At 71.4% G+C, this 112705-nt stretch carries 117 protein-coding genes (2 of these 117 running past the window's edge); 76 read left to right on the top strand and 41 right to left on the bottom strand.

Going from position 1 to position 112705, the window contains the following annotated elements; genetic code table 11:
• Both L2K70_RS15390 and L2K70_RS15385 read left to right on the top strand, forming a co-directional pair.
• A protein-coding gene (locus L2K70_RS15390) for an FAD binding domain-containing protein (protein ID WP_236403123.1) crosses the window boundary here: on the top strand, positions 1-306 show its 3' end. The gene continues 543 nt to the left of window position 1, outside the view; the window shows 306 of its 849 coding nt (coding positions 544-849); the start codon falls outside the window, past its left edge; the stop codon is at positions 304-306.
• Positions 306-998, top strand: a complete 693-nt coding sequence (locus L2K70_RS15385; RefSeq protein WP_236403121.1) for an SRPBCC family protein — start codon at positions 306-308, stop codon at positions 996-998. Before L2K70_RS15390 ends, L2K70_RS15385 begins: the two co-directional genes overlap by 1 nt.
• A gap of 91 nt (positions 999-1089) precedes the next feature.
• Here the strand turns inward: L2K70_RS15385 and L2K70_RS15380 are convergent, their stop codons facing one another.
• Entirely contained in the window at positions 1090-1701 is a 612-nt protein-coding gene (locus L2K70_RS15380) for an alpha-ketoglutarate-dependent dioxygenase AlkB (protein ID WP_236403119.1), read from the bottom strand.
• 118 nt (positions 1702-1819) lie between these two features.
• Between L2K70_RS15380 and L2K70_RS15375 the strand changes: the two genes are divergently transcribed.
• Entirely contained in the window at positions 1820-2542 is a 723-nt protein-coding gene (locus L2K70_RS15375) for a GntR family transcriptional regulator (RefSeq protein WP_236403117.1), read from the top strand.
• Positions 2543-2557: 15 nt separating this feature from the next.
• On the opposite strand, the gene L2K70_RS15370 is transcribed toward L2K70_RS15375, so the two are convergent.
• Positions 2558-3142 carry an HD domain-containing protein gene (locus L2K70_RS15370; protein ID WP_236403114.1) on the bottom strand — a complete coding sequence of 195 codons (585 nt, stop codon included), beginning with the start codon at positions 3140-3142 and terminating at the stop codon, positions 2558-2560.
• On the bottom strand, positions 3139-4002 hold the full coding sequence (locus tag L2K70_RS15365; protein WP_236403113.1) for an oxygenase MpaB family protein: 864 nt from the start codon (positions 4000-4002) through the stop codon (positions 3139-3141). Before L2K70_RS15365 ends, L2K70_RS15370 begins: the two co-directional genes overlap by 4 nt.
• Before the next feature lie 188 nt (positions 4003-4190).
• On the opposite strand from L2K70_RS15365, the gene L2K70_RS15360 reads away from it, so the two are divergent.
• Positions 4191-4622 carry a hypothetical protein gene (locus tag L2K70_RS15360; RefSeq protein ID WP_236403111.1) on the top strand — a complete coding sequence of 144 codons (432 nt, stop codon included), beginning with the start codon at positions 4191-4193 and terminating at the stop codon, positions 4620-4622.
• Between the two features lie 11 nt (positions 4623-4633).
• Here the strand turns inward: L2K70_RS15360 and L2K70_RS15355 are convergent, their stop codons facing one another.
• The 3 genes from L2K70_RS15355 to L2K70_RS15345 are packed head-to-tail and all read right to left on the bottom strand — an operon-like array spanning position 4634 to position 9110.
• The gene (locus L2K70_RS15355) at positions 4634-6280 is read right to left on the bottom strand and encodes a DNA repair helicase XPB (protein WP_236403108.1); all 1647 of its coding nucleotides are present in this window, start codon (positions 6278-6280) and stop codon (positions 4634-4636) included.
• Positions 6277-6804, bottom strand: coding sequence for a CGNR zinc finger domain-containing protein (locus L2K70_RS21735; protein WP_236403100.1), 528 nt, complete (start codon positions 6802-6804; stop codon positions 6277-6279). The genes L2K70_RS15355 and L2K70_RS21735 overlap by 4 nt, the downstream gene beginning before the upstream one ends.
• A gap of 38 nt (positions 6805-6842) precedes the next feature.
• Entirely contained in the window at positions 6843-9110 is a 2268-nt protein-coding gene (locus L2K70_RS15345; RefSeq protein ID WP_236403099.1) for a helicase-associated domain-containing protein, read from the bottom strand.
• 60 nt (positions 9111-9170) lie between these two features.
• Between L2K70_RS15345 and L2K70_RS15340 the strand changes: the two genes are divergently transcribed.
• The 6 genes from L2K70_RS15340 to L2K70_RS15315 all read left to right on the top strand — a co-directional run bounded on the left by L2K70_RS15340 (position 9171) and on the right by L2K70_RS15315 (position 16271).
• Positions 9171-9986, top strand: coding sequence for a PP2C family protein-serine/threonine phosphatase (locus tag L2K70_RS15340; protein ID WP_236403098.1), 816 nt, complete (start codon positions 9171-9173; stop codon positions 9984-9986).
• On the top strand, positions 9983-11047 hold the full coding sequence (locus L2K70_RS15335; protein ID WP_236403097.1) for an FHA domain-containing protein: 1065 nt from the start codon (positions 9983-9985) through the stop codon (positions 11045-11047). Before L2K70_RS15340 ends, L2K70_RS15335 begins: the two co-directional genes overlap by 4 nt.
• A gap of 11 nt (positions 11048-11058) precedes the next feature.
• Positions 11059-12120: an RDD family protein gene (locus L2K70_RS15330; RefSeq protein ID WP_236403095.1), complete on the top strand. Its 1062-nt coding sequence runs from the start codon at positions 11059-11061 to the stop codon at positions 12118-12120.
• A gap of 34 nt (positions 12121-12154) precedes the next feature.
• Positions 12155-13990: a helix-turn-helix domain-containing protein gene (locus L2K70_RS15325; protein ID WP_236403093.1), complete on the top strand. Its 1836-nt coding sequence runs from the start codon at positions 12155-12157 to the stop codon at positions 13988-13990.
• Positions 13991-14084: 94 nt separating this feature from the next.
• Positions 14085-14831: a 3-hydroxybutyrate dehydrogenase gene (locus L2K70_RS15320; RefSeq protein WP_236403091.1), complete on the top strand. Its 747-nt coding sequence runs from the start codon at positions 14085-14087 to the stop codon at positions 14829-14831.
• A gap of 69 nt (positions 14832-14900) precedes the next feature.
• Positions 14901-16271, top strand: a complete 1371-nt coding sequence (locus tag L2K70_RS15315; protein WP_236403089.1) for an MFS transporter — start codon at positions 14901-14903, stop codon at positions 16269-16271.
• Positions 16272-16324: 53 nt separating this feature from the next.
• Here the strand turns inward: L2K70_RS15315 and L2K70_RS15310 are convergent, their stop codons facing one another.
• Positions 16325-18433, bottom strand: a complete 2109-nt coding sequence (locus L2K70_RS15310) for a S8 family serine peptidase (RefSeq protein ID WP_236403087.1) — start codon at positions 18431-18433, stop codon at positions 16325-16327.
• A gap of 180 nt (positions 18434-18613) precedes the next feature.
• On the opposite strand from L2K70_RS15310, the gene L2K70_RS21425 reads away from it, so the two are divergent.
• The gene (locus L2K70_RS21425) at positions 18614-19009 is read left to right on the top strand and encodes a cold-shock protein (protein ID WP_236403085.1); all 396 of its coding nucleotides are present in this window, start codon (positions 18614-18616) and stop codon (positions 19007-19009) included.
• On the opposite strand, the gene L2K70_RS15300 is transcribed toward L2K70_RS21425, so the two are convergent.
• Complete coding sequence (locus L2K70_RS15300) at positions 19006-20535, bottom strand: MFS transporter (protein ID WP_236403083.1); 1530 nt, start codon at positions 20533-20535, stop codon at positions 19006-19008. The two genes, L2K70_RS21425 and L2K70_RS15300, sit on opposite strands and share 4 nt — an antisense overlap.
• 99 nt (positions 20536-20634) lie before the next feature.
• On the opposite strand from L2K70_RS15300, the gene L2K70_RS15295 reads away from it, so the two are divergent.
• On the top strand, positions 20635-21417 hold the full coding sequence (locus L2K70_RS15295) for a DUF3027 domain-containing protein (RefSeq protein ID WP_236403081.1): 783 nt from the start codon (positions 20635-20637) through the stop codon (positions 21415-21417).
• A 14-nt stretch (positions 21418-21431) separates the two neighbouring features.
• Here the strand turns inward: L2K70_RS15295 and L2K70_RS15290 are convergent, their stop codons facing one another.
• Together L2K70_RS15290 and L2K70_RS15285 are read right to left on the bottom strand one after the other, a co-directional pair.
• Positions 21432-22031, bottom strand: a complete 600-nt coding sequence (locus L2K70_RS15290) for a class I SAM-dependent methyltransferase (RefSeq protein ID WP_236403079.1) — start codon at positions 22029-22031, stop codon at positions 21432-21434.
• Entirely contained in the window at positions 22028-22327 is a 300-nt protein-coding gene (locus tag L2K70_RS15285; protein ID WP_236403078.1) for a DUF2530 domain-containing protein, read from the bottom strand. The genes L2K70_RS15290 and L2K70_RS15285 overlap by 4 nt, the downstream gene beginning before the upstream one ends.
• Positions 22328-22396: 69 nt before the next feature.
• Here L2K70_RS15285 and L2K70_RS15280 point away from each other — a divergent pair, with 69 nt between their 5' ends.
• From L2K70_RS15280 to tuf, 7 genes are all read left to right on the top strand, one after another.
• Entirely contained in the window at positions 22397-23875 is a 1479-nt protein-coding gene (locus tag L2K70_RS15280) for an NCS2 family permease (protein ID WP_236403077.1), read from the top strand.
• A gap of 174 nt (positions 23876-24049) precedes the next feature.
• Positions 24050-24493, top strand: a complete 444-nt coding sequence (locus L2K70_RS15275; RefSeq protein ID WP_236403076.1) for a MarR family winged helix-turn-helix transcriptional regulator — start codon at positions 24050-24052, stop codon at positions 24491-24493.
• Positions 24486-25826: an MFS transporter gene (locus L2K70_RS15270; RefSeq protein ID WP_308195833.1), complete on the top strand. Its 1341-nt coding sequence runs from the start codon at positions 24486-24488 to the stop codon at positions 25824-25826. Before L2K70_RS15275 ends, L2K70_RS15270 begins: the two co-directional genes overlap by 8 nt.
• Before the next feature lie 215 nt (positions 25827-26041).
• Positions 26042-26413: a 30S ribosomal protein S12 gene (rpsL, locus tag L2K70_RS15265; protein ID WP_056599611.1), complete on the top strand. Its 372-nt coding sequence runs from the start codon at positions 26042-26044 to the stop codon at positions 26411-26413.
• Positions 26413-26883, top strand: a complete 471-nt coding sequence (gene rpsG, locus L2K70_RS15260; RefSeq protein ID WP_056599614.1) for a 30S ribosomal protein S7 — start codon at positions 26413-26415, stop codon at positions 26881-26883. The genes rpsL and rpsG overlap by 1 nt, the downstream gene beginning before the upstream one ends.
• Positions 26884-26957: 74 nt before the next feature.
• On the top strand, positions 26958-29069 hold the full coding sequence (gene fusA / locus L2K70_RS15255) for an elongation factor G (protein WP_308195829.1): 2112 nt from the start codon (positions 26958-26960) through the stop codon (positions 29067-29069).
• A 92-nt stretch (positions 29070-29161) separates the two neighbouring features.
• The gene (gene tuf, locus L2K70_RS15250) at positions 29162-30355 is read left to right on the top strand and encodes an elongation factor Tu (protein WP_236403073.1); all 1194 of its coding nucleotides are present in this window, start codon (positions 29162-29164) and stop codon (positions 30353-30355) included.
• An 88-nt stretch (positions 30356-30443) separates the two neighbouring features.
• Here tuf and L2K70_RS15245 read toward each other — a convergent pair whose 3' ends face one another.
• Positions 30444-30863, bottom strand: coding sequence for a hypothetical protein (locus L2K70_RS15245; RefSeq protein ID WP_236403071.1), 420 nt, complete (start codon positions 30861-30863; stop codon positions 30444-30446).
• Between the two features lie 52 nt (positions 30864-30915).
• Between L2K70_RS15245 and L2K70_RS15240 the strand changes: the two genes are divergently transcribed.
• Positions 30916-31488 carry a mismatch-specific DNA-glycosylase gene (locus tag L2K70_RS15240; RefSeq protein ID WP_236403070.1) on the top strand — a complete coding sequence of 191 codons (573 nt, stop codon included), beginning with the start codon at positions 30916-30918 and terminating at the stop codon, positions 31486-31488.
• On the opposite strand, the gene L2K70_RS15235 is transcribed toward L2K70_RS15240, so the two are convergent.
• The 9 genes from L2K70_RS15235 to L2K70_RS15195 are packed head-to-tail and all read right to left on the bottom strand — an operon-like array spanning position 31485 to position 42652.
• Positions 31485-32846: a transaminase gene (locus L2K70_RS15235; RefSeq protein ID WP_236403069.1), complete on the bottom strand. Its 1362-nt coding sequence runs from the start codon at positions 32844-32846 to the stop codon at positions 31485-31487. The genes L2K70_RS15240 and L2K70_RS15235 overlap by 4 nt on opposite strands.
• A 13-nt stretch (positions 32847-32859) precedes the next feature.
• A complete protein-coding gene (locus L2K70_RS15230) occupies positions 32860-34320 on the bottom strand; it encodes an NAD-dependent succinate-semialdehyde dehydrogenase (RefSeq protein ID WP_236403067.1) in 1461 nt (486 codons plus the stop codon).
• Positions 34320-35672 (bottom strand): 4-aminobutyrate--2-oxoglutarate transaminase, encoded by a 1353-nt coding sequence (gene gabT / locus L2K70_RS15225; protein ID WP_236403065.1) that lies wholly within the window; start codon positions 35670-35672, stop codon positions 34320-34322. Before gabT ends, L2K70_RS15230 begins: the two co-directional genes overlap by 1 nt.
• Entirely contained in the window at positions 35669-36976 is a 1308-nt protein-coding gene (locus tag L2K70_RS15220) for a saccharopine dehydrogenase family protein (RefSeq protein WP_236403062.1), read from the bottom strand. The genes gabT and L2K70_RS15220 overlap by 4 nt, the downstream gene beginning before the upstream one ends.
• 53 nt (positions 36977-37029) lie before the next feature.
• Positions 37030-37893: an ABC transporter permease gene (locus tag L2K70_RS15215; protein WP_236403061.1), complete on the bottom strand. Its 864-nt coding sequence runs from the start codon at positions 37891-37893 to the stop codon at positions 37030-37032.
• A 1-nt stretch (position 37894) separates the two neighbouring features.
• Positions 37895-38815 (bottom strand): ABC transporter permease, encoded by a 921-nt coding sequence (locus L2K70_RS15210; protein WP_236403056.1) that lies wholly within the window; start codon positions 38813-38815, stop codon positions 37895-37897.
• The gene (locus L2K70_RS15205; RefSeq protein ID WP_236403054.1) at positions 38812-39912 is read right to left on the bottom strand and encodes an ABC transporter ATP-binding protein; all 1101 of its coding nucleotides are present in this window, start codon (positions 39910-39912) and stop codon (positions 38812-38814) included. Before L2K70_RS15205 ends, L2K70_RS15210 begins: the two co-directional genes overlap by 4 nt.
• A 1-nt stretch (position 39913) precedes the next feature.
• The gene (locus L2K70_RS15200; RefSeq protein ID WP_236403044.1) at positions 39914-41161 is read right to left on the bottom strand and encodes an ABC transporter substrate-binding protein; all 1248 of its coding nucleotides are present in this window, start codon (positions 41159-41161) and stop codon (positions 39914-39916) included.
• Positions 41162-41206: 45 nt separating this feature from the next.
• Complete coding sequence (locus L2K70_RS15195; RefSeq protein ID WP_236403042.1) at positions 41207-42652, bottom strand: gamma-aminobutyraldehyde dehydrogenase; 1446 nt, start codon at positions 42650-42652, stop codon at positions 41207-41209.
• A gap of 211 nt (positions 42653-42863) precedes the next feature.
• Here L2K70_RS15195 and L2K70_RS15190 point away from each other — a divergent pair, with 211 nt between their 5' ends.
• The 3 genes from L2K70_RS15190 to trmB all read left to right on the top strand — a co-directional run bounded on the left by L2K70_RS15190 (position 42864) and on the right by trmB (position 45528).
• Positions 42864-43322: an Lrp/AsnC family transcriptional regulator gene (locus L2K70_RS15190; RefSeq protein ID WP_236403040.1), complete on the top strand. Its 459-nt coding sequence runs from the start codon at positions 42864-42866 to the stop codon at positions 43320-43322.
• Complete coding sequence (locus L2K70_RS15185) at positions 43319-44704, top strand: aspartate aminotransferase family protein (protein ID WP_236403039.1); 1386 nt, start codon at positions 43319-43321, stop codon at positions 44702-44704. The genes L2K70_RS15190 and L2K70_RS15185 overlap by 4 nt, the downstream gene beginning before the upstream one ends.
• 101 nt (positions 44705-44805) lie before the next feature.
• Positions 44806-45528, top strand: a complete 723-nt coding sequence (gene trmB / locus L2K70_RS15180) for a tRNA (guanine(46)-N(7))-methyltransferase TrmB (RefSeq protein WP_236403038.1) — start codon at positions 44806-44808, stop codon at positions 45526-45528.
• Between the two features lie 3 nt (positions 45529-45531).
• Here trmB and L2K70_RS15175 read toward each other — a convergent pair whose 3' ends face one another.
• Positions 45532-46257 carry a tetratricopeptide repeat protein gene (locus L2K70_RS15175; RefSeq protein WP_236403037.1) on the bottom strand — a complete coding sequence of 242 codons (726 nt, stop codon included), beginning with the start codon at positions 46255-46257 and terminating at the stop codon, positions 45532-45534.
• A 40-nt stretch (positions 46258-46297) separates the two neighbouring features.
• Between L2K70_RS15175 and L2K70_RS15170 the strand changes: the two genes are divergently transcribed.
• The 26 genes from L2K70_RS15170 (at position 46298) to L2K70_RS15045 (ending at position 61516) form a co-directional block, all read left to right on the top strand.
• Positions 46298-47089, top strand: coding sequence for an alpha/beta hydrolase family protein (locus tag L2K70_RS15170; protein WP_236403036.1), 792 nt, complete (start codon positions 46298-46300; stop codon positions 47087-47089).
• A 377-nt stretch (positions 47090-47466) separates the two neighbouring features.
• Positions 47467-47775: a 30S ribosomal protein S10 gene (gene rpsJ, locus L2K70_RS15165; protein ID WP_008360994.1), complete on the top strand. Its 309-nt coding sequence runs from the start codon at positions 47467-47469 to the stop codon at positions 47773-47775.
• 8 nt (positions 47776-47783) lie between these two features.
• Positions 47784-48452, top strand: coding sequence for a 50S ribosomal protein L3 (rplC, locus tag L2K70_RS15160; RefSeq protein ID WP_236403035.1), 669 nt, complete (start codon positions 47784-47786; stop codon positions 48450-48452).
• Between the two features lie 2 nt (positions 48453-48454).
• A complete protein-coding gene (gene rplD, locus L2K70_RS15155; protein WP_236403033.1) occupies positions 48455-49342 on the top strand; it encodes a 50S ribosomal protein L4, sunset domain variant in 888 nt (295 codons plus the stop codon).
• Positions 49339-49644 carry a 50S ribosomal protein L23 gene (gene rplW, locus L2K70_RS15150; protein WP_236403030.1) on the top strand — a complete coding sequence of 102 codons (306 nt, stop codon included), beginning with the start codon at positions 49339-49341 and terminating at the stop codon, positions 49642-49644. The genes rplD and rplW overlap by 4 nt, the downstream gene beginning before the upstream one ends.
• 24 nt (positions 49645-49668) lie before the next feature.
• Positions 49669-50505, top strand: coding sequence for a 50S ribosomal protein L2 (rplB, locus tag L2K70_RS15145; RefSeq protein WP_236403028.1), 837 nt, complete (start codon positions 49669-49671; stop codon positions 50503-50505).
• A gap of 5 nt (positions 50506-50510) precedes the next feature.
• Positions 50511-50792: a 30S ribosomal protein S19 gene (rpsS, locus tag L2K70_RS15140; RefSeq protein WP_056599671.1), complete on the top strand. Its 282-nt coding sequence runs from the start codon at positions 50511-50513 to the stop codon at positions 50790-50792.
• On the top strand, positions 50789-51238 hold the full coding sequence (gene rplV / locus L2K70_RS15135; RefSeq protein WP_236403027.1) for a 50S ribosomal protein L22: 450 nt from the start codon (positions 50789-50791) through the stop codon (positions 51236-51238). Before rpsS ends, rplV begins: the two co-directional genes overlap by 4 nt.
• Complete coding sequence (gene rpsC / locus L2K70_RS15130; protein WP_236403022.1) at positions 51238-52041, top strand: 30S ribosomal protein S3; 804 nt, start codon at positions 51238-51240, stop codon at positions 52039-52041. Before rplV ends, rpsC begins: the two co-directional genes overlap by 1 nt.
• A gap of 5 nt (positions 52042-52046) precedes the next feature.
• Positions 52047-52466 (top strand): 50S ribosomal protein L16, encoded by a 420-nt coding sequence (rplP, locus tag L2K70_RS15125; protein WP_236403020.1) that lies wholly within the window; start codon positions 52047-52049, stop codon positions 52464-52466.
• The gene (rpmC, locus tag L2K70_RS15120; RefSeq protein ID WP_236403014.1) at positions 52466-52708 is read left to right on the top strand and encodes a 50S ribosomal protein L29; all 243 of its coding nucleotides are present in this window, start codon (positions 52466-52468) and stop codon (positions 52706-52708) included. The genes rplP and rpmC overlap by 1 nt, the downstream gene beginning before the upstream one ends.
• On the top strand, positions 52705-52983 hold the full coding sequence (rpsQ, locus tag L2K70_RS15115) for a 30S ribosomal protein S17 (protein ID WP_236403012.1): 279 nt from the start codon (positions 52705-52707) through the stop codon (positions 52981-52983). Before rpmC ends, rpsQ begins: the two co-directional genes overlap by 4 nt.
• A 103-nt stretch (positions 52984-53086) precedes the next feature.
• Positions 53087-53455, top strand: coding sequence for a 50S ribosomal protein L14 (gene rplN / locus L2K70_RS15110; RefSeq protein WP_236403010.1), 369 nt, complete (start codon positions 53087-53089; stop codon positions 53453-53455).
• 15 nt (positions 53456-53470) lie between these two features.
• Positions 53471-53812: a 50S ribosomal protein L24 gene (gene rplX, locus L2K70_RS15105; RefSeq protein WP_129474450.1), complete on the top strand. Its 342-nt coding sequence runs from the start codon at positions 53471-53473 to the stop codon at positions 53810-53812.
• A gap of 1 nt (position 53813) precedes the next feature.
• Positions 53814-54380: a 50S ribosomal protein L5 gene (rplE, locus tag L2K70_RS15100; RefSeq protein WP_236403007.1), complete on the top strand. Its 567-nt coding sequence runs from the start codon at positions 53814-53816 to the stop codon at positions 54378-54380.
• Positions 54381-54383: 3 nt separating this feature from the next.
• Positions 54384-54569, top strand: coding sequence for a type Z 30S ribosomal protein S14 (locus L2K70_RS15095; RefSeq protein WP_011757321.1), 186 nt, complete (start codon positions 54384-54386; stop codon positions 54567-54569).
• A 70-nt stretch (positions 54570-54639) separates the two neighbouring features.
• Positions 54640-55059 (top strand): 30S ribosomal protein S8, encoded by a 420-nt coding sequence (rpsH, locus tag L2K70_RS15090; protein WP_236403006.1) that lies wholly within the window; start codon positions 54640-54642, stop codon positions 55057-55059.
• Positions 55060-55093: 34 nt separating this feature from the next.
• On the top strand, positions 55094-55636 hold the full coding sequence (rplF, locus tag L2K70_RS15085) for a 50S ribosomal protein L6 (protein WP_236403003.1): 543 nt from the start codon (positions 55094-55096) through the stop codon (positions 55634-55636).
• Position 55637: 1 nt separating this feature from the next.
• Positions 55638-56021, top strand: coding sequence for a 50S ribosomal protein L18 (rplR, locus tag L2K70_RS15080; protein WP_201938332.1), 384 nt, complete (start codon positions 55638-55640; stop codon positions 56019-56021).
• Positions 56022-56070: 49 nt separating this feature from the next.
• Positions 56071-56691: a 30S ribosomal protein S5 gene (gene rpsE, locus L2K70_RS15075; RefSeq protein ID WP_236403002.1), complete on the top strand. Its 621-nt coding sequence runs from the start codon at positions 56071-56073 to the stop codon at positions 56689-56691.
• Positions 56691-56873: a 50S ribosomal protein L30 gene (gene rpmD, locus L2K70_RS15070; RefSeq protein ID WP_129474456.1), complete on the top strand. Its 183-nt coding sequence runs from the start codon at positions 56691-56693 to the stop codon at positions 56871-56873. Before rpsE ends, rpmD begins: the two co-directional genes overlap by 1 nt.
• A 1-nt stretch (position 56874) precedes the next feature.
• The gene (gene rplO / locus L2K70_RS15065; RefSeq protein WP_236403001.1) at positions 56875-57315 is read left to right on the top strand and encodes a 50S ribosomal protein L15; all 441 of its coding nucleotides are present in this window, start codon (positions 56875-56877) and stop codon (positions 57313-57315) included.
• Positions 57316-57554: 239 nt separating this feature from the next.
• The gene (secY, locus tag L2K70_RS15060) at positions 57555-58850 is read left to right on the top strand and encodes a preprotein translocase subunit SecY (protein WP_236403000.1); all 1296 of its coding nucleotides are present in this window, start codon (positions 57555-57557) and stop codon (positions 58848-58850) included.
• Position 58851: 1 nt separating this feature from the next.
• The gene (locus tag L2K70_RS15055; protein ID WP_236402999.1) at positions 58852-59427 is read left to right on the top strand and encodes an adenylate kinase; all 576 of its coding nucleotides are present in this window, start codon (positions 58852-58854) and stop codon (positions 59425-59427) included.
• A gap of 19 nt (positions 59428-59446) precedes the next feature.
• Positions 59447-60280, top strand: a complete 834-nt coding sequence (map, locus tag L2K70_RS15050; RefSeq protein WP_236402997.1) for a type I methionyl aminopeptidase — start codon at positions 59447-59449, stop codon at positions 60278-60280.
• A gap of 204 nt (positions 60281-60484) precedes the next feature.
• Positions 60485-61516: a TerC family protein gene (locus L2K70_RS15045; RefSeq protein ID WP_236402996.1), complete on the top strand. Its 1032-nt coding sequence runs from the start codon at positions 60485-60487 to the stop codon at positions 61514-61516.
• Positions 61517-61558: 42 nt separating this feature from the next.
• Here the strand turns inward: L2K70_RS15045 and L2K70_RS15040 are convergent, their stop codons facing one another.
• A complete protein-coding gene (locus tag L2K70_RS15040; RefSeq protein ID WP_236402995.1) occupies positions 61559-62983 on the bottom strand; it encodes a serine/threonine-protein kinase in 1425 nt (474 codons plus the stop codon).
• Positions 62980-64149 carry an FHA domain-containing protein gene (locus tag L2K70_RS15035; protein ID WP_236402994.1) on the bottom strand — a complete coding sequence of 390 codons (1170 nt, stop codon included), beginning with the start codon at positions 64147-64149 and terminating at the stop codon, positions 62980-62982. Before L2K70_RS15035 ends, L2K70_RS15040 begins: the two co-directional genes overlap by 4 nt.
• 195 nt (positions 64150-64344) lie before the next feature.
• Here L2K70_RS15035 and L2K70_RS15030 point away from each other — a divergent pair, with 195 nt between their 5' ends.
• From L2K70_RS15030 to rplQ, 11 genes are all read left to right on the top strand, one after another.
• Positions 64345-70605 carry an Ig-like domain-containing protein gene (locus L2K70_RS15030; protein WP_236402993.1) on the top strand — a complete coding sequence of 2087 codons (6261 nt, stop codon included), beginning with the start codon at positions 64345-64347 and terminating at the stop codon, positions 70603-70605.
• Between the two features lie 48 nt (positions 70606-70653).
• Entirely contained in the window at positions 70654-71625 is a 972-nt protein-coding gene (locus L2K70_RS15025) for an AAA family ATPase (protein WP_236402992.1), read from the top strand.
• 8 nt (positions 71626-71633) lie between these two features.
• Positions 71634-72821, top strand: coding sequence for a DUF58 domain-containing protein (locus tag L2K70_RS15020; protein ID WP_236402991.1), 1188 nt, complete (start codon positions 71634-71636; stop codon positions 72819-72821).
• Positions 72818-75319 carry a transglutaminaseTgpA domain-containing protein gene (locus L2K70_RS15015; protein WP_236402990.1) on the top strand — a complete coding sequence of 834 codons (2502 nt, stop codon included), beginning with the start codon at positions 72818-72820 and terminating at the stop codon, positions 75317-75319. The genes L2K70_RS15020 and L2K70_RS15015 overlap by 4 nt, the downstream gene beginning before the upstream one ends.
• Before the next feature lie 197 nt (positions 75320-75516).
• Positions 75517-75738: a translation initiation factor IF-1 gene (gene infA, locus L2K70_RS15010; protein WP_056599768.1), complete on the top strand. Its 222-nt coding sequence runs from the start codon at positions 75517-75519 to the stop codon at positions 75736-75738.
• A 32-nt stretch (positions 75739-75770) separates the two neighbouring features.
• Entirely contained in the window at positions 75771-75884 is a 114-nt protein-coding gene (gene rpmJ, locus L2K70_RS15005) for a 50S ribosomal protein L36 (RefSeq protein ID WP_004008316.1), read from the top strand.
• Positions 75885-76101: 217 nt separating this feature from the next.
• Positions 76102-76476, top strand: coding sequence for a 30S ribosomal protein S13 (gene rpsM, locus L2K70_RS15000; protein ID WP_056599771.1), 375 nt, complete (start codon positions 76102-76104; stop codon positions 76474-76476).
• A gap of 67 nt (positions 76477-76543) precedes the next feature.
• The gene (rpsK, locus tag L2K70_RS14995) at positions 76544-76939 is read left to right on the top strand and encodes a 30S ribosomal protein S11 (protein ID WP_056906616.1); all 396 of its coding nucleotides are present in this window, start codon (positions 76544-76546) and stop codon (positions 76937-76939) included.
• 28 nt (positions 76940-76967) lie between these two features.
• Positions 76968-77576: a 30S ribosomal protein S4 gene (rpsD, locus tag L2K70_RS14990; RefSeq protein ID WP_236402989.1), complete on the top strand. Its 609-nt coding sequence runs from the start codon at positions 76968-76970 to the stop codon at positions 77574-77576.
• A gap of 115 nt (positions 77577-77691) precedes the next feature.
• Complete coding sequence (locus L2K70_RS14985; protein WP_236402988.1) at positions 77692-78708, top strand: DNA-directed RNA polymerase subunit alpha; 1017 nt, start codon at positions 77692-77694, stop codon at positions 78706-78708.
• A gap of 115 nt (positions 78709-78823) precedes the next feature.
• Complete coding sequence (gene rplQ / locus L2K70_RS14980; RefSeq protein ID WP_236402987.1) at positions 78824-79441, top strand: 50S ribosomal protein L17; 618 nt, start codon at positions 78824-78826, stop codon at positions 79439-79441.
• 541 nt (positions 79442-79982) lie between these two features.
• Here rplQ and L2K70_RS14975 read toward each other — a convergent pair.
• The 6 genes from L2K70_RS14975 to L2K70_RS14950 form a co-directional block, all read right to left on the bottom strand.
• Complete coding sequence (locus L2K70_RS14975; RefSeq protein ID WP_236402986.1) at positions 79983-80939, bottom strand: ketopantoate reductase family protein; 957 nt, start codon at positions 80937-80939, stop codon at positions 79983-79985.
• Between the two features lie 27 nt (positions 80940-80966).
• On the bottom strand, positions 80967-81566 hold the full coding sequence (locus L2K70_RS14970) for a dihydrofolate reductase family protein (protein WP_236402985.1): 600 nt from the start codon (positions 81564-81566) through the stop codon (positions 80967-80969).
• The gene (locus L2K70_RS14965; RefSeq protein WP_236402984.1) at positions 81563-82141 is read right to left on the bottom strand and encodes a TIGR03086 family metal-binding protein; all 579 of its coding nucleotides are present in this window, start codon (positions 82139-82141) and stop codon (positions 81563-81565) included. Before L2K70_RS14965 ends, L2K70_RS14970 begins: the two co-directional genes overlap by 4 nt.
• A complete protein-coding gene (locus L2K70_RS14960) occupies positions 82141-82650 on the bottom strand; it encodes an SRPBCC domain-containing protein (protein WP_236402983.1) in 510 nt (169 codons plus the stop codon). Before L2K70_RS14960 ends, L2K70_RS14965 begins: the two co-directional genes overlap by 1 nt.
• The gene (locus tag L2K70_RS14955; RefSeq protein WP_236402982.1) at positions 82647-83021 is read right to left on the bottom strand and encodes an ArsR/SmtB family transcription factor; all 375 of its coding nucleotides are present in this window, start codon (positions 83019-83021) and stop codon (positions 82647-82649) included. Before L2K70_RS14955 ends, L2K70_RS14960 begins: the two co-directional genes overlap by 4 nt.
• An 82-nt stretch (positions 83022-83103) precedes the next feature.
• Complete coding sequence (locus tag L2K70_RS14950; protein ID WP_236402981.1) at positions 83104-83589, bottom strand: hypothetical protein; 486 nt, start codon at positions 83587-83589, stop codon at positions 83104-83106.
• A 75-nt stretch (positions 83590-83664) separates the two neighbouring features.
• On the opposite strand from L2K70_RS14950, the gene truA reads away from it, so the two are divergent.
• Together truA and L2K70_RS14940 are read left to right on the top strand one after the other, a co-directional pair.
• The gene (gene truA / locus L2K70_RS14945; RefSeq protein ID WP_236402980.1) at positions 83665-84501 is read left to right on the top strand and encodes a tRNA pseudouridine(38-40) synthase TruA; all 837 of its coding nucleotides are present in this window, start codon (positions 83665-83667) and stop codon (positions 84499-84501) included.
• Positions 84494-85090, top strand: a complete 597-nt coding sequence (locus L2K70_RS14940; RefSeq protein WP_236402979.1) for a class I SAM-dependent methyltransferase — start codon at positions 84494-84496, stop codon at positions 85088-85090. The genes truA and L2K70_RS14940 overlap by 8 nt, the downstream gene beginning before the upstream one ends.
• Here the strand turns inward: L2K70_RS14940 and L2K70_RS14935 are convergent.
• From L2K70_RS14935 to L2K70_RS14925, 3 genes are read right to left on the bottom strand one after another with little or no spacing between them, the layout of a single operon-like run.
• On the bottom strand, positions 85087-86019 hold the full coding sequence (locus L2K70_RS14935) for a phosphotransferase family protein (RefSeq protein WP_236402978.1): 933 nt from the start codon (positions 86017-86019) through the stop codon (positions 85087-85089). The two genes, L2K70_RS14940 and L2K70_RS14935, sit on opposite strands and share 4 nt — an antisense overlap.
• A 42-nt stretch (positions 86020-86061) precedes the next feature.
• Entirely contained in the window at positions 86062-86766 is a 705-nt protein-coding gene (locus L2K70_RS14930) for a class E sortase (protein ID WP_236402977.1), read from the bottom strand.
• Positions 86767-86785: 19 nt separating this feature from the next.
• The gene (locus L2K70_RS14925) at positions 86786-88030 is read right to left on the bottom strand and encodes a cytochrome P450 (protein ID WP_236402976.1); all 1245 of its coding nucleotides are present in this window, start codon (positions 88028-88030) and stop codon (positions 86786-86788) included.
• 112 nt (positions 88031-88142) lie between these two features.
• Between L2K70_RS14925 and mgrA the strand changes: the two genes are divergently transcribed.
• Genes mgrA through L2K70_RS14910 form a run of 3 tightly spaced genes read left to right on the top strand, consistent with a single transcriptional unit; the run spans position 88143 to position 91332 of the window.
• Positions 88143-89195 (top strand): L-glyceraldehyde 3-phosphate reductase, encoded by a 1053-nt coding sequence (mgrA, locus tag L2K70_RS14920; RefSeq protein WP_236402975.1) that lies wholly within the window; start codon positions 88143-88145, stop codon positions 89193-89195.
• On the top strand, positions 89192-90562 hold the full coding sequence (locus L2K70_RS14915; protein WP_236402974.1) for an FAD-dependent oxidoreductase: 1371 nt from the start codon (positions 89192-89194) through the stop codon (positions 90560-90562). Before mgrA ends, L2K70_RS14915 begins: the two co-directional genes overlap by 4 nt.
• A 32-nt stretch (positions 90563-90594) precedes the next feature.
• Positions 90595-91332, top strand: coding sequence for an N-acetyltransferase (locus tag L2K70_RS14910; RefSeq protein ID WP_236402973.1), 738 nt, complete (start codon positions 90595-90597; stop codon positions 91330-91332).
• Between the two features lie 5 nt (positions 91333-91337).
• On the opposite strand, the gene L2K70_RS14905 is transcribed toward L2K70_RS14910, so the two are convergent.
• On the bottom strand, positions 91338-92597 hold the full coding sequence (locus tag L2K70_RS14905; RefSeq protein ID WP_236402972.1) for an Nramp family divalent metal transporter: 1260 nt from the start codon (positions 92595-92597) through the stop codon (positions 91338-91340).
• Between the two features lie 107 nt (positions 92598-92704).
• On the opposite strand from L2K70_RS14905, the gene L2K70_RS14900 reads away from it, so the two are divergent.
• From L2K70_RS14900 to L2K70_RS14880, 5 genes are all read left to right on the top strand, one after another.
• Entirely contained in the window at positions 92705-94387 is a 1683-nt protein-coding gene (locus L2K70_RS14900) for an ABC-F family ATP-binding cassette domain-containing protein (protein WP_236402971.1), read from the top strand.
• Complete coding sequence (locus L2K70_RS14895; protein ID WP_236402970.1) at positions 94384-95427, top strand: GNAT family N-acetyltransferase; 1044 nt, start codon at positions 94384-94386, stop codon at positions 95425-95427. Before L2K70_RS14900 ends, L2K70_RS14895 begins: the two co-directional genes overlap by 4 nt.
• On the top strand, positions 95424-95900 hold the full coding sequence (locus L2K70_RS14890; RefSeq protein ID WP_236402969.1) for a GNAT family N-acetyltransferase: 477 nt from the start codon (positions 95424-95426) through the stop codon (positions 95898-95900). Before L2K70_RS14895 ends, L2K70_RS14890 begins: the two co-directional genes overlap by 4 nt.
• A gap of 169 nt (positions 95901-96069) precedes the next feature.
• On the top strand, positions 96070-96828 hold the full coding sequence (locus L2K70_RS14885) for an LLM class flavin-dependent oxidoreductase (RefSeq protein WP_236402968.1): 759 nt from the start codon (positions 96070-96072) through the stop codon (positions 96826-96828).
• Positions 96829-96899: 71 nt separating this feature from the next.
• Positions 96900-97553, top strand: a complete 654-nt coding sequence (locus L2K70_RS14880) for a hypothetical protein (RefSeq protein ID WP_236402967.1) — start codon at positions 96900-96902, stop codon at positions 97551-97553.
• On the opposite strand, the gene L2K70_RS14875 is transcribed toward L2K70_RS14880, so the two are convergent.
• The 7 genes from L2K70_RS14875 to L2K70_RS14845 form a co-directional block, all read right to left on the bottom strand.
• Positions 97550-98797 (bottom strand): WD40 repeat domain-containing protein, encoded by a 1248-nt coding sequence (locus L2K70_RS14875; protein ID WP_236402966.1) that lies wholly within the window; start codon positions 98795-98797, stop codon positions 97550-97552. The two genes, L2K70_RS14880 and L2K70_RS14875, sit on opposite strands and share 4 nt — an antisense overlap.
• 108 nt (positions 98798-98905) lie before the next feature.
• Positions 98906-100057: an acyl-CoA dehydrogenase family protein gene (locus tag L2K70_RS14870; protein WP_236402965.1), complete on the bottom strand. Its 1152-nt coding sequence runs from the start codon at positions 100055-100057 to the stop codon at positions 98906-98908.
• On the bottom strand, positions 100057-101199 hold the full coding sequence (locus L2K70_RS14865) for an acyl-CoA dehydrogenase family protein (protein WP_236402964.1): 1143 nt from the start codon (positions 101197-101199) through the stop codon (positions 100057-100059). The genes L2K70_RS14870 and L2K70_RS14865 overlap by 1 nt, the downstream gene beginning before the upstream one ends.
• A 12-nt stretch (positions 101200-101211) precedes the next feature.
• Positions 101212-102363, bottom strand: a complete 1152-nt coding sequence (locus L2K70_RS14860; protein WP_236402963.1) for an acyl-CoA dehydrogenase family protein — start codon at positions 102361-102363, stop codon at positions 101212-101214.
• 99 nt (positions 102364-102462) lie between these two features.
• Positions 102463-103788, bottom strand: coding sequence for a S1C family serine protease (locus L2K70_RS14855; RefSeq protein WP_236402962.1), 1326 nt, complete (start codon positions 103786-103788; stop codon positions 102463-102465).
• A gap of 118 nt (positions 103789-103906) precedes the next feature.
• On the bottom strand, positions 103907-105211 hold the full coding sequence (locus L2K70_RS14850) for a citrate synthase (RefSeq protein WP_236402961.1): 1305 nt from the start codon (positions 105209-105211) through the stop codon (positions 103907-103909).
• A gap of 78 nt (positions 105212-105289) precedes the next feature.
• Entirely contained in the window at positions 105290-106615 is a 1326-nt protein-coding gene (locus L2K70_RS14845) for an NAD(P)/FAD-dependent oxidoreductase (protein WP_236402960.1), read from the bottom strand.
• Positions 106616-106677: 62 nt separating this feature from the next.
• Here L2K70_RS14845 and L2K70_RS14840 point away from each other — a divergent pair, with 62 nt between their 5' ends.
• The 6 genes from L2K70_RS14840 (at position 106678) to L2K70_RS14815 (ending at position 112213) form a co-directional block, all read left to right on the top strand.
• Positions 106678-108009, top strand: coding sequence for a TolB family protein (locus L2K70_RS14840; protein WP_236402959.1), 1332 nt, complete (start codon positions 106678-106680; stop codon positions 108007-108009).
• A gap of 226 nt (positions 108010-108235) precedes the next feature.
• The gene (gene rplM, locus L2K70_RS14835) at positions 108236-108679 is read left to right on the top strand and encodes a 50S ribosomal protein L13 (RefSeq protein ID WP_236402958.1); all 444 of its coding nucleotides are present in this window, start codon (positions 108236-108238) and stop codon (positions 108677-108679) included.
• A gap of 17 nt (positions 108680-108696) precedes the next feature.
• Positions 108697-109197 (top strand): 30S ribosomal protein S9, encoded by a 501-nt coding sequence (gene rpsI / locus L2K70_RS14830; protein ID WP_236402957.1) that lies wholly within the window; start codon positions 108697-108699, stop codon positions 109195-109197.
• A 19-nt stretch (positions 109198-109216) separates the two neighbouring features.
• Positions 109217-110566, top strand: coding sequence for a phosphoglucosamine mutase (gene glmM, locus L2K70_RS14825; protein ID WP_236402956.1), 1350 nt, complete (start codon positions 109217-109219; stop codon positions 110564-110566).
• Positions 110563-111078 (top strand): hypothetical protein, encoded by a 516-nt coding sequence (locus L2K70_RS14820; RefSeq protein WP_236402955.1) that lies wholly within the window; start codon positions 110563-110565, stop codon positions 111076-111078. Before glmM ends, L2K70_RS14820 begins: the two co-directional genes overlap by 4 nt.
• Positions 111079-111217: 139 nt before the next feature.
• Positions 111218-112213 (top strand): GNAT family N-acetyltransferase, encoded by a 996-nt coding sequence (locus L2K70_RS14815; protein WP_236402954.1) that lies wholly within the window; start codon positions 111218-111220, stop codon positions 112211-112213.
• Between the two features lie 3 nt (positions 112214-112216).
• Here L2K70_RS14815 and coaA read toward each other — a convergent pair whose 3' ends face one another.
• Positions 112217-112705: the final stretch of a type I pantothenate kinase gene (coaA, locus tag L2K70_RS14810; RefSeq protein WP_236402953.1), read on the bottom strand. The gene runs 504 nt beyond the window's last position; only the last 489 of its 993 coding nucleotides appear in the window; its start codon lies off the right edge, out of view; its stop codon occupies positions 112217-112219.

The raw sequence follows: 112705 nt of genomic DNA, 5'->3' as shown, positions 1-112705 counted from the left end.
TACGAGAAGTTCGTCCGGGTCGCGCACCAGTGGCCGATCGTCGCGGTCGCGGCGACCGTCAAGGGCTCGATCGACGAGGCGAGGATCGGCCTGACCAACATGGGCTCCACGCCCCTGCGGGCTCGCGCCACCGAGGCCGCACTGGCGGGTGCCAGCGCGACCGAGGACGGCGTACGCGCTGCGGCGGAGCAGGCGGCCGAGGGCACGAACCCGCCCACGGACCTCAACGGCGCGGCCGACTACCGCCAGCACCTCGCGCGGGTGCTGACCGGCCGGGCCGTGCTCAGGGCGGCGGGAGCGGCGTAGTGGAGCTGAGCCACCACTTCACCGTCCCCATCGGCGTCGAGGAGACCTGGGCGCACTTCAACGACATCGCCTCGGTCGCTGAGTGCTTCCCGGGCGCCCAGGTCACCGAGGCCGACGCCGACTCCTTCGCCGGGTCGGTCAAGGTCAAGCTGGGCCCGATCGCGCTGCTCTACAACGGCACCGGCACCTTCGTGGAGAAGGACGAGGCGGCGCACCGCTTCGTCGTCGACGCCAAGGGCAAGGACAAGCGCGGCAACGGTACGGCGGGCGCGAACGTCGTCGTGACGATGACCGACGCCGGCGGCTCGACCGAGGTGTCCGTGCAGACCGACCTCGCGATCACCGGCAAGCCGGCGCAGTTCGGCCGCGGCGTCATGCAGGACGTCTCCGACAAGCTGCTCGGCCAGTTCGTCGCCTGTCTCGAGCAGCGGCTGGCGGCCCCGGAGCCCGAGCCGGAGGCCACCCCCGAACCACCGCCTGGCGCGGGCGACCCCGCGCCGGGCGGTGACCCAGCGGCTGCGTCCGCCGCGCCGCCGAGGCCGGCGGCACCGAGGCCGCCGCCTCCGCCGCAGTCGACCGAGGCCCTCGACCTCGGCAGCGCCGTGCTGCCGGTCCTGGTGAGGTCGTACTGGAAGCAGGCGCTGGCGGCCGTTGCCGGCCTGGCTGTCCTGCGGCGCCTGCTCAAGCGCTGAGCTGCACCCCACACGTGTCCGCGACGCGGCCCTGGATCACCTCGGCCAGGGGCGACGACGCGGACACGTGTGCGTCCGGGGGCGTCGCCGCTCAGAAGACGTTGAGCGGGCGGAACTGCACCGAGATGCGGGGGCCGGCGTGGGCGACCTTGGGGACGGCGTGCTCCCAGGTGCGCTGGCACGAGCCGCCCATCACGACGAGGTCGCCGTGGCCCATCGTCAGCGCGATGGACGAGCCGCCGCCGCGCGGGCGGAGCATGAGCCGGCGCGGGTCGCCGACGCTCACGATGGCGACCATCGTGTCCTCCGCACGACCGCGACCGATGGTGTCGCCGTGCCAGGCGACCGAGTCGCGGCCGTCGCGGTAGTAGCAGCAGCCGGCGGTGACGAACGGCTCGCCGAGCTCGGGCAGGTAGTGGGCGCTCAGGTCGCTGCGGGCCTGGTCGAGCGCGGGGTGGGGCAGCGGGTCGCCGGCGAGGTAGGTGTGCAGGAGGCGCGGCACGTCGACCACGGCGTCGTACATCTCCCGGCGCTCGGCGCGCCACGGCACCCGCTCCACGAGGGCGGCGAAGACGGCGTCGGGGTCGTGGAGCCAGTTGCGCTGCACGTCGACCCACGCGCCCGCGGTGAGGGTACGGCGCTCGGGCGCGAGGGCTGCGGCGACGCCTGCCTCGCCGGCGAAGAGGGACGACTGGAAGTCCACCCGGCCGAGCATACCAAACGATCGAACGCCTGTTCGATCGTCAAGACAAGTCGAAGGTTTTACCACATGGTTGGTCAATTTCCAGACACCGGTCCAGCCCAGTCCTAGCCTGACGAGCATGGATCAGGTGGACCTCGTCGTACCGCGCCAGCGTGCGCTGAAGCATGTCCAGGTCCGTGAGCACGTCCGCAGCCTCATCGAGGCTCAGCCCCCCGGTTCCGCGGCACCCTCCGAGCGCGAGCTGGTCGCTCGCTTCGGCGTGGCCCGGATGACCGTACGACAGGCGCTCGACGCGCTCGTCGCCGAGGGGCTCCTGGAGCGCATCCCGGGACGTGGCACGTTCGTCGCGCAGCCGCCCAAGACCGCTGGTCGTCTGACCTCCTTCACCGAGGAGATCAAGCGCCGGGGGATGCTGCCGGAGTCCCAGACACTCCTCGCCCGTGTCGAGCAGGCCGGCCCCGGTGTCGCCCGCGCGCTCGACATCTCGCCCGGAGACCCCGTGCTGCACTGGCGCCGGCTGCGCCGGGCCGACCAGGCCATCGTGTGCGTGGAGGACGCCTACCTCAACGAGGTGCTGCTGCCGGGGTTCCTGCAGCACGGCACGCCGACGAGCCTCTACGAGGCCCTCGCGGCCCGCGGCCTGCGGCCGACGGAGGTCGAGGACTCGATCAGCGCCGACCGCGCGAGCGCCGAGGAGGCCGCGGTCCTCGAGATCGCCGAGGGCGACCCGGTCCTGCGCCACGCCCGTCGCGCCGTGTCGGGCGGCCGGATCGTCGAGGTGTCGCGCACCTGCTACCGGCACGACCGCTTCACCGTCTACCAGCAGCTCGCGGACCACTAGGCAGGCGCTGCCCGCTCAACCTCGCCGGAGCTCCTCGAGCTCGCGGGCGAGGTTGTCGCGCGCCCGCTCCTCCCAGAGCTCGCGCCCCTGCGGCGTGTGGAACAGCGACGCCTTCGCCACGAGATCGGCCAGCACGGCCGCCCTCCCCGCGCGGAAGTCGTCGTCGGCGACGAGCGCGAAGTCCGTGCGCACGCCGGCGACGTAGACGGCATAGCGCTCGGGCGGGGCGGCGAGGATGCCGAGGTCGGCGTCGCTGAGGGCGCACCCCGCGAGGTCGTCGTCGGCCGGACGGTGGTGCACGGTCATCCGCACCAGCCGCGCCACCTCGTCGTCGTACGGCGCCGGCAGTGCGCGCTCGGCCCACTGCGCCGAGCGCTCCTCGTCGTCGTAGGCCCCGTCGTAGACCGCGTCGTGGAACCACGCGGCGAGTGCGACGGTGGTCGGGTCGAAGCGCGCACCGGCGTCGGCGAGCAGCTCGAGCCGGTCGAGCACCTCGGCCAGGTGGAGCTGGTCGTGGTAGCCGGCGCGGTCCCACGCGGCGAGAAGCTCGTCACGCAGGTCGTCGGCGTCGTCGAGCGGCCAGCGGTCCGCAAGCGTCATCGCTGCGCGGCCTGCAGCTCGCGGGCCTGCTCGTGGCCGGACGCCATCGCCCACCGGATCGTGCGGGTGGCCGCGGCGCCGAGCACGCGGTTGGTCACCGGGGGGACCGGCGGCAGCCGCAGCTCGCGACGGGCGTGGGCCGGCAGCAGCCCGATGGCCGCGGTCGCCAGCGACAGGTAGCCGGGACGGGCCACGACCGGGAGGTCCGGATGGAGCAGCAGGAACCGGATCGCCTCGCGCGCGATCTCGGTGCCGCGCAGCTCCGGGGCGTAGTCCTCGAGCCAGGCGCGGAGCTCGTCCTCGGTCTGCGGCGGGTCCACGACGCCGAGGTGCGCGGCCGCGACGCCCGCCTGGGCGACGTACTCGTCGCGCTCGCGGCCCACGAGCGGTCGGTGGCCGTAGCGGTCGTGGGCGGCGAGGAAGCTGTCGATCTCGGCCACGTGCACCCAGCCGAGCAGGTGGGGGTCCGAGGCGGCGTACGGCGTCCCGTCGGGCAGGGTGCCGACGACCGACTCGTGCGCGCGCTGGACGGCCCGGATGACCTGCAGCGCGTCCTGCTCCGCCCCGAACGTGGTCATCGCGATGTAGGTCGAGACCTGCGCGAGCCGGCCCCACATGTCGCCGCGGTAGCCCGAGTGGTCGGCCACGCCCTGCATCGCGGCCGGGTGCAGCGACTGCAGCATGATCGCGCGGATGCCGCCGACGAACATCGACGCGTCGCCGTGCACCCGGGCGATGGGGGAGTCGGGTGCGAACCAGCGCGGGCCGGGCGTGCCGTGCACGCGCTCGCGCGCCTTGTCGCCGTCGGGGCCGGCAACCTTGCGGAACAGCTCGGTGCCGAGGCGGTCGCGGAGGGTCACGTCGTCGAGGCTAGCCAAGGGCTCCACGCGGCGAGAGCCACGTCGTCGCGGCCGCGCCCTGCCTCCGAGTGCTCGCTCGCACCCGACGTGCGCCAGCGGTTCCTGGTCGACACCAGCACGCTGGCCTGACGGGCGCCGTGACGACAAACTCGGTCGCCACAGCGTGTCGCGAGGACGATGCTGGTCCCATGGCGGTCGAGCGGATGGACGACGTGCGGTTCGAGATAGCACGTCCCGCGGACCCCAGCATCGAGATCCGGGTCAACGGACGGCCCCTGCAGGAGCACGCCGCTGACATCGAGCGGGATTACGATCCTTCCCTCGCCGGGTCGTACGCCGGGCTGTCCCCCCACGTCGTGGGCAGCATCCACCACTACCTCGGGCGCCCGCGCGCATCGTGGTTCCAGGACGGGGACACGGTCCTCCTCGGCTGCGACTGCGGGGAGTGGGGATGCTGGCCGCTCACCGCCGTCGTCGTCGTCATGCGCGACACCGTGCGGTGGTCGGGCTTCCGCACCGGCCATCGTGACTGGGACCTGGGCGACCTCGGGCCCTTCGAGTTCGCCCGCCACGAGTACGTGCGGGCGCTCGGTGTGCTCGGGCCGTACCTGCCCGAGTGAGCAGCAACAGCTCAGGACTCCGCGGCGAGGTCCCCGGCGTCGATGATCCGGTAGGCGTAGCCCTGCTCGGCGAGGAAGCGCTGCCGGTTCTGCGCGAAGTCGGCGTCGACGGTGTCGCGGGAGACGACGGTGTAGAAGTGCGCGCTGCGGCCCTCGGACTTCGGGCGCAGCAGCCGGCCCAGGCGCTGCGCCTCCTCCTGCCGTGAGCCGAAGGACCCGCTGACCTGGATCGCGACCTCGGCCGACGGCAGGTCGATGGAGAAGTTGGCGACCTTGCTGACCACGAGCAGGCCGATCTCGCCGGAACGGAACGCGTCGAAGAGCCGCTGGCGCTCCTTGACCGGGGTCTCGCCCTTGATGACCGGGGCGTCGAGCAGCTCGGCGATCTCGTCGAGCTGGTCGATGTACTGCCCGATCACGAGCGTCGGCTGGCCGGCGTGCTGCCGCACGAGGTCGCGGACGACGTCGATCTTGGCGTGGGTGCACGAGGCGAGGCGGTAGCGGGTGTCGGGGTCCGCGGTGGCGTAGGCCAGCCGCTCGCCGTCGGGGAGCGTCACGCGCACCTCGACGCAGTCGGCCGGGGCGATGTAGCCCTGCGCCTCGATGTCCTTCCACGGGGCGTCGTAGCGCTTGGGGCCGATCAGCGAGAACACCTCGCCCTCGCGGCCGTCCTCGCGCACGAGGGTCGCGGTGAGCCCGAGGCGACGACGCGCCTGCAGGTCCGCAGTCATGCGGAAGATCGGCGCCGGCAGCAGGTGCACCTCGTCGTACACGATCAAGCCCCAGTCGCGGGCGTCGAGCAGGTCGAGGTGCGGGTAGACGCCCTTCCGCCTGGTCGTCAGCACCTGGTAGGTCGCGATCGTGACGGGGCGGATCTCCTTGACGGCGCCGGAGTACTCGCCGATCTCGTCGGGGGTCAGCGACGTCCGCGCGACCAGCTCGTCCTTCCACTGCCGTGCACTCACGGTGTTGGTGACGAGGATCAGCGTGGTGGCCTGGGCGTGCGCCATCGAGGCGGCGCCGACGATCGTCTTGCCGGCGCCGCACGGCAGCACGACGACCCCGGACCCCCCGTCCCAGAACGACTCGGCCGCCTCGCGCTGGTAGGGCCGCAGCGTCCACCCGTCCTCGGCGAGGTCGATCGCGTGCGCCTCACCGTCGACGTAGCCCGCGAAGTCCTCGGCCGGCCAGCCCAGCTTGAGCAGCGCCTGCTTGAGGTTGCCGCGCTCGCTCGGGTGGACGGCGACGGTGTCGTCGTCGAGACGGGCCCCGACCATCCCGGCGATCTTCTTGGCACGCAGCACCTCCTCGAGCACGGGACGGTCCGTGCTCGAGAGCACCAGTCCGTGCACCGGGTGCTTCTCGAGGCGCAGGCGCCCGTAGCGGCCCATGGTCTCGGCGACGTCGACGAGCAGTGCGTGCGGTACGGCGTAGCGCGACCACGTCAGCAGCGCGTCGACGACCTGCTCGGCGTCGTGGCCGGCGGCGCGGGCGTTCCAGAGGCCGAGCGGCGTCAGGCGGTAGGTGTGGATGTGCTCGGGCGAGCGCTCGAGCTCGGCGAAGGGCGCGATCGCCTTGCGCGCCTCGGCCGCCGACGGGTGGTCGACCTCGAGCAGGAGCGTCTTGTCCGACTGGACGATGAGGGGGCCGTCGTTCATGCCGACGCGGCTGCCTTCTGGCGGGCGCGGAAGGCCGCGACGTTGGCGCGCGAGGAGCAGCGGTCGGAGCAGTAGCGGCGCGACTGGTTGGGGGAGGTGTCGACGAACACGTTGTCGCAGCGCGGCTCCGAGCAGATGCCGAGGCGGGTCGCGCCGAGGTCGCACACCAGGTTGGCCAGCCCCATCAGCGACTCGGCGATGAGCAGCTCGGCCACCGACGACGCGCGGTTGGTGACGTGCATGTGGAGGTTGGCCGGGTCGTGGTCGGAGATCATCGGCGTCACCGGGTGGCTGGCGAGCAGGTCGTTGAGCGAGCCCACGACGAGCGTCACGTCGTCGACGTCGGACGCCTCGAAGACCGCCCGCAGCTCCGTCTGGAACGACCGGAGCGCCGGGACGTCGGCCGGCGACACCGATGCGTGCAGCCAGCTCCGGTCCGCCAGGTGCCCGGTCAGCGCCTCCTCGTCGGGGAGGTCGGCGTTGACGAGCGCAGCGGCGCGCTCGGCGTATCGGATGAAGTCCACAGGACCATCCTACGAGCGTGGTCCTTACACGTGCCCGACTACGCCTTGCGGACCGTCGTGATGCGGTGCACCGCGAACTCCCGTACGACGTCCGCGCGGTGGTCGAACGCCGAGAGCCGGCCGCCGTCGAGCCGGCGCGGGTCGACGACCCGCTCGCCCGTGGCCCCGTGGTTGTCGACGTAGCCGATCACGACGGTGGCACCGGCCTCGATCGCGTCGCGGAGGGCCGCCAGCGCGCCCGAGGGCGTCGTCGCCTCGGCGCTGGCCGGCCGGGACGACTCGGCCCGGTCCCCGGCGCGGATCGCGGTCGCGACGGCCCGCACCTGCGCCGCCTGACGGGCCGACACCGCGCCGGCGGGACGGCGGCCGCGACGCCCGCGGGCGCGGAGCAGGTCGGGACGGCTCACCCGCACGGTGCCGTCGGCGGCCTCGACGACCGGAGCGGCGCCCAGCTCGCGCAGCCGGGGCAGCAGCACGTCGAGCGGCGAGGTCGAGATGGCGACGGTGGGCGCGAGCAGCCGCAACCCGAGGGTCCGCGAGCGCGGGTCGTGCACCAGCGCGGCCAGCGCGGCCTCGTCGTCCGCGCGCAGGAACGCCTCCGCGTGCCCGACGCGCACGGTGCCGAACGTGCGGGCCACGTCGTCGACCAGGAACTCGAGCGGCTGGGGGACCGGGGTCTGCGAGACGCTGGTCAGGAAGTCACGGACCTCGAGCGCGGACCAGCCCGCGTCGAACCCGCGTCGCAGCGAGCCGGGCGTGAACCGGTAGACCGTGGCCCCGCCGCGGGACTCGACGTCGGCGAGCAGGTGCAGCCGCCGGGCCACCTCGGTCTCGAGCGGGCCGGGCGCGACGGCGGTGAGGTCGGCCTGGAGCAGCACGTGGTCGACCGCCTGCGGCAGGTGCGCGTCGATCGCCTTCGCCGCTCCGGGGAGGTCGTCCTCGGCGACCCGGCGACCGCTCTCCGGGAGCCCGCCGGCGCCGCTCACGCCGAGGGCAGCCGCCTCGTCGAGGGCGGCGGTCACCAGGTCGGCGAAGATCGCGGGACGTCGCGGCCGCAGCCACTCGACGTGCGCCACGACGGAGGCGACGCCCGTGCCGACGGCCAGCACCTCGCCCTCGGGGACGTCGGCCAGGACCCGGAGCGCGAGCCGTCGTGCCTCCTCGGCCAGTCCGCTCGACAGCTCGGGTGCCAGGGCGTTCCACGCCTTGCCGGCCTGGTCGCGGGACCCGACGAGCGACGGCATCCGGCTGCTCGACAGCCATCCGCCGACGAGGCGCGCCCACCGCTCGGCGGTCGGCCGCCCCGACCACACGTCGAACTCCTCGGTCGGCAGCCAGGCGGCCGTCCCGTCGGGCTCGGTCCCCTCCGCGATCAGCCCGGCCGACAGCGCGACCTCGACCAGCAGCGCGGCTCCGGCGTCGTCGACGTGCAGCTCGCGCGCGACGGCCTTGAGGTCACGCACCGCGAGGCCGCCGCTGCGGAGGACGCTCGGCGGCTGCACGCCCCAGTGGTCGAGCAGCAGCTCCGTGCGCCGTACGACGTCGAAGGCGGCGCCCGCGGCCGTCCGGGCCACGAGGTGGGGGTCGCGCGAGGCGGTGGCGAGGGCCGGCACGTCGTCGACCGGCTCGGTGGTGGTCCGCCCGCCGCGCAGCGCCAGACCCACCTCGCCGGGGAGCACGACGGTGTCACCCTCGCGGGGCACGAGCAGGCGTCGGCTGATCAGCTCCTCGGCCGGGCTCGCGGCCTGGTCGGGGGAGACGGTGCGGCGCGCCGAACCGGTCGTCCCCTCCCCGCCGTGGGCGTCGACGTGGCGCAGGAGCGCGGTCGCCGCCGGGCTCAGCTCATCGAGCAGCGCGGCCACCCGGCCGGGGCTCGGCGGCTCCGGGCTCGACGGGCGCAGGCCGCTCACGATCCCGGCCATGCCACGCATCGCGTCGGCCACGCCGCTCAGCGCGCGGATGCCCCCGGGCGCCTCCCAGGCCAGCGCGAGGTCGAGCAGCCGCTCGAGCGCCGCGGAGGTCCGGGCGGGGTCGGCGTGGACGATCGGGACAAGTCCCTCCGAAGTGGTTTGACCTGCAACCAGCAGGGCATCAAGCACCGAGAGCTCGAGGCGGTCGAGGCCGTCCAGGGCGCGGTGGATCGACGAGCGAGTGGCGGCCCGTGAGGCCAGCTGCGAGGAATCCTGAGGGGCGGGTGTGGCGAGATCCGGACGGGCCCGCAGGAGCGCGACGAGCCGCTCGTCCGGCCAGCTCCGCAGCTGGTCGGCGAGGGTTCGTGCGGGTGTCACCCGCCCACGACTGGACATCCCTTCTACGCTACTCGCCGGGTCGGCGCCGCCGCCCGGCGCGACGCGGAGAGGGACGGCATGAGGAACGTTGACCTGCACCACGGGGCGGCGAGCGACGTCGGCCTGGTGCGCACCGTCAACGAGGACTCCTACCTGGTCGCCCCGCCCGTCTTCGTCGTCGCCGACGGCATGGGCGGGCACTCGGGCGGCGACGTGGCGAGCCAGATGGTCGTCGAGGAGTTCCAGCGCCTGGCGGAGTCCTACGACCCCGCCCGCGGCGCCGAGCAGGTCGCCGACACCTTCGCCCGCGCGCAGGCGCGGATCGTCGACTACGGCAACGCCCACCGCGCGATGACGCCCGGCTGGCACGCCGGCACGACAGCGGTCGTCGCGGTCCTCGTCGACGACCACGGCGTCGCCAAGTGGCTGCTCGCCAACCTCGGCGACTCGCGCATCTACCGCATCACCGAGGGCCGCCTCGAGCAGATCAGCGTCGACCACTCGGTGGTGCAGGAGCTCATCGACGCCGGCCAGATCACCGCCGAGCAGGCCGCGACCCACCCCGAGCGCCACGTGATCACCCGGGCGCTCGGCAGCCCGGAGGGCATCGACCCGGACTTCTTCCTGCTGCCGCTCGGCTCGGTCGAGCGGCTGCTGCTGTGCAGCGACGGCGTCACCGGGATGATCGAGGACAAGGAGATCGAGGACATCCTCGAGACCGTCGCCGATCCCCGCGACGCCGCCGACAAGCTGGTCCGCGCGGCGGTCGCGGCCGGCGGCCGTGACAACGCCACGGCGATCGTCGTCGATGTGGTGGGATTGGTGAAGGACGCGACCTACGACTCCCGGCGCCAGCTGGAGAGCCTCGAACACAAGCTGGGGGGACGACTGTGAGCACTGACGCCAGGTTCGCACCGGGGGACTGGTACGCCGTGGTCGGCGAGCACGTGACGGTCCTGCTGCCCGGCAGCCAGCGCGACCGCGTGGCCTCCCTGTGGGAGCTGGCCGACTCGGGAGCGAGCGCGGACGCGGTGCTCGACGCCCTGGTCGCGGGCGGGCTGTCCTCGCTCGACCACGTCGCCCTCGTCGCCCACGGCGACGACTCCACCCGCCTGCTCGTCCGCGGTGCCCCCACGGCGACGGTCGTTGCGACCGAGGGCGAGGAGATCGTCAGCGCCGCCCCCGGCACCACCTGGGCGGAGCGCCTCGTCACCGGGGTCACGAGCGTGCGCGTCACCCTCACCGGGGACAGCGACGCCGACCACCCCCTGACGCCCGGCATCGCGCGGGTCTCGGTCGTGGAGTTCGGTACGCCGTCCGCGGCGGCGCCGGCTCCTCCCACCGAGCCGGTCGTCGCCGAGCCGGTCGAGCAGCCGGTGGCGGAGCCCGTCGCCCCGGTGGTCGCGGAGCCCGAGCCCGAGCCTGCGGCCCCGATGAGCTTCGGCGAGCCGGAGGACGACCCGACCCCGACGGGGGAGACCCCCGTCGTCGAGGCCGACGACTGGTCCGACCGCGACGGCCACACCGTGACCGGTCCGCCGGCGCCGGACTTCGACCGCCCGCCGATCCCCGGTCAGGAGATCGCCCCGGAGGTGGTCTCGCAGCCCGTCGCCTCGCTCGTCTTCTCGACCGGTGACGTCGTGCTCGTCGACCGGACGGTCCTCGTCGGCCGTGCGCCCGAGGCCCGCCGCTTCGCCTCGCACGACCAGCCCCACGTGGTGACCGTCGCGAGCCCGCACCAGGAGATCTCCTCGACCCACCTCGAGATCCGTCCCGGCGCCGGGGCCGACCACGGCTCGGCGATCGCCACCGACCTCGGCTCGACCAACGGCACCGTGCTCGCGCAGCCGGGTCTGGACCCCGAGGAGCTCAAGCCCGGCATCGCTGTCAGCCTCGTCCCCGGCGCGGTGCTCGACCTCGGCGACGGCGTCACCATCCAGGTCACGAACCCCTGAGCCGACCCGCCGTGACCCACCCCGCACCCCCGCACGCCACGTCGTACCCGATCGCCCAGCTCGAGCGACGGTTCACGGCGTTCGCCGTCGACCGCATGCTGGCCTGGGGCCTGCTCGCCGTGGTCGGGATCGTCACCGCGATGTTCGTCTCCGACGACGTCTGGACGGTGGTCGGCGTGGTCGGCGGCGCGGTCGTGGTCCTCTGGCTGGCCTTCTCCGTCGCGCTCGGCGTCAGCGGCAGCTCGCCCGGCAAGGCGATGTCGGGCCTGCGGGTCGTCCACCACGGCACCGGTACGCCGATCGGCGTCGGGCCGGCCCTGCTGCGCTCGCTCGTGCTCGGCGTGGCCGGCCTGCCCACCTTCGGCCTCGGGCTCGCCACCCTGGCCTGGACGGCGGTCGAGGACCGCACCCGCCAGCGCCGCGGCTGGCACGACCACCTGGCCCACACGGTCGTGGTCGACGTACGCCCCGTCGTCGAGGTCGCCGAGGAGGAGGACGAGGGCCCGCGCCACATCGTCAACCTCACCGCCATGCGGCTCGTGCCCGCTCCGCCCGTCGAGGTCGTCAGGACGCCCGAGCGCTCCGAGCAGTCCATGCGTCGCCAGCAGCTGCCGCCGGAGGTGGTGCAGCCGCCGGCCGCGCCCGCGGCCCCGGCCCACAGGTCCTCCCCGCAGCAGGCCCCGCCCCCGCAGCTCGCCCCGCAGCGTCCGACGCAGCCGCCCGCCCAGCCGGTCCGGGCCCAGCGGTGGCGCGTGCACTTCGACAACGGGGAGAGCTTCGTGGTCGCCGGCCTCGCACTGGTCGGCCGGCGCCCCGAGGCCCGCAACGGCGAGGTGGTCGCGCACCTCGTCCCGCTGCAGTCGGCCGACATGTCGGTGTCGAAGACCCACGCCCAGTTCGGCCCCGCGCCCGACGGCACGATCGTGGTCATGGACCGCGGGTCGACCAACGGCACGATCCTGGTGCGCCAGGGCGTGTCACGACAGCTCTCACCCGGGAAGCCGGCCGCGCTGCTGCACGGGGACAAGGTCGTCTACGGCGACCGCGAGATGGTCGTGACCCGCGAGGCCTGACAGGAGCGAGCGCGCAGCGGTGCAGGATGACCCCGTGCCGTCCTTCCTCGACCTGCTCTACGACGAGGCGCCGCTCGCCGCCTTCGACGAGCACCTCGCGCAGGCCGAGCGTGGGCTGGGGGAGGAGGACGCCGCCGCGCTCCGCTCGGAGTACGACGTCGCCCTCCGGCTGCGCGACCTGATCACCCGGATGCGCTCGCGCGAGGCCGAGCTGTCGGCGCTCTACGAGACGGCCTCCGACCTCACCGCGATCCGCGACGTCGACACGATCCTCGCCGCCATCGTGCGCAGGGCGCGGCAGCTGCTGCACTGCGACATGACCTACCTCTCGCTCAACGACGAGTCGGACGGCGCGTCCTACATGAAGGTGACCGACGGCGCGCTCACCCGCGAGTTCCAGAACCTCCGGCTGCCGCTCGGGACCGGGCTGCTCGGCCTGGTCGCCCAGACCGGCGCGGCCTACTTCACCGAGGACTACGCCACGGACGAGCGGTTCGTGCACCAGGGCTACATCGACGAGGCGGTGGCCGGCGAGCAGATCCGGGCGATCCTCGGGGTGCCGCTCGTGCTCGACGGCGTGGTGATCGGTGCGCTGCTCGCGGTGCACCGGTCCGTGCGGCGCTTCCCCCAGGCCGAGGTCAGCCTGTTGACCTCGTTCGCAGCCCACGCGGTGGTCGCGCTCGAGAACGCCCGCCTCTTCGCCGAGCTCGACGAGGCCAACCGGTCGCTGACCCGCCACACCGAGGCCGTCGACGCGGCCGCGCTCGCCCACGACCGGCTCACCGACGTGCTCATCGGCGGAGGTGGCGTGGCCGACGTGACCGAGGTGCTGTCCGTGGTGCTCGACGCGGCCGTGTCGGCGTGGACCCCCACGGGCGAGCTCGAGGCGGGGGAGGACCCCGGCCTGGCCTGGAGCGAGGCGGTCGCCGCCGCCGTGACGTCTGGCCGCTCGGTGGAGGTCGACGGTGGCTTGGTCGCCGCCGCGCTCGCCGGCACCGAGCACGTCGCGACGCTCGTCGTACGACGCGAGGCCCCGCTCGACCTCGCCGGTCGCCGGACGCTCGAGCGAGGCGCCCTGGTCACCGCCCTCGTCCTCCTCTTCGCCCGTTCCGTCGCCGATGCCGAGGAGCGGCTGGGCGGCCAGCTCCTGGCGGACCTGCTCGAGCCGGGAGCCGGGTCCCGCGACCGGCTCCGTGACCGCGTACGACGACACAGCGCCAGCCTCGACGGGCCGCTGGTCGTGGCCGCGGTGGCGGTCGACGGCGCCGACCCGCACCGTGCCGGCCGGGCGGCCCTGGGCCTCGCGCGTCGCCTGTCCGGGCTCGCGGGCGAGCACCGCGGCGTAGTCGTCGCGGTGGTGCCCGGTGACGACGCGCGTCAGGTCGGGGGCGACCTCCAGGCCGCCATCGCCGCTGCGGGCGGCCGGGCGACCGTCGGCCTCGCGGCCACGGACGACACGCTGGGCCACGACCGGCTGGTCGACGCCCATTCCGAGGCGCGGCGGTGCCTGGACACGCTGCTCCGCCTGGGCCGGGTCGGCGAGGTGAGCGACCCGGCGGGCCTGGGTGTCGCCCGGCTGCTGCTGGGCGACAACGGCCCGGAGCACGTCGCCGCGTTCGTCGACACGATGATCGGGCCGGTGCGCGAGTGGGACCAACGCCGGGGGACCGGTCTGGTCGACACGCTGGAGGCGTGGTTCGCCAGCGGCGGGCGGCTCAAGGAGACGGCGACGGCGCTGCACGTCCACCCCAACACGGTCACCCAGCGGCTCGACCGGGTCGGCGAGCTGCTCGGTGACGGGTGGCGCGAGCCGGCACGCTCGCTCGACCTCCAGCTCGCCCTGCGCCTGGTGCGGTTGCGCGACGGCTGACCGCCACAGGTGTGGCGGTGCCACACGTCCGCGCGTCAAGTGTGGGTCCTCCGGCCATGTGCCGTCCGTCACTCCGCTCCCTACGGTGAGGCGCATGACCTCCTACGACGGACGACGCGCCCTCGTCACCGGCGCCGCCAGCGGCATCGGCGCGGCGGTGGCCACCCGGCTCGCCGAGGGCGGCGCCGACGTCCACCTGCTCGACCGCGACGAGGAGGGCGTGGCCAAGGTCGCGGCGCAGGTGCACGGCACCCCGCACGTCGTCGACCTGACCGACGAGTCCGCCATCGCCGCGCTCGACCTCGACGTCGACATCCTCGTCAACAACGCCGGCATCCAGCACGTGGCGCCCGTCGAGGACTTCGACCCCGAGCGGTTCCGCACGATCCACGCGCTCATGCTCCACGCCCCGTTCCTGCTCGCCCGTCGCGTCCTGCCCGGCATGTACGCCCGCGGCTGGGGTCGGCTGGTCCACGTCTCCAGCGTCCACGGCCACCGGGCGTCGGCGTACAAGTCGGCCTACGTCAGTGCCAAGCACGGTCTTGAGGGCCTCTCGAAGGTCCTGGCGCTCGAGGCGGCTGACAAGGGCGTCACCAGCAACACCGTCTGCCCGGGCTACGTCCGCACCCCGCTCGTGGAGGGCCAGCTCGCCGACCAGGCCCGCAGCCACGGCATCGCCGAGGACGAGGTGCTCGACACCGTCCTCCTGGCCCGGACGCCGGTGCGCCGGCTCGTCGAGCCCGAGGAGGTCGCCGAGGCCGTGGCGTTCCTCTGCGGACCCGCCGCGACCTCCATCACCGGATCCTCGCTGCTGCTCGACGGTGGCTGGACCGCCGCCTGACCGCTCGACCAGCCCATCGGTCGCCACGACCACCCAGCTCGCCACCGCCCCTCGATGAAAGGCACGTCCATGACCACCGACACCTCGCCCACGACCGGGACCGGTGCGACCACTGCGTCGCCCGGGCGCACCCCCATCGTCAAGGTCGTCTTCGCCTCCCTCATCGGCACCGCCGTCGAGTGGTACGACTTCTTCCTCTACGGATCGGCCGCCGCACTCGTCTTCGGCACGCTGTTCTTCCCCGAGAGCGAGCCGGCCACCGCCACGCTGCTCGCCTTCGGCACCTACGCCCTCGGCTTCGTCGCGCGGCCGCTCGGTGGCGTGGTCTTCGGTCACTTCGGCGACAAGGTCGGGCGCAAGAAGATGCTCGTCTTCTCGCTGTTCCTCATGGGCGTCGCGACCTTCGCGATCGGCCTGCTGCCGACGTACGCCTCCATCGGTGTCGCCGCGCCGCTCCTGCTGCTGGCCTGCCGGCTGGTCCAGGGCTCCGCGGTCGGAGGCGAGTGGGGCGGCGCGGTCCTGATGGCCGCCGAGCACGGTGACGACTCGCAGCGCGGCTTCTGGTCCTCGTGGCCGCAGGCCGGCGTCGCGCTCGGCAACCTCTTCGCCACCGGCGTCCTCTGGGTGCTTGCCGCGGTGCAGTCCGACACGGCCTTCGAGTCGTGGGGGTGGCGCGTGCCGTTCCTGCTGAGCGCCGTCCTCGTCGCCGTCGGGTTGTGGGTCCGCCTCTCGATCGAGGAGTCCCCGGTCTTCGCCGACGCCAAGGCCGAGCTCGAGACCAAGGAGTCCGCTCACCTGCCGCTGGTCGAGGTGTTCCGGAAGTACCCCCGCGAGGTCTTCGTCGCGATGGGCATGCGGATGGCGGAGAACATCTCCTACTACCTGTTCACCGTCATCTCGATCTCGTTCCTCACGCTGTACGCCGGCACGGCCGACGACAAGTCGCTGATCCTCAAGGCGCTGCTGATCGGCTCGGTCGTGCACTTCGTGACCATCCCGTTGGTCGGCGCCCTCAGCGACCGGGTCGGGCGCCGTCCGCTGTACCTCGCCGGTGCCGTGGGCGTCGCCGCGTGGTCGTGGGTCTTCTTCGACCTGATCGCCTCGCGCTCGGAGGGCAGGATCATCCTCGCGATCTGCGTCGGCCTGGTCCTGCACGCGCTGATGTACTCCCCGCAGGCGGCCTTCTTCTCCGAGCTGTTCGGCACCTCGGTGCGCTACACCGGCGCCTCGGTGGGCTACCAGCTCGCGTCGATCTTCGCCGGGGCGCTCGCCCCGATCATCGCGATCGACCTGCTGGGCAAGGCGAGCGACGGCACCGAGAACGTCGGCAGGGTGGCGATCTACATGACGATCGCCTCGGTGATCACGGTCGTCGCCGTCCTCTTCGCCAAGGAGACCCGCGCGACGTCGCTGCGCCACGACCGCGTGCTCGGCGACTGAGCCCACCCACCACGGCACGGGCCGTCGTCCCTCGGGGCGGCGGCCCGTCGGCGTCAGCGGGTCAGTGCCACCGGGACGCGCAGGACGCCGCCGCGGGCGCCGAGCCAGACGAGCTCGCCGTCGTCGAGCCGGCCGGGCGTGGTCGGGCCGGTCACCGTGACGGTGAACCTGGCCGACTGACCCGGCGCGAGGCGTACGGCGAGGGGCTGCACGCTGACGCGGTGCGTGGTGAAGCCGCGGGCGGTGACCGAGAAGTACTCCGGCCGGCTGCCGACGTTGGTCAGGGTCCGCACGGCTGTGCCGCGGCGGGCCGGGAGCAGGAGCGAGCCGGTGTCGAGGTCGGCGAGGTCGTGGCGGCGCAGCGCACGGCGCCAGGCCCGCGTCGGCACGTCGAGTGCCAGGTGGGCGGTGGGCGCGCGGCTCGGGAGCGCACCCGCGCCCTGCTGCAGCACCGAGGACCCCGGGACCGGTCGCGCCGACCCGACGACGAGCGAGCGGACGACGGACGCCGGCCAGTCGTGCTCGCCCAGCACGAGGGCGGCCAGGCCACTGGCGTGGGCGGTGGCCGCGGAGCTGCCGCTGAACACGCCCCACGTGCGCCCGGACGCCTCGGGGAGGGCGCCGAGGACGGCGTCGGCGTCGGCGACCGCGTCGGGCTTGACCGACGGGCCGCGCGGGTCGCCCGACGCGCTCCACGGCGCGGTGCGCCGGGTGCCGGGCTCGCCGCTGGCGCGCGAGATCCGCACCCTGGCGCCCGGGTGCGCCGCCACCCAGCGGGTGAGGTCGCGGCCCGCGGTGGCGGAGAGGTGGACGGTCGGGACGGCGTGGAAGTCAGCGGTCACCGAGCCCGGACGGAGGTTCACCAGCACCATCGCGCGACCGCCGGCGAGCGCGACGCTGTCGGACTTGTCGATGCGGCCGATGCCGCCGCGCCGGCACACGACGACCCGGTCGGCGACCAACCGCGGGTCGAGCGCACCGCTGCGGCACTGGCCGGCCGCGCGCCGGGACACCCCGGGCGCCGCGGCGTCCTGCGCCAGCACGACGCGACCGCGGACGGCCACCGGCCGGCCCCCGCCCGTGAACGAGCGCCCGCCGGGGACGGTGACCACGCCGCGCGCCAGGCGGCCCACTGCCGAGCCGACGGTGGTCACCCACGGCGACGCGTGGGCGGCGTACGACGTCCCGCCGGAGTTGCCGGCCGCCCCGACCACCACGATGTCGGCCTCGGCGGCGCCGAGCAGGGCGCGCTGGAGGGTGTCGATGCCGTCGCCACCGGCGAGCGCGAGGTTGAGCACGTCGACGTGGTCGGCCACCGCGGCGTCGACCGCGGACACGACGTCGGCCGTCGAGCAGCCGTCGTCGGCCGGGTCGGGGGCGCCCCAGCACGCCTTGTAGGCGGCGACCCGCGCCTGCGGCGCCACACCGCCGAACTGACCGGCGTCGCGGCCGTCGACCCGCACGCTCACGCCGGCGTTGCCCGCGGCGACCGAGGAGACCTGCGTGCCGTGGCCGAGGACGTCGCGGGGCGACAGCGACTCCGAGGAGCGGACCCGGTCGGTCCCGAAGCCGGCGGCGAACCACCGCGCTCCGACGACCTTGCGGGTGCAGTCGTCCGCCGTCCAGCCGTCACCCTCGGCGCAGGCGCCGGCGAAGTGCTGCGGGTCGGCGCCGAGGCCGGGGACGTCGGCGAAGGCGGGTGAGTCGGGGGAGATGCCGGAGTCGACCACGCCGATGACCACGCCGGCGCCACCGCGCAGCCGTGGGCTCGCCGAGGCGCCGCGGACGGTCGCGAGCGACGTACGACCGGCGAGCGGGCGCACCTCGTCGGGCTCGATCACCGCGACGCCGGGCTGGTCGTCCAGGACGGCGACCTGGGCGGCGGAGAGGGGGAGTGCGAAGCCGTTGAGGGCGGTGGTCCAGCGGTAGACGGGTTCCTCGGCGCCGATGGCCGCGAGCACCGCGTCCTGCCGGGCGAGGAGGTCGGCCGTCTCGCGGGTGCCGGCCGAGGTGCCGGGGCCCTGGAGGGTGACCAGCGTCAGCGACCGGGGAGTCGTGGTGTCGGGGGCGTCCTCGGCCAGCGCGACGCCCGGGGCCGACAGGGTGACGCCGAGCGCGAGCAGGCCGCCGCCCACGATCCGCCCCACGCGTCGTCCCCGCACGGTCCCCGCCTCCATGCCCTCGTCGTCCTGTTCCCCGAACCGCCCATGATCGCAGCCGCACCGACGACTGACAAAGCTCCCCCGTCACAACCCGTTGGTGGGCGTGAGCACGCGACGCCTATCCTTTGCCCGCGCCCGCGGTCAGCGGGCCGCGAGGACCGGAACAGGTGGGAGACGGCCGTGCCCAGTGGCAAGGTGAAGTGGTTCGACGTGGACAAGGGCTTCGGCTTCCTGTCGCAGGAGGACGGCCCGGACGTCTACGTCCACTCCGACGCGCTCCCCGAGGGCACCACCGCCCTCAAGGCCGGCACGAAGGTCGAGTTCGGCATCGCCCAGGGTCGCCGCGGCGACCAGGCGCTGCAGGTGCGGATCGTCGACGCGCCCGCCTCGGTCAGCCGCAACCAGCGCAACGCCCAGCGCAAGAAGCCCGAGGCGATGGTCACCATCGTCGAGGACCTCATCAAGATGCTCGAGGGCGTCGAGGAGGGCTACCGCCACGGCCGGCACCCCGAGCGCAACGCCGCCCGCGGCACCGCGAAGGTGCTCCGAGCGCTCGCCGACGAGCTCGAGCTCTAGCTCGCGGCAGCCCGAGCCGGCACGGGCCGTTGCGGCCGAGGCCGGCTGACCAGCACGAACGTCGCCCACGCGCCCAGCACGGCGGCCGCGATGCCGAGACCTAGCTGGGGGTTGAGCGGGATCGCGATGCCGACGAAGCCGCCGATCACCCAGGCCAGCTGCAGCGTGGTGTCCGAGCGGGCGAAGGCGCTCGCCTGGGTGCGGCTCGGGATGTCGCGCTGGATCGTGGAGTCGAGCGAGAGCTTGGCCAGCGCCTGCGACAGGCCGGCCGTCAGCCCGAGCAGCGCCAGGGCGACCGGGCCGTAGAACAGCGCTGCCACCACCGCCACCGCGGTGTCGGCCAGCAGCGCCAGGACGACGGTGACCGACGGGCTCAACCGCCTGAGCAACGAGCCGATGGTGATGCCGAGCGTGTTACCGAGGCCGGCAGCGCCGATCACGAGGCCCAGCAGGACCTCGGGCCTCCAGCCCTCGATGGGGTTCTCGCGGAGCAGGAACGCCATGAACATGACGAGGAAGCCCGAGAGCCAGCGCGGGCCGCAGTTGGAGCGCAGCGCGAACGCCACCGCGGCGGGGATCCGCGTCCTCGCCCTGCGGCTGCCCCGGGCGACCTCGGTCTCCCCGGTCAGCGTCAGCTCGCCCTCGCCGTGGCTGGCGTCGACCTTCTCCGGCAGCCGGATCGCCCAGATCGTGGCGAGCACGAAGATCACGAAGCCGTAGCGCAGCGACCACTCCGGGCCGAAGGTCGAGGCGAGGGCCGCGAGCGGTGCCGAGACGCCGGCGCCGACCACGCCCGCGAGCGAGACCCGGGCGTTGGCCTTGACGAGCGTCAGGTCGGGCGGGAGGAGGCGGGGGACCGCGGCGGCCCGGGTGACGCCGTAGGCCTTGGACGCGACCAGGCAGCCCAGCGCCGCCGGGAACAGCCACACGGACTCGGTGACCACGGCGGTGGCGAGGACCCAGCAGAGGAAGCCCCGGATCGCCATCGTCGAGCCGATCGCCCACCGGCGGCCGTGGCTGAAGCGGTCCAGGAACGGCCCGATCAGCGGCGCGACGATCGCGAAGGGCAGCATCGTCAGGGCGAGGAAGAGCGCGACCTGGCCGCGGGCCTCGCCCGTCGGGACCGAGAAGAAGAGGGTGCCGGCGAGCGAGATGGTGACGGCCGCGTCGCCGGCGGCGTTGAAGGCGTGCAGCTCGATGAGGCGCGAGAGCCCCGAGTCGCCGGCGCCCTCCGCCCGTGCCGCGCGCCGCGCCTGGGTGACGGCGAACTGGCCGGCGGTGCCGGCCCCGCGGCCGGCGACCCGGGCGCCCCGGCCGGCGGCCCTGGCGCCGCGACCGGCGGCCCGCGCGCCCCGGCCGGCCCCGCGCGCCGCGCCCGCCAGCGAACGTCGTACGGCACTCGGGCGCGGCGCCGACGAGGGCGGCGGAGGTGCCACGCGGTAGGGCTGGGTGTCCTCCCCGGGATCGGGCCCCGGGGCCTGCTCCGACGCCTGCCCCGGTGCGGGGTCGGGTCGGTCGCTGGTCACGGGGACCATCTTGGACCACCCGCCCGACAGCACGGTGGCGCCGTACCGGGCCGGGGTGCCGACGGGACACGACCGCGCACCATTTGCCATGATGGCGCCGTGATCGCTCTCCCGACCCGCTCCGGCAAGCCGGACTCGGTCCTCGCCAAGGCCGTCGACCTCGCACGCAGCGTCGTGCTCGAGGCCGCCGACGGCGACGAGGTGGGCGAGCACCTCGGTGCGTACGCCGAGGGGGAGCGGGTCGTCACGCACCACTTCGCCTGCACCACGCCGGGCTATCCCGGCTGGCACTGGTCGGTCACCCTCACCCGCGCCAAGCGCGGCAAGGACCTCACTGTCAACGAGGTCGTGCTGCTGCCCGGCGACGAGGCGATCGTGGCGCCGGCGTGGGTGCCCTACAAGGAGCGCCTCCAGCCCGGCGACCTCTCTCCCGGCGACCTGCTGCCGGTCGAGGACGAGGACCCCCGGCTGGTGCCGACCTACCTCGTCGGCGACGACCCGCTGGACGACGACGACCGCGCCCAGGTACGCCGCGTCGCGCAGGAGCTCGGCCTCGGCCGGGTCCGCACCCTGAGCCGCGAGGGCCTCGACATGGCCGCCGAGCGCTGGCACGCCGGCAGCGGCGGCCCCGACGCACCTCTCGCGAAGAGCGCCCCGGACCAGTGCTGGTCGTGCGGCTTCCTGGTGAGGCTCAACGGCTCGCTCGCCGACCGCTTCGGCGTCTGCGCCAACGGGAACGCCAACGACGACGGCAGGGTCGTCACCGTCGACCACGGCTGCGGCGCCCACTCCGAGGTCAAGCTCGCGCGCAAGCAGCAGCCGCTGCCGATGCCCGAGCATGCCTTCGACACGCTCACCGACGACGACCTCGAGTCGCTCTAGTCCCTCTAGTCCCTCTAGTCCCTCGCCAGCACCCAGACGGCGTACTCGTCGTTCGCCTCGTGCAGCTCGTAGCTGCCGAAGCGGTGCACGACCCGCAGCCCCGCGGCGCTCGCGTCCGCGACGAACTCGTCGGGCGGGTAGGTGCGGCTGCCGGCCTTGACGGCGGTGAGGTGGAAGCCGACCACCGCGCGCCCCTCCGGGGCGAGCAGCTCGCGGACCCGGGCCAGGACGCGCCGCTCGGTGTCCTCGCCGACGTAGACCATGACGTTGCCGACGACCGCGACGACGTCGAACTCGCCGACCTCCGCCGGGTCGAGGGCGAGTGCCTCGTGGGGGAGCACCGCGAGCTCGGGGTACGTCGCCTCGGACTGCGCGCGCAGGACGGCGTCCGGCTCCGTCGCGGTCACCCGGTGCCCGCGCGCCTGCAGCGCCGCCGCGACCCGGCCCATCCCGGACCCGACGTCGAGGACCCGTGCGCCCCGAGGTGCGATCGCGTCGAGCAGCCGGGCCTCGCCGTCGACGTCGGCACCCTCGGCGACCCGCTGCGCGAAGGTCTCGCCGTAGCCGCGGTTGCGGTCGCCGGCGAGCTCCCAGCGGGTCGGCGGCAGGCTCATCCGGCGATCCGACGACCGGCCCGCTGGGCCGCACGCTCCTTGCGACGGCGGCGGCAGTACTCCAGGCCGCACAGGCCGAGCCCGAAGCCGGCCAGGCAGGTCCAGAGCCACCACGTGCGACCGCTGTCCTGAAGCGTGCCCCAGAAGGGGAGGAGCCCGATGAACCCCAGCAGCCACAGGGCGGTGCCGACCTCGGTCGTGCGGACGCCGTCGACGTCGAGCGGCTCGACCTGCGCGACGATGTAGGTGCGGTTGCCGATCTCGTGCGTCATCGGCTGCTCGTCGCCCAGGTCCACGCGGTCACGCTACAACGCTGCGGTGAGACGAAACACGCACGTCACACCGCTCTGCCACACTGCGGTTCCGTGAGCGACGACACCACCACGACCCGACCCACTCCGAAGGCCTCCGGCCTCGACGGCTTCTTCCGCATCACCGAGCGAGGCTCCAGCGTCAGCAGTGAGGTTCGCGGCGGCGTCGTGACCTTCCTGACGATGGCCTACATCATCGTGCTGAACCCGCTGATCCTGGGCTTCGTCCCGGACTCGACGGGTGCCTACCTCGGCGGCGGCACCGGTGACGGGTCCAACCTGCCGGTCATCGCTGCCGGCACGGCTCTGGTCGCAGGCGTGCTGACGATCCTGATGGGGGCCGTCGCGAACTTCCCGCTGGCGCTCGCCACGGGTCTCGGGCTCAACGCCTTCGTCGCCAACGCCATCGCGACCCGGTCGACCTGGGAGGACGCGATGGGCCTCATCGTCCTCGAGGGCATCATCATCCTGGCGCTCGTGCTGACCGGCTTCCGCAAGGCGGTCTTCCACGCGGTGCCGCAGCAGCTCAAGGTCGCGATCTCGGTCGGGATCGGCCTCTTCATCGCGCTGATCGGGTTCGTCGACGCAGGCTTCGTGACGCGCATCCCGGACGCCTTCAAGACGACCGTCCCGGTCCAGCTCGGCAACGGCGGCACCCTGACCGGCTGGCCGGTGCTGGTCTTCGCGATCGGCGTCGTGCTGATCGTCGCCCTGTGGGTCCGCGGCGTGCGGGGCGCGATCCTCATCTCGATCATCGCGACGACCGTGCTGGCGTTCGTCGTCCAGGCGGTCCTCGGCCTCGGCGCGGCGTCGCAGGAGGGCCCGGGCAACTGGGCGCTCAACGTCCCGGAGCTCAACGGCGTGGTCGACGTACCCGACTTCGGCACCGTCGGCGACTTCTCGCTGTTCGGCGCCTTCTCCTCCGTGGGCTTCCTCGCCGCCCTGCTCCTCGCCTTCACCCTCCTGCTGGCCGACTTCTTCGACACGATGGGCACGATGACCGCGATCGGCGCGGAGGCCGGGCTCAACGACGAGGAGGGCATCCCGCCCAACTCCCAGCGGATCCTCATCGTGGACTCCGTCGCGGCGATGGCCGGCGGCGCAGCGGGCGTCTCGTCCAACACCTCCTACATCGAGTCGGCCTCCGGCGTCGGCGAGGGCGCGCGCACCGGTCTCGCGTCGGTCGTCACCGGCGTGCTCTTCCTGCTCTCGACCTTCTTCGCACCGCTGGTCGAGGCGATCCCGTCCGAGGCGGCCGTCCCGGCACTGGTCCTCGTCGGCTTCCTGATGATGCAGCAGGTCAAGGGCATCGACTGGGACGACCTCGAGATCGCCATCCCGGCCTTCCTCACGATCGTGCTGATGCCGTTCACCTACTCGATCAGCGTCGGCATCGGCGCCGGCTTCCTCGCCTACGTGCTGATCAAGCTCGTCGTGGGCAAGGTGGGCGACGTCCACCCCCTGATGTGGATCGTCGCTCTGCTGTTCGTCGTCTACTTCGCGATCGCCCCGATCACCTCCTGGCTCACCTGACGGAATCGGCCCACCCCCGCCGGAGATCCCCTGAACGCGCAGGAGTCACCGCCTACGCGGTGAGTCCTGCACGGATTGGCCGTAGCAACGGCCAAGGAGCGAGGGAGTCCCCGCTTCAGCGGTGAGTCCTGCCACCCGGAATAGTTAGCACAGGTAATGAGTTATGCTAACGACATGCCGACCACCGACCTCCGCACCGACGCCGGGCTCGCCTCCGAGCTCCGGGCCGGTGTCATGCGTCTGCGCCGCCGACTCGTCGCGGAGCGCGACCCCGGCAACGACCTGAGCATCCCGCAGATGGTCGTGCTCGGACTGCTCGTGCGGTTGGGCGACCAGACCGTCGGCGAGCTCGCCCGCGCCGAGCGGGTGCAGCCGCCGTCGATGACCCGGACGGTCAACTGCCTCGAGGGCGACGGCTACGTCGTACGACGTCCGCACGAGACCGACGGCCGGCAGGTCGTCGTGTCGCTGACCGAGGCCGGTCGTGCGGCCGTGCTCGCCGACCGGCAGCGCCGCGACGCCTGGCTCTCGCAGCAGCTCTCCCGCCTCACGCCCGCCGAGCGGGCCACCCTCCGCGAGGCGGCGCCGATCCTGGCCCGGCTCGCCACCACTGACTGAACCACTGACCGCAGACGACCGAGGAGTCACCACGAGTCCCACGTTCCGTTCCCTCGCGAATCCCAACTACCGCCGCTACGCCGCCGGCGGCGTCGTGTCCAACACGGGCACCTGGATGCAGCGCGTCGCCCAGGACTGGCTGGTCCTCGAGCTGGCCGCCGGCTCCGGCGCCACCGCGCTCGGCATCACGACGGGGTTGCAGTTCCTTCCCTTCCTGCTGCTCACGCCCGTCGCCGGCCTCGTCGCCGACCGGGTGCCCAAGCAGCGGCTGCTCCAGCTCACCAACCTCGGCATGGCGCTGCCCGCCCTGGTCCTCGGCGTGCTCGCCGTGACCGGGACGGCCGAGGTGTGGCACGTCTACGTCCTCGCCCTGCTGCTCGGCGCGGCCTCAGCGTTCGACGCGCCCGCGCGCCAGTCGTTCGTCTCCGAGATCGTCGACCCGGGCGACCTGACCAACGCCGTCGGCCTCAACTCGGCGAGCTTCAACGCCGCCCGCCTCGTCGGCCCCGGCCTGGCCGGCCTGCTCATCGCCGCGCTCGGCGGGGGAGCGGTCGCGACCGGGTGGGTCATCCTGCTCAACGCGGTGTCGTACGCCGCCCCGATCTGGTCGCTGCGCCACCTCGACGTCAGCCGCATCGACGCCGCCGCCCCCGCCGACCGCGGCCCCGGCGCGATCCGCGAGGGCGTCGCCTACGTCCGTGCCCGCCCCGACCTGCTGCTCGTGCTGAGCCTGGTCTTCTTCGCCGGCACTTTCGGGCTCAACTTCCAGATCACCTCGGCGCTGATGGCGACCGAGGTATTCGGCAAGGGCCCCGAGGAGTTCGGCCTGCTCGGGTCGTTCCTCGCGATCGGCTCGCTCGCCGGGTCGCTGCTGGCCGCCCGTCGTCCCGAGGTGCGGCAGCGGCTGGTCGTCGGCGCCGCGATCGCCTTCGGCATCTCGGTCATGCTGGCCGGGCTGATGCCCTCCTACCTCACCTTCGCGCTGCTCGCGCCGGTCACCGGCCTCACCGCGCTGACGTTCATCACCAGCGCCAACACCTACATGCAACTGCACACCGACGCGGGCGTCCGCGGCCGGGTGATGGCGCTGTACCTGATGATCTTCATGGGTGGCACGCCCGTCGGCGCGCCGATCATCGGCTGGATCGGCCACGAGTACGGCGCCCGCTGGACGCTGCTCGGCGGCGGGCTGATGACGATCCTCGGGGTTGTGCTGTCTGCGATGATGTACCTGAGGCTCGAACGAGCCCGCAACGGACGGGTCGCCGCGCAGCCAGACACGGTCCGGGACGAGGTCGCTGACGACGTCCGGACGGCCCCTGCGGCGTTTTGACCCTGCCGGTGGGCCCCGAGTAGCCTCAATCCTTGTGTCTGGCACGCCCAGACCCCTGCGCATGCGCTGAACGGCCAGATCGGTTGGCCGGATCCGTCAGGCTGTTTGACAGGGACGTGGTCCTCGACCACGTAGGCACGTCGCTCCACCGCAACACACCCGAGTCCGGCAAGGCGCTGGACCGAGACGAGAGAACAGAGAGAGGGAACCACCCGGTGCCCACCATCAACCAGCTGGTCCGCAAGGGCCGCCAGGACAAGGTGTCGAAGTCCAAGACGCCTGCCCTGAAGGGATCCCCGCAGCGCCGTGGCGTCTGCACCCGCGTCTACACGACCACCCCGAAGAAGCCGAACTCCGCCCTCCGCAAGGTCGCCCGTGTGCGCCTGAGCAGCGGCGTCGAGGTCACCGCCTACATCCCGGGTGTCGGTCACAACCTGCAGGAGCACTCGATCGTGCTCGTGCGCGGCGGCCGTGTGAAGGACCTTCCCGGTGTCCGCTACAAGATCATCCGCGGCACGCTCGACACCCAGGGTGTCAAGAACCGCAAGCAGGCCCGCAGCCGCTACGGCGCGAAGAAGGAGAAGTAATGCCTCGCAAGGGTCCCGCGCCGAAGCGCCCCCTCGTCTCCGACCCCGTCTACGGCTCGCAGCTGGTCACCCAGCTCGTCTCGAAGGTGCTGCAGGACGGCAAGAAGGCCGTGGCGCAGCGCATCGTCTACACCGCTCTCGAGGGCTGCCGCGAGAAGACCGGCACCGACCCCGTCGTCACGCTCAAGCGCGCGATGGACAACGTCAAGCCGGCCATCGAGGTCAAGTCCCGCCGCGTCGGCGGCGCGACCTACCAGGTCCCCGTCGAGGTCAAGGCCAACCGCTCCACCACGCTGGCGCTGCGCTGGCTCGTGGGCTACGCGGCCGACCGCCGCGAGAAGACCATGGCCGAGCGCCTCATGAACGAGATCCTCGACGCCAGCAACGGCCTGGGTGCCGCTGTGAAGAAGCGCGAGGACACCCACAAGATGGCCGAGTCCAACAAGGCCTTCGCCCACTACCGCTGGTGACCTGAGCGGGGCTCCCGCCGGGAGCCCCGCCCCCACCAACACCCACCAACTCTTACGAGGGACTGAGACTTTCAGTGGCTGTCGACATCACCACCGACCTCAACAAGGTCCGCAACATCGGCATCATGGCGCACATCGATGCTGGCAAGACCACCACCACCGAGCGCATCCTCTTCTACACCGGCATCACCTACAAGATCGGTGAGGTCCACGAGGGTGGCGCCACGATGGACTGGATGGAGCAGGAGCAGGAGCGCGGCATCACCATCACGTCCGCCGCGACGACCTGCTGGTGGAAGAACCACCAGATCAACATCATCGACACCCCCGGCCACGTGGACTTCACCGCCGAGGTCGAGCGCTCGCTGCGCGTCCTCGACGGCGCCGTCGCGGTGTTCGACGGTGTTGCCGGTGTCGAGCCCCAGACCATGACGGTGTGGCGCCAGGCCAACAAGTACTCCGTCCCCCGCATGTGCTTCGTCAACAAGCTCGACCGCACGGGCGCGGACTTCTTCCGCTGCGTCGACATGATGGTCGAGCGCCTCAACTCCACCCCGCTCGTGCTCCAGCTGCCGATCGGCGCGGAGTCCGACTTCCTCGGTGTCGTCGACCTGGTCGGCATGCGTGCCCTCACCTGGCGCGGCGAGACCAAGATGGGTGAGGACTACGACGTCGAGGAGATCCCGGCCGAGATGGCCGAGCAGGCCGCGGAGTACCGCGAGAAGCTGCTCGAGACGCTCGCCGAGGCCGACGACGACATCATGGAGAAGTTCCTCGAGGAGGGTGAGTTCTCCGTCGAGGAGCTCGAGGCCGCGATCCGTCGCGCGACCCTCGCCGACAAGCTCAACCCCGTCCTCTGCGGCACCGCGTTCAAGAACAAGGGTGTCCAGCCCCTGCTCGACGCGGTCGTCAAGTACCTGCCCTCGCCGCTCGACATCGACGCGATCATCGGTCACTCGCCGCGCGACGAGGAGGAGCAGATCTCCCGCAAGCCGAGCGACGACGAGCCGTTCTCCGGCCTCGCCTACAAGATCGCCTCGGACCCGCACCTCGGCAAGCTGATCTACGTCCGCGTCTACTCGGGCAAGCTCGAGGCCGGCTCGACCGTGGTCAACTCGGTCAACGGCAAGAAGGAGCGGATCGGCAAGGTCTACCAGATGCACGCCAACAAGCGTGAGGAGATCGCGTCGGTCGGCGCCGGTCAGATCGTGGCGGTCATGGGCCTCAAGGACACCAAGACCGGTCACACGCTAAGCGACCCCAACAACCAGGTCGTCCTCGAGTCGATGACGTTCCCGGCCCCGGTGATCGAGGTCGCGATCGAGCCCAAGACCAAGGGTGACCAGGAGAAGCTCGGCACCGCGATCCAGCGGCTCTCCGACGAGGACCCGACCTTCACGGTCAAGACCGACGAGGAGACCGGCCAGACGATCATCGCCGGCATGGGCGAGCTCCACCTCGAGATCCTGGTCGACCGCATGAAGCGCGAGTTCCGCGTCGAGGCGACCGTCGGCAAGCCGCAGGTGGCCTACCGCGAGACCATCCGCAACAAGGTCGAGAACCACAGCTACACCCACAAGAAGCAGACCGGTGGTTCGGGCCAGTTCGCGAAGGTCGTCATCTCGCTCGAGCCCAACATCGACCCCGAGACCGGGACCGGTGCCGGCTACGAGTTCGTCAACAACGTCTCCGGTGGTCGCGTGCCCCGCGAGTACATCCCCTCGGTGGACCAGGGCGGCCAGGAGGCCATGGAGTTCGGCGTGCTCGCCGGCTACCCGATGGTCGACGTGAAGTTCTCGCTCGAGGACGGCGCCTACCACGACGTCGACTCGTCCGAGCTCGCGTTCAAGATCGCCGGCAACCAGTCCTTCAAGGAGGCTGCCCGCCGCGCGAAGCCGGTGCTGCTCGAGCCGATGTTCGCCGTCGAGGTGACCACCCCCGAGAGCTTCCTCGGCACGGTCATCGGTGACATCAACTCCCGCCGCGGCCAGATCCAGGCCCAGGAGGAGCGTCACGGCGACATGGTCGTCAACGCGCTTGTGCCCCTGTCGGAGATGTTCGGGTACGTTGGCGACCTGAGGTCGAAGACCTCCGGTCAGGCGTCGTACTCCATGGAGTTCGACTCGTACGCCGAGGTTCCCTCGAACATCGCCGAGGAGATCGTCAAGAAGGTCCGCGGCGAGTGATCGCCCCGGGACGCCGTCCCGGACAGCAGGCCAGCACCACCCCCGTTTCACACCCATGAGTTCAAGTTCAAACCCAACCAGGAGGAGCCCCAGTGGCTAAGGCGAAGTTCGAGCGGACCAAGCCGCACGTGAACATCGGCACCATCGGTCACATCGACCACGGCAAGACGACGCTGACCGCGGCGATCACCAAGGTGCTGCACGACAAGTACCCCGACCTGAACGAGGCCTCGGCCTTCGACCAGATCGACAAGGCTCCCGAGGAGCGCCAGCGCGGCATCACGATCTCGATCGCGCACGTCGAGTACCAGACCGAGGCGCGCCACTACGCGCACGTCGACTGCCCGGGTCACGCCGACTACATCAAGAACATGATCACCGGCGCGGCGCAGATGGACGGCGCGATCCTCGTGGTCGCCGCCACCGACGGCCCGATGCCGCAGACGCGTGAGCACGTCCTGCTCGCCCGCCAGGTCGGCGTGCCCGCCCTGGTCGTCGCGCTCAACAAGTGCGACATGGTCGACGACGAGGAGCTCATCGAGCTCGTCGAGATGGAGGTGCGCGAGCTCCTCTCCGAGTACGAGTTCCCCGGCGACGACATCCCCGTCGTCCGCGTTGCCGCCTTCCCGGCCCTCCAGGGCGACGAGAAGTGGGGCGACTCGATCCTCGAGCTCATGAACGCGGTCGACGAGGCCATCCCGACCCCCGAGCGCGAGACCGACAAGCCCTTCCTCATGCCCGTCGAGGACGTCTTCACGATCACCGGTCGTGGCACCGTCATCACCGGTCGCATCGAGCGCGGCATCGTCAAGGTCAACGAGGAGGTCGAGATCGTCGGCATCCGCGAGGGCTCGCAGAAGTCGACCGTCACCGGTGTCGAGATGTTCCGCAAGCTCCTCGACGAGGGCCAGGCGGGCGAGAACGTCGGCCTGCTCCTCCGCGGCACGAAGCGCGAGGACGTCGAGCGCGGCATGGTCGTCATCAAGCCGGGCACCACGACGCCTCACACCAACTTCGAGGCCTCGGTCTACATCCTCAGCAAGGACGAGGGCGGCCGTCACACGCCGTTCTTCAACAACTACCGTCCGCAGTTCTACTTCCGTACGACTGACGTGACCGGTGTTGTGACCCTGCCCGAGGGCACCGAGATGGTCATGCCGGGTGACAACACCGAGATGTCGGTCGAGCTCATCCAGCCCATCGCCATGGACGAGGGCCTGCGCTTCGCGATCCGCGAGGGCGGTCGCACCGTCGGCGCCGGTCGCGTCGTCAAGATCACCAAGTGATCTGAGCGCCCGAGGGCGCACCTGCACCACACCGAGACCCCGTCTCCCGCAAGGGAGGCGGGGTCTCGTGCATGTCAGGCCCGGGACGTCAGGCGGCGCGGTCGCGGAGCCGGAGGCCGGAGCGCTCGAGAAGCCGCTCGAGCCGCTGCCGCTCGAAGTCGCGGAGCGTGCCGGGGCGCAGCTGCAGCAACCGGTGCTCCTCGCCCAGGATGTCGGCGGCCTCGGCGAGGGCGTCGTCGTACGCCTGCCGGGTGCCCTCCCACTTGGCGAAGGTGAGGCCCGGGCGGTCGAAGGCGGCGCGGAGGCGTCGTACGTCGGCGGCGACCTGCTCGATCGGCCGGGACAGCGGCACCACCTCCGCGCCGGGCCGGGGTCGGACGAGGCTCGCCACCGCACGACCGAGGAGGACCTGCCACCGCCACCACGTGCCGAAGACAGCGGCCCAGACGACCTGCAGGCACAGCGCGAGGAGCGCCAGGCCGCAGACGTCCAGGAGCATGCTCCGCATCCCTTCACGGTACGCCGACGTCGCCGCGGCGTCAGCAGGGCAGGATGGACCCATGGGGTTCACCAGGGCCGAGCTCGAGTCGTACCGCGACGTCGAGGTGCCCGACCTGCTGCCCGCGCCGGGCCATCCGCTGCGGCTGCTCTTCGTGGGGATCAACCCCGGACTCTGGACGGCCGCGACGCAGACGCACTTCGCGCGCCCCGGCAACCGGTTCTACCCCGCCCTGCTCCGGGCCGGGATCCTCGAGCGCCCGGTCGACCCGTCCGCCGGGATGACCGACGAGGACCGTCAGCTGTTCCGCGAGCGCGGGATCGGCATCACCAACGTCGTCGCGCGGGCGACGGCGCGGGCCGATGAGCTGTCGGCCGCAGAGCTGCGCGCCGGGGGACAGCGGCTCCGGAGGCTGGTCGAGGAGCGGCGCCCGGACGTGGTGGCGGTCGCCGGCATCACCGCCTACCGCGGTGCGTTCGGGGACCGCACGGCGAAGGTCGGCGAGCAGCCCGAGCGCTGGGGCTCCACGCGCGTCTTCGTCGTGCCCAACCCCTCGGGCCTCAACGCGCACGACACCGTCGACTCCCTCGCCGCGGCGTACGGCGACGCGGCGCGGGCCGCCGGCGTCATCTAGCCGACCAGCGCCTCCACCGCGGACCGGAAGACCGTCGTGTGCGCGTCCACGTCCGCCTGGGTGTGGAACGGCGAGAAGAGCGACATGTTGTGGAACGGGGCGAGCAGCACACCCCGGTTGACCGTCCAGAGGTGGAAGAACGCGTCGAGCTCCTCGTCGACGGCCGCCGCCGCCTCGGCGCCGGCCCGCGGAGGTGGGCAGAACCAGTACTCCGCGCGGCAACCGAGCCGCTGCACGTGCCACGGCAACCGGTGCTCGTCGATCACGCCCTGGATGCCGTCGGTGAACGACTCCGCCAGTGGGATGGCGACGTCGAAGTCCTCCTGGCGCAGGGCGGTGGACAGCGTCGCGCGGACCGCGGCCATCGCGAGCGCCGAGCCGGACAGCGTGCCGCCGACGCCGGCGACGTCGATGTCGTGGCCCAGCATCGGCCCCTCGAGACGCGAGGCGACCTCGGCGCTCATGCCGTAGGCCGCGACGGGGATACCACCGCCGATCGGCTTGCCGATGACCACGAAGTCCGGGTCGAGGTCCCACGCGGCGGTGGCACCGCCCGGCCCGGCGCAGATGGTGTGCGTCTCGTCGTTGACGAGCAGCACGCCGTGCCGGCGGGTGATCTCGCGGACGCCGGCGAGGTAGCCCTCGTCGGGCAGCACGATCCCGATGTTGGTGAGGGCCGGCTCCATCAGCAAGCAGGCGACATCGCCCTCGGCCAGGCGGGCGTCGAGCGCGTCGAGGTCGTTGAACGGCACGACCGCGGTCGTCGTGGCGACGTCGACCTGCGGCCCGAGCGCGCCGGGCCGGGCGACCACCCGGTCGCCGGCGCGGCCGTGCTCGAGCACGGCCAGGGTCTCGTCGACCGTGCCGTGGTAGCACCAGTCCATCACCGCGATGCGCGGCCTGCCGGTGAGGTGGCGGGCGAAGCGCAGGACGAAACGGTTGGCGTCGGTGGCGGTCATCGCCATCTGCCACCGGGGGAGGCCGAAGCGGCGGCTCAGCTCGCCGGCGACCCACGTGGCGTCGGTCGAGGGAAGCATCGTGGTGATGCCGCGCTCGGTGCGCTCGCGGACCGCGTCGGCGACCGCGGGCAGGCAGTGACCGGTCATCGACCCGGTGTCACCGAGGCAGAGGTCGACGTACTCCAGCCCGTCGACGTCGGTGAAGCGCCCACCGCCGGCGGTCTCGACGAACAGCGGGAACGACCCCGGCCACCGTGTCATCCAGGGCATCGGCACGCCGGCGAGCAGGTGCTCGCCCGCCGCGGACGCCAGGTGCGCGGAGGTGGGGTGCAGGTCGACGAACCGCTGCTCCTCCTCCGCGTGCAGCGCGGCGAGCCGCGAGCGATCGACCTCGGTCATCCTCGTGGGCCTCTCACAGCGCGCTGCCGACGTACTTGGTCTCGAGGTACTCCTCGATGCCCTCGAAGCCGCCCTCGCGGCCGAACCCGGAGTGCTTCACGCCGCCGAAGGGCGCCGCCGGGTTGGACACGATGCCGGTGTTGACGCCCACCATGCCGAAGTCGAGGGCCTCGCTGACCTTCAGCACACGGTTGTGGTCGCGTGTGAAGACGTAGGCCACCAGGCCGTACTCCGTGTCGTTGGCCCGGCGGACCGCCTCCTCGTCGTCGGAGAAGGTCGAGATGGGGGCGACGGGACCGAAGATCTCCTCGCGGAAGACGCGTGCGGTGGGCGGTACGTCGACGAGGACCGTGGGCGGGTAGAAGTGGCCGGGACCGTCCGGGACCTCGCCACCGACGAGGGCGCGCGCCCCGGACGACACCGCCTCGTCGACCAGGTCGTGCACGCCCTGGCGGGCCTTGTCGGTGATGAGGGGACCGACGTCGACGCCCTCGTCCGTGCCGTCGCCGACGGTGAGCGCGCCCATCCGCTCGGCGAACTTCCTCGAGAACTCCTCGGCCAGCGACTCGTGCACGAGGAAGCGGTTGGCCGAGGTGCAGGCCTCGCCGATGTTGCGCATCTTCGCCAGCATCGCGCCCTCGACGGCCGCGTCGACGTCGGCATCGCCGAAGACGAGGAAGGGCGCGTTGCCGCCGAGCTCCATCGAGACGCGCAGGAGCTGGTCGGCGGCCTGCCCGACGAGGGTCCTGCCGACGGCGGTCGACCCGGTGAAGGTGAGCTTGCGCAGGCGCGCGTCCTTGATGATCGGCTCGCACACGCCGCCCGAGTCGCTGGTGGTGACCACGTTGAGCACACCCTTCGGCAGCCCGACCTCCTCAAGGAGCTTGGCGAGGGCCAGCATGGTCAGCGGCGTCTCGGCCGCCGGCTTGACCACCATCGTGCAGCCTGCGGCGATCGCGGGGCCGATCTTGCGGGTGCCCATCGCGAGCGGGAAGTTCCAGGGCGTGATCATCAAGGTCGGCCCGACGGGAGCCTTCATGGTGATCAAGCGGGACGAGCCCGACGGTGCTGCCGAGTAGCGCCCGTGGATGCGCACGGCCTCCTCGGAGAACCAGCGGAAAAACTCCGCGCCGTAGGTGACCTCGCCCTTGGCCTCCTTGAGGGTCTTGCCCATCTCGAGGGTCATCAGGCGGGCGAAGTCGTCGGCGCGCTCGGTGAGGAGCTCGAACGCGCTGCGCAGGATCTCCCCGCGCGTGCGGGGCTCGGTGGCGCGCCACTCGGCCTGCGCGTCCGCGGCGGCCGCCAGCGCGCGCTCGCCGTCGGCGGGGGTGGCGTCGGCGATCGTGGCCAGCACGCTCTCGTCCGCAGGGTTGTGCACGTCGAGGGTGCCGCCGCCGCTGGCGTCGACCCACGTGCCGCCGATCAGCAGCTGGGTGGGGACGGTGGCGAGCAGGGACTTGTTCTGGTCGGTCATCACTCCACCTTGCCAGCCACTGCCGCGTCGAAGGCCTTCTCGAAGATGTCGAGCCCCTCGGCGAGCAGGTCGTCGCCGATGGCGAGCGGCGGCAGGAACCGGAAGACGTTGCCGAAGGTGCCGCAAGTGAGCGTCACCAGGCCCTCGGCGGAGCAGGCGCGGTGCACGGCGCCGGCCAGGGCCGCGTCCGGCGTACGGCCGGGGCCGTCGCTGACCAGCTCGATCGCCAGCATGGCGCCTCGGCCACGGACCTCGCCGACGCGGTCCGGGTGCCGGTCGGCGATCGCTCGCAGGCGCGGCACGAAGGCCGCCTCGATCGCGCGGGCGCGCGCCGGGAGGTCCTCGGCCTGCATCGTCTCGATGGCGGCGAGCGCGGCCGCGCACGCCACCGGGTTGCCGCCGTAGGTGCCGCCGAGACCGCCGACGTGGACCGAGTCCATCACCTCGGCACGGCCCGTCACGGCGGCCAGCGGGAGGCCGCCGGCCATGCCCTTGGCGGTGGTCACCAGGTCGGGGACGACGCCCTCGTGGTCGCAGGCGAACCAGTCGCCGGTCCGCGCGAAGCCCGTCTGGATCTCGTCGGCGATGAACAGGATGCCGTTGTCACGGCACCATTCGGCGACGCGGGGGAGCCACCCCGGCGGGGGCACGATGAACCCGCCCTCGCCCTGGATCGGCTCGACGAGCACGGCGGCGCAGTTGTCCTCGCCCACCTGGGCGTGGACGGTCGCGACGAAGGACTCGAAGGCCTCGTCGGCGCACGCCTCGGCGCCTCCCGGCCAGCGGTAGGGGTAGGCCATGGGGGCGCGGTAGATCTCGCCGGCGAAGGGCCCGAAGCCGTGCTTGTAGGGCATGTTCTTCGCGGTGAGCGCCATCGTCAGGTTGGTGCGGCCGTGGTAGGCGTGGTCGAAGACCACGATCGCGTCACGGCCGGTGTGGTGGCGCGCGACCTTCACCGCGTTCTCCACCGCCTCGGCGCCGGAGTTGAAGAGCGCGGAGCGCTTCTCGTGCGAGCCCGGCGTGAGCTCGGCGAGCTTCTCGCAGACCTGCACGTACTCCTCGTAGGGGGTCACCATGAAGCAGGTGTGCGTGAAGTCGGCGACCTGGCGCTGCACCGCCTCGACGACGCGGGGCGCGGCGTTGCCGACCGTCGTGACCGCGATGCCCGAGCCGAAGTCGATGAGCTGGTTGCCGTCGACGTCGCGGAGGATGCCGCCGCCCGCCTGCTCGACGTACACCGGCAGGGTCGTGCCGACGCCCGCGGAGACAGCCGCGACCTTGCGGGCCTGCAGCTCCTGCGAGCGGGGGCCGGGGATGGCGGTGGCGAGGATGCGTTCCTGGGAGAGTGTCATGCGTTCGTGTCCGTTCGGTCTTCCATGCCCCACGGGGATCCGTACCCCTCGGGCTTCGGTGCGGCGAGCAGGTCGAGGAAGGGCTTCGGGGGAAGCGCCTCGGGGCCGAGCACGCCGCTGCCCGACCACGTGCCGTTCGCGAGGAGCTCCAGCGCGACGACCGGGTTGATGGCGGTCTGCCAGACCACGCACTGCGCGCCGTAGTCGCGCATCGAGTCGGCGTTGTCGACGACGTGGTAGAGGTACGTCGACCGGGGGGCGCCGTCCTTGCCGGTGCCGGTGACGAAGAGTCCCGCGCAGGTCTTGCCCTCCATCTTCGGGCCGATCGTGGCCGGGTCGGGCAGGCACGCGGCGACGACGTCGCGCGGGGAGACCTGCACGCCCTTGACCGAGACCGGCTCGGTGGAGTCGAGGCCCAGGGTGTGGAGCGTGCGGAGGATGCCGATCATCTCCTCGCCCAGGCCGTACTTGAAGGTGATGCGGTCTGCGTCGACCCAGCGCGGCATGAGGAGGACCTCCTCGTGCTCGACGTGGACGCACTCGACCGGCCCGATGCCCTCGGGGAAGTCGAAGACCTCCGGCTCGGAGAACGGCGGCAGCGTGGAGAAGCCCTTCTCGAGGTCACCGCCGCCGCGCTCGCGCTCCCACACCACCGGCGGGTTGAGGCACTCCTCGATGATCGTCCACATCGAGAACCCGGGGGCGAACACCTCGTTGCCGTCGTCGTCGCGGATCACCAGGTTGGCGCCGTCGCGGGTGCCGAGCTCGTCGATGTGGTCGAAGAGCTCGTCGGCGGCGTAGCGGGCGAAGACGTCGGACAGGCCCGGCTCGACGCCGATGCCGAGGAGCGCCAGGCGGCCGGCCTGCTCCCACTCGCCGGCGCGCGCGAACTGCTCGTCGCCGAGCTTGACCCCGACCTCCTCGTAGGGCTTGTCGGGGTGGCGGACCGAGAGGCTCATCGCCATGTCGAGGTAGTCGGCGTCGGCGGCGAGCGCGCCGGTGAAGATCGGCATCACGAACCGCGGGTCGACCGCGTTGAAGACGTGCGTGGCGCGCACCTCGCGGGCCAGCGCGGCGACCGCGTCGGCGTCGGAGGCGTCGACCTGCGCGGCGGTGAACCGCTCCTCGCCCGTGCGGCGCCCGGTCGCGGCGGCGACGGTGCCCTCGGCGCGGCCCAGGTCGTAGTCGGCGACGACCCAGGCCTCGAAGAAGTCGCGCTCGACAGCGATCCGGGCCGCGGCGTCGCCGACGCCTCCGGCTCCGACCATCAGCACGCGCATCGGGTCGGACGTGGGGGCGGACATGGTGCTCCTTGCTGTTGTTGTCGTGGGTGTGCGTCGCGGTGGCGGGTGGGAGGTCAGCCCTTGACCCGGTTGGCCCGCCACGAGCCGACCACCTGTGCGCCGATGACGAGCAGGACGGCGAGGACGAACATCGAGAAGCCGATGACGTTGGCCTCCGCGGGGATGCCGCGGCGCGAGGCGACGTAGACGAACTTGGGGAACGTCGACTCGTTGCCGGAGACGAAGTTGGTGATGATGAAGTCGTCGAAGGACAGCGAGAAGGCGAGCATCGCGGCGCCGAGGATGCCGGGCAGGATCAGCGGGAAGGTGACCTTCCAGAACGTCTGCATGGGGCTGGCGTAGAGGTCCTGCGCCGCCTCCTCGATCCGCGGGTCGAGCGACTGCACGCGGGCCTTCACGGTGACCACCACGAAGCTCAGGCAGAACATGATGTGCGCGAAGACGATCGTGCCGAAGCCGAGGCTGATCCCGATGTTGGAGAAGCCCTGCACGAAGATCGTCAGCAGCGCGGCGCCCATCACGATCTCGGGCGTGGCCATCGGTACGAAGATCAGCACGTTGCTCGCGGCCTTGCCGCGGAACCTGTAGCGCACCATCGCCAGCGCCATGAGCGTCCCGAGCACCGTGGCGACGAGCGTCGAGATCGCACCGACCTGCAGCGACGTCACCAGGGACTCGCAGGCGCCGGCCACCCGGCACGGGTCCTGCCAGTGCTTCCAGGTGAAGCCCTGCCAGACGATGTTGGTCTTGCCGTGGTCGTTGAACGAGAAGGCGAAGGTGTAGGCGACCGGCAGGAACAGGTAGAGCAGCACCAGGATCGCCGACAGCATCGCGAAGTGGTTGGCCAGCCAGAGCTGGGCGCGCTTCGCGGCCGACGGGCGGTACGGCGCCGACGCGGGGGCAGTCGTCGTGGTCATCTCACACCAGCTCCTCGGTGCCGAAGCGGCGTACGTAGAGGAAGACCATGACCAGGATCGCGGCCATCAGCGTGAACGACAGCGCGGCCGCGACCGGGTAGCCACCGGGGATCGCGAGGAACTGGTCGTTGATGACGTTGCCGACCATCTTCCCGCGCTGGGGACCGAGCAGCTCCATGTTGACGAAGTCGCCCGCCGCGGGGATGAAGGTCAGCAGCGTGCCCGCCAGCACGCCCGGCATCGACATCGGCAGGGTCACCGTCCGGAAGGTGGTGAACCCGTCGGCGTAGAGGTCGCCGCCCGCCTCGATGACGCGCGGATCGGCCCGCTCGAGGGATGCGTAGATCGGCAGCACCATGAAGGGCAGGAAGTTGTAGGTGAGTCCGGCGACCACCGCGAGCGGGGTGTTGATGATGTGCCCGCTCGGCAGCAGGTGGAGGAAGTTCAGGATCCCCGCGACCCAGCCCTCGTCGGCGAGGATCTGCGACCACGCGAACGTGCGGAGGATGAAGGAGGTGAAGAACGGCGCGACGACGCAGATCATCATCAGGTTGCGCCACTTGCCGGCCTTGAACGCCATCGCGTAGGCCAGCGGGTAGGCCACGACGAAGGCGAGGAAGGTGGCGAGCCCGGCGTAGACGAACGACCGCAGGAAGTGCGGGCCGTAGTCGGTGAGCGCGCTGACGTAGTTCTGGAAGTTGACGTCGCGGTAGTAGTAGCCGGGAAAGCCGGGGAAGCGGCTCTGCAGGCTCACCGTCGCCAGCTGGACGAGCGGGAGGACGAAGAAGACGCCGAGCCAGAGCGCACCGGGAAGCAGCAGCAGGTACGCCGTCCAGCTGCGCCTCGTCGGTCGCTGGTCGTCGCCGCCCGCCGTGACCTCGGCCGCGGCCGGAGCCACGGAGGCCTGCGCGAGCCCGCTCATCGGTCGTCCACCGGGACGCCGAACGCGTGGCCCGGGTTCCAGGTCAGCCAGACCTCGTCGCCGGGCCTGAGGTCGAGCGGCTCGACGTCGAGGTTCTGCTCGTAGCAGCTCCACGTCGCGCCGCTGGGCATGTCGACGAGGTAGCTGGTCGCCACGCCGAGGAACGACACGTCGCGCACCACCCCCCGTACGTCGTTGCCGACGCCGTCGGGCTGCGTGCGGGAGACGGTCACCTTCTCCGGCCGTACGCCGAACACGACCTCGCCGTCGTGCACCTGTGAGCGCGACTTGAGGATCTTCACCGGCGTGCCGAGGACCTCGGCGACGAGGTGGTCGCCGTCGGTGTCCTTGATCGTGCCGACACCGGTGTTGGCCTGGCCGAGGAAGTTGGCGACGAACCGCGTCTTCGGGAGGTCGTAGAGGGCGGCGGGTGCACCGAGCTGCTCGATGTGGCCCTTGTTCATCACCGCGACCGTGTCGGCCATGGTCATGGCCTCCTCCTGGTCGTGGGTGACGTGGATGAAGGTCAGCCCGACCTCGGTCTGGATGCGCTTGAGCTCGACCTGCATCTCGCGGCGCAGCTTGAGGTCGAGCGCGCCGAGGGGCTCGTCGAGCAGCAGCACCTCGGGGTGGTTGACCAGTGCACGGGCCAGGGCGACGCGCTGCTGCTGGCCGCCGGAGAGCTGGGCGGGCTTGCGGGCCGCGAACTGGGTCATCTGCACGAGCTCCAGCGCGTCGTCCGCCCGCTTGGCTGCGTCCTGCTCCTTGCGTCGCTTGGGACCGAAGGCGACGTTGTCGCGGATCGTGAGGTGCGGGAAGAGCGCGTAGGACTGGAAGACCGTGTTCACCGGGCGCTCGTAGGGTCGGGAGCCGGTGAGGTCGGTGTCGCCGATCATCACGCGTCCGGCGGTCGGCTGCTCGAGCCCGGCGATCATCCGCAGCGTCGTCGTCTTGCCGCACCCGGACGGACCGAGCAGGGCGAAGAACGAGCCGCGGGGGACGTGGAGCTCGATGTCGTCGACGGCCGTGAAGTCGCCGAACGCCTTCGTCACGCTGTCGAGCCTGAGGTCGCCTTGCGCCTCGCGGAATCCGGCCATGTCAGTTCCCCATCACCTTCGTGGACCACAGGTCCGCGAACTCGATGTCCTCGTCGGCATCGAGCACCCGGAACGCCTGGATGTTGTTCTCCTGGATGTAGTCGGCCGTCGGGAAGATGAACGGGCTCTCGGCGAGGTCGGGATCGATCTTCTCCATCTCCGCCTGCGCGCCGTCCACCGGACAGACGTAGTTCACCCAGGCGGCGACCTCGGCGGCGACTGAGGGCTCGTAGTAGTAGTTCATGAGCGTCTCGGCGTTGCGCCGGTGAGTCGAGGTGATCGGCACCATCAGGTTGTCCGACCAGAGCGTGCCGCCGGACTCGGGGATCGTGAAGGTCCAGTTGGGGTCCTCGGTGTCGTAGGCGAGGACGAAGATGTCGCCGCTCCACGTGATGCCGGCGACGGCGTTGCCGCTGGTGAGGTCCTCCATGTAGGAGTTGCCCTTCACCTTGCGGATGTAGCCCTCCTCGATCTTCTGCTCGATGAAGTCGAGGGCGTTCTCGAACTCGGTGCGACCCCAGTCGCTGTCGATGTCGACGCCCTGCGACTGCATCACCAGACCGGCGGTGTCGCGGAACTCCGAGAGCACCACGATCTTGCCCTTGAGGTCGTCGGCCCAGAGGTCGTCGAGCGTCTTCAGCTCGCGACCGACCTTCTCCTTGTTGTAGCCGATGCCGGCGAAGCCGCTCTGCCAGGTGATCGAGTGCTGCCGGCCCGGGTCGAAGGACACGTCCTTCAACGGCTGCAGGAGGTTGTTGACCACGTTGGGCATCTGGATCAGCTCGAGCGGCTGGCACAGCTGGTCGCGGATCACGCGCGCCGCCATCCAGTCGGTCAGGGTGAAGATGTCGCGGTCGATGCTCTGCCCGGCGCGCAGCTGGGGCGCGACCTTGGCGTAGTAGGAGTCGTTGTCGTCGACGTCCTCGCTGTAGGTGACCTGGATGCCGGTCTCCTCCATGAACCGCGACAGGGTCGGGGACTTCGTCTCCTTCCCGTTCATGTCGAGGTACGCCGTCCAGTTGGCCCACTTGAGGATCTTGTCCTCGGCCGACACGTCCTTCGGGAGGTCGAGCGTGGCGAGGCCTCCGGACGGGGGCTCGGGGGGCGCGCACGCCGACAGGGCGACGCCGGCGCCCAGGGCCGTGCCCGCACCCAGGAGGGAACGTCGGCTCAGGCCGCCGGAGGCGGCGACCACGGCCGCGGCCTCGGGGGAGAGGCGTCGACGCGAGCGTCGTGGGATGGGTGTCATGAGTGGGGGTCCTCCGTCAGCCGGTGGATGGGCGTAGGTGCTGGGCTATGACTCGATGTTGGCCATGACGTGCTTGATGCGGGTGTAGTCCTCGAAGCCGTACATCGACAGGTCCTTGCCGTAGCCGGACTTCTTGTAGCCACCGTGCGGCATCTCGGCGACGAGCGGGATGTGGGTGTTGATCCACACGCAACCGAAGTCGAGGGCCCGCGACATCCGCATCGCGCGGCCGAAGTCCTTGGTCCACACCGAGGACGCCAGCCCGTAGTCGACGCCGTTGGCCCACCGGACCGCCTCGTCCTCGTCGGTGAACTTCTGCACGGTGATCACCGGGCCGAAGATCTCGTTCTGGATCGCGTCGTCGTCCTGGCGCAGGCCGGACAGGACGGTGGGCTCCAGGAAGTAGCCGTTGCCGAGGTCCGTACGACGGTTGCCGCCGGCGGACACGGTCGCGTGGGACGGCAGGTTCTCGATGAACCCGGAGACGTGGGCGAGCTGGCGCTGGTTGTTGACCGGCCCGAAGAGGGCGTCCTCGTCGTCGGGGAGGCCGACGGGGGAGGAGCTCCTCGCGTAGTCGGCGAGCGCCGCCACGAAGTCGTCGTGGATCCCGGGCGCGGCGAGGACGCGGGTCGCGGCGGTGCAGTCCTGGCCGGCGTTGAAGTAGCCGGCGATCGCGATGCCCTCGACGGCCGCCTCGATGTCGGCGTCGTCGAAGACCACGACCGGAGCCTTGCCGCCGAGCTCGAGGTGCACGCGCTTGATGTTCGGGGCAGCGCTCGCTGCCACCTCGGCGCCAGCACGCACCGAGCCCGTGATGGCGACCATGCTGGGGGTGCGGTGCTCCACGAGCAGGCGTCCGGTCTCCCGGTCACCGGTGACGACGTTGAGGGTGCCGGCCGGCAGGACCTCGGAGGCGAGCTCGGCTAGGCGCAGGGTGCTCTCCGGTGTGGTGTCGCTCGGCTTGAGCACGACGGTGTTCCCCGCGGCCAGGGCGGGCCCGATCTTCCACACCGCCATCAGCAGCGGGTAGTTCCACGGGGTCACCTGCCCCACGACGCCGATCGGCTCGCGCCTGATCCACGACGTGTGACCGGCCATGTACTCGCCGGCGGCCCTGCCCTCCAGCACCCGCGCGGCGCCGGCGAAGAAGCGGAGCTGGTCCACCATCGGCGGGATCTCCTCGCTCGCGGTGAGCGCCTTGATCTTGCCGGTGTTCTCCGACTCGAGGGCGATCAGCTCCTCGGCGTGGGCCTCGATCGAGTCGGCGAGCTTCAGCAGCGCCTGCTGGCGCTCGCTGGGCGTCGTACGCCCCCACTCGGCGAACGCGGCGTCGGCGGCCGCGTAGGCCGCGTCGACCTCCTCGGCACCGCTGACCGGCGCGTGGGCGACGACCTCGCCTGTGGCGGGGTTGACCACCTCGCTGGTGGCGCCGGCCTCGGCGTCGACGTAGGAGCCGCCGATGAAGTTGCGCAGCGCGCGTGGGCTGGTCACTGAGAGGTCCTCCCTGTCGGGTGCGGTCAACGGAGCGTAGGACGGGATCGGCCCTCATCGCCATAGGCTGCGACCACAAATCTGCGGTAATCGCGGAATTAACGGGCGCGAAACACGGATTCCGTTCTGGACGGCTTGCGTTTCGGTGGTTCCGACCCCCACCATGGGCCCATGACCGAGCGCACCGGGGGCAGAGGCGAGAGGACGTGTCGTGACTGAGGGAGCGATGCGGCTCGACGCTACGGCGAAGCGGATCATCGAGCTGCTCCAGGAGGACGGCCGGATCTCGTACGCCGCCATCGCGAAGACTGTCGGGCTGTCCGAGGCGGCGGCCCGCGCGCGCGTGCAGAAGCTGCTCGACTCCGAGATCATGCAGGTCGTCGCGGTCACCGACCCGACGCAGGTCGGCTTCACCCGCCAGGCCATGATCGGCGTCCGCACCGAGGGCGACCCGATGGCGGTCGGCGACAAGCTCGCCGAGGTCCCGGAGGTCGACTACGTCGTCACCACCGCCGGCAGCTTCGACCTCCTCGTCGAGGTGGTGTGCGAGGACGACCCGCACCTGCTCGACGTCATCAAGCGCGTCCGTGAGCAGGACGGCGTGCTCTCCTCCGAGACGTTCGTCTACCTGAAGCTCAACAAGCAGCACTACAACTGGGGTACCCGATGAGCCAGTCCACCGATCCTTCCTTCGACTACCAGTCCGCCGGTCGCGACCACCTGTGGTTGCACTTCACCCGGCACTCGACCTACGAGAAGGGCGGCGAGATGCCGCTCATCGTCAAGGGGGAGGGCCACAAGATCTGGGACAGCCACGGTCGCGAGTACATCGACGGGCTCGCCGGCCTCTTCGTCGTCCAGGTCGGGCACGGCCGCGAGGAGCTCGCCGAGGCTGCGGCGAAGCAGGCGAAGGAGCTCGCCTTCTTCCCGCTCTGGTCGTTCGCGCACCCGCGCGCGGTCGAGCTGGCGGACCGGATCGCCGCGATGGCGCCGGGCGACCTCAACCGGGTCTTCTTCACGACCGGTGGCGGCGAGGCCGTGGAGTCGGCGTGGAAGCTTGCGAAGCAGTACTTCAAGCTCACCGGCAAGCCCAACAAGCACAAGGTGATCTCCCGCGCGGTCGCCTACCACGGCACCCCGCAGGGCGCCCTGTCGATCACCGGCATCCCGCCGCTCAAGGAGATGTTCGAGCCCCTGGTGCCGGGAGCCCACAAGGTGCCCAACACCAACTTCTACCGCCGCCCGGAGTTCGTCGGTGACGACGAGAAGGCCTTCGGGCGCTGGGCTGCCGACCGGATCGCGGAGGCGATCGAGTTCGAGGGTCCCGACACCGTCGCCGCGGTGTTCCTCGAGCCGGTGCAGAACGCCGGTGGCTGCTTCCCGCCGCCGCCCGGTTACTTCGAGCGGGTGCGGGAGATCTGCGACGAGTACGACGTCCTGCTGGTCTCCGACGAGGTGATCTGCGCCTTCGGCCGTGTGGGGGAGATGTTCGGGGCGAGCGAGTTCGGCTACCAGCCCGACATCATCACCTGCGCCAAGGGCATGACCTCCGGCTACTCGCCGATCGGCGCGATGATCGCGAGCGACCGGCTCTTCGAGCCCTTCAAGTCCGGCACGACGGCCTACGCGCACGGCTACACGTTCGGTGGCCACCCGGTCTCCTCGGCAGTGGCGATGGCCAACCTCGACATCTTCGAGCGCGAGGGCCTCACCGACCACGTCCAGCAGAACGCCCCGGCGTTCCGCGCGGCGCTGGAGAAGCTCCTCGACATCCCGATCGTCGGCGACGTGCGCGGCCACGGCTACTTCTACGGCATCGAGCTGGTCAAGGACCGCGAGACCAAGGAGACGTTCGACGACGCCGAGTCCGAGCGCCTGCTTCGCGGCTACCTCTCCGGCGCCCTGTGGGAGGCGGGCCTCTACTGCCGTGCCGACGACCGGGGCGACCCGGTCATCCAGCTCGCGCCGCCTCTCATCATCGGCCAGACCGAGTTCGACGACATCGAGCAGCGTCTCCGCTCGGTGCTGACCGGCGCGCTCCAGCACCTGTAGCCCTCGCCCTCTCGTGCCGCGGTGGTCGAGGTGCGAGCGGAGCGAGCCTCCAGACCGCGCTGGATGTGCATCGCGGCGGGACCTCCGGCGACAATCGCCGGGTGAACGACGTACGCCCGGCCCGCCCGCACCTCAAGCTGACCGATGACGGGCGCCGGATGCGGGAGGTGCTCACCTATTCGCGCCGCGGCAGCCGGTTCACGCCGCGCCAGGCCGAGTCGTGGGCGGCGCACCAGGCCGACTGGGTCATCCCGGACGAGGCCGTGGACCGTCCGGACTTCTCGCTGACCGAGCGCTTCGGTCGCGAGGCTCCGCTGATCCTTGAGATCGGCCCGGGCATCGGCGAGGCGACGGCGGTGCTCGCGGCCGCGCGCCCCGACCACAACGTGCTTGCGCTCGAGGTGTGGCGACCCGGTGTCGCGGACTCCCTGTGGCGGGTGGCCGAGGCGGGCGCCGACAACGTGCGGTTCTGCTCCGTGGACGCGGTCTGGTCGCTGGAGAACCTCATCGCCCCGGGCAGCCTGGCCGAGATCTGGACCTTCTTCCCCGACCCGTGGCGCAAGACCAAGCACCGCAAGCGCCGGCTGGTCAACCCGGCCAACGCGGCGCTCGCGTCCTCACGCCTCGTGCCGGGCGGCGCCTGGCGGCTGGCCACCGACTGGGCCGACTACGCCGACCAGATGCGCGAGGTGCTCGACGCCGAGCCGACCCTCGAGGGCGGCCGGGTCGAGCGCTGGGCCGAGCGCCCGGTCACCCGCTTCGAGCGCAAGGGCCTCGACGTCGGCCGCGACATCGCCGACTTCTGCTACCGCCGCACCACCTGATCCTCAGGCGCCGCTCGGCGCGTCGAGCAGGGCGAGCTCCTCGTCGACGTAGGGGTCGTGCTCGCCGATGGACTCGAGCTCGGCCTTGAGCGCGAGCTGCACCTCGCGGGCGCGGTCGACCTCGCCCAGGTGCCGCAGCGACCAGCCCACCATCCACTGTGCGACCCGGGTGCGTGCGGGGTCCCCGATGCGCCGGCGCGCGGCCAGCGCCTGCTCGAAGGCCGAGAGGGCGGCGTCGTGGTCACCGGCATCGGCGTGCTCCATGCCGATGTTGTTGAGGAGGGAGGCGTCCCAGTCACGGGCCGCCGGGGCCTTGGACGCCCGCGCCCGGGTTAGCGCGGCGTGGTGCGCCGCCAGCCGGTCGCCGGGCTCGGCGACCAGCGCCACCATGTGCAGCGCGTCGACCTCGAGCTCCTCGAGTGCGGCGGCCCGGGCCTCCACGACTGCCGCCTCGAACTGCGGCCGCGACCCCGCGGGGTCCCCGCCCGACCGCAGGAGCCGGCCCCGTTCGAGCGCGACCCGCGCCCGCCCCTCGGGGTCGGTCGGGGACAGGTCGTCGAGCAGCGCGTGCCCGTCGCCGTAGCTCTCCTGCAGTCCCAGCGCCCGGGCGACCTGCGTGAGGGCATACGTCGCCAGCGGCTCGTCGGCACCCTCCGCGAGCTCACGGAACCGTTGCTCGCTGGCCGCGGGGTCGTCGAAGTCCCAGAGCGCACGCAGGTCGACCGACATGTCGGCAGGGTAGGGCCCGGCGCACAACTATCCTCGGACCATGCGCGCGGGGGTCGGGGGAGTGGTGCTGGTGGTCCTTGCGCTGCTCGCAGCCGGGTGCGGCGCGGGTGAGGACTCCCCGGGGCCGGCGCCCACGACCGCCGGCCGGACGGCCGACCCCACTGCCGCACTGAGGGAGCGATGCCTGTCCGCGATGCCCGAGGACGCCGACCTCGAGGCCCTCGGCCTGGCCGGCGCCACCGGCGGTGACCTCGAGGCGGCGCGCATCGGGCCCGCCACCAGCTCGGACGTCGCGGTGCTGCTGCCCCAGACGTCCGGCATCTGCGGCTGGGGTCGTTGGGCGACGGCCGCCGCCGACGCCGGCGTGACCTCGGTCCTGGTGAACCCGTGCGGCTACGGAGAGTCCACGTGCACGCCCGAGGAGGACGCCGACCCGCGCAACGAGGTCGACGCGGCCCTGGCCCTCGCGCGCGACGAGATCGGTGCCGACCGCGTCGTCCTGCTCGGTACGTCGATGGGCGGCTCGCTGACCGTGATGGCCGTGGCCGCCGGGGCCGACGTCGACGCGTGGGCCGACGTGTCCGGTCCCGCCGCGTGGGACGGCGTGGACCTGGTCTCGCTCGCCGGCTCGCTGCCGCCCGACGGCCTGGTGGTGATGGCGCCGAGCGACGGCCCCCAGCAGTACGACGCCGCCGAGGCCCTCGCGGACGCCGCCGGCGTACCCTTCGTGCGGGGCAGGTCCGGCCACGGGTGGGAGCTGCTCGTCGACCCGGTCAGCGGGCAGGTCACGCGCATCGGGCGGCGCCTGATCGGGCTCGCGACCGGCTCCTGAGGGTCTGGCCCGTTCCGATTTGGCGTGGGTGCGCCGAGTCTGCCAAGATGTTCCGGTTGCTCCGGCGGGTCGCCAGGGCACGGCACACCTTGACTTCTGAATCGCGTCTCCTCGATCGAACCAGTCGTCTGCGTGCGCCGCACCGGATCAAGACCTCTTGATCGGAGACCCGACCAGATCCGCCAGCCGGCGGGTGCCATCCAGAGCAGTACCGCCTCCGGGAACGGACGCGTGTCACGAGCCAAGTTGAATTGTTTGGAGTGCGACACGCCCGACCGCGGGGGTCGGTGGATGGCGGAGAGACAGGCGGCGCTCGCCCAACGGGGGCTGAGCGCCGAAACAGACCAGGCGTACGAGATCGAAGAGGACACGGACCTATGGCGGGACAGAAGATCCGCATCAGGCTCAAGGCCTATGACCACGAGGTGATCGACACCTCGGCGCGGAAGATCGTGGACACCGTCACCCGCACGGGTGCGAAGGTCGCCGGCCCTGTGCCGCTGCCGACCGAGAAGAACGTGTACTGCGTCATCCGTTCGCCCCACAAGTACAAGGACTCCCGCGAGCACTTCGAGATGCGCACCCACAAGCGCCTCATCGACATCATCGACCCGACGCCGAAGACCGTCGACTCGCTGATGCGTCTCGACCTGCCCGCCGGTGTCGACATCGAGATCAAGCTCTGAGGGCCGACATGTCGAACACTTTCGAACGCAACGTGAAGGGCCTGCTGGGCACCAAGCTCGGCATGACCCAGCTCTGGGACGAGAACAACAAGGTCGTCCCCGTGACCGTCATCTCCGCGAGCACCAACGTGGTGACCCAGGTCCGCCAGCCCGAGGTCGATGGCTACAACGCCATCCAGGTCGGCTACGGCGAGATCGAGGCCCGCAAGGTCAACTCCCCCGAGGCCGGTCACTTCGCCAAGGCCGGGACCACCCCCCGTCGCCACGTCGCCGAGATCCGCACCGCTGACGCCGCCGCCTACACCGTGGGCCAGGAGCTCGGCGTCGACACCTTCGCCGCCGGCGAGGAGATCGACGTGACCGGCACCAGCAAGGGCAAGGGCTTCGCCGGTGTCATGAAGCGTCACGGCTTCGCCGGTGTGTCCGCCTCGCACGGTGCCCACCGCAACCACCGCAAGCCCGGCTCGATCGGCGCCTGCGCCACGCCAGGTCGCGTGTTCAAGGGCACGCGCATGGCTGGTCGCATGGGTAACGACACGGTGACCACCCAGAACCTGACGGTGCACGCCGTCGACGCCGAGAAGGGCCTGATCCTGCTCAAGGGTGCCGTTCCCGGTCCCCGGGGCGGTCTCGTCGTCCTGCGCTCGGCCGCCAAGAGCACCGTGAAGGAGGCCTGAGCATGGCTGTCAAGACCGTCAAGGTCGACCTCCCCGCCGAGATCTTCGACGTCGAGGTCAACATCCCCCTGATCCACCAGGTCGTCGTCGCGCAGCAGGCTGCCGCGCGTCAGGGCACCCACGCCACCAAGACCCGCGCCGACGTGCGCGGTGGTGGCAAGAAGCCCTACAAGCAGAAGGGCACCGGCCGCGCCCGCCAGGGCTCGACCCGTGCGCCGCAGTTCGCCGGCGGTGGCGTCGTCCACGGCCCGCAGCCGCGCAGCTACGACCAGCGCACCCCCAAGAAGATGAAGGCCGCCGCCCTGCGCGGTGCCCTCTCCGACCGGGCCCGCAACGGTCGTGTGCACGTCGTTGACGCGCTGGTGACGGGTGACAAGCCCTCCACCAAGTCGGCGCTCGCCTCGCTCGTCTCGCTGACCGACCGCGTGGGCTACCTCGTGGTGCTCGAGCGCTCCGACGCGATCACCTGGCTCTCGCTGCGCAACGCACCCGAGGTCCACATCGTCGCCGTCGACCAGCTCAACACCTACGACGTCCTCAACTCCGACGACGTGGTGTTCACCAAGGGCGCGTACGACGCCTTCGTGGGTGGCTCCTCCGCCCCGGCCACGGCCGAGACGAAGCCCGCCGCGGCCGAGAAGCCTGCCACGACCGACGCACCTGCCGCGGCGGAGGCCGCCGACGAGCCGGTCCTGCCCACGGGCGCCAAGGCCCCTCTGAAGAGCGGCAAGAACCCCAAGGGCTACGAGGTGCAGGGCCTGGAGTCCGGCACCTACCTGGTCGAGGGGGACGCCGACTACGACGCCACCGCCGGTGACTTCTGGTTCAAGTCCGTCGAGGACGCCGAGTCGGCTGGCTTGACCCGTGCCGCCAAGGAGGACGACAAGTGAGCACCCTGCACAAGGACCACCGCGACATCCTGATCGCGCCGGTCGTGTCGGAGAAGAGCTACGGGCTCCTCGACGCCAACAAGTACACCTTCATCGTCCACCCGGACGCCAACAAGACCGAGATCAAGATCGCGGTCGAGAAGGTCTTCGACGTCAAGGTCACCTCGGTCAACACGATCAACCGCCAGGGCAAGGCCCGCCGCACCCGCTACGGCATCGGTCGGCGTCCCAACACCAAGCGCGCGATCGTCAGCCTCGCCGAGGGTCACCGCATCGACATCTTCGGAGGTCCGGTCTCCTGACCGGGCTCCTGACTAGGAACTGACATGGCAATCCGCAAGTACAAGCCGACCACCCCGGGCCGTCGCGGCTCGTCCGTGGCCGACTTCGTCGAGATCACCCGGACCACGCCCGAGAAGTCGCTGACGCGTCCGCTGCCGAAGAACGGTGGCCGCAACAACCAGGGCCGCATCACCACCCGTCACAAGGGTGGCGGTCACAAGCGCGCCTACCGCATCATCGACTTCCGTCGCTACGACAAGGACGGCGTGCCGGCCAAGGTCGCCCACATCGAGTACGACCCCAACCGCACCGCCCGCATCGCGCTGCTGCACTACGCCGACGGCGAGAAGCGCTACATCGTGGCCCCCAAGGGCCTCGTGCAGGGCACCGCGGTGGAGTCGGGTCCCAACGCCGACATCAAGCCCGGCAACAACCTCCCGCTGCGCAACATCCCGGTCGGTACGACGATCCACTGCGTGGAGCTGCGTCCCGGTGGCGGCGCGAAGATCGCCCGCTCGGCCGGCAACTCGGCCCAGCTGATCGCCCGCGAGGGAAGCCGCGCGACGCTCCGCATGCCCTCGGGCGAGATGCGCTTCGTCGACGTGCGCTGCCGCGCGACGATCGGCGAGGTCGGCAACGCCGAGCAGTCCAACATCAACTGGGGCAAGGCGGGCCGCATGCGCTGGAAGGGCGTGCGCCCGACCGTCCGCGGTGTCGTCATGAACCCGGTCGACCACCCGCACGGTGGTGGTGAGGGCAAGACGTCCGGTGGTCGCCACCCCGTCTCCCCCTGGGGCAAGCCCGAGGGCCGTACGCGCAAGCGCAAGGCCAGCGACTCCCAGATCATCCGTCGTCGCAAGTCCGGCAAGGGTAGGAAGTAACCGACATGCCTCGCAGCCTGAAGAAGGGCCCCTTCATCGACGACCACCTTCAGAAGAAGGTGGACGCCGAGAACGAGAAGGGCAGCCACAACGTCATCAAGACCTGGTCGCGCCGGTCGATGATCGTGCCCGACATGATCGGTCACACCATCGCCGTGCACGACGGTCGCAAGCACGTCCCCGTCTTCGTGACCGACTCCATGGTCGGCCACAAGCTCGGGGAGTTCGCCCCGACCCGCACCTACCGCGGGCACGTCAAGGAAGACCGGAAGGGACGCCGTCGATGAGCACCACCGAGCGCAGCCGCACGAGTGCGCGCCGCGAGTCGCTGCTCGGCGACCAGCCGGGCGCGTTCGCCAGCGCACGCTACGTGCGGATCACCCCGATGAAGGCCCGCCGTGTCGTCGACATGGTCCGCGGCCTCCAGGTCGACGAGGCCCTGACCCTGCTGCAGTTCGCGCCGCAGGCCGCCTCCGAGACCGTCTACAAGGTGCTGGAGAGCGCCGTCGCCAACGCCGAGACGACCGAGGGCCTCAACCGGGCCGACCTGGTCCTCTCCGTCGCGATGGTCGACGAAGGTCCGACGATGAAGCGTTGGCGTCCGCGTGCCCAGGGCCGCGCGACCCGCATCAACAAGCGCACCAGCCACATCACCCTCGCGGTGCAGCCGGCCGACGCGCTGGCCACCACGAGCAAGAAGGCTCGTGCCTCGAAGAACGGAAAGGGTGCCTGATGGGCCAGAAGATCAACCCGAACGGGTTCCGCCTGGGCATCTCCACCGACCACAAGAGCCGTTGGTACGCCGACAAGCTCTACAAGTCCTACGTCGGTGAGGACGTCGCCATCCGCAAGCTGCTCTCCAAGGGCATGGAGCGGGCCGGCATCTCCAAGGTCGAGATCGAGCGCACGCGTGACCGCGTCCGCGTCGACATCCACACCGCGCGTCCCGGCATCGTCATCGGTCGCCGCGGCGCCGAGGCCGACCGCATCCGCGGCGAGCTGGAGAAGCTCACCGGCAAGCAGGTGCAGCTCAACATCCTCGAGGTGAAGCAGCCCGAGATCGACGCGCAGCTGGTCGCCCAGGGCGTCGCCGAGCAGCTCGCCGGTCGCGTGCAGTTCCGCCGCGCGATGCGCAAGGCCATGCAGACCTCGATGCGCTCGGGTGCCAAGGGCATCCGGATCCAGTGCTCGGGCCGTCTCAACGGCGCCGAGATGTCGCGCACCGAGTTCTACCGCGAGGGCCGCGTGCCCCTGCACACGCTCCGCGCCGACATCGACTACGGCTTCTACGAGGCCAAGACCACGTTCGGCCGCATCGGCGTCAAGGTCTGGATCTACAAGGGCGAGGTCGCCGGCACCCGTGCCGAGCGCCAGGCCCAGCAGGCCGCCCGCGCCGGTGCCCCCGGCCGCGGTGGTCGTCCCGCCACCCGTGGTGCGGACCGCCCCAGCCGCGGCACCCGCGGCGACCGCGCTCCGCGCACCGAGTCGACCGAGGCTCCGGCCGAGGCCGCTCCGAGCACCGGACAGGAGGGCTGAGCCCCATGTTGATGCCCCGTCGCGTCAAGCACCGCAAGCAGCACCACCCCAAGCGCACCGGCGCCGCCAAGGGCGGCACGTCGCTGGCGTTCGGTGACTTCGGCATCCAGGCGGTCGAGGGTCACTACGTGACCAACCGACAGATCGAGTCGGCTCGTATCGCCATGACCCGTCACATCAAGCGTGGCGGCAAGGTCTGGATCAACATCTACCCGGACCGCCCGCTGACCAAGAAGCCTGCCGAGACCCGCATGGGTTCCGGAAAGGGTTCCCCCGAGTGGTGGGTGGCCAACGTCAAGCCCGGCCGCGTCATGTTCGAACTCTCCGGCGTCGACGAGACTGTTGCGCGCGAGGCCATGCGCCGCGCGATGCACAAGCTCCCGATGAAGTGCCGGTTCATCTCCCGTGAGGCCGGTGAATTCTGATGGCTACCAAGCTGAACGCCCACGAGCTCGACGAGCTCACCGCCACCGACCTGGAGGCGAAGCTGCGCGAGGCCAAGGAGGAGCTGTTCAACCTCCGCTTCCAGGCGGCCACCGGCCAGCTGGACAGCCACGGCCGGCTGCGCGTGGTCAAGAAGGACATCGCCCGCATCTACACCGTGGTCCGCGAGCGCGAGCTCGGGATCCGGACCACGCCGGGCACCAACGAAGAGGGCAAGGCATGAGCGAGAACACTGCGACCCCGGCGGAGCGCCACCAGCGCAAGGTCCGCGAGGGCCTCGTCGTCAGCGACAAGATGGACAAGACGATCGTCGTCGCCGTCGAGGACCGCGTGAAGCACGCGCTCTACGGCAAGGTGCTGCGCAAGACCTCGCGCCTCAAGGCCCACGACGAGAGCAACCAGTGCGGCATCGGCGACCGGGTCCTAATCATGGAGACCCGTCCGCTGTCGGCCACCAAGCGCTGGCGCCTCGTCGAGGTCCTCGAGAAGGCCAAGTGACCTCGGGCCCACGGGCCCGCGACACCAGTTTCCACATATCAGTTCGGCCAGGCTCACTCCCCGCTGAGGGTGCGAGAACCAGCTCGACAACCAGGAGAAATCAATGATCCAGCAGGAGTCGCGACTCAAGGTCGCCGACAACACCGGTGCGAAGGAGATCCTCTGCATCCGTGTTCTCGGTGGCTCTGGCCGTCGCTACGCCGGCATCGGTGACGTCATCGTCGCCACCGTCAAGGACGCGATCCCCGGTGGCAACGTCAAGAAGGGCGACGTCGTCAAGGCCGTGGTCGTGCGCACCGTCAAGGAGCGTCGCCGCGCCGACGGTTCCTACATCCGCTTCGACGAGAACGCCGCCGTCATCCTCAAGGGCGACGGCGAGCCCCGTGGCACGCGCATCTTCGGCCCCGTGGGCCGTGAGCTGCGCGAGAAGCGCTTCATGAAGATCATCTCGCTCGCCCCGGAGGTGTTGTGAGAGATGGGTAAGAACATGAACATCAAGAAGGGCGACACCGTCAAGGTCATCGCCGGCAAGGACAAGGGTGCCCAGGGCAAGGTCATCACGGTGCTCCGCGAGGAGGACCGCGTGATCGTCGAGGGAGTCAATCTCGTCAAGCGCCACACCAAGTCCGTCCAGCAGACCGGTACGACCGGCGGCATCATCACCCGCGAGGCGCCCATCCACGTCTCCAACGTGATGCTGGTCGAGGGTGACGGCGTCACCCGCATCGGCTTCCGCCGCGACGAGGTCACCAAGCGCCGTCCCGACGGCTCGACGTACTCTGCGACCCGCTCGGTCCGCGTGTCCCGCAAGACCGGCAAGGAGATCTGAGATGGCTGAGACCACCTCCACCGAGATTCCCCGGCTCAAGGCCCGCTACCGCGAGGAGATCCTCCCCGCGCTGCGCACCGAGTTCGACATCGCCAACGTCATGCAGGTCCCCGGCCTGACCAAGATCGTGGTCAACATGGGTGTCGGCGAGGCTGCTCGCGACTCCAAGCTGATCGAGGGCGCGATCCGCGACCTCACCGCGATCACCGGCCAGAAGCCGGCCGTCACGAAGGCCCGCAAGTCCATCGCCCAGTTCAAGCTGCGCGAGGGCATGCCGATCGGCGCGCACGTCACGCTGCGCGGCGACCGCATGTGGGAGTTCCTGGACCGCCTGCTCTCGCTGGCGCTGCCCCGCATCCGTGACTTCCGCGGCCTGTCGCCGAAGCAGTTCGACGGTCGTGGCAACTACACCTTCGGTCTCACCGAGCAGGTCATGTTCCACGAGATCAACCAGGACAGGATCGACCGGTCGCGCGGTATGGACATCACCATCGTGACCACCGCCACCAACGACGACGAGGGGCGCGCGCTGCTCAAGCAGCTCGGGTTCCCGTTCAAGGAGAACTGAGCCATGGCGAAGACTGCGCTCAAGGTCAAGGCCGCCCGCAAGCCGAAGTTCGCTGTCCGCGGCTACACCCGCTGCCAGCGCTGCGGCCGCCCGAAGGCCGTCTACCGCAAGTTCGGCCTGTGCCGTATCTGCCTGCGGGAGATGGCCCACCGCGGCGAGCTGCCCGGCGTCACCAAGTCCTCCTGGTAATTCCCTCACACACGTTGCAGGTCCCCAGGCCGCGAGCCTGGGGAAACCACGACGAGAAAGAAACCACATCATGACGATGACTGACCCGATCGCAGACATGCTCACGCGTCTGCGCAACGCCAACCAGGCGTACCACGACGTGGTGTCGATGCCTTACAGCAAGATGAAGGCCGGCCTCGCGGAGATCCTCAAGCAGGAGGGCTACATCACCTCCTACGACGTCGCGGACAACGTCTCGGCCGAGGGCGAGCCCGCCGTCGGCAAGACGCTGACCATCACGCTCAAGTACGGCCGCAACCGGGAGCGCTCGATCGCCGGCGTCCGCCGCATCAGCAAGCCCGGCCTGCGCGTCTACGCCAAGCACACCAACCTGCCCAAGGTCCTCGGCGGCCTCGGCGTCGCGGTCATCTCGACGTCGCAGGGGCTGCTGACCGACCGCCAGGCGAACCAGAAGGGCGTGGGCGGCGAAGTCCTCGCCTACGTCTGGTGACCCGGACCTACTGAGACCAGGAAGAGAGAGAAGCATGTCGCGCATTGGCAAGCTCCCCATCGCGGTCCCGTCCGGCGTCGACGTCGCGATCGACGACTCGCTGGTGACCGTCAAGGGCCCCAAGGGCACCCTGTCGCACACCATCGCCGCGCCGATCACGATCGCCAAGGGCGAGGACGGCGTCCTCGAGGTGCAGCGTCCCGACGACGAGCGCAACAGCCGCTCGCTCCACGGCCTGACCCGCACCCTCATCAACAACATGGTGGTGGGCGTGACCGAGGGCTACGAGAAGAAGCTCGAGATCGTGGGCGTGGGTTACCGCGTCCTCCCCAAGGGTCCGACCCAGCTGGAGTTCCAGCTCGGCTACTCGCACCCGATCATCTTCGACGCCCCCGAGGGCATCACCTTCACCGTCGAGGGCCCGACCAAGCTCGGCGTCGTCGGCATCGACAAGCAGCTCGTCGGCGAGGTTGCGGCCAACATCCGCAAGCTCCGCAAGCCCGAGCCCTACAAGGGCAAGGGCGTGCGCTACGCCGGCGAGCACATCCGCCGCAAGGTCGGAAAGGCCGGTAAGTGACATGGCTATCTCCCTGAGCAACAACAAGCACACGGCGAACCGTGTCCGCGCCCGCCTGCGCCGCCAGGCGCGTGGCCGCAAGCGGATCAACGGCACCACCGAGCGTCCGCGCCTGGTGGTCACCCGCTCCGCTCGTCACATCACCGTCCAGGTCGTCGACGACCTGGCCGGCGCCACCCTGGCGTACGCGTCCTCCATGGAGGCCGACGTCCGCACCGCGGGCGGCGACAAGACCACGCAGGCCAAGAAGGTCGGCGAGCTGGTTGCTTCGCGTGCCAAGGCCGCGGGGATCGAGGGCGTCGTCTTCGACCGTGCCGGCAACAAGTACCACGGCCGCATCGCGGCCCTCGCCGATGCCGCCCGGGAGGGCGGACTGTCCTTCTGATCGCGCCCGACGCGAGAAGAGAGAAGAACCTAGATATGGAGCACATCTCATGAGCGGAGCCCAGCGCGGACAGCGCAGCGGTGGCTCGGGTGACCGGCGCGGCCGCGACAACGGTCGTGGCCAGGCTGAGAAGTCGGTCTACATCGAGCGCGTCGTGGCGATCAACCGTGTCGCCAAGGTCGTCAAGGGTGGTCGGCGCTTCAGCTTCACCGCCCTCGTGATCGTCGGCGACGGCGACGGCATGGTCGGCGTCGGCTACGGCAAGGCCAAGGAAGTCCCGGCGGCGATCGCCAAGGGTGTCGAGGAGGCGAAGAAGCACTTCTTCCGCGTCCCCCGCATCCAGGGCACCATCCCGCACCCGGTCCAGGGCGAGAAGGCCGCGGGCGTCGTCCTGCTGCGCCCCGCCGCCCCCGGTACCGGTGTGATCGCCGGTGGCCCGGTGCGTGCGGTGCTCGAGTGCGCCGGCATCCACGACGTCCTGAGCAAGTCGCTCGGCTCGTCCAACCAGATCAACATCGTCCACGCGACGGTCGAGGCCCTCCGCATGCTGGAGGAGCCGGAGCAGGTCGCGGCCCGCCGCGGCATGCGTGTCGAGGACGTCACCCCGGCCGCGATCCTCAAGGCTCGCGCCGAGGGCCAGGTCGAGGCGACCGCGGGGGTGCAGGCGTAATGGCACAGCTCAAGGTCCAGCAGAAGCGCGGAACGGTCGGCCTCAAGGCCAACCAGCGCGAGACGCTGCGCTCGCTCGGTCTCAAGCGGATCGGCGACGTGGTCGTCAAGGAAGACCGCCCGGAGATCCGCGGCATGGTCAACACGGTCCGTCACCTCGTGACGGTTGAGGAGGTGGAGTGACATGACGCTCAAGCTGCACCACTTGCGTCCCGCTCCGGGAGCCAAGACCGCGAAGACCCGCGTGGGTCGCGGTGAGGGCTCCAAGGGAAAGACCGCCGGTCGCGGTACGAAGGGCACCAAGGCGCGCTACCAGGTCCCGGTCGCCTTCGAGGGTGGCCAGATGCCGATCCACATGCGCCTGCCCAAGCTGAAGGGCTTCAAGAACCCCTTCCGCGTGGAGTTCCAGGTCGTCAACCTCGACCGCCTCGGCGAGCTGTTCCCCGACGGTGGCACGGTGACCGTCTCCGACCTCGTGGCCAAGGGTGCCGTCCGCAAGGGCCAGCCCGTCAAGGTCCTCGGTCAGGGCGACATCTCGGTGGCCGTCCAGGTCAGCGCCGACGCGTTCTCGGCCTCCGCCAAGGAGAAGATCGAGGCCGCGGGCGGCACCACGACCGTGGCCTGAGGCATACCTCGGACCAACGATCACGCTCATCGGTGAAGGCCCGGCCGCACAGTGGGAACTGTCGGCCGGGCCCTCGTCGTTCTCCACCTGAGGTTCGACCCTGACTGCTCGACCCGCTGCACGGGGAAGAGGGCCGCGACCCGACTGTTAGGCTTCCCCGGGCCTTTCGCCGTACGACGGCGACCGGTCTTCTCGCCGCCCGCCTGACTCGGCCGGGCACCCGAACGAAAGAGGAACCAGTGCTAGGCGCGTTCGCCAACGCTTTCCGGACCCCGGACCTGCGCAAGAAGCTGCTGTTCGTCCTGCTGATCGTCACGATCTTCAGGCTCGGGTCGCAGGTCCCGACCCCGGGCGTCCACGTGGCCAACGTCCAGGCCTGCCTCAACCAGCTGGAGGAGGGCGGGCTCTACAGCCTCATCAACCTCTTCTCCGGTGGTGCGCTGCTCCAGCTCACCATCTTCGCGCTCGGGATCATGCCCTACATCACGGCCTCGATCATCCTGCAGCTGCTCGTCGTGGTGATCCCACGGCTCGAGGCGCTGAAGAAGGAGGGCCAGGCCGGCCAGGCGAAGATCACCCAGTACACGCGCTACCTGACGCTCGGCCTCGCCGTGCTGCAGGCCACGGGCATCGTGGCCCTCGCCCGCAATGGCGCGCTCCTGCAGGGGTGCAACCGCGACCTGCTGCACGACAACGGCACCGGCACGTTCCTGGTGATGGTCGTGACGATGACCGCCGGCACCGCAGTGATCATGTGGCTGGGCGAGCTCATCACCGACCGCGGCATCGGCAACGGCATGTCGATCCTCATCTTCACCCAGGTCGTCGCCACGTTCCCGGTGTCCCTGTGGAGCGTGAAGACCTCCAAGGGCTGGCTCACCTTCGGCATCGTGATGGTCGTCGGCCTGATCCTGGTCGCCGCCGTCATCTTCATCGAGCAGGCGCAGCGCCGCATCCCGGTGCAGTACGCCCGCCGCATGGTGGGCCGCAAGATGTTCGGAGGCAACTCCACCTACATCCCGCTCAAGGTCAACCAGGCCGGCATCATCCCGGTCATCTTCGCCTCGTCGCTGCTCTACCTCCCGGCGATGGCGGTGCAGTTCAACCCCGACAGCAAGAACCCGGTGCTGGACTTCGTCGGCACCTACCTCGTCCGGGGTGACCACCCGCTCTACATGATCGCGTACTTCCTGCTCATCATCTTCTTCACGTACTTCTACGTCTCGATCACCTTCAACCCCGTCGAGGTGGCGGACAACATGAAGAAGTACGGCGGCTTCATCCCCGGGATCCGGGCGGGCAAGCCGACCGAGGACTACCTGTCCTACGTCCTGTCCCGCATCACGTTCCCTGGAGCCCTCTACCTCGGTCTGATCTCGCTGGTCCCGCTCATCGCGTTCTCGATCGTGCAGGCCAACCAGAACTTCCCCTTCGGAGGCACGTCCATCCTCATCATGGTCGGCGTCGCGCTCGACACGGTGAAGCAGATCGAGAGCCAGCTCCAGCAGCGCAACTACGAAGGATTCCTCAAGTAAAATGCGTCTGATCCTCATGGGCCCGCCTGGAGCGGGCAAGGGCACGCAGGCCCGCGTCGTGGCCGAGCACTTCGGGGTGCCTGCCATCTCCACCGGTGACATCTTCCGCGCCAACGTCTCGCAGGGCACGGCCCTCGGCGTGGAGGCCAAGCGCTACATGGACGCGGGCGAGTACGTCCCCGACGACGTCACCAACCGGATGGTCCGCGACCGGATCGACGAGCCCGACGCCGCTCCCGGCTTCCTGCTCGACGGCTACCCGCGCACCCTCGACCAGGTCGAGGAGCTCGACGGGATGATCGCGCACACCGGTCACTCCCTCGACGCGGCCGTGGTGCTCACGGTCGACCCGGAGGAGCTCGTCCAGCGGCTGCTTCAGCGAGCGCAGACCGACGGCCGCACGGACGACACCGAGGACGTCATCCGTCGCCGCCAGGAGGTCTACGCCGAGCAGACCGAGCCGCTCATCGGGGTCTACCGCGAGCGGGGCATCCTCGTCGAGCTCGACGGCATGGGCGAGGTCAGCGCCGTCACGCAGCGGATCTTCGACGCCCTCGACGTCATCCCGCAGAGCTGACCCGACGGGTTCACCTGAGATGGGCTTCCGGGACCGCGGTCTCGAGATCAAGACGCGTGACCAGATCGACCTGATGCGGGTCGCCGGCAGGCTCGTGGGGGAGACCCTCGAGCTGCTGCGGGCCGCCGTGCGGCCCGGTGTCACGACGCTCGAGCTCGACACCCTCGCCGAGACGAACATCCGCGACCACGGTGGCGTCCCGTCGTTCAAGGGCTACAGCCAGCCGCCGTTCCCGGCGACGATCTGCGCGTCGGTCAACGACGAGGTCGTGCACGGCATCCCGGGGTCGCGGACCCTGGTCGACGGCGACGTCGTCTCGATCGACTGCGGCGCGATCGTGGCGGGCTGGCACGGCGACGCGGCCATCACCGTGCCCGTCGGAGAGGTCGCGGACGACGTACGAGAGCTGCTGCGGGTCACCGAGGAGTCACTGTGGCGCGGCATGGCCGCCGCCCGGCTCGGAGGGCGGGTCACCGACATCAGCCACGCGATCGAGACCTACGTCCGCTCGCAGGGTCGCTACGGCATCCTCGAGGACTACACCGGGCACGGCATCGGCACCGAGATGCACATGGCGCCCAACGTCCCCAACTACGGCAGGCGCGGGCGCGGTCCCTCGATCGTCGAGGGCCTGGCCCTCGCCGTCGAGCCGATGGTCACGCTCGGCAGCAAGGACACCGACCTGCTCGAGGACGAGTGGACGGTCGCGACCGTCGACGGATCGATGGCCGCCCACTTCGAGCACACCTTCACCGTGACGCCCGAGGGGACCTGGGTCCTCACCGCGGTCGACGGCGGCGAGGCCAGGCTGACCGAGCTCGGTGTCGCCTTCGGCGGTCGCCAGCCCGGCTGACGGTCCGTGTCGCGGGCCGAGCGCACCTCGTGACAGGATGTGGGTACTGGAGGGGAGTACTCCCACGCAGTGGTGTCGTCATCACGGTGATCGCGCGAGCGGCGCCCGGTGCCACTGGTTCGCCCGAGACGTGCGAGCGGAGGAGACCTCCGGTCTCCGTGTGCTGCACGGACACCGACCTCCCCCATCTCTAGGAGCACACACGTGGACGTCCCCACCTGGGTCTGGATCGCCACTGGCATCGTGACCGTCGCCATCTTCACCTTCGACCTCGTCATCGTGGGGCGCCGGCCGCACGAGCCGAGCATGAAGGAGTGCGCGATCTACCTCTCCATCTACGTGGGGCTGGCGATCATCTTCGGTATCGGCGTGTGGCTCACGTGGGACCACCAGCACGGCCTGGAGTTCTTCTCCGGGTGGTTGGTGGAGTACTCGCTCTCCATCGACAACCTCTTCATCTTCATCATCATCATGGCGAAGTTCGCCGTGCCGAAGGAGCTCCAGCAGTACGCCCTGATGATCGGCATCGTGATGGCGCTCGTCATGCGCGCGATCTTCATCGCCGTGGGCGCCGCCGCGATCAACAACTTCAGCTGGGTCTTCTACCTCTTCGGCCTCTTCCTGGTCTACACAGCGATCAAGCTGGCCAAGGAGGGCGCCGAGGACGAGGACGACGAGGAGTTCGAGGAGAACCGCGTCGTCGCGTTCGTCGAGAAGCGCTTCCCGGCCACGTCGGAGTGGCACGGGCGCGAGCTGTTCCACAGCGACGCCGGGAAGCGGATGATCACCCCGATGTTCATCGTGATCATCACGCTCGGAACGACCGACCTGCTGTTCGCGCTCGACTCGATCCCGGCGATCTTCGGCATCACCAAGGAGCCCTACCTGGTGCTCACGGCCAACATCTTCGCGCTGATGGGCCTGCGCCAGCTCTACTTCCTCATCGGGGGCCTCCTGCAACGCCTGATCTACCTCTCCTACGGGTTGGCGTTCCTGCTGGCCTTCATCGGCGTGAAGCTGTTCTTCCACGCCCTGCACGAGAACGAGCTGCCGTTCATCAACGGCGGCGAGCACCTCGACTACCCGTGGCTCGAGATCCCGATCTGGCTCTCGCTCGTGGTCATCGTGGCGACGCTGGCCGTCACCGCCGCGCTCTCACTGTTCGTGTCCAGCCGTCAGACGCCGGCGGAGCAGGACGCGGCCAGCGGCCCGCGCCGCGACTGGGACAACGACTGACCGACGCGGCTCCGGTCCGGCCGCGGGTGGGGCGGGAGTCCGTCAGGACACGCACTCGCTCGCGGTCGGGGAGCTGTCGGACCCACGCGTCATCCGCAGGTCCAGGCACACCGGCTGGTCGGTGCGCAGCAGCAGGCGCTTCTTCGTCGTCCGGCCGTAGTCGCCGGTGTCGTCGCGGTGGTAGCTGAAGGAGTCGCCGGGCTCGGCCGGGACGGGTGGGTTCCACTCGAACAGCACCCCGCGTGCCGTACGACGTCCGTTGAGCGTGGGGGCGGCGGTCAGCACGTCGGGCACGACGTCGCTCGGCGTCTGCGACTCGGTCGGGACGACCACGCCCGGGTCCTCCTCGCGGCCGCCGCCGCCGAGGACGAGGAACCCGACGACCAGCGCCACGACGAGCGCGCCGATGGCCGCCCAGACCAGGCCGGAGACGGACGAGCTCTCCTCGTCGTCGGCGACCTCGGGGGCCGGGCCCTGCGCGGCGATGCGGCGGGGACCGCTGGCCGAGATGACCGTGACCGGCTTCATCGCCGTGGCGTCCTCGGGGGCGTCCGGCACCCCGGGCACCCCGGGCGCCCCGGGCGCGGCGACCGAGGCGTCGGGCCGGTCGCCCTCCACGGCCACGGCGGTGCGCGGCCAGCCGGCCGCCGACTCGATGCGCTGGAGCGCGCGGGCGAGCTCGAGGGCACTGCCCGGACGGTGCTCGGGTCGCTTCGCCAGGCACTGCTGCAGCAGCCGGTCGAGCGCCGGCGGCACGTCGGGGCGCTGGGTGGCCGGGGGAGCGGCGTGCAGGATGCGGGCGCTCAGGGCGCGCGTGGAGTTGTCGCCCGAGGGGATGGAGAAGGGCGAGCGTCCCACGAGCAGGTGCCAGATCGTCGCGCCCAGCGAGTAGACGTCGGAGGCGACCGAGCCGTTGGAGCGGCCGTCGAGCAGCTCGGGCGGCGACCACGGGTAGGAGATCCGGACGTCGCTGTCGCCCTCGACCTCGCCCAGGTGGCCGGCGATGCCGAAGTCGGTGAGCGCCGGCTCGTGGTAGGTCGTCACCAGGACGTTGCTCGGCTTGATGTCGCGGTGGAGGATCCCCGAGCGGTGGGCTGTCTCGATCGCGCTCGCGAGCTTGATGCCCGTCGAGACCGCGTCGACCGGTGCCATCGGGTTGGACCGGACGCGCACCCCGAGGTCGGGCGGCGGGCAGTAGCGCATCACGAGGAACGGTCGCCCGCCCTCGGCCGTGACGCCCGCGGTGATCACCGAGACGATGTAGGGGTGGTCGGCGAGGCGGGCCATCGCGTTGGCCTCGGCCGTGAAGAGGTACTTCTCGCGGTCGGTCAGCGGCACGTCGGGGCGCACGACCTTGACCGCGACCCGCTGGCGCGGCCACTGCTGCTCGTAGAGGAAGACGTCGGCGAACCCGCCGCTGCCCAGGTGCTCGACGAACGCGAACCCGGGGATGACCGGGGCGCTCACCGGGCAACCGCCCCCGTCTCGAAGCGGACGGCGTAGACCTGCGCCAGGTCCAGGACCGTGCCCGACTCGAGCACGTAGGCGTCGCGCGGGCGCATTCGCTGCGGCTCGCGTCCGGGCGGCGCGATCGTCGTACCGCCCCTGCTGTCGAGGTCACGGGCCACCACGTCCCAGCCGTCGAGCTCGATCTGGAGGTGCTGGCGTGAGACGAAGGAGTGGTCCTTCGGCAGGTGCACCAGGTGGGGCCAGTCCGTGCTCCCGTCGGCCGGAGCAGGCTTGCGCCCCAGCACGACCCCACGGTCGAGGGGCACGACCTCGCCGGTCGGCAGCCGCAACCCGCCCAGCGTCGGCCGCTCCACACGACGCGGCTCCTGCGGGGCGACGCGCTGGTGGCAGACCCGGCACTGCGGGGAGACCGGCGGAGTCAGGTGGCCGAGCGGGCAGCTGACGGCGAGCACGGTCGGTGCGGTGCCGTGGGAGAGGTGGGCCGGTCGCAGGGTGGTCGACCCGTCGTGGTCGTCGTGCTCGACGGCGCCCGGGTCGTGCTCGGCGAGGCTGGTGTGGGGCTCGGACGGTGTACGGATCGTGGTGCGGGTGCCCTCCTCGATGCGCTCGGCCAGCAGCGGGTCGGGCTCCGAGGTGTCCCGGGCGGGGCCGGTGTCGTCGACCGGGGGGCGGACCCGGTTGCGCGGCGGCGGACCGTCGGGCCCCTTGGCGGCGAGGATCGCGGCCGGGATCCCGTCGATCATGCCGGGGGCGGGTCGCGGTGCCGCGGTCTCCTGCGCGGTGGTCATCGCGGGGGCGCTGCGGACGGAGAGCGGCCGGAGCTCGACGCGCTGGGCGTCGACCACGCCACCGACGAGCCGGCGCGTGGTCGCCAGCTCACCGGGGTCGTCGCCGCCGTCGAGGCTGAGCACGCGGCCCGGCCCGGCCATCCGCACGTGGCCGGAGCCGCGCGAGAGGGTGGTCGAGGCGCCGGACGTGAAGTCCACGACGGCCAGGCCCGGCGGGTCGCCGTCGAACGCCTTCTCGACGATCGCGAGCACCCGCTCCACGACGCCTGCGCCGGAGTGCGCGGTCATCGACAGCACGTCCCAGATCTCCTGGACGACCTGCTCGTCACCCGGGTCGGTGAGCAGCACCCAGTGGGCGCCGCTGCCGACCAGCACACCAGACCCCCTGGTGTACCGCGCATCGACGATCAACGTCGGCTCCCCTCGTACGCGCCCACCACTCCATCATCACCCATCGCACCGGTCCGGCGCACGCTGTCGCGACTTGATGGATGCTCGGCTCCCTACATACTGTCCTCCGGGGTGAGTGCGGCGGGCGCACGTCACTCGTGGGCCAAGGGGGAAGTTGGCGTGGCGCGTGCGGGCTTCGTACGTCGGCACCGGGTGGGCATCGCCTCCGGTGCGGCGCTCGCGATCGCGTCCGCCGCCGTGGCGGTCTACGCCATCGGGGCGAGCGGCTACAAGAAGCACGAGGCCGACCTCAACGACGGCGGCATCTGGGTCGTCAACGGCAAGAAGGGCTTCTCCGGCCGGCTCAACAAGCCCATCAACCAGCTCGACGGGGTCGTCCCCAGCGAGGACGGCAAGACCCGCCTCGACGTGGTGCAGGACGGCGCCTCCGTCGTCACGCTCGACCTGAACTCCGCCCGCGGCCAGGCGATCGAGACCAGCCGCCTCGAGCTGCAGAACGGCGGTTCGGCGGCGGTCCCGGCAGCCGCCTCGGTCCGGATGGGCGGCGGCTCGCTCGCGAGCGTCGATCCCGAGACCGGTGAGGTGTGGGCGGTCCGCTACGACTCCGAGCTCGGCAAGCCGCTCATGAGCTCGCTCGACGTGCAGTCGGACGCGATCGCCGAGGCCGGCAAGGACGCCTCGCTCGCCGTCAGCCTCGGGGGCACGGTCGTGGTGACCTCGGCCGCCGACGGCACGGTCACCACCATCGTGCCGAAGGGCCCGGACCTCGGCAAGCCGTCGACCGCGGACCTCCCCGGCGATGCCGGCCAGGTAAGCGACGTGACGACGGTGGGGGAGCGGGTGGTCACCCTCGACTCCGACTCCGGCGTGCTGCGGGTGCTCGACGGCGCGACGGCCTCGGTGCCTCCCGGCAGCCTGCTCCAGCAGTCCGGCCCGGACCACGACGCGGTCCTCGTCGGCGCCGACGACCGCCTGCTCAGCGTCGCCCTCGACTCGGGCGACGTCACGACGATCACCTCGACCTACTCCGGCGACGCGGTGCGGCCGGTGCGGCTCGGTCCCTGTGTCTTCGGCGCGTGGTCGGGCGGCCTCGGCGCCGTGGCGCGCCAGTGCGGGTCGCTGCCGGTGGTCGAGTCCGACCTCGGCGGCAACGCCAGCACCCTGGCGTTCCGGGTCAACCGCGGCGAGATCGTCCTCAACGACGCCAGCAGCGGCAACGTGTGGGACGTCGAGCAGGACTCCCCGATCGAGATCGACAACTGGGACGCGTTCACCTCCAAGAAGCAGAGCGAGGACGACGAGAAGGACAACGAGAACCCCTCGCAGGCCGACCGTCGTCCGCCGACCGCGAAGCCGGACTCCTACGGCGTACGCCCCGGGCGGACGACCGTGCTGCACCCCCTCGACAACGACGCGGCGCCCGAGGGGCGGCTGCTCAGCATCGTCGACGTCGGCCAGCCCACGGGAGGCGCCCGCGTCGAGATCAGCCCCGACGGCCAGACGCTGGTCCTCCAGGTGCCGGAGAAGGCCAGGCCGACGACGTTCGACTACTCGATCGACGACGGCCGCAGCGGACTGTCGGCACGCGCGGCCGTCACCGTCGACATCCGCGAGGATGCCGAGAACGAGCCGCCGGAGCTGCGCAACGGCTACCGCAAGCCGGTCTACCGGGTGCCGCACGGCGGTGCGCTCGCGGTCCCCGTCCTCGCCGACTGGCGCGACGACGCCGACGGGGACACGCTGCTGCTCGACTCGGCCAAGGCGGTCGGGGGCGAGGAGACCGCGGCCGTCGCGCGTACGACGTCCGACGGCCGCATCCGCTTCAACGCCCCCACCTCGCCGACCGACGGCCCGCAGACCGTCCGGGTCGACTTCGCCGTCACCGACGGCCGTTCGGCGCCGGTGAAGAAGTCGCTGTCCTTCCAGGTGCAGGCGCCGAAGGACCAGAACTCGTTCCCGCCGAGTGCCGAGCCCGACGTCGTACGCGGCGAGGTCGGCAAGCCGATCAAGATCCGGCCGCTCCTCAACGACCTGCCCGGCTCCGACCCGGACACCCCCAACGCCGAGCTCAGCCTCGGCGCCAAGGTGCCGCAGCAGCCGGGCGCCACCGTCGTCACCGACCTCGACACCGGCCAGCTCACCTTCACCGGGGACCGGGCCGGCACCTACTTCCTCAACTACGACGCGGGCTACGGCAACGCCGCGCTGGACGAGGGCACGATCCGCGTCGACGTCAAGCCGCGTCCCAAGAGCGCCGACGACCCCATCGCGATGCCGGACACGCTCACCGTCTACGGCCAGACGCCCGGCATCGTCGACGTGCTGGCCAACGACCTCGACCCGGCCGGCGGCCTCCTCACCGTCCAGCGCGCGGCGGGTGACCGCGCGGGGCAGCTCGACGTCGCCATCATCGACGGCCGGTGGCTGCGGATCTCCTCGGTGCAGCCCGACCTGCTCCCCGTCACCCAGACCGTGTCCTACACGATCAGCAACGGCACGAGCTCCGGCGTCCGCGGCGAGGTCGTGGTCACCCAGCGCCCCGCACCGGCGGACAACACGCCGATCACGGCCGGCGACCGCGTGGTCGTGCGTGCCGGTGCCGCGGTCAGCGTGCCGGTGCTCGACAACGACGTGTCGCCCGCGGGCGACCGGCTGACCCTGGTCAGCGACCTCGTCGACAGCGAAACCCCCGGCGAGCTCGAGGTCGTCGCCCCCGTCGACGTGACCGGCGACAAGGGCCGGGCGTTCGTCTCCGGCCGCGTCGTGCGCTACGTCGCGCCGGAGAAGCTGAAGGAGCGCGACACCTACGAGGTCACCTACGTCGCGCAGAACCTCGAGGGCAAGAAGGCCAACGGGATCCTCCGGGTGACCGTGGTGCCCGCCAGCGAGCCCAACGACCCCCCCGAGCCGCCGGTCCTCGAGAGTCGCGTCACCTCCGCCGACATGGTGAAGATCCGCGCGCCCAGCACCGGGGTGGACCGCAACGGGGACCCGGTCACCGTCACCGGCATCACCTCCGCGCCCCGCCTGGGCCGCATCGTGGACTTCGGCGGCAACTTCCTGCAGTACGAGGCCTACCCCCGCACCGTCGGCACCGACGAGTTCACCTACTCCGTCGTCGACTCCCAGGGCGCCTTCGCCACCGGGACCGTCCGGGTGGCAGTGGTCCGGGCCACGCAGCCCCAGCCCCCGCTGGCGGTCGACGACCGGCTCACCGTGGCCCCGGGGCGTACGGCGACCTTCGACCCGCTCGCCAACGACTTCGTCGCTCCCGGCGACTCCGTCGAGGTCTCGCTGCTCGACGGCCCCGCGGGTGCGAAGCTCGACCCGACGACGAACCTCGTCACGGTCCCGGCGCCGAAGACCGACGACGGGCCGCCCGTGGTCCTGGTCTACCGCGTCACCAACGGCCTGAGCGAGTCGCGGGCGACCATGACGCTGGACACCGAGGCGGACTTCAACAACCCGCCGGTCGTCTACGACGCCTTCGGCCGGGCCGGCGACAGCGGCAGCGTGGTCGTCGACGTCCTGGAGGGTGCCTACGACCCCGACGGCTCGGCCGAGGACCTCGTCGTGTCCGGGGTGAGCGGGGACGAGTCCGCCACGGTCGTCGACGACGTGTCCGTGCGGGCCGACCGCGGGCCGGCCCCGAAGGTCCTGCCGTTCGTGGTCGAGGACGCCGACGGTGCGTCGGCGACCGCGTCGGTCTACGTCCCGCCCACGGGCACCGGCCTGCCCACCGTGAACGACGACGCGCTCGTCACCCTCGACCCGGGGGAGACCGTCACCGGCAAGCTCAGCGACTACGTGTCCGCACCGGACGGGGAGGACGTACGGCTCGCGTCCGGACGCCGGTCGTGGTCGGCATCGCCCGAGCTCCTGTCGGCCGGTCCCGACGGCAACCGCGGCTTCACCCTGAGCGCCCCCGAGACCTTCCGCGGTCCCGGCGCCGTGCTCGTCGAGGTCACGACCGCCACCGACGCGTCCGGCAACGAGGACACCACGACGACGGACGACGGCGCCACGGTGCTGCTGTCGATCCCGGTGCAGGTCGGGGACGACCGGCCCGAGCTCGAGTGCCCCTCGTCCGTCGTTCCGATCTCGGCGGGGCAGCGCTACCAGCTCGACATCGCCACCTTCTGCAAGGTCTTCACCCCCGACCCGCGCGACGAGGTCGGGCTCGAGTACTCGGCCGGCTGGAGCACGTCCCTCGACGGTGTCGACGTCGGCTCGGCCGAGGGCTCCGTGGTCACCGTGACGGCAGCCGACACCGCCACCCGGGGCGGCGAGGCCGTGCTCGACGTACGAGCGGGGGAGAGCAACACCGAGCAGGTGCGGTTCCGGCTCGCGCAGGCGCCACCCCCGACGATGAACCCCATCGCGGTGGACGCGATGGAGGCGGGCGAGACCCGCACCATCGACGTCGCCCCCTACCTCCAGGCCGGTGTCTCCGACCCCGACCCGACCATCGTGTCCGTGCAGGGCGTCGGGAACTCCGGCGTACGCGCGAGCGCCGACGGCAGCAGGCTGACGCTGGCCGCGGCCAAGGACGCCCGCGGCGTGAAGGCGGAGTTCCGGCTGGTGGTGAGCGACGTGTCGGCCTCGGACCCGCCCGCCGAGCGACGGGCCGAGGCCCGGATCCAGTTCCAGGTGGTGGGCGTGCCCTCGCCGCCGGGCGAGCCGCGGCCCTACCAGAACTCCGACGAGGTCGGCGCCGTCAAGATGTCGTGGCAGCCGCCGAAGGACGACGGCGGCGCGCCGATCCTCTACTACGAGGTGAAGGAGGAGCGGAAGGGCGTCACGCAGAAGTGCGAGACGAACGAGTGCGTCTTCCGCAGGCTCAGCGACGGGGGCAGCTACAACTTCCGGGTGCGCGCGTGGAACCGCGTCGGCCCGAGCGCGTACAGCGGGCTGTCCACCCAGGCGCGCGCCGAGACCGCGCCCGGTCGCGTCCAGAACATCCGGATGAGGTCGCGCGGCGACGGCGTCATCACGATCGCGTGGGACAAGCCCACCGTCAGCGGTCAACGGATCATCGACTACACGATCTCGTGGTCGGGGGGCCAGGCGACGGTCACCGGTGACCAGCTGACCTTCCCCGCGTCGGGTCTCGACAACAACACGAAGTACGTGTTCACCGTCAAGGCGCAGAACAAGGTCGGGTACTCGGCGCCGAAGTCCTCAGCCGAGTTCCAGCCCCTGGGCACACCGCCCGCACCGGCAGCGCCGACCGTCACCGACCTCGAGGCCGGGGCCAACCAGACGGACCTGCGGATCGCCTGGCAGGCGGTCTCGCCCGAGGGCGAGGGGCCCACCCTCTACACGGTCACCTACTCGGTGGGCAACGCGGCGCCGGTCGCCGTGCCCGGCTGCCAGAAGACGGCGTCGCTGACCTGCACGCACTCGGGTGTCCCCTACGACGGACAGACCTACACCTACCGCGTGACGGCGGCGAACCAGCCCGGCAACCGCTCGCAACCGAGCACCGGGACTGCCATCGAGTCCGTGGGTCGGCCTGCGCAGTGGGGTCCCTTCGAGGCGATCCCCACCGGCAACAACCAGGAGATCCAGCTGCGCTACACCGTGCCGGACTCGCGCGGCACCACCAGCAAGGTCGAGATCCTGGTCAACAACTCGGTCGTCAAGACGTTCAACCAGCAGACCGGGACGTTCGTGACCCGCGTCCCGACGCCGAACAACGACGCCCCCTACCCCGTCCAGCTCCGGGTGTGCAACGAGAAGGCGCCCGCCGGGTGCACGCTGAGCGGACAGCAGAGCGTCCAGTCCTACGGCCCCCTGACCGGCATGCTCAACGACGTCCCGCCCGCGACCGTCAACGGCAAGGACGTGACCTGGACCGTCAGCGGCAGCAGCAACGGCAACGCCGCCCAGCTCGTCGTCACCATCGACGGGAGCCAGCGCGTCGTCGACCTGCCCGGCACCGGAGCGTTCAGCCTGCCCTTCAGCACCACCACGGCCGACTACGCGCAGAACACGACGATCGACGTCACCCTCCAGGACAACAACCCGGGCGGCCGCGGCACGGACAGCTCGCGTCGGACCGACCGGAGCGGCGACCCGCCGCCGCCGACCCTGGCGGTGTCGCGCGGCAGGCTGTGCTCGGACGGCGACTCCGACCCCAACAACAACTGCAAGCAGAGCGCCTTCATGCCGCTCTGCGAGAGCGCGAGCTGCGGCTACGTCCACTACCGGGCCGACGGGTTCCTCAACGACTTCTCCTGCTCGGTGTCCAGCCCGGACGCGCCCGGCCGTTGGTTCGGCCAGTCGATCGACCACAACGCGCCGTCCGCGGACCAGGAGACGGACTGGTACTACGGCGGCGGCACGGTCACCGTCACGTGCACGGGCAAGAACGGGTGGCGACAACAGGTGTCCACCTCGATCGCCTGGCCGCCGTGACCCGGCAACAGCCCCTTCCTCCCGCCCCTCCCCGACAGGACACGTGACATGACGATCAGCCAGGAACAGGCCGAGTGGTTCAAGTCCACCTTCGACCAGCTCACCGACAACATGGAGCGGGCGGTCCTCGGCAAGCGACACGTCGTACGACTGGCGCTGACCTGCCTGCTCTCCGAGGGCCACGTGCTGCTCGAGGACTTCCCGGGGACCGGCAAGACCATGCTCGCCCGGGCGCTGGCCAACACCGTGCAGGGCAGCCACGCCCGCGTGCAGTTCACCCCCGACCTGCTGCCGTCCGACGTCACCGGGGTCACGGTCTACGACCAGCACAAGGGCACGTTCGAGTTCCACCCCGGACCGATCTTCCACACCATCGTGCTCGCGGACGAGATCAACCGCGCCTCTCCCAAGACGCAGTCGGCGCTGCTCGAGGTGATGGAGGAGGGTCGTGTCACCGTCGACGGCGTCGCGCACCCGGTCGGCAAGCCGTTCCTGGTGATCGCCACGCAGAACCCGATCGAGCAGGCCGGCACCTACCGGCTGCCCGAGGCACAGCTCGACCGCTTCCTGATGAAGACCTCGGTCGGCTACCCGGACCGGCAGGCCACGGTCGAGCTGCTCAACAACGCCGCCGTGCGCGACCGCGCCGCCCTCGTGCAGCCCGTGATCACGGCCGCGACGATCGCGCAGATGAGCGGCCTCGCCGACGACGTGTACGTCGACCCGGCCGTGGTGGGCTACGTCGCCGAGCTGGCGGAGGAGTCGCGCCGCCAGCCGCACGTCAAGCTCGGGCTCTCGCCGCGCGGGTGCCTGGCCTTCGTCCGCGTCGCCAAGACATGGGCGGCCGCCGACGGCCGCGACCACGTCGTGCCCGACGACATCAAGGACCTCGCCGAGCCGGTGCTCTCGCACCGCCTGCTGCTCGACGCCGAGGCCCAGTTCAGCGGGGTCGACGTGCAGACGGTGATCTCGCGGCTGCTCGACGCCGTCGCGCCGCCGACCGACCGCGTGGGGGCCTGACAGCTCCGATGAAGCGCGTCCACCAGGCACTCGAGGTCGTCAAGCCGATCGGCTGGCTCGTCCTCGCGATCGGGATCGCCACCGGCGTCGTCGCTGCGCTCGCGCAGTGGCGCGAGCTCGCCGTGCTGTCGGTCGCGTGCCTGGCCCTGCTCGTGCTCGCGGTGCCGTTCCTGCTGGGCCGCACGTCGGTGTCGGTCGACCTCCGGCTCCAGCCCGAGCGGGTCGCGGCGGGGGAGTCGGTGGCCGCCGGCGTGCTCGTCGTGAACCGTGCGTCCTCGCGACTGGTGCCCACCACGCTCGAGGTGCCGGTGGGGTCGGCGATCCACCGCTACGGCATCTCCTCGCTCGCACCCGGCGCCGCCCACGAGGAGTCGTTCGCCATCCGCACCGAGCGCCGCGGGGTGATCGCGGTCGGCCCGGCGATGACCCGCCGCGGCGACCCGATCGGGATCTTCTCCCGCGACGTCGTGTGGACGCCCGTGCGCGAGGTGCTGGTGCGGCCCCACCTGGTGCCGATGGAGTCGCTCGGCGCCGGCCTGCTGCGCGACCTCGAGGGCGTGTCGACCGACGCCGTCAGCCAGAGCGACCTGGCCTTCCACGCCCTCCGCGAGTACGTCCCCGGCGACGACCTGCGGCACATCCACTGGCGCTCCTCGGCCAAGGTGATGGCCTCCACCGGCGAGTCCGCGCTGCTGGTGCGGCAGTACCTCGACACCCGTCGCAGCCATGCGACGATCGTGGTGGACGACCGACTGGGCTCGTGGTCGGACCCCGAGGACTTCGAGACCGCGATGGCGGTCGCGGCGTCGATCGCGGTGCGGGCCGTCCTCGACGAGTTCGACGTGTCCTTCGTCTGCGGTGCCCACGCGTCGGCCGGGGCCTCGGGCTCCGACGGCCACCTGGCGCTCGACGCTGTGTGCCGCGCCGACTTCGGACAGCGCGGCATCGTGGAGTCCGGCCGCCAGGCGAGCACCCTGGCCCGCGACACCAGCCTCGCGTTCTTCGTCGGCGGTACCGACACGGGGTTCCGCGACCTGCTGCGTGCGGCGGCAGCCTTCCCGCCCGAGGTGCGCCGGTTCGGGATCGTCGTCGACCCCGACGGGACGAGCCGGGTCACCGAGACCGGTGGCCTCCCGGTCCTGCACCTCGCCACCAAGGAAGACCTCGGTGGTCTGCTGCGCTGGAGCGTCCGATGAGCGAGGCTCCCGCTGGACGGCGGGTGCGGACCTCGTCGAGCACCGGCACCCGCACGCGCGTGCGGTCGCACGCCCTGCTCCCCGACCGGCACTCGTGGGTCGACATCGCCTTCACCCTGGCCCTCGCGCTCGTCGCGCTGAGCGCCCTCGGCTCCTCGTTCACCGGCTCCACCTACCTCGTCGTCGGCATGCTCGGCGCCGTGGTCGCGGTGGTCGTCACCCACCTCACGCGGGCCGCCGGGTGGCCGATCATCTCGGCGGTGGTCATCTGCGTGGTGCTGTTCTTCCTGCTGGGAGGACCGCTGTGCCTGCGCTCGCTCGGGGACAGCGCGCTGTTCCCCGGTGCCTCGACGATCGCCAGCGTGGCCGACCAGGCCGTCTTCGGCTGGAAGGACCTGCTGACCACCCTGCCGCCGGTCGACGGTGACGGACCCCTGCTGGTCCTGCCGTGGCTGGCCGGGATGCTCGCGGGGCTCGTCGGCCTCGGGCTGGCACACCTGCCCGTACGGCGTGCGTGGCTGGCCGCCGTGCTCCCCGTCGTCGGGATGACCCTCGTCCTGTCGGGCGCGATCCTTCTCGGCGTACGGCACCCGGAGTCCCTGCTGCTCCAGGGCTCCGTCTTCGCCGGTCTCGCCCTCGCCTGGCTGGCGGTCCGCGCGCGTCGCGCGAGCGCCTCCGTCCAGGGCGGGACGACGTCCTACGTCCGTGGTGTCGGGGCCGTGGTGATGATCGCCCTGGCCGCCGCAGTCGCCTTCCCGCTCAGCGCCGTGCTCGCCGGCCGGGACGCCGACCGTGCCGTGGCCCGCAACTGGGTCGAGCCGCCCTTCGACATCGGCAAGTACCCCTCGCCGCTCGCCGGCTTCCGCAAGTACGTCAACCCCAAGGGAACGAGCACCGGGGCCAACGTCTACGACAAGACGCTGCTCGAGGTCGACGGTGAGCTGCCGGAGGGCACTCGGGTCCGCTTCGCGACGATGGACCGCTACGACGGCATGGTGTGGGGGGCCAGCGACAACGCCCTCCCGGGCCCGGCCGACGACTCGTTCCAGCGGGTCTCCTCCACCATCGACAACCCGGTCCCCGACCCCGCGGACGGCGCCGCCGACCCGACCGAGGTGACGATCACCCTCGGCGAGGGCTGGTCGGGGGTGTGGCTGCCGACCATCGGCTCTTTGCAGTCGATGACCTTCGACACCGGCGACGCCCGCACGAAGGCCGAGGTCTTCCGTTACAACCTCGCCACCTCGACGGCCGTGGTCCCCACCGGCCTGCAGCCCGGTGACCGCTACACGTTCACCGAGGTCCAGCCCGACGACGAGCTGACTCCCGAGACGGTGGGCTCGGCCGAGGTCACCTCGCTCCCGCCGAGCGCGTCCTTCATCCAGGCGCCGGCCGACAAGTGGACCGAGGACGCCGGGACGGACCCGATGGACCGGGTCCTGGCCGCTGCCGAGCACCTGCGCTCGCAGGGCAAGTACTCCGACGGCGTCGGGCGCACGCAGAAGATCTACGTCGCCGGCCACAGCGTGTGGCGGCTGTCCGACGAGTTCGTCAACGCCCCGCAGATCGTCGGCAACGACGAGCAGTACGCCGCCACGATGGCGCTGATCGCCAACCAGATCGGCGTACCGGCGCGGGTCGTCCTGGGCGCGGTCGTGCCCGCGAGCGGCGTGGTGACCGGCGCCGACGTGTCGGCGTGGGTCGAGCTGCGCGCCGCCGACGGGTCCTGGCGCACGCTGCCGACCGAGGCGTTCATGTCGCTGACGCCCCCGGCCGACCAGGTGCCGGAGACCAACACCCCGATGTCGGGCACCGTGATCCCGCCGCCCAACCCCATCCCGCCGCCGTCGGACGCCGGCGAGCAGAGCGACGCCGACCTCAAGGAGCGCAAGGCCTCGCGCAAGGACGCCGCGGAGGACGAGGGCCTCGTGGCCAGCCTCCCGTCGTGGGTCGGCGTGGTGGTGACCTACGTCGGTGGCCCGCTCCTCCTCGTCGCGCTCGTGCTGGGAGCGATCGTCGCCTTCAAGGCCTGGCGCCGCCTCCGCAGGCGTCGCGCCGACTCGATGTCCGCCCGGTTCGTCGGGGCGTGGCGCGAGCTGGTCGACCACGCGCGCGACCTGGGCCAGCCGGTGCCACTGGGGCCGACGGTCACCCGCCGCGAGCAGTCCGTCGGCATCGTGTCCGGCCAGGCCGCCGTGCTGGCCCGCCGCGCCGACAGCTTCGTCTTCGGCCCGAGCGTGCCCGCCGAGGCCGCCGCGGCGACGTACTGGGAGTCGGTCGACGCCGAGCGCCGAGCGATGTCGCAGGAGGTCGGGCGGTGGCAGCGGCTCCGCGCCGCGGTCAGCCTCCGCTCGCTGCGCCCGGCGCGGACGACGCGGGAGGCGGACACGCGTGCCCCGGGCGCCGACGACGAGGCCACGACGGGGGAGCCGGTCGTGCGTCGCGGGGCCCGGTTGCGTGCCCTCGCTGATTGGCGTTCTCGGCGCACGCCTGACTAAACTGGTGCGTCGGCCCAACGTGGGCTGTGTTTCGTGGTGCCTCGCGGCTGCCCGGAATCTCGTGCGATCGTCCCAGACGTCCGTGCGCGTGCCCGGGATGAGGCTCCCAGGAACCGCCCACGAGGTCCACCGGTCCCTTCAGGTGCCGGGCGGTTCCCGGGCCACGGTAGACAACGAGACAACAGATTGTGGAGGACATGCCGAAGAAAGAAGGCGTGATCGAGATCGAGGGCACCGTCGTGGAGGCCCTTCCCAACGCCATGTTCCGTGTGGAGCTGGCCAACGGGCACAAGGTGCTCGCGCACATCAGCGGCAAGATGCGACAGCACTACATCCGGATCCTCCCCGAGGACCGGGTCGTGGTGGAGCTCTCGCCGTACGACCTCACCCGGGGTCGGATCGTCTACCGCTACAAGTAAGCCGTCAGCCGAGTAGCAAGGAATCCGTTGACATGAAGGTCAACCCGAGCGTCAAGCCCATCTGTGACAAGTGCAAGGTCATCCGCCGTCACGGCCGGGTCATGGTCATCTGCGAGAACCCGCGCCACAAGCAGCGCCAGGGTTGATCCAACCGCTTGCCGCAAGCGGCAGCGCGGCTCGCGATGACCCTCAGCTCCGGCTCCGCCGGACCTGATGCAACACCGCTTCACCCACAACGTGATCGCTAGGCCAGGCACCGCCTGACCGAAGTCACCTCCGGAGCACCGGCCGGAGCCCACCCGAGGCGGGTTGGGACGCGACACGACCTGAAACCGATGCGAGAACAGACAAGGAAACCGCCACATGGCACGCCTCGTTGGTGTCGACCTCCCGCGCGACAAGCGCATCGAGATCGCACTCACCTACATCTACGGCATCGGCCGTACCCGCGCCCAGCAGCTGCTCGCTGCCACCGGCGTCGACCCGAACGCCCGGGTCCACACGCTCGGTGACGAGGAGCTGGTCAAGCTTCGCGACGAGATCGAAGCCAACTTCAAGATCGAGGGTGACCTCCGCCGTGAGGTCCAGGCGGACATCCGCCGCAAGATCGAGATCGGCAGCTACCAGGGTCGCCGCCACCGCATGGGCCTCCCGGTCCGCGGCCAGCGCACCAAGACCAACGCGCGCACCCGCAAGGGTCCGAAGCGCACCGTCGCCGGCAAGAAGAAGGCGAAGTGATCGGCGCCCTGCGCTGATCACCCTCGTCATCGAAGCTTCCAGACCAGAACCTCACAGGAGTTACTGAATGCCTCCCAAGAGCCGCGCGACCAAGGTCCGCCGCAAGGAGAAGAAGAACGTCGCCCAGGGCGAAGCCCACATCAAGAGCACGTTCAACAACACCATCGTCACGATCACCGACCCGACCGGTGCGGTGATCTCGTGGGCCTCTGCCGGCACCGTCGGCTTCAAGGGCTCGCGCAAGTCCACCCCCTTCGCCGCCCAGATGGCTGCCGAGGCCGCCGGCCGTCGCGCCATGGACCACGGCATGAAGAAGATCGACGTCTTCGTCAAGGGTCCGGGCTCGGGTCGTGAGACCGCGATCCGTTCGCTGGGTGCCATCGGCCTCGAGGTCGGCACCATCCAGGACGTCACGCCCACCCCGCACAACGGATGCCGGCCGCCCAAGCGCCGCCGCGTCTGACCCGAGACTGAGAAAGAGAGACTGACACATGGCCCGCTACACCGGTCCCATGACCCGCAAGTCGCGCCGTCTCGGTGTCGACCTCGTCGGCGGGGACGCTGCCTTCGAGAAGCGTCCCTACGCCCCCGGCCAGCACGGCCGCGGCCGCATCAAGGAGTCCGAGTACCTGCTGCAGCTCCGTGAGAAGCAGAAGGCTCGCTTCACCTACGGCGTGATGGAGAAGCAGTTCGTCCGCTACTACAAGGAGGCCAGCCGTCGACAGGGCAAGACCGGCGACAACCTCCTGCAGCTCCTCGAGTGCCGCCTCGACAACGTGGTCTACCGCGCCGGCTTCGCCCGGACGCGCCGCCAGGCCCGCCAGCTCGTCGTGCACGGCCACTTCCTGGTCAACGGCAAGAAGGTCGACATCCCGTCCTTCCAGGTCACCGACCACGACATCATCGACGTGCGCGAGAAGTCGCTCGAGATCACGCCGCTGATCGTCGCCCGCGAGACCCACGGCGAGCGCGTCACCCCCGCGTGGATGGAGGTCATCCCCTCGCGGATGCGCATCCTCATCCACCAGGTCCCGGTCCGCGCGCAGATCGACGTGCCGGTCCAGGAGCAGCTCATCGTGGAGTACTACTCCAAGAAGTGATCCACCGTCGGCGGTCGCCCCGGGCGGCCGCCGACGCCCTCTTCCAGCTCGTCATTTCCGCCAACCTCATGTTCGGATCCCTCAAATAGCGGTCGGATCCGGAAAGGAACAACCTGTGCTCATCGCTCAGCGCCCGACCCTCACGGAAGAGACCGTCGACGAGTTCCGCTCGCGGTTCGTCATCGAGCCCCTCGAGCCCGGCTTCGGCTACACGCTCGGCAACTCGCTCCGTCGTACGCTCCTCAGCTCGATCCCGGGTGCGTCGGTCACCAGCATCAAGGTCGACTCCGTCCTCCACGAGTTCTCGACCATCGAGGGCGTCACCGAGGACATGACCGAGATCATCCTCAACCTCAAGGGCATCGTCGTCTCCTCCGAGCACGACGAGCCCGTCGTGATGTACCTCCGCAAGTCCGGTGCCGGTGACGTCACCGCTGCCGACATCACGCCGCCCGCCGGCGTGGAGGTCCACAACCCCGACCTCAAGATCGCCACGCTGTCCGACAAGGGCAAGCTGGAGATGGAGCTCGTCGTCGAGCGCGGCCGCGGCTACGTCTCGTCGGTCCAGAACAAGGGTGCGGACAACGAGATCGGCCGCATGCCGGTCGACTCGATCTACAGCCCCGTCCTGAAGGTGACCTACAAGGTCGAGGCCACCCGTGTCGAGCAGCGCACCGACTTCGACAAGCTCGTCATCGACGTCGAGACCAAGCAGTCGATCCGTCCCCGCGACGCGATCGCCTCGGCCGGCAAGACGCTCGTCGAGCTGTTCGGCCTTGCCCGCGAGCTCAACGTCGAGGCCGAGGGCATCGACATCGGCCCGTCGCCCGTCGACGAGCAGCTCGCCGCCGACCTCGCCCTCCCGGTCGAGGACCTGCAGCTCACCGTTCGCAGCTACAACTGCCTCAAGCGCGAGGGCATCCACACCGTGGGCGAGCTCATCTCGCGCTCGGAGCAGGACCTGCTCGACATCCGCAACTTCGGTGCGAAGTCGATCGACGAGGTCAAGGCCAAGCTCGTCGAGATGGGCCTCTCGCTCAAGGACAGCGCGCCCGGCTTCGACCCGCACGCCGCCCTCGCCGCCTACGGCGACGATGACGACGACGCCTTCATCGAGGACGAGCAGCTCTGATCTCCCGGCCCTCGACGCGAGGGTCGTACCACCAAAACCGACCGGGCCCAGCGCTCTGACTGGGCCGGTCGTCTACCCGGGTACCTGACACGGCCCGAGAGGAAGAAGGCACACCATGCCCAAGCCCAAGAAGGGTCCCCGCCTCGGCGGAAGCCCCGCCCACCAGCGCCTGATGCTGTCGAACCTGGCCACCGCCCTGTTCGAGCACGGCCGGATCACCACCACCGAGACCCGCGCGCGCCTTCTGCGCCCGGTCGCGGAGAAGCTGATCACCAAGGCCAAGCGCGGCGACCTGCACAACCGTCGTGAGGTCCTCAAGACCATCCACGACAAGTCGGTCGTGCACACGCTGTTCACCGAGATCGCCCCGACCTTCTCGGAGCGTCCCGGTGGCTACACCCGCATCACCAAGATCGGCCCGCGCAAGGGCGACAACGCCCCCATGGCGGTCATCGAGCTGGTGACCGAGGCCTACAGCCCGAAGGCCCCCTCGACCAAGAAGACCGAGAAGGCCGCTGCTCCGGCGCCGGCTGCTGCTCCGGTCGAGGCCGAGGAGACCGAGGACACCACCGCCGAGACGGCTGCCGAGGAGCACGAGGCCGCCGCCGCCGAGCACGAGGCTGCTGCCGAGGAGCACGAAGCGGCCGCCGCCGAGCACGAGGCTGCTGCCGAGGAGCACGAGGCTGCTGCCGAGGCCGCCGAGGAGTCGTCGGAGGACGACACCAAGGCCTGATCCACGCCGTCACGCACGAGGCCCGTCACCCCGCTGGGGTGGCGGGCCTTCGTCGTACCTCCGGGCGCTCGAGCGGTGGTCCACCCACATTCCTTGCCGCCGGAATGTGGCTCCACCACCTCCCGCGGGCGCGTCGTACGACGACACGCGGGGGAGCGGTGGTCCACCCACATTCCTTGCCGCCGGAATGTGGCTCCGCCACCGCCCGCGGGCCTGTCGTACGACGACACGCGGGGGAGCGGTGGTCCACCCACATTCCTTGCCGCCGGAATGTGGCTCCACCACCTCCCACGGGCGTGTCGTACGGCGACACGCGGGGGAGCGGTGGTCCACCCACATTCCTGGCCGCCGCAATGTGGCTCCACCACCTCCCGCGGGCGCGTCGTACGACGACACGCGGGGGCGGTGGCTGAGGTGGGCTCTGGGGCTCGGGAATCCTCCTTACGCACCGCCGCGGGTGCGTCGTACGTCGACACGCTGGGCAGCGGTGGCCCAGGCTGGTTCCGCGGCCCGGAAGTCCCCCTCACCCACCGCTCGGGGATCAGAGGGAGGCCAGCACCTCGGAGGCGTCGAGGCTGCGGGGAGCTCCGCCCGTCCGGGCGAGGTGGCGGGTGGCGGCGACGACGGCCTCGTTGACCGGGGTCGGCACGCCGTGGAGGCGGCCGAGCAGCACGACCTCGCCCGACAGGTAGTCGATCTCGGAGTCGCCGGTGCCGCGGGCCAGGCTCTGCCAGGTGGACCCGCCGCGACGGTCGAGGTCGGGACGCCGCCGGAGGATGGACCCGCGGCGTTCGCGGTCCTGCTCCGCGGTGACGTAGGCGAGCCCGGCGGCGGTCAGGGTCTGCTCGCCCTCGACCCGGGCTCGTTCGGCGAGCTCGTCGGCAGCGTCGCCCTCGGCGAAGGAGGCGTCGACGCCGTTGCCGAGGTTCATCAGGAGCTTGCGCCGCTTCCACGCCATGATGTCGTCACGCTCGACCGACGCGATCCTCGCGGTCGCGAGGTCGGTCGCGACCGCCGCGGTGGTCTCGTCGGTGCCGCCGGGGATCCGGCCGATGTCGAGGATGGCCGGGGTCGGGTGGCAGCCGGCGACGACCACCCCGGGCTCGAGGTGCGACGACGGCAGCATCACGCAGACGGCGTACGTCCGAGGGAAGAGGCGCAGCGCCGCCACCTCGGTCGCGACGCCGTTGGTCGCGCAGACGATCGCGGTGCCGGGCGGCGCGTGCTCGCGCAGGTCGGCGAGGGCGACAGCGGCCTGGTGGGACTTCACGGCGAGGACCACGACGGTGTCGTCGGTCCACCGGACCTCGGCGGCCGTGTCGGTGGCCGGGGCGTCGACCGTGTGGCGGCCGTCCCCGGCGTCGAGCACCAGCCCGCGCGACCTGATCGCGTCGAGGTGGGCGCCGCGGGCGACGAGGGTGACCGGGAGGCCCGCGAGGTGCAGGTGGCCGCCGACGACCCCACCGACGGCCCCGGCGCCGTAGACGACGTATCGCATGCCCTCGACCCTACGAGGACGCCGGGGTCAGCGGCGCACGCGGTAGCGCAGGTGGAGCACACGGTCGCCCTGGATGACGACGTGCGGGTCGTCGAGGAGCACGCTGGTGCTGTTGGGCCCGAAGAAGCGCTTGCCCTCGCCGAGCACGACCGGCGCGAGGTCCAGGGCGACCTCGTCGACGAGGCCGAGCGCGAGTGCCTGGCCACCCACATCCCCGGCCGCGAGCGCGACCACGCGGTCACCGGCGAGCCCACGGGCGGTGGCGATGGCGGCGGTGAGGTCGTCGACGAAGTGGTACGCCGCCTCCGGGTGCCAGCCGTCGGGCTTCGGCCGGTGGGACACGACGACCACGTGGTCTCCGGTCGGCGGCCTGCCCTCCCACCCGTTGGTGAGGTCGAACAGGTGGCGACCGATCACCATGACCCCGATCGCGTCCCACATCGGTCGGACGTAGTCGTAGGACGCCCGCGACACCCGCAGCCCGCCCGGTGCGGGGTCGGCCATGTCCTGGGAGTCCAGACGATGGTCGCCGTTGACGTACCAGTCGAAGATCGGGCCGGGGTCGTCGTCGGGGCCGGCGACGAACCCGTCGAGCGACACCACACCGTGCAGCACGACGGTGCTCATCGCGAGTCTGCCTCGGCGGGACGCCACGAGGGGTCGCGGCCGACGAAGCCCATCAGCCGGTCGACCGCGGACGCGTCGTCAGGGACGGGTACCGCGGGCCCGTACTGCCCCGAGTCGCGGAGCATCGCCTCGATGGGCCGCATGCCCTCCAGCATCCGGCCCGCCTCGTCCTCGTCCAGGTGGGGGTCCTGGCCGGTGGCGCGGGCCAGGTCCCACGAGTGCATGAAGACGTCGGCGGTGTAGAAGCGGTCGACCGCCGTCGCGAGCGGGTGCGTCCCGACGTAGGGGTGCGTGAAGTCCTCCTCGCCGCGGTGGTCGAGCAGCCCCTGGACGCCCGCGGCGTGGTGCCGCCAGGCGGCGACCGGGTCGTCGGTGGGGTTCGGGCCCGGATCGAGGTCGACCCCACCCGCGGACAGGAACCCGCGGAACCACGAGACCAGGTGGTCGACGACGTCCCGGGCCGCCCAGCCGTCGACAGGAGCGGGGGCGGACCAGTCGCTCACCTGCTCGGTGAGCCGGGAGAGGGCGCCGGCCACCTCCCGGTGGCGCTCGGCGGGGGACTCGGGGAGTGCCATCAGAGGTCGCCCGCCCCGAGCATCCGGTCGAGCTTGGCGTAGCCCTCGTGGATCCCGACCTCCATGCCGCTGGCGAGCATCTGGTCGCGGGCCTCGAAGGAGTCGCAGATCGAGAAGCCGTGGAGCCGCGTGCGGCCGTCGCCGAGGTCCTCGAAGGTCAGGGTCTCGAGAGCGACCGCCTCGGGCATGCCCTCCCACGTGAAGGTCTGGACGATCTTGTCCTCGCCGACGAAGGGGAACGTGCCGCGGAAGGCGTACTCCTCCTCGCCGCGCCGCGACACGTAGCGGTAGGCGCCGTTGGTGCGGCACGACCACTCGTCGATCGTGGTGGTGAGCGAGTCGGGGCCGATCCACTGGGCGAACAGGTCGGCGTCGGTGTGCGCCCGCACGACCTGCTCGACGCGCGCGTCGAAGTCGCGCCAGATGTGGACCGCCGGCACGTGCTCGTCGGCGAGGATCGCGGCCTCGGGGAAGCGGGTGCTGCTGTCGGGGCTCTGCGTGGTGGTCATGATGCGGTTCCTTCCTGCTGCTGGGCGGTCGTGGCCGCGGTGTCGCCGTCGTCGTCCTGCATCCGCGCGAGCACGGCGTCGAGGCGCGAGTAGCGCTCCTCGGCCTGTCGGCGGTAGCGCTCGATCCACTTCGTCATCAGGTCGAACACCTCGGCCTCCAGGTGCACCGGCCGGCGCTGCGCCTCGCGGGTCCTGGTCACCAGGCCGGCGTCCTCGAGCACCTTGAGGTGCTTGGAGACGGCCTGGAGGCTCACGTCGTAGGGCGCGGCCAGGTCGTTGACCGTGTGGTCGGCCTCGGCGAGGCGCGCCACCATGTCGCGACGGGTCGGATCTGCCAACGCGGCGAAGACCCGGGAGAGCTGGTCGGCCATCGGACACCTTCCTCAACTGATCGGTTGAATGAAGGTACGACCGCGGGAGGAGTGTTGTCAACCATTTGGTTGAACAACGTGGTCAGCCGCGCGTGGCGGCGACCTTCCGAGACTTCGCGGTGCCGCACTCCGCCACCCCGGAGGCGTACGACGTCGGCACCGTCACGTAGTAGGTGGCGCCGCGCGCCACCTTCACCTTCAGCCGGCCGCTGAAGCTCGTGCTGCCGCCGAAGACCTTGTAGTCCTTGTGGGGGCGGACCCGGAACACCGCGACGCGGGCGCGCTGCGCGCACGCGCCCACCGGTGACGTGACCCGCACCTGGAGGCTCTGCTTGCCCGCGAGCCACGTCAGGGAGACCGACCGGGGCTCCAACGGGCAGCCGGTCGAGGTGGCGGCGGCGACCGTCGGGCAGCCGTCCCTGGTGTCGTCGAGGCCGTCGCCGTCAGTGTCCGTGAGAAGCCGCGAGGAGGACACCGTCGGTGCGGGCGCCGACGCCGCGGCAGCCTGCAGCGGGAACAGGGTCGACACCAGGAGCAGGAGCACGAGCCGTGCGATCGTCCGCATCACACCTCCAGCCTAGGTAAAGAAACGGAGCACGGCACCACTTTCGGCAGGTGGTCCAGACGGTCCTAGGATCACGACGTGCGCCTGCGGATCGACTGTGCCTACGACGGCGCCGACTTCTCCGGGTGGGCGGCGCAGCCCACGCTGCGCACCGTGCAGGGCACCCTCGAGGCAGCCCTCGCCACGGCCCTGCGGGTCCCGGAGGTGCGGGTCACGGTGGCCGGGCGTACGGACGCCGGCGTCCACGCACGCGGGCAGGTCGCCCACCTCGACGTCGATCCCGACCTGGTGACGTCGTCCGCCGGACGCTCGACCGACCCGCCGCTCGACGCCCTGGCCCTCCGGGTGGACGGGATCCTCCCGCCCGACCTGCGTGTACGACGGATCAGCGAGGCCCCCGCCGGGTTCGATGCCCGCTTCTCCGCTGTCTGGCGCCGCTACGCCTACCGGATCGCCGACGCGCAGGAGCTCGCCGACCCGCTCGTGCGCGGCCACGTGCTGACCTGGCCCCGCCGCCTCGACCTCGACGCGATGAACGCCGCCTCGGCGCCACTGGTCGGGCTCCAGGACTTCGCCGCCTTCTGCAAGCAGCGCGAGGGAGCGACGACCGTGCGCACCCTGCTCGACCTCTCCTGGAGTCGCGACGAGGCCGGCCGGGCCGTCGGGTCGGTCCGCGCCGACGCGTTCTGCCACAACATGGTGCGGGCGCTCGTCGGCAGCCTGATCGCCGTCGGCGAGGGCCGCCGACCGACCACCTGGCCGGCCGAGGTGATGGCCGGACGCCGCCGCGACGCCGGCGTGCGCGTCGTGCACGCGCACGGGCTGACGCTGGAGGAGGTCGGCTACCCCGACGACACGGAGCTGGCCGCCCAGGCCGACCGCGCCCGTGCCAAGAGAGAGGCGATCGATGCCTGAGCACTACTTCTCCGCCGACCCGAGCGTTCCGTTCGAGCGCGAGCGCTTCACCGCCGAGCTCTGGGGCCACGAGCTGACCCTCGACACGGGATCCGGGGTCTTCAGCCGCGGCCACCTCGACCACGCGACGGCCGTGCTGTTCCGCGAGCTCGACCCGCCGGTCCAGGGGCAGTTCCTCGACCTCGGCTGCGGCTACGGCGTCATCGGGCTCGCGCTCGCCCGCGCGGTCCCGCTCGCCAACGTCACCGGCGTCGACGTCAACGAGCGCGCGATCCTGCTGGCCAACGAGAACGCCCGTGCCGCCGGTCTCGACTCGCGCTTCGTCGCGTGCCTGCCCGATCAGGTGCCGTCCAACCAGGTCTTCGACGAGATCTGGTCGAACCCGCCCATCCGCATCGGCAAGGAGGCGCTGCACGACCTCCTGCTGACCTGGCTGCCCCGGCTGGCGCCGGGCGGCCGGATGGTCATGGTCGTCGGCAAGAACCTCGGCGCCGACTCCCTCCAGCGCTGGCTCGGCGAGCAGGGCTGGCCCACCCAGCGGCTCGCCAGCCACAAGGGCTTCCGGGTCCTGGAGACGCGCCGCGCCTAGGGCTTGCCGTCGAGGAACATCTTGAGCCGCACGCGGGTGCGGTCAGGGTCCTGGGGCAGGTGTCCGTTGACGGCGCGGCAGACCCAGCCGAGGCGCATCGCGATCTCCGCGGCGCCGCGCAGGTGGGCCACCGTGGTGCCGTAGCGGGCGGCGTACGGCTCGAGGTAGGCCGTCAGGTGGGGGCCGAGGTCCTCGGAGTCCTCGACGTCCTCGACCCCCCACGCGATCACGCCCTCCAGCGTGACGGCGAGGGTGAAGAAGGGGTGCGAGACGCAGGCGTCTCCCCAGTCGAGGATGTGCGCGTGGGAGTGCGTCGGTAGGAACACCTGCCCGTCGTGGAGGTCGTCGTGCTGCACCGTCTCCCGGATGCCGTACGACGCCAGCCGGGCGCAGAGCTCCTCGACGTCCGACGCGGGAGGCAGGCGCCGGTCCGCGTCGGGGAGGCCCGCCACCAGGTCGGCGTACGCGCCGGGCAGCGTCGCCAGTCGGCGGTCGGGCAGGCCGAGGGCGAGGAGCTCGTCCACCGCGTCCTCGCAGGCGATCTGGATCCCAGCGTAGCCGCGCAGCGCGTCGTGCCATCGCGCGAGGGAGCGTTCCTCTGCGATCACCTCACGCAGGCGCGGCGACATGTCGGCCGTCAGCATCCAGCCGGTGCCGGGGTCGTACGCCTGGGGCCGGGGCACCCGCTCACCGGAACGTGGCGCGAGGAACGCGGTCACCGCTGCCTCGTGCCGCATCGACTCGTCGTTGGCCTTGAACCACGACGTCCTGTACCGCGTGGTCACGCGCATGACCGTCGACCAGTCGGTGACGTGCGTCTGCTGGATCTCGAGCACGGGCGAGACGGTGTGGTCCAGCTGCTCGTGGATCCACGCGTGCGCCCCGGAGACGAACTGGGGATCTCGCCAGCGGTCCTGCGGCTCGCTCATGGCGAGATCCAACTCGACCGGATACTGCCGGACAACAGGATTTCAGGCGGGACGGGTGTCCACGAGCACGCCGATCTTGTCGATGCGGTGCTCGGGGTTGTCGAACTCGTCGGACCAGTAGTTGCCCGCGGCGTGGTCCTCGAGCGTGGCGCAGGTGGAGAGGGTGATCATCGGCTCGGTCGCCTCCTCGCCGATCCGGCCAGGCACGGGCGCGCGTTGGGCCTGCAGCGACCGGGGTTGCCGGAAGGACGTCCAGCGGGTGCGGCGCACCTCGTAGACGAACACCGTGTCGCCGGTCCGCACCAGGATCCGGTCACCGCGGCGCAGGGACGGGGAGTCCCGCAGCGGAGCGGTGCCGGTGAGCCGGTGCCCGGTGATGATGTGGTTGCCGATCTCGCCCGGACCGACTCCGCCGCGGGCGCCGCGCGGCGAGGCCATCTCTCCGGCGTTCTGCAGCGCGGTCCCCGGGCCGTCGTCGGGTGACCCCCGGTAGCGCACGACGGGGAAGTCCTCCAGGCCGATCGCCGGGATGGTGACGAAGGAGCGCTTCGGCTCGGGTGCGGCCTCGGGTGCTGGGGTGGGCGTCGCGGTCGCGCTCGGCGTGGGGGTGGTCGTCGGACGCGTCGACGTGGGTGCCGGCGACGGGCTCGAGGTGGTCGTCGTCGGCGCGGACCGCCGCGGGTCGTCGACCGTGCAGGCCGACGTCACCGCGACGACGGCGGCGAGGACGAGCGAGGTGCGGACCACCTGTTGGAGGGTACGACCGTCATCCCAGCCGGACGGGCAGCGACTCGACGCCGTGGACGATGGCGAGCTCGGTGAACCGCAGGTCCGCCGGGTCGCACGCGAGCGACAGGTCGGGGAAGCGTTGCGCGAGCGCGACGAGCGCGGTGCGCAGCTCCATCCGCGCGAGCTCGGCGCCGACGCAACGATGCAGCCCGTGGCCGAACGCCAAGGTGCCGGCCGACGCGGTGGTCGGGTCGAAGTGCCCGGCGTCGACGTGGCGGGCGGGGTCGCGACCCGCGCCGGTGAGGGACACCACGACCACGTCGCCGGCCCGCACGGGCTGCTCGCCGACCACGAGGTCGCGCCGGGCGATGCGCGGGAAGGCGACCTGCACCGGGCACACGAAGCGGAGCAGCTCCTCGACGACCTGGTCGACCTCAGCGGGGTCCCCGCGCTGCAGGGTCTTCCAGACGATCGGGTGCTGGAGCAGCACCCACGTGCCGAGGGACAGCATGCTCGCGCTGGTCTCGTAGCCGCCGAGGAAGACGCCGTCGGCGAGGCCGCCGAGCTCGACGTCGTCGAGGTCGTCGCCGTGCTCGGCGACCATCCGGGCGACCAGGCCGTCGGGTCGACCCAGGCGCGGCGAGCGTCGCTCGGCTGCGACGAGGTCGATGAGGAACTGCCTGGTCCCGGCCGCGGTCGCGAAGATGCCCGAGCCACCGTCGCGCAGGTCGAAGCGGGCGGCCCCTCGCTGGCGGAACTCCAGACGATCCACCTCCGGCATGCCGAGCAGGTCGCAGATCACCCCGAACGGCACGGCGAAGCCGAACCGCTCCACGAGGTCGACCTCGGGGCCGTGCGCGGCCAGGTCGTCGAGCGCCTCGGCGACGACCCGGTCGATGTCGGGCTGGAGCTCGGCCAGGCGACGCCGGGTGAAGTACGGCGTCAGCACGTGGCGCAACCGGTCGTGGTCGGGTGCGTCCGTCATGCCGAGGCCGCCGATCCGCTCGGCCGGCGCGCGGTCCTGCCGGCCGATCAAGTGGCGCACGTCGTTGGCGAACACCTCGGAGTCGGCCAGCACGGCCCGGGCGACGTCGTACCCCGTGACGAGCCAGACCCGCGTGCCGAACAGGCTGGCCAGGCGTACGACGTCGCCGCGGGCGCGGGCGGCCTCGAGGCGGGGGACCGGGTCGACGCCGTCGCGCTGGAGCGGGTAGCGATAGGCGGAGGGGATCCGGCGAGCGGACGACACCGCCAGCCGCAGGGCCGTTCCTCGCAGGGTCATGCGTCCAGTGGACTCCTGTCGGACCATTCGATCCATCCGGTACAGCCCGGAGACGTCCCCGGGACACCCCCGAGGGCGACCTGCGCGTCGGCCGAGGCGGCAGGATGGGGGCATGTCCTACGAAGCAGCGTCCGACAGGTACGACGACGGCACCGGCATGGAGTACCGGTCCACAGGGAGGAGCGGGCTCAAGCTTCCCGCCCTCTCGCTGGGGCTGTGGCAGAACTTCGGCACCGACCGGCCGGAGGAGACGCAGCGCGCGATCCTGCGCCGTGCCTTCGACCGTGGCGTGACCCACTTCGACCTGGCCAACAACTACGGCCCTCCCTACGGCCGGGCCGAGGAGAACTTCGGGCGCTACCTGAAGGACGACTTCGCGTCCTACCGCGACGAGCTGGTGATCTCGACCAAGGCGGGCTACGACATGTGGCCGGGTCCGTACGGCCAGGGCGGCGGGTCGCGGAAGTACGTCCTCGCCTCGCTCGACCAGTCGCTGGCGCGGATGGGACTGGACTACGTCGACATCTTCTACAGCCACCGGTTCGACCCGGACACCCCGGTCGAGGAGACGATGATGGCGCTCGACACGGCCGTGCGGTCCGGCCGGGCGCTCTACGCCGGTATCTCGTCGTACTCGGCCGAGAGGACCAGGGAGGCCGCCGGGATCGCCCGCGACCTCGGGACGCCGCTGCTCATCCACCAGCCGTCCTACAACATGCTGAACCGATGGATCGAGGAGCCGCAGGACGGTGGCCCGAGCCTGCTCGACGAGCTCGAGGCGCAGGGGATGGGATGCATCGTCTTCACGGCCCTGGCGCAGGGGCTGCTGACCGACCGCTACCTCGACGGGGTGCCCGAGGACTCCCGGGCGGCCCGCGAGGGCTCGACGATCGCCGGCATGGAGGACGACGTGCTCGCGCGGGTGCGCGCGCTCAACGGCATCGCCGAGCGGCGCGGGCAGAAGCTCGCCCAGCTCGCGCTGCAGTGGGTGCTGCGTGACGAGCGGGTGACCAGTGCGGTCATCGGCGCGTCCAGCGTCGAGCAGCTCGACACCAACCTCGACGCCCTGTCCGGGCCGCCCCTCAGCGAGGACGAGCTCGCGGAGATCGAGCGCTACGCGACCGACTCGGACGTGAACCTCTGGTCGAAGTCGACCAGCCAATGACGGCCCCCACGCGGGTCGTCGTCATCGGGGCCGACGCCGCCGGGATGTCGGCCGCGCACCAGGCGCTGCGCACGGCCCGGAGGACGGGCCGCGAGCTCGCGATCACCGTCCTGGACAAGGGCACCCACACCTCCTACAGCGCGTGCGGAATCCCCTACCTGATGGCGGGCGACGTCGCCTCGGCCGAGGACCTCGTCGCCCGGTCCGGCGACGCGCACCGCGACGCCGGCATCGACCTCAGGATGTCGACCGAGGTGGTCTCCGCGGACCTGTCCGCGCGCACGGTCACCACCGACGGCGGCGACGTGCTCGAGTACGACGAGCTGGTGGTCGCCACCGGCGCCCCGGCCGTCGTGCCGGACTGGGCGTTGCGGCCCGACGGGACGCCGTACGGCGGCGTGGGGACCGTGAAGACCCTCGACGACGGAGCCTCGTGGCTGGAGCGGTTCGCCGAGGTCGGCGACGGCGGCCACGTGGTCGTCGTGGGGGCCGGATACGTCGGCGTCGAGGTGGCGGAAGCCGCACTGCGCAAGGGTTTCGGGGTCACGGTGCTCACCCGCACCCGTGGGATGTCGATGCTCGAGGACGAGATGTCCGACCTCGTCAACGTCGGTCTCTGCGACGCGGGGATCGAGCTGGTGCTGGGCGCGGAGGTGACCGGGCTCGAGCTCGACGGCGACCGGGTGACCGGCGTGCACTGGGACGGCGGCACGCGGGACGCTGACCTCGTCGTGGTGGCGATCGGCGTACGGCCGGCCACGGCGTTCCTCGAAGGACAGGTCGAGCTGACCGACGGCGGCGCGCTGCGCCCCGACCCGCACGGCCGGGTCGCCGACCACGTCTGGGCCGCCGGCGACTGCTGCGAGGTGCGGCGCCGACTCGACGACGAGTGGGTCTTCCGTCCGCTCGGCACGCACGCCAACAAGCACGGGCGCGCGCTCGGCGACAGCCTCGCCGGCGGCTCGCTGACCTTCGACGGGATGACCGACACGTCGATCACCCGGTTCTCCTACGGCGAGGTGCACCTCGAGATCGCTCGCACCGGGCTCTCGCGGTCGGACGCCGAGGCAGCGGGCCACGAGCCCGTCGCACTGCTCACCGAGGGCACGACCGCGAGCGGCTACATGCCCGAGGCCGAGCCGATCGCCCTGTGGGTGATGGCCGACCGCACGACCCGCCGGCTCCTCGGCGTGCAGGTCGTCGGCGGCCACGGCGCCGGCAAGCGGATCGACGCGGCGGCGGCCGTCCTCTGGGCCGGCGGGACCGTCGACGACCTCGCCTGGATGGACCTCGCCTACGCCCCGCCGTTCTCCACGGCGTGGGAGATCCTGCAGGTTGCCGCCCGCCGGGTCGCCGAGCGGTTGTGAATCCGGTTGCCGCCGTCACCACAATGGCGGGCATGGACCTGGAGATCGTGACGCTGGCCGAGCGGCCGCAGCCGTGGGACGTCTTCTGGGACATGGAGACCTCGTGGCCGGAGTTCATGAAGCACGACCCGATCGGAAACTCCTACTACTCCTGCCTCGAGGAGTACTTCATGGAGACCGTGCTGGTCGCGCTCGACCCGGACGGCCGGATCGTGGCGAAGGCGTTCTCCGCGCCCTTCACGCTCCCCGACGGCGAGCTGCCCGACGCCGGCTGGGACTTCGCGCTCCGCAGCGCGCTGCTGACTCGGATCTGGGGCGACACCCCCAACGCCATCACCGCCGCCGAGATCGCGATCGAGCCGCGCCTGCAGGGCACCGGGCTGTCCGGAGTCATGCTCGCTGCGCTGCGCGACAACGCCGGCCGGCTCGGCTACTCCGAGCTGCTCGCCCCGGTGCGGCCCAACGGCAAGACGGACGTCCACGAGCCGATGTCGTCGTACGCCTTCCGGACCCGCGACGACGGCCTGCCGGTCGACCCGTGGCTGCGCGTGCACGTGCGCGCGGGCGGCACGATCGAGAGGGTCGCGCCGCGCTCGATGTGCATCCCCGGCACCCTCGAGGAGTGGCGGGCGTGGACCGGCCTGCCCTTCGACACCACGGGTCCGGTCGAGGTACCGAAGGCCCTCGCGCCGGTGATGTGCGACGCCGAGCACGGCGTCGCCACCTACGTCGAGCCCAACGTCTGGATCCGGCACGTGACGGGTGCCTGACCGGATCAGGCCCCCGCGACGGCCTTGCGCACCTCGTTGACGCACAGCGCGACGAAGGCCAGCGCGCACAGCACCATCAGCACGTTGGAGTGGAGCTTGTTGCGCCACTCCACGGGCGTGCGGTCGGTGTTGAGCAGCCAGAGCAGGGTGACGGCGAGGAACGGCATGAAGAACGCGCCGAGCACGCCGTAGGCGAGGATCAGCCATACCGGCTTGCCGAGGAACATCATCACCATCGGCGGGAAGGTCAGCCAGAGGATGTAGGCGCGGTACCACTTGCCGCCGGCTCGCGAGCTCTCGTCCTTGCTCGTCCCGCCGGTCACGTTGGTCATGAAGTCGGCGAACATCAGGCTGACGCCGTTCCACACGCCGACCAGCGATGACATCGCGGCGGCCCAGAAGCCGAGCAGGAAGAGCTTGCCGGCCCACTGGCCGTAGCGGTCCTGGAGGACGACGCCGAGGTCGACGAGACCTGCGTCGCCCTCCTCGATCGCCACGCTCGTGGAGTAGAGCAGCTCTGCGCCCACGACGAGGGTGGCGAGCACGAAGATGCCGGTGACGACGTAGGCGACGGTGTTGTCGATGCGCATCACGCGCATGTAGGCGGGGGTGTCCCAGCCCTTCTCGCGCAGCCAGTAGCCGTAGGCCGCGAGCGTGATCGTGCCGCCCACCCCGCCGGCGAGCGCGAGCGTGTTGACCAGGCCGTCCTCGGGGATGCGTGGGGCGAGGCCGGTGAGCAGCTCGCCGAGGTTGGGCAGGGTCAGGAGGGCGGCGCCGACCATCGTCACGAACATGATGCCCACGAGGGCCGCGAGCACCTTCTCGAAGATGCCGTAGCGGCCGGTCCACACCAGTGCCAGGCCGAGCAGCCCGGAGAGGATCCCCCACCAGGTCGTGGTGAGCCCGCCGAGGAGCCCGGTGAGCGCCAGCCCGGTCCCGGCCATCGCGGCGGCGCCGTACACGAAGCCCCAGATCACGATGTAGGGCGCGAAGTACCACGTCGTCCAGGAGCCGAGCGAGCGCCAGCCCTCGAAGATCGTCCGGCCGGTCGCGAGCGAGTACCGCCCCGCGCCCTCGACGAGGACGATCTTCATGACGCAGCCCACGACGACGCACCACAGCAGCGTGTAGCCGAACTTCTGCCCGGCGATCAGCGTCGCGACGAGGTCGGCCGCGCCGACACCGGTCGCGGCGACGACGAGGCCGGGGCCAACGATCTTCCAGCGGGTGGCGGGGGCTTGCTCGGACGTGGTCGTGGAGGCCATGCCCGTCACCCTAGGCATGGGCTAGACCGGTTGTCAGCGCCGTGCGGGCAGCAGCCGCTGGGCAATTGAGGTGACGGGTGTCGGTCCGGCGGGGAGAATCCTCCGTCGTGGGTCACGTGGATGTCGCCGGAGTCCGATACGAGCTGCCGGACGGGCGGGTGCTGCTCGACGACGTCAGCTTCCGCGTCGGCGACGGCCAGAAGGTCGCCCTCGTCGGCGCCAACGGGGCCGGGAAGACCACCCTGCTGCGCATCATCACCGGCGACCTCGCGCCGCACGCGGGGGTCGTGACCCGCTCCGGCGGGCTCGGCGTGATGCGGCAGTTCGTCGGCCACGGCGGAGGCGACGAGACCGTCCACGACCTGCTCCTCAGCGTCGCGCCGCCGCGGGTGCGCGAGGCGGCTGCGGCCGTCGACGCCGTCGAGCTCGAGCTGATGGAGACCGACGACGAGCGCACCCAGATGGCCTACGCCACCGCCCTGTCGGAGTACGCAGACGCCGGTGGGTACGACGTCGAGGTGACGTGGGACGTGTGCACGACCGCGGCGATGGGGCTGCCGTTCGACCGCGCCCGGCACCGGCTGCTCAGCACCCTGTCGGGCGGCGAGCAGAAGCGGCTCGTGCTCGAGTACCTGCTGCGCGGGCCGGACCAGGTGCTGCTGCTCGACGAGCCCGACAACTACCTCGACGTGCCCGGCAAGATCTGGCTCGAGGGGCGGGTCCGCGAGTCGGCGAAGACGATCCTGTTCATCAGCCACGACCGCGAGCTGCTCGCCAACACCGCCACGCGCATCGTGACCGTCGAGCTCGGCAGCGCCGGCAACCTCGTGTGGACGCACCCCGGCGGGTTCGCCAGCTATCACGAGGCGCGCGCCGACCGGTTCGAGCGGTTCGAGGAGATGCGGCGCCGCTGGGACGAGGAGCACGCCAAGCTCAAGGCACTCGTGCTGCGCTACAAGATCAAGGCGGAGTACAACGACGGCCTCGCCTCGCAGTACAAGGCCGCGCAGACGCGGCTGAAGAAGTTCGAGGACGCCGGCCCGCCGGTCGAGCAGCCACGCGACCAGCAGGTCACGATGCGGCTCAAGGGCGGCCGCACCGGCAAGCGCGCCGTCGTGTGCACCGACCTCGAGCTCAGTGGGCTGATGAAGCCGTTCGACCTCGAGGTCTGGTACGGCGAGCGGGTGGCCGTGCTCGGCTCCAACGGGTCCGGCAAGTCGCACTTCCTGCGTCTCCTCGCGGCCGGCGGCAGCGACCCCGACGTGGAGCACCAGCCGGTCGGCGACACGCCTCCGGCCCCGGTGCCGCACACCGGCACGGCCAAGCTCGGCGCGCGCGTGCGCCCGGGCTGGTTCGTGCAGACCCACGAGCACCCCGAGCTCCGCGGTCGCACCCTGCTCGAGATCCTGCACCGTGGCGACGAGCACCGCGACGGGATGGGCCGCGAGGCCGCGAGCCGGGTGCTCGACCGCTACGAGCTCGCCCACGCCGGCGAGCAGAAGTTCGAGTCGCTGAGCGGCGGCCAGCAGGCGCGCTTCCAGATCCTGCTGCTGGAGCTGTCGGGAGCCACGCTGCTGCTCCTCGACGAGCCGACCGACAACCTCGACGTCCAGTCCGCCGAGGCGCTGGAGGCCGGGCTGGAGGCGTTCGAGGGCACGGTTCTGGCGGTCACCCACGACCGCTGGTTCGCGCGCGGGTTCGACCGTTTCCTGGTCTACGGCGCCGACGGTGAGGTCTACGAGTCCGATGGCCCGGTGTGGGACGAGGGGCGGGTGGTCCGGGCGCGATGAGCACTCCGCCGAACGGGCTCGGGGTGGTCGAGCTCGACCCCTTCGACGACGCCGCCTTCGCCGCCTGGCACCACGTCTACACCGTCGCCGAGACCCACGAGCTGGGCGACGTGGCAACCGCCTGGCAGCTGGAGGAGGTGCGCGCGCTCATGCAGCGCGACGGGACCACTGCATGGGTGGGCGGCTGGGCCGCGCTGCTCGACGGGCGCACGGTGGGCGTCGGCTGGATGCGCACGCCGCTGCGGGACAACCTCGAGCTCGCCGAGCTCACGGTCCACGTGCTTCCGGAGCTCCGGCGTCAGGGGATCGGATCGGCGGTGCTGTCACACCTCGAGCAGGTCGCCCGGCAACGCGGTCGCCGGATCCTCAACAGCCTGGCGTCCTGGGCCTACGGCGCCGGCTCCGACGCAGCTGGGGGCGGCTCGGGTCCGGGCTTCGCCAGGGCCAGCGGCTTCGACCTCGCCCTGTCGGAGGTGCAGCGCGAGCTCACCCTCCCGGTCGACGAGGCGCTGCTCGTCGCGCTGGCGGACGACGCGGCTCGCTACCACCCCGCCTACGTCCTGCGGTCGTGGTCGGGACCGGTCCCCGACGACCTGCTGCACGGCTGGGCCGAGGTCACGTCGAGCCTGGCCACCGAGGCACCGACGGGTGAGCTCGAGCTCGAGCCCGAGGTCGTCAGCGCCGAGGCGGTGCGTGAGCACGAGGAGACCGTGGAGCGCCAGGGGCGGACGAAGTACAACACCGTCGCCATCTCGCCGTCGGGTGAGGTGGTCGCCTACTCCGATCTCGCCACCACGGTCCACGAGCCCGGTCGCGCGTACCAGTGGGGCACGCTCGTGCGGCGGGAGCACCGCGGCCACCGGCTCGGCGTCGCGGTGAAGGTCGCGAACCTCCGCCTGCTGCAGCGCGAACGTCCCGACGTCACCCGCCTGACGACGTACAACGCCGAGGTCAACAGCCACATGATCGGCGTCAACGAGGCGCTCGGCTTCCGCCCGGTCGCGCGGCTGGGCGACTTCCAGAAGAAGCTCGACGGATGACGTCCGTGGAGATCGTCCGCGTCGGTCCCGACGAGTGGGAGACCTTCCGCGACGTGCGGCTCGCCTCGCTCGCCGAAGCGCCGGGCGCCTTCGGGGCGTCGTACGACGACTGGGTGCACGCGCCCGAGTCCCGATGGCGCTCGCGCCTGACCGACGTGCCCTTCACGGTCGTCGCCATGAGCGACGGTCGCGGCGTCGGCGTCGTGTCAGGCGCGCAGGCGGACGGCCACGTCGAGCTGATCTCGATGTGGGTCGCCCCCGACGACCGTGGCACCGGGCTCGCCGGCCGCCTGATCGACGCCGTCGCCGAATGGGCCTCCTCCGGTGGTCACGACACCTACCTGATGGTCCGCGACGACAACGCCCGCGCCCTCGCCGCGTACGAGAAGGCAGGCTTCGTGGACCTCGGCATCCCCGACGGCTGGCCGGCCGATGCTCCGCTGGAACGCCGGATGCGGCGGGCGCGGGCGTAGTCCGGCGCCGCCAGATGCGGCGGGCGCGGGCGTAGTCCGGCGCCGCCAGATGCGGCGGGCGCGGGCGTAGTCCGGCGCCGCCGTCGCACACGTGTCCTCGAGGTGGCCCTCGAACCGGTCGATCGAGGGCCACGACCCGGACACGTGTGGGCGAGGGCATGATCAAGGCATGACTGCTCGCCGCGGACTGTTCGTCGCACCCTTCGACGCCCTCGCCGACCCCCGGGTGGTCGGCGACCTCGCCGCCGAGGCCGAGGGGGCCGGGTGGGAGGGGTTCTTCGTGTGGGACCACCTGCAGTACGGCGACCGCGTGGCCGAGATCGCGGACGTGTGGACCTGCTGCGCCGCGGTCGCCATGCGCACCGAGCGGATGGTGTTCGGCCCGATGGTGACGCCGCTGGCCCGGCGCAGGCCGCAGGTGCTCGCGCGGCAGGCGGCGAGCCTGGCGGTGCTGTCGGGGGAGCGGTTCGTGCTCGGGCTCGGCCTCGGTGACGACTGGGTGGGCGAGTTCAGCGACTACGGCGACGAGCCCGACCCGAAGGCGCGCGCCCGCCTGCTCGACGAGGGGCTCGAGGCGCTGACCGGACACCTCGGCGGCGGCTTCCGCCCCGCGCCGCGGGTGCCGATCTGGATGGCGGGGCGCTTCCCGAACCAGGCACCGCTGCGCCGGGCGGCGAGGTACGACGGCTTCTTCGTCATCGGGCTCGACGGCCCCAGCGACCTCGACCGGGTGGTCGGCGACCTCGCCGCGCACGACCCGGCCGACGGCTTCGACGTCGTGGTCGACCTGCAGCCGACGCAGGACCCCGCTCCCTGGCTCGACAGGGGTGCGTCGTGGGTGCTGACCCGCGTCGGGCCCTACGACCTCGACCTGGACGCCGTACGACGCCTCGTCGCGGCAGGCCCGCACGCCGGTCCGCAGGAGTAGGGCCAGCACCACCGCGCGGGCGGCCGGGCGGGAGGAGGATGGCGGGCACAGGGGACCATGAGGGGAACGCCATGAAGAAGCTCGTCGCTGCAGCCGCCGTCGCCGCGCTGCTCCCGATCGCGACCATGCCCGCCAGCGCCGCGCCTGCGCCGGACGGGACCGTCGACCGTGCCGGCCTGCCGACGAAGGTCGTCGTGCGCGACTCGCGCACGTCGCCGGACGACGCCGACATCGCGTCGGTGACGCTGCGCTCGAGCTGGTACTGGGTGTCGGAGCAGGACGTCGTCGTGAGCGTCCCCGACGGCATGCGCGCGGGGCAGCACCTGACCGTGTGGTTCGACACCGACCTCGACGCGATGCCTGAGGGGCGCTACGACCTCCAGCTCTCGACGGGAAAGGGGAAGAACCTGCGACTCGAGCAGGTGCTGCGCAAGGGCGAGACCTGGGGGACGGACGGCGCCCGGCGTGCGATCGGTGCCTGCGTGGACGAGGACGGCGACAAGCCCGTCTACGACGTGAGGGCGGGGGCGAAGGGCGTCGGCATCTCGTTCGACGTGTTCTGGTGCTTCGGTGCCCACCCGCCGGGTGACTCACCCGGCGCGTGGCGTGCCGTCGTGTCCCTCACGCGCGGCTCCCACGGTGACTCGGCCCCCAACGGCCGACGATGGAGCGCGCCGCTGCGCGGCTGGGGTGCGTGTGACCCGTCGGGCGGCAGCTGCTCCTAGGTCGCGACTCGCCGCCGGGCGCGCGAGACGACCCAGACGGCCATCCACGCGACGAGCCACACGAGCAGGCCGGCGAGGACGGCACCGCCGAGGCGCCACGACCACGGCCACGGCCCGCGGTCGACGCCGGCCGGGTCGACCACCTCGAGCCGACCGCCGGCGTCGGCGGCCAGCTGGAACCGTCCGACGCCGTAGGAGCCCAGGTCGTCCATCCGCATCAGGGTGCGCGGCTCCGAGCCGTCCAGCGGCACGGACGCGAGCGTGGCGGTGTCGGACGAGTCGGACAGCAGCATGACCACCTCGTCGTCGCCGTTCCACGCGAGCACGCGCCCGGGAGGCGACAGGGGGAGCGGGAGCGGGTCGGGTACGTCGGTCGCCGTGCCCGACGGGTCCACGAACGCGAGACCGTCGGGGGTGCCCGGGTCCCCGGACCCGACCGGTGCGCCCGCCGGGTCGACGGTCGTGATGGCGAGCAGGCTGCCGTCGGGCGACCACGCCGTCGGGCCGGCGAGCACGCCGTCCGGGGTCAGCTCCTCCACGGTGCCCGTCGAGTCGACGACAGTGATGCCGTACCCCGTGCTGCCGACGTGCTCCACGGCCATCGAGCCGGTCGAGGAGAAGGCCACCGCGGTCGCGTCCTCCACCCGCATGGTGGCCGTCCTGCCGCGGCCGAGGTCGAGCACCCCGACCGTGCCGCTGATCCGCCCGCCGGCGTAGGGACTCGTCGGCTCGTCCGAGAGCAGCATCGCGAGCGACCCGCTGTCGGTGGAGAAGGCGACGGGTACGACGCTGCGACCCTGCGGGAGGTCGTACGACGTCGTCTCCCCGGTGGTCAGGTCGACGACCGCCACGTCAGGGTGATCGCCGCCGACGTCGTGGTCGCCCACCGCGACGTATCGCCCGTCCGGGGACAGCAGCATCGGCGCGGGATCGCCCTGCGTCTCGGCCCCGGCGCGCGCCTCGGCGACGTCGACGCGGCGGTAGCGGTCGCCGCCGGCACCGAGCACGACCGCCTGGGGGAAGTCCATGAGCTCGACGCCGAACCCGTGCTGGAAGAGAGCGACCGCCGGACCGGGTGGCGACGACGAGACCGTGCCGGTGACGTAGGAGTAGTCGGCCAGCTCGGCGGGCACCGCATAGGTGTCGGCGTCGGGTGCAGGCCGCTCGTGCCCGGACCCGAGGGCGACGACGAGGCCGGACGCGCAGAGGCCGAGCACCAGAGGCACCCCCGCAGCCGCACGCATGACGGGACTCTAGCGACGTTGTGCGGTGACCGTGACGTGGCTGCCGCGTCAGGATCACCGCACATCGGTGGGAGTCACCGGGTGAGCGGTGACTCCTGCAGGAACCGGTCAGGTGAAGGCGTTGATCCCCGTCTCGGCGCGGCCGATCAACAGCTTCTGGATCTGCGACGTGCCCTCGTAGAGGGTCATCACGCGGGCGTCGCGCAGGTACTTCGCGACCGGGAAGTCGTCGACGTAGCCGGCGCCTCCGTGCACCTGGATCGCGTTGTTGGCCGCACGCACCGCGGCCTCGGAGGCGAACAGCTTGGCCTTGGACGCCGCCACCCCGTAGGGCTCGCCGCGGTCGATGAGGTCGGCGCACCGCCACGCGAGCAGCCGTGCGGCGTCGGCGTCGAGCGAGATGTCGGCGATGAGGTCCTGCACGAGCTGGAACGATGCGATCGGCCTGCCGAACTGGGTGCGCTCCGTGGCGTAGGCCACGGACGCCTCGAGGCATCCCTGCACGATCCCCACGCAGCTGGAGGCGACGGCGAGGCGACCCTTGTCGAGGGTGCCCATCGCGATCTTGAAGCCCTGGCCGACCTCGCCGAGACGGGCGGCGTCCGGGACGCGTACGCCGTCGAGGAACAGCTCGGCGGTCGCCTGGCCGCGCAGCCCTAGCTTGTGATGGATCTCCCGGGCCTCGAAGCCGGGGGAGTCGGTCGGCACCAGGAACGCCGTCACGCCGCGCGGACCGCCGTCGCTGGTGCGGGCGAAGACGAGCGCGACGTCGGCCCAGGTGCCGTTGGTGATGAAGACCTTGCGGCCGTCGATGACCCAGTCCGAGCCGTCGCGGACAGCGCGCGAGGTGAGGTTGCCGGCATCCGACCCGGTGCCGGGCTCGGTGAGGCCGAAGCAGCCGAGCTTCGTCGCGGCGGACAGCTGCGGCAGCCACTCCTGCTTCTGCTCCTCGCTGCCGTGGAACAGGATCGACTTGCCGACCAGCCCGCTGCTCACCGACACGATGCCCCGCAGCGCCGAGTCGGCGCGGCCCAGCTCCTCCATCGCGAGGGAGTAGGTGACGTAGTCGCCGCCGACACCGCCGTACTGCTCGGGGATCGTGAGCCCGAAGAAGCCGAGCTCGGCCATCTTCGGGACGATCGCGAGGTCGACGGACTCGTCGTGGTCCCACTGCATCCGGTGCGGGACGGCCTCCCGCTCCAGGAAGTCGCGGGCCAGCGAACGGAACGCCTCCTGCTCCTCGGTGAGGGAGAGGTCCATCAGACCGCCTCGACCAGCTCGTGGTCGGTGACCCGCGACGAGAGCCGGGTCAGGTGGTGGTGGGCGTTGCCGAGCCACTGGTCGAGCACCTCGAGGTGCGCGGTGCCGACGCCGACGGCGTACTCGGCCGTCATGCCGATGCCGCCGTGCAGCTGGATCGCCTCCTGGCCGATGTGCCGCCCGGCACGGGCGGTGGCGAGCCCCACCCGGTCGGCCGCGTCGGCCACGACCTCGCGGTCGCCACCCGCGATCGTCATCGTCGCCCAGTCGACCATGCTGTGCGCGAGCTCGAGCTCGACGTACATGTCGGCGGCTCGGAACGTCAGCGCCTGGAAGGTGTTGAGGGTGACGCCGAACTGCTTGCGGCTCTTGAGGTAGTCGGTCGTCGCGCGCACCTGGCTCTGCATCACGCCGAGGGCCTGGTTGGCGCCCATGATGCGGGTCAGGTCGCTGATGGTCGCGATGCTGTCGGTCAGGTCGCGGCCCGGCTCGCCGAGCGGGGTCGCTGCACTGGCCTCGAAGGTGACGCTGGCCGCGCGGGTCAGGTCGGCGGCCGCGTAGCCCGTCCGGGTGACGGCGGCGGCGTCGACCACGAAGACCCCGGTGCCTGCGCCGTCTCCCGGCAGCGCCGCGGTCACGACGAGGACGTCCGCGGTCGCGCCGCCGACGACCGGGTCGGCGACGCCGTCGAGCGTCCACGTGTCACCGTCGACCGAGGCGCGTACGCCGTCGGCGCGCGAGGCCCAGCGCCCGCCCGGGGAGGTGTCGGCAGCGGCCAGCTGGACCTCGCCGGCGCTGAGCCGTCCGAGCAGGTCGGCCTTCTGCTCGCGCGAGCCGACCGCCGCAACGAGGCCGCCGGCGTGCACGACCGAGGCGAGGTAGGGCTCGGGCGCGAGCACGCGGCCCAGCTCTTGGCACACGATCCCGATCTCGACCGGACCGGCGCCGACGCCACCGTCGTCCTCGCTGAAGGGCAGCCCGAGCACGCCCATCTCGGCCAGCCGGCCCCACAGGGCGCGGTCGAACCCGTCGTCGGTGGCCACGGCCTGACGCCGCGCCTCGTGGTCGCCGTACGCGTCCTTGAGCAGGCCGCGTACGGCCTCGCGCAGTGCCTGCTGCTCGTCGTCGTAGGTGAAGTCCATCGCGCGTGCCTCTCAGAGTCCCAGGATCGTGCGGCTGATGATCTGGCGCTGGATCTCGTTGGACCCGCCGTAGATCGACGCCTTGCGGAGGTTGAGGTAGGTCGGGGCCGTGCGGCGGGCCCAGCCCTCCTGCGGCGAGTCGTCCTCCGCGCGCGCGGCCAGCGACGCCGGCCCGGCCAGGTCGAGGGCGAGCTCGCTGACCGCCTGCTGCAGGACGGTGCCGCGCAGCTTGAGCACCGACGAGGCCGGGTGCGGTGCGCCGTCGGAGGAGTGGGCGACCACGCGCAGCGCGGTGAGCTCGAGGGCGAGCAGCTCGTTCTCCAGCTCGGCGACCCGGGCGCGGACCAGCGGGTCGTCCATCAGGTCGCCCGCGGTGGTCTTGAGCGTCGCCAGCGCGCGCTTGGTCGCGCCCACCGGGGCGACGCCGACGCGCTCGTTGCCGAGCAGGAACTTCGCGATCGTCCAGCCCCCGCCGGGTTCTCCGACGAGGAGGTCACCGGGGACCCGGACGTCGGAGAACCAGACCTCGTTGACCTCGTGGCCACCGTCGATGAGCTCGATCGGTCGCACCTCCACGCCCGGCGTGGTCATGTCGATCAGCAGCATCGAGATGCCGGCCTGCTTCTTCACCTCCGGGTCGGTGCGCACCAGCGTGAAGATCCAGTCGCCGTACTGGCCGAGCGTCGTCCAGGTCTTCTGGCCGTTGACGACCCAGTCGTCGCCGTCGCGCACCGCCGCGGTGCGCAGGCTCGCGAGGTCGGAGCCGGCGTCGGGCTCGGAGAAGCCCTGCGACCACCAGATGTCGAGGTTCGCGGTCGGCGGGAGGAAGCGCTGCTTCTGCTCCTCGGTCCCGAACTGCGCCAGCACCGGCCCGATCATCGAGGCGTTGAAGGCGAGCGGGATCGGCACCCCGGCGCGCTGCATCTCCTCGTGCCACAGGTGTCGCTGGAGGTCCGTCCAGTCCTGGCCGCCCCACTCCACCGGCCAGTGGGGAACGGCGAGGCCCTCGGCGTTGAGTGCCCGCTGGCTCTCGACGATCTGGTCGCGGGTGAGGTGGCGGCCCTCCAGCACCGTGTCGCGGATCTCCTGCGGGACCTTCGTGGTGAAGACCTCGCGCACACGGTCGCGGAACTCCGCGTCCTCCGGGCTCAGCTCGAGCTGCATGTGACTCCTTCGCTCCTCACGAGTGGCCGGCGGACACAGCAGGGGCCGGCCGCCCCATCATGGCGCGGCCGGCCCAAGACTGCGGACGGGCGGGGGCGATCAGCTCGTCGTGGCGTCGCTGTCGAGCACGAAGGACCCGCTCTGCTCCTGCCCGTTGCCCGTCGTCCAGGTCACCGTGACCGAGTCGCCGGGGCGGTAGGAGCGGATGGTCGCGACGAGCGAGTCGGCGTCGGTGATCCTCTGCTGGTCGACCTTGGTGATCAGGTCGCCGGAGGCCAGGCCGCCCTTGCTGGCGGTGGAGCCCGCCGAGACCTCGTTGACCACGGCACCTTCCGCGTCACCGGACTGCGGGTCGCCGACCTGGATGCCGAGCCGTGCGTGGGTCGGGGTCTCGCCCTTCACCATCTGGTCGACGATCGGCATGACCTCGTCGATCGGGATCGCGAAGCCGAGGCCGATCGACCCGGACTGTCCCGACGTCTGCGCCGTGGCGGTGCGGATCGAGGAGTTGATCCCGACGACCGCTCCGGTCATGTCGGCCAGCGGACCGCCGGAGTTGCCGGGGTTGATCGCCGCGTCGGTCTGGATGGCGGGGTACGTCGTCGAGTTGCCCTGGGCGTCCGACCCGACGTTGACCGGCCGGTTCAGGGCGCTGACGATGCCGCTGGTCACGGTCGCGTCGAGGCCGAACGGGGAGCCGACGGCCACGACCCCCTGGCCGACCTCGAGGTTGGCCGACTTGCCGATCGTCGCCGGGGTGAGCCCCGAGACGCCCTCGGCCTGGATCACCGCGGTGTCGGTGAGCGGGTCCGTGCCGAGGACCTTGGCGTCCGCGCTGGTGCCGTCGTTGAAGTCGACCCTGATCGACCCGCCCTGGCCGGCCACCTCGACGACGTGGTTGTTGGTCAGGATCGTGCCGTCCGAGGTGAGGATGATCCCCGAGCCGGAGCCGGCCTCACCGTTGCCGGTGACGTCGATCTGCACGACGCTCGGCAGCACCTTCTGGGCCACCGACTCGACCGAGCCGTCGGCCGGGGCGCTCGTGGTCTGGTTGGCGACGGTGGAGGTGCTCGGCGAGGCCGACGCGCTCGGCGTGCCGGCCGTGCCGTCGTGGGTCGCGTCCCACACGGCCGCGCCACCCAGCCCGGCACCGCCACCCACGAGGAGCGAGGTCGCCAGCACCGCTGCCGCGAGACCCGTACGACGCGAGCGCGCCGGTCGCTGCTGGGTGGCCGTCCCACCCGACCACTGCTGGTGCGCGTGCTGGCCGTGCGGCCCGTGCTGCCCGTACGGGTCCTGGTCCTGCCGGGGGTGGTGCTGCGGCTGCTGAGGCTGCTGCGGCTGCGGCCGCTGGAAGGGGGAGTGGTCGTGGTCCTGCCCCTCGGGCCGGCCGGGGTGCTGCTGGGGGTACTGGTCGTCGCTCATGCCTCGAGCCTGCGTCGGCTCTCTGTGCGTCGGCTGAGAGAGGGCTGGGAAGTGAAGAAATGACGAGGACCCCCGGCGCCCGCCGGGGGTCCTCGGGTCGTGCGTCAGCGTGCGGTGGTCACGTCCAGCGCTCGGACGCCGCGGTGAACGTCAGCTCGCGGTCCCCGGTGTAGATCTGCTTGGGGCGGGCGATCTTCTGGTCCTTGTCCTGGACCAGCTCGGCCCACTGCGCCAGCCAGCCCGGCGTACGGCCGATGGCGAAGAGCACGGTGAACATCTCCGGCGGGAACTGGAAGGCCTCGTAGATCAGGCCCGAGTAGAAGTCGACGTTGGGGTAGAGCTTGCGCTTGACGAAGTACTCGTCCTCCAGCGCGATCTTCTCCAGCTCGAGCGCGATGTCGAGGAGCGGGTTGGTGCCGGTGACCTCGAAGACGTCCTCGGCGGACTTCTTGATGATCTTCGCGCGCGGGTCGTAGTTCTTGTAGACCCGGTGGCCGAAGCCCATCAGGCGCTCGTTGCCGTCCTTCACGCCGTCGATGAAGGCGGGGATGTTCTCCTTGGAGCCGATGCGCTTGAGCATCCGCAGGACGGCCTCGTTGGCGCCACCGTGGAGGGGGCCGTAGAGGGCGCCCACGCCGGCCGCGACGGCCGAGTAGGGGTCGACCTGCGAGGAGCCGACGGAGCGGACCGCGTTGGTCGAGCAGTTCTGCTCGTGGTCGGCGTGGAGGATGAAGAGCACGTCGAGGGCCTTGACCAGGCGCTCGTCGGCCTCGAACTTCGACTCGCTCATCTTGAAGAGCATCGAGAGGAAGTTGGCGGTGTAGCCGAGGTCGTTGTCGGGGTAGACGTAGGGCTTGCCCTGCGCGTGACGGAACGACCAGGCGCCGAGCGTCGGCATCTTCGCGATCATCCGGACGATCTGCATGTGGCGGTTGTCGGCGTCACTGATGTTGCGGGCGTCGGGGTAGAACGTCGACAGCGCGCCGACGGAGGCCATCAGCATGCCCATCGGGTGGGCGTCGTAGCGGAACCCCTGCATGAACGTCTTGACGTTCTCGTGGACGAACGTGTGGTAGGTGATCTCGTGCACCCAGGCGTCGTACTGCTCCTTGGTCGGCAGCTCGCCGTTGACCAGGAGGTAGGCCACCTCGAGGAAGCTGGACTTCTCGGCCAGCTGCTCGATCGGGTAGCCGCGGTACTCGAGGATGCCCTTGTCGCCGTCGATGTAGGTGACGGACGAGCGGCACGACGCCGTGTTGACGAAGCCGGGGTCGTAGGTGGCCAGACCGGGCTCGTCGTCGTTCAGGCGGATCTGTCCGAGGTCCTTGGCCGCGATCGTGTTGTCGGTGATCGCGATGTCGTACTGCTGACCGGTCCGGTTGTCGGTGACGGTCAGTGAATCCTTGGCCGCTACGTCGGTCACGTCGGCTCCTGTCCTACGTCTTGGGTTGTCGCTCCAACCTAGCCGCGGGGGTCGCGCGAGCGCGAACCCGGTGTCCAGTCAGCGACCGGCGACGCGGTTCGCGATCCGCGCGACGCGACTGGTCCGTGCGAGCCCGGCGTCCTCGCGACGGTCGGCCGCGCGGTAGAGGCGGTAGAGCGTGTGGACGCCGGCCCACCGCAGCGGCTCGGGCTCCCAGCGGCGTACGACGTGCCCGGTCCACGGCAGTGCGGTGAGGTCGGAGTCGCGACCGAGCACGAGGTCGCGCAGCGTGCGGCCGGCCAGGTTGGTCGCGGTCAGCCCGGAGCCGACGTAGCCGCCGGCGTGGCCGAGGCCGGTCGAGGAGTCGTAGGCCACGCTCGCGCTCCAGTCGCGCGGCACGCCGAGCACGCCGCACCACGCATGGTCGATCGTCACGCCCGCGAGCGAGGGGAACAGCGAGGCCAGCGTCGAGCGCAGCGACTCGATCGTCCAGTCCTGGGTGCGACCGTCGACGTCGGTGCGGGAGCCGAAGCGGTAGGGGACGCCGCGCCCACCCATCGCGATCCGCCCGTCCGCCGTGCGCTGGGCGTAGCAGTAGGCGTGCGCCTCGTCGCCGAGCAGCTCCTCGCCGGCCCAGCCGATCTCGTCCCACTGCGCTGCGGTGAGCGGTGCCGTCGCGATGATCGCGGAGTTCATCGGCAGCCACTCCCGGCGGTGCCCGGCCAGTCCCGCGGTGAAGCCCTCGAGGCAGCGCAGCACCGTCGGCGCGCGGACCGTGCCGCGGTCGGTCACCACCGCGCCCGGCTCGATCCTGACGGCGCGCGTGCCTTCGTGGATGCGGACGCCCCGCCCCCGGACGGCGCGCGCGACACCGCTGACCAGTTTGGCGGGGTGCACGCGCGCGCACCCGGGGTCGTAGTGGCCGGCCACCGCACCGGCGACGCGGACCCGCTCCGCGACCTGTGCCGCGGACAGCTCGCCGCCGAGGCGGTCGGCTTGGGCCTGCGAGCGGGCGACGTACAGCACCCCGCTGAGCCGGATGTCGGCCTCGATGCCCTCGCGGTCGGCGACGTCGATCACCTCGTGCACCGAGCCGCGGACCGCGTCGCGCATCGCCGCGAGGCCGGCCTCGCCCGCCACGTCGGCGTACGCCCGCGCGCTGCCGGGGAGCTCGCTCGAGAGCCAGCCGCCGTTGCGGCCCGAGGCGCCGAAGCCGGCGAACTCGGCCTCGACGACCCGGATGTCGAGCGAGGGGTCGGCCTCGTGGAGGTAGTACGCCGTCCACAGGCCGGTCAGGCCCGCACCGACGATCGCGACGTCGCACGTGACGTCGCCGTCGAGCCGGTCGGCCGGGACCGGCAGCCCGACCTGCTGCCACCAGAAGGAGACACCACCGTTGCGCACGCGGTCATTCTGACCCCCTGCGGGTGTTCCACCGTGAGGTCCCGCGCTGGCAACGTGCGGACATGGGACTCTCGGCGACCATCACCGGTGCGACCACGCTCGTGCTCGCGACCACCCTCCTCGGCGCAGGCCCGGCTCCTGCGGACGCCCCGGACGCGCGCGCGGCGGCATCGAAGCGCTTCGTCATGGTGTCGGTCGACGCGAAGGGCCGCCCAGCCGACAACGATGCCACCGGCGCCTCGGTGAGCAGAGACGGGCGGTGGGTCGCGTTCGGCTCCGGGGCCACGAACCTCGACCGGCGCACCCGCGCGGGCCAGCGACAGGTCTACCTGCGCGACAACCGGACGGGGAGGGTGCGGGCCGTCGGTGCGGACCGTCGCGGTCGCCTCGCCGACGTCGCCGAGTCGGTCTCGCTCTCGCCCAACGGCCGCTTCGTTGCCTTCTGCAGCACCGACGAGCTCGTCGGGCCCGACTCCACCGACGTCGACGACAACACCCCCAACAGCGACGTCTTCGTGCGCGACCTGAGAAAGGGGACCGTCCGTCGCGCCTCGTCCACACCGGGCGGGGGAGAGGCCGACGACTACTCCTGCTCGCCCGACGTCGCCGACAACGGTGACGTCGGCTTCTTCTCCCGCGCGACCGACCTCGTCGCCGGTGACACCAACGGCGTGCCCGACTACTTCCTCTACGACTGGGGCTCGCGCAAGGTCCGGCGTCTCGCGACCGCCGAGATCGCGTCCGGGTCCGTGCGGATCTCGGGCGACGGGAGCGCTGCCGCGGTGGTCACCACCGAGGTGCTCGCCGGTCGCGACAGCGGCGCGCTGCCCGACGTGTACGTCCTCAGTCGGAGCCAGGGGGTGCGTGGCACGTGGTCCATGCCGCTCACCCAGGACGAGGGACTGCCCACCGACACCGGGTGCGGCTGGACCGGGCTGAGCATCAGCGGGACCGGGCGCTACGTCACCGGCGCCTGCTCCGACGGGGGGATCGCGGCGACGCCGATCGCCGACAAGCCGGTCCACCTCTGGTGGACCGATCGCCGCTCGGGCGACGTCCGGCTGGTCAACCGCACGCCTGACAACGACTCCGAGGTCGATGTCGCCCAGGTGTCCGACGACGGGCGCCGGGTCTTCTTCGGCAGCCGCGAGCGGGCCTACGCGCGGGCTGGCGCGGGGCGGTTCGCCAACTACCAGGGCGTCTTCGTCTGGCAGCGCGGCGACGGCGTACGGTCACTGACGCCGGGCGACGCGTGGTGGGACGACTACGGCTTCGACGCCTCCGGCGACGGGCGTACGGTGGCCTTTGCGTCCGGGAGCGAGGCGATGGGGGTGCCGCCGCCGGTGCTGGGCGACGGGGACCTCCAGATCTTCACCCGCCGGATCGGCCGCTGAACCTCCGGTCCGCCGTTTTGACCCCCCTCGCGGGGACGCCGTACCCTTGCTGGTCGCGACTCCTGCCGCGTCCGTCCTCTCCGGGGACGGGTGCAGATCCGGACGTCATCCCTCGTCTCGCACGACGAGCGGGGGAGCGAGCCGGGCCGTGTTCGTCAGAAGCCGCAGCTCCATTCCGATCCCCGACCGGGGTTCGGGACCAACGAACGAGAACGGGTACATCGCCGTGCGCACGTACAGCCCCAAGCCCGCTGACATCCAGCGTGAGTGGCTCGTCATCGACGCCACCGACGTGGTCCTCGGACGCCTCGCCGTCCAGACCGCGAACCTCCTCCGCGGCAAGCACAAGCCGACCTTCGCTCCTCACATGGACATGGGCGACTTCGTGATCATCGTGAACGCCTCCAAGGTGTCGCTGTCGGGGACCAAGAAGACCACCAAGATGGCCTACCGCCACTCCGGCTTCCCGGGCGGCCTCTCGGCCACGCCCTTCGGCGAGCTCCTCGAGAAGGACGCCCGCAAGGCCATCGAGTCGGCCGTGTGGGGCATGCTCCCGAAGAACAAGCTCGGTCGCCAGATGCTGAAGAAGCTCAAGGTCTACGCCGGCCCCGACCACCCGCACCTGGCCCAGCAGGCCACTCCCTTCGAGATCACGCAGATCTCCCAGTGACGACTGAGGACTCACAGATGACTGAGAACACCACCGAGGTCGAGGAGACCTTCGAGACCGACGCCGACGGCGTTGCCTACACGTCCGAGAGCGACGCCTCGGCCGACACCCCGGCCCGCCCGGCCACCATCGCCCCCGGCGCGGCCACCGGCCGTCGCAAGGAGGCCGTGGCCCGCGTCCGCCTCGTCCCCGGCACCGGCCAGTGGACCATCAACGGCCGCACGCTCGACAGCTACTTCCCCAACAAGCTGCACCAGCAGATCGCCAACGAGCCGTTCGTCGAGCTGCAGCTCGAGGGCCGCTTCGACGTGATCGCCCGCATCCACGGCGGCGGCATCGCCGGCCAGGCCGGCGCCCTGCGCCTCGGCGTGGCCCGCTCGCTCAACGGCATCGACGTCGAGGCCAACCGCCCGGCCCTCAAGAAGGCCGGTCTGCTGACCCGCGACGCCCGCGTCGTCGAGCGCAAGAAGGCCGGCCTCAAGAAGGCCCGCAAGGCCTCGCAGTTCTCGAAGCGCTGATCTCCCAGGGTCTCGTCCGATGGCGCGACTCTTCGGCACGGACGGGGTCCGGGGCCTGGCCAACGCAGATCTCACTGCCGAGCTGGCCCTGGACCTGTCCGTGTGTGCAGCACACGTCCTGGCCGACCGCGGCGAGTTCGAGGGGCACCGTCCCCTCGCCGTGGTGGGCCGGGACACGCGCATCTCCGGCCAGTTCCTCGAGGCCGCCGTCGTCGCAGGCCTCGCCTCGGCCGGCGTCGACGTGCTCCTGCTGGGCGTCCTGCCGACGCCCGGCGTCGCCTACATGACCGACAAGCTCGGCGCCGACCTCGGCGTCATGCTGTCGGCCTCGCACAACCCGATGCCCGACAACGGCATCAAGTTCCTCGCCCGCGGCGGGCACAAGCTCGACGACGCCATCGAGATCGCCATCGAGCGCCGGATGGGCGAGCCGTGGCAGCGGCCCACCGGCGGCGACGTCGGTCGGGTCAGCGTCTACGCCACGGCCGTCGAGGAGTACGCCGCCCACCTCGAGGGCACGATCACGCACCCGCTGGTGGGGCTCAAGGTGGTCCTCGACTGTGCCGCGGGTGCCGCCCACGCGGCCGGCCCGCGAGCCCTCGAGGACGCCGGCGCGACGGTCATCGCGATCCACGCCGACCCCGACGGCCTCAACATCAACGACAACTGCGGCTCCACCCACCTCGAGTCGCTGCAGGCGGCCGTCCTCGAGCACGGCGCCCACGCCGGCTTCGCCCTCGACGGCGACGCCGACCGCTGCCTGGCCGTCGACGCCGACGGCAACGTCGTGGACGGCGACCAGATCCTCGCGATCCTGTCGCTGTCGCTGCTCGAGCAGGGCCGGCTCGCCAAGGACACCGTCGTCGCCACGGTCATGAGCAACCTCGGCTTCGTCCAGGCGATGCGCGCCAACGGCGTCGGCGTGCGCCAGACCAAGGTCGGTGACCGCTACGTCCTCGAGGCGATGAAGGTCTCCGGCTACAGCCTCGGTGGCGAGCAGTCCGGCCACGTCATCCTCACCGACCACGCCACCACCGGCGACGGGATCCTCACCACCCTGCACGTGATGGAGCGGATGGCCACGACCGGCAAGTCCCTCGCCGAGCTGGCTGCCGTGATGACCCGTCTGCCGCAGGTGCTCGTCAACGTGCGCGACGTCGACAAGACCCGCGCCGACGAGGACGCCGTGCTGGCGGCCGCCGTCGCGGAGGAGGAGGCGGTGCTCGGCGACCGCGGCCGGATCCTGCTGCGCCCCTCGGGCACCGAGCCGATCGTGCGGGTGATGGTCGAGGCGCCCACCCACGACGAGGCCGAGGGAGTCGCCTCGCGGCTCGCGGACGTCGTACGGCGTCAGCTCGCGCTGTCGTGAGCCGGCGTCCCCGCCAGGACCTGGACGGCGGCGCGCCCGAGGTGCCGGGCTGGCTGACCCTCCGCGACGTCGCGCTCGCGCTCGGCGTCGGGCTCGTCCTCGCCGCGGTCCTGACCGTCGTGACGCCCGGAGCCGGCACCCACGTCCTCGGCGGCACCGACCTGCGCGAGACCATGGTGGTGGCCGTGCGCGAGGGTGCAGTGCCCAACGACGACGACAAGACGCGCACCACCTACGACCTGACCTGGTCCGACGACGGCGAGACCCGCACCGCCACCTTCCACCGCGCCGGCTCCCCGGACCACGAGGTCGGCGACACGTGGCGCCTCTGGGTCTCCCCGGACGGGTCGGTGGTGGAGACGACGTCGCCGCGCACCACCCTGCTGGGCCTCGGGATCGGCCTCCCGGCCTTCGTGCTGCTGATCGGCCTGTTCGTCCGGTGGCGCAATCGCACCATGGCGAAGGACGTGCTCGCGGAGGCCGACAAGATCGAGGCGCGCCGCTCCTCCTAGGCCGGGTCCTGGCCGCGTGCACGGCGGACCCACGCCCGGTTGTCTGAGGACGTGGCGTACGTGCGGGACCCCGTCTGACGTCCACCACGTCCTCAGATAACTGCATGACGGCCGCCGTGCCCGTCGCTACCGTCGCCGCGTGGTCGACATCGAGCAGATCAACCCCCGCAACCAGGCCGCCCTGCGCGCGTGGTGGGAGGTCGGCCGGGCCGCGACCGCCGACCGTCCCGGGAACCCGTGGCCGGCGTGGGAGCAGACCCGCGTGTCCCTGCCGGCCGACAACCCCGAGGGCGCCGTCACCGTCCTCGCCGCCATCGACGGCCGCGAGATGGTCGGCGCCGGCCTGCTGATGAGGCCGCTGCGCGACAACCTCCACTCCGCGACGGTCGACGCCTACGTCCGCCCCGACCGCACCCGCGAGGGCATCGGACGACGGATCGTCGACGAGCTCGAGGTCGTGGCCGCGGGGGACGGTCGTCGTACGCTCCACGGCGAGGTGTTCGTGCCGCCGGGTGCGACCGGCACCGGGCCCGAAGGCTTCGCGGAGGCGCTCGGGTACGACATCGCGAGCCGCGAGGCGATCCGCGAGCTCGCGGTCGCCGACTACCTGCAGCGGCACGACCGGCTGGTCGACGCGGCCGCCGCTGCGGCGGCGTACCGGATCGTCACCTTCGACACCGTGTGCCCCGAGCAGCACGTCGCGTCGTTCGGGCGGCTCCTCGGCATGCTGTTCGACGAGATCCCCCTCGGCGACCTCGACCTCCAGGCGTCCGCGTGGACACCCGAGCGCATCCGCGACGCCGAGCAACGCCAGGTCGGGATCGGGCGGCACGTGCTGACGGCGCTGGCGATCGCTCCCGACGGCTCGGTCGCCGGGAGCTCGGACGTCCGGGTCAACGAGACCGACACCGCCCACGGCCAGGTCGGGATCACGATCGTCGACCCCGACCACCGCGGGCACCGCCTCGGCCTCGCGCTGAAGGTCGCCACCCACGACCTCGCGCTGGCGACGTACCCGGGCCTCCTCGCCGTCGCCACGTCCAACGCCGAGGTCAACGCCCACATGAACGCCGTCAACGAGGCACTCGGCTATCGCACGATCGAGACCCTCCTGGAGCTGCAGAAGCAGCTGTGACGCTCAGAGCTTGCGGAGGCGGACGTACTTCACCGAGTGGTCGGCGTCCTTGCGGAGCACGAGGTTGGCGCGGGAGCGGGTGGGGGCGACGTTCTGGACCAGGTTGGGCTCGTTGATGGAGTCCCAGATGCGGGTCGCCTGGTCGACGGCCTCGTCGTGGGAGAGCGCGGCGTACTTGCGGAAGTACGACGCCGGGTCGCGGAAGGCGGTCTCGCGCAGCCGCAGGAAGCGGTCGACGTACCAGCGCTTGATGTCGGTCAACGCGGCGTCGACGTAGACGGAGAAGTCGAAGAAGTCGCTGACCGCCAGGCCCGTGCGGCCGTCGTCGCGGACCCGCGCGGGCTGGAGGACGTTGAGGCCCTCGATGATCACGATGTCCGGTCGCTTCACGACGACCCGCTCGCCGGGGACGACGTCGTAGACGAGGTGGGAGTAGATGGGCGCCTCCACCTCGTCGCGACCGGACTTGATGTCGATGACGAACTTCAGCAG

Origin of the sequence: Nocardioides potassii (assembly GCF_021648885.1) — a bacterium.
In the GTDB taxonomy this organism is placed as follows: Bacteria; Actinomycetota; Actinomycetes; order Propionibacteriales; family Nocardioidaceae; genus Nocardioides; species Nocardioides potassii.
Note: the sequence above shows the minus strand (reverse complement) of the source record. Positions and strands in the feature narration are given on the sequence as shown.

Bases quoted from the DNA above. Each gene is read 5' to 3' on its own strand.
- rpsS (WP_056599671.1), top strand. From the start codon at position 50,511: ATGCCTCGCAGCCTGAAGAAGGGCCCCTTCATCGACGACCACCTTCAG.
- L2K70_RS14970 (WP_236402985.1), bottom strand. From the start codon at position 81,566: ATGAGCACCGTCGTGCTGCACGGTGTGGTGTCGCTCGACGGGTTCGTC.
- L2K70_RS14975 (WP_236402986.1), bottom strand. From the start codon at position 80,939: ATGCGATACGTCGTCTACGGCGCCGGGGCCGTCGGTGGGGTCGTCGGC.
- L2K70_RS15015 (WP_236402990.1), top strand. From the start codon at position 72,818: ATGAGCGAGGCTCCCGCTGGACGGCGGGTGCGGACCTCGTCGAGCACC.
- rpmD (WP_129474456.1), top strand. From the start codon at position 56,691: ATGGCACAGCTCAAGGTCCAGCAGAAGCGCGGAACGGTCGGCCTCAAG.
- L2K70_RS14885 (WP_236402968.1), top strand. From the start codon at position 96,070: ATGACTGCTCGCCGCGGACTGTTCGTCGCACCCTTCGACGCCCTCGCC.
- L2K70_RS14905 (WP_236402972.1), bottom strand. From the start codon at position 92,597: ATGGCCTCCACGACCACGTCCGAGCAAGCCCCCGCCACCCGCTGGAAG.
- L2K70_RS14855 (WP_236402962.1), bottom strand. From the start codon at position 103,788: ATGAGCGACGACCAGTACCCCCAGCAGCACCCCGGCCGGCCCGAGGGG.
- L2K70_RS15375 (WP_236403117.1), top strand. From the start codon at position 1,820: ATGGATCAGGTGGACCTCGTCGTACCGCGCCAGCGTGCGCTGAAGCAT.
- L2K70_RS14925 (WP_236402976.1), bottom strand. From the start codon at position 88,030: ATGACCCTGCGAGGAACGGCCCTGCGGCTGGCGGTGTCGTCCGCTCGC.
- L2K70_RS15315 (WP_236403089.1), top strand. From the start codon at position 14,901: ATGACCACCGACACCTCGCCCACGACCGGGACCGGTGCGACCACTGCG.
- rpsI (WP_236402957.1), top strand. From the start codon at position 108,697: ATGACTGAGAACACCACCGAGGTCGAGGAGACCTTCGAGACCGACGCC.
- rpsQ (WP_236403012.1), top strand. From the start codon at position 52,705: ATGAGCGAGAACACTGCGACCCCGGCGGAGCGCCACCAGCGCAAGGTC.
- L2K70_RS14880 (WP_236402967.1), top strand. From the start codon at position 96,900: ATGAAGAAGCTCGTCGCTGCAGCCGCCGTCGCCGCGCTGCTCCCGATC.
- L2K70_RS15360 (WP_236403111.1), top strand. From the start codon at position 4,191: ATGGCGGTCGAGCGGATGGACGACGTGCGGTTCGAGATAGCACGTCCC.
- L2K70_RS15095 (WP_011757321.1), top strand. From the start codon at position 54,384: ATGGCGAAGACTGCGCTCAAGGTCAAGGCCGCCCGCAAGCCGAAGTTC.
- L2K70_RS15340 (WP_236403098.1), top strand. From the start codon at position 9,171: ATGAGGAACGTTGACCTGCACCACGGGGCGGCGAGCGACGTCGGCCTG.
- map (WP_236402997.1), top strand. From the start codon at position 59,447: ATGGGCTTCCGGGACCGCGGTCTCGAGATCAAGACGCGTGACCAGATC.
- L2K70_RS14955 (WP_236402982.1), bottom strand. From the start codon at position 83,021: ATGGCCGACCAGCTCTCCCGGGTCTTCGCCGCGTTGGCAGATCCGACC.
- L2K70_RS14865 (WP_236402964.1), bottom strand. From the start codon at position 101,199: ATGGACTTCACCTACGACGACGAGCAGCAGGCACTGCGCGAGGCCGTA.
- rplD (WP_236403033.1), top strand. From the start codon at position 48,455: ATGGCTGTCAAGACCGTCAAGGTCGACCTCCCCGCCGAGATCTTCGAC.
- L2K70_RS15275 (WP_236403076.1), top strand. From the start codon at position 24,050: ATGCCGACCACCGACCTCCGCACCGACGCCGGGCTCGCCTCCGAGCTC.
- gabT (WP_236403065.1), bottom strand. From the start codon at position 35,672: ATGACACTCTCCCAGGAACGCATCCTCGCCACCGCCATCCCCGGCCCC.
- rpsM (WP_056599771.1), top strand. From the start codon at position 76,102: ATGGCACGCCTCGTTGGTGTCGACCTCCCGCGCGACAAGCGCATCGAG.
- rplQ (WP_236402987.1), top strand. From the start codon at position 78,824: ATGCCCAAGCCCAAGAAGGGTCCCCGCCTCGGCGGAAGCCCCGCCCAC.
- rplE (WP_236403007.1), top strand. From the start codon at position 53,814: ATGGCTGAGACCACCTCCACCGAGATTCCCCGGCTCAAGGCCCGCTAC.
- rplB (WP_236403028.1), top strand. From the start codon at position 49,669: ATGGCAATCCGCAAGTACAAGCCGACCACCCCGGGCCGTCGCGGCTCG.
- L2K70_RS15185 (WP_236403039.1), top strand. From the start codon at position 43,319: ATGAGCCAGTCCACCGATCCTTCCTTCGACTACCAGTCCGCCGGTCGC.
- L2K70_RS15230 (WP_236403067.1), bottom strand. From the start codon at position 34,320: ATGACCGACCAGAACAAGTCCCTGCTCGCCACCGTCCCCACCCAGCTG.
- rpsJ (WP_008360994.1), top strand. From the start codon at position 47,467: ATGGCGGGACAGAAGATCCGCATCAGGCTCAAGGCCTATGACCACGAG.
- L2K70_RS14960 (WP_236402983.1), bottom strand. From the start codon at position 82,650: ATGACCACCACGCAGAGCCCCGACAGCAGCACCCGCTTCCCCGAGGCC.
- rpmC (WP_236403014.1), top strand. From the start codon at position 52,466: ATGGCTACCAAGCTGAACGCCCACGAGCTCGACGAGCTCACCGCCACC.
- rplP (WP_236403020.1), top strand. From the start codon at position 52,047: ATGTTGATGCCCCGTCGCGTCAAGCACCGCAAGCAGCACCACCCCAAG.
- L2K70_RS15215 (WP_236403061.1), bottom strand. From the start codon at position 37,893: ATGACCACGACGACTGCCCCCGCGTCGGCGCCGTACCGCCCGTCGGCC.
- L2K70_RS15170 (WP_236403036.1), top strand. From the start codon at position 46,298: ATGCGCGCGGGGGTCGGGGGAGTGGTGCTGGTGGTCCTTGCGCTGCTC.
- rpsG (WP_056599614.1), top strand. From the start codon at position 26,413: ATGCCTCGCAAGGGTCCCGCGCCGAAGCGCCCCCTCGTCTCCGACCCC.
- rpsE (WP_236403002.1), top strand. From the start codon at position 56,071: ATGAGCGGAGCCCAGCGCGGACAGCGCAGCGGTGGCTCGGGTGACCGG.
- L2K70_RS15235 (WP_236403069.1), bottom strand. From the start codon at position 32,846: ATGACCGAGGTCGATCGCTCGCGGCTCGCCGCGCTGCACGCGGAGGAG.
- rpsH (WP_236403006.1), top strand. From the start codon at position 54,640: ATGACGATGACTGACCCGATCGCAGACATGCTCACGCGTCTGCGCAAC.
- rpmJ (WP_004008316.1), top strand. From the start codon at position 75,771: ATGAAGGTCAACCCGAGCGTCAAGCCCATCTGTGACAAGTGCAAGGTC.
- rpsK (WP_056906616.1), top strand. From the start codon at position 76,544: ATGCCTCCCAAGAGCCGCGCGACCAAGGTCCGCCGCAAGGAGAAGAAG.
- mgrA (WP_236402975.1), top strand. From the start codon at position 88,143: ATGTCCTACGAAGCAGCGTCCGACAGGTACGACGACGGCACCGGCATG.
- L2K70_RS14890 (WP_236402969.1), top strand. From the start codon at position 95,424: ATGACGTCCGTGGAGATCGTCCGCGTCGGTCCCGACGAGTGGGAGACC.
- rplR (WP_201938332.1), top strand. From the start codon at position 55,638: ATGGCTATCTCCCTGAGCAACAACAAGCACACGGCGAACCGTGTCCGC.
- L2K70_RS15210 (WP_236403056.1), bottom strand. From the start codon at position 38,815: ATGAGCGGGCTCGCGCAGGCCTCCGTGGCTCCGGCCGCGGCCGAGGTC.
- rpsD (WP_236402989.1), top strand. From the start codon at position 76,968: ATGGCCCGCTACACCGGTCCCATGACCCGCAAGTCGCGCCGTCTCGGT.
- L2K70_RS14910 (WP_236402973.1), top strand. From the start codon at position 90,595: ATGGACCTGGAGATCGTGACGCTGGCCGAGCGGCCGCAGCCGTGGGAC.
- L2K70_RS15220 (WP_236403062.1), bottom strand. From the start codon at position 36,976: ATGTCCGCCCCCACGTCCGACCCGATGCGCGTGCTGATGGTCGGAGCC.
- L2K70_RS15345 (WP_236403099.1), bottom strand. From the start codon at position 9,110: ATGTCCAGTCGTGGGCGGGTGACACCCGCACGAACCCTCGCCGACCAG.
- L2K70_RS15245 (WP_236403071.1), bottom strand. From the start codon at position 30,863: ATGCGGAGCATGCTCCTGGACGTCTGCGGCCTGGCGCTCCTCGCGCTG.
- infA (WP_056599768.1), top strand. From the start codon at position 75,517: ATGCCGAAGAAAGAAGGCGTGATCGAGATCGAGGGCACCGTCGTGGAG.
- L2K70_RS15370 (WP_236403114.1), bottom strand. From the start codon at position 3,142: ATGACGCTTGCGGACCGCTGGCCGCTCGACGACGCCGACGACCTGCGT.
- rplX (WP_129474450.1), top strand. From the start codon at position 53,471: ATGAACATCAAGAAGGGCGACACCGTCAAGGTCATCGCCGGCAAGGAC.
- L2K70_RS14915 (WP_236402974.1), top strand. From the start codon at position 89,192: ATGACGGCCCCCACGCGGGTCGTCGTCATCGGGGCCGACGCCGCCGGG.
- glmM (WP_236402956.1), top strand. From the start codon at position 109,217: ATGGCGCGACTCTTCGGCACGGACGGGGTCCGGGGCCTGGCCAACGCA.
- L2K70_RS15175 (WP_236403037.1), bottom strand. From the start codon at position 46,257: ATGTCGGTCGACCTGCGTGCGCTCTGGGACTTCGACGACCCCGCGGCC.
- rplO (WP_236403001.1), top strand. From the start codon at position 56,875: ATGACGCTCAAGCTGCACCACTTGCGTCCCGCTCCGGGAGCCAAGACC.
- L2K70_RS15200 (WP_236403044.1), bottom strand. From the start codon at position 41,161: ATGACACCCATCCCACGACGCTCGCGTCGACGCCTCTCCCCCGAGGCC.
- rplV (WP_236403027.1), top strand. From the start codon at position 50,789: ATGAGCACCACCGAGCGCAGCCGCACGAGTGCGCGCCGCGAGTCGCTG.
- rpsC (WP_236403022.1), top strand. From the start codon at position 51,238: ATGGGCCAGAAGATCAACCCGAACGGGTTCCGCCTGGGCATCTCCACC.
- L2K70_RS14940 (WP_236402979.1), top strand. From the start codon at position 84,494: ATGCCTGAGCACTACTTCTCCGCCGACCCGAGCGTTCCGTTCGAGCGC.
- L2K70_RS14875 (WP_236402966.1), bottom strand. From the start codon at position 98,797: ATGCGTGCGGCTGCGGGGGTGCCTCTGGTGCTCGGCCTCTGCGCGTCC.
- L2K70_RS14935 (WP_236402978.1), bottom strand. From the start codon at position 86,019: ATGAGCGAGCCGCAGGACCGCTGGCGAGATCCCCAGTTCGTCTCCGGG.
- L2K70_RS15320 (WP_236403091.1), top strand. From the start codon at position 14,085: ATGACCTCCTACGACGGACGACGCGCCCTCGTCACCGGCGCCGCCAGC.
- L2K70_RS15205 (WP_236403054.1), bottom strand. From the start codon at position 39,912: ATGGCCGGATTCCGCGAGGCGCAAGGCGACCTCAGGCTCGACAGCGTG.
- L2K70_RS14965 (WP_236402984.1), bottom strand. From the start codon at position 82,141: ATGGCACTCCCCGAGTCCCCCGCCGAGCGCCACCGGGAGGTGGCCGGC.
- L2K70_RS15290 (WP_236403079.1), bottom strand. From the start codon at position 22,031: ATGAGCCTGCCGCCGACCCGCTGGGAGCTCGCCGGCGACCGCAACCGC.
- L2K70_RS14895 (WP_236402970.1), top strand. From the start codon at position 94,384: ATGAGCACTCCGCCGAACGGGCTCGGGGTGGTCGAGCTCGACCCCTTC.
- L2K70_RS15355 (WP_236403108.1), bottom strand. From the start codon at position 6,280: ATGAACGACGGCCCCCTCATCGTCCAGTCGGACAAGACGCTCCTGCTC.
- L2K70_RS14840 (WP_236402959.1), top strand. From the start codon at position 106,678: ATGGGACTCTCGGCGACCATCACCGGTGCGACCACGCTCGTGCTCGCG.
- L2K70_RS14870 (WP_236402965.1), bottom strand. From the start codon at position 100,057: ATGGACCTCTCCCTCACCGAGGAGCAGGAGGCGTTCCGTTCGCTGGCC.
- rplN (WP_236403010.1), top strand. From the start codon at position 53,087: ATGATCCAGCAGGAGTCGCGACTCAAGGTCGCCGACAACACCGGTGCG.
- L2K70_RS15020 (WP_236402991.1), top strand. From the start codon at position 71,634: ATGAAGCGCGTCCACCAGGCACTCGAGGTCGTCAAGCCGATCGGCTGG.
- L2K70_RS15240 (WP_236403070.1), top strand. From the start codon at position 30,916: ATGGGGTTCACCAGGGCCGAGCTCGAGTCGTACCGCGACGTCGAGGTG.
- rplC (WP_236403035.1), top strand. From the start codon at position 47,784: ATGTCGAACACTTTCGAACGCAACGTGAAGGGCCTGCTGGGCACCAAG.
- L2K70_RS15055 (WP_236402999.1), top strand. From the start codon at position 58,852: ATGCGTCTGATCCTCATGGGCCCGCCTGGAGCGGGCAAGGGCACGCAG.
- L2K70_RS15025 (WP_236402992.1), top strand. From the start codon at position 70,654: ATGACGATCAGCCAGGAACAGGCCGAGTGGTTCAAGTCCACCTTCGAC.
- rplF (WP_236403003.1), top strand. From the start codon at position 55,094: ATGTCGCGCATTGGCAAGCTCCCCATCGCGGTCCCGTCCGGCGTCGAC.
- L2K70_RS14860 (WP_236402963.1), bottom strand. From the start codon at position 102,363: ATGCAGCTCGAGCTGAGCCCGGAGGACGCGGAGTTCCGCGACCGTGTG.